The sequence below is a fragment of the Rheinheimera salexigens genome, from assembly GCF_001752395.1.
Classification (GTDB): domain Bacteria; phylum Pseudomonadota; class Gammaproteobacteria; order Enterobacterales; family Alteromonadaceae; genus Alishewanella; species Alishewanella salexigens.
The window spans coordinates 2525152-2640494 of the sequence record NZ_MKEK01000001.1 but is presented as its reverse complement, the minus strand read 5'-3'; the positions used below and the strand labels follow the sequence as shown (position 1 = coordinate 2640494).

Here is a 115343-nt window from a genome sequence, read left to right as displayed (position 1 = left end):
CTGATGGCATAAGCCGGAATGTAGTTAGTTAAGGTGAAAATGTGCACCACGAAAATCAACCACAATGAGCCAAGCGCGATGCGATCTAACCAAACCATAGGCTCGGTTTTTTTAGTTTGCGTACCATTAGCTGTAAACATCGGTAGCACTCTACCGCCCACGATGGTCATTAATAACGTAATTAACCACACAGCATTTTGACTGCCTAGCTGTTGAATATCATAGCGCTGATAAGCTACGCCTATATACATCAGCAGATTACAAATAGTTAGCAGCGCTAATACTGGGATAAAAAATAAGTTACGCTGCTGGCCGGTTTTAATTAATGGCTTAGCTAATAAAATGGCGCAAATAGGCAAAAAGCTTAGATCAATAGCGGCGACCATGATTAAGGGAAGGGACTGGCCAAACAGTAACACTATGCGACCGGCTAGCCATAATACGGTAATAAACAACAGCGTGTTACCATGAGGCGCCCGCAACCCCGTCCAGTTTTGTACCGCGGTTAATAAAAAACCGATTACTATGGCTGAGACAAAGCCAAAAATCATTTCATGGCTGTGCCAAAACATTACATTATTAAAAGGTGATAATTTAATATAGTCGGCTAAAACTAGGCCCCATAACAGCATGGCGATAGCGCTAAAAGCCGCGCCGAATAAAAACATCGGCCGATAAGCTTGTCTAAGTAGCGGCGTAAGCTTTTGCTCTAGGGCTAGATCACTAATTTGCATGGTTATTATCCTGTTAAGCTGGGTTATTACTCGCCAATTATAGCCGCTGTTCAAGCGGTACTGATTGCTAAGTAAAATATAACACATTACTGCTATTGGTAGCTTATTCAGTGAATCGCCGCTTTTGCTAACAAGGGCTAGGTATTGGCCAACTGATTACTAAACAAGGCCGCAATTAAATCGGACTGGGTGATAATACCCACCAGTTTTTGCTGGCCATTAAGTACCGGTATATGGTGTAAACCCTGATCAGATAATATGGGGATGAGTGCAGCGATATGATCATTTTCATGCACTACTGTTAAATTAGTCGCCATAATATCTTCTACGCTACGCTTGTAATGTTTGTTATGGCGGTTTTTTAACAACAAATTATTAAGATGGCGTAGTAGGCCCCAGTAGTGCGGTACTTTTAAGTTTTTAAGAAAATCTACTGTAGCCACCACTCCCAGCAATTGGCTATTACTATCGGTTACGGGCAGCATACTAATTTTATGTTTGCGCAATAGCTGCCACGCGCTAGCAACTGCGGTGTCAGGCGTCACGGTAATAAGATCGCGCGACATAATATCAACACAACGTATCTCTCCACTTTTTCGCTGGTAGGCATTAAGCTGGGCTTGATGATACAAACGCTCTAAATCTTGTTCGCTAATATCGACTACCGTATCAAAGCTATTTAAGGCGTTAAGTAGATCTTCTGGCTGCAAACCTAAACGTTTCAATGGCGATTGGTCGTGATGCAAATGCACAGGATCAAACTTTTTAGTAGGTTTTTGTAGGCCTCGTTTTAACAATACTTTATTCAACAGCATAGATACGGCTAGCATAACAAACACACTGAGTGCCACGGGATACAATAAAAAATCATAACCCAATACACTATCACTGGCGGCAATAACCGGTACTAAAGCTGTAGCACCGCCGGGAGGATGCATACATTCAAAAATGTACATTACAAATAATACTAAACCAATAGTTACTGCAGCCATTAAAGCCAAATCAGTAAAGATATGAGAGCAGATAAGCCCGACTGTGGCTGATATTAAATGACCACCAACAAACGACCAAGGTTTGGCTAACGGGCTGTTCGGTAAGCCAAACAGCAACACTGATGATGCGCCCATTGAAGCAAGTAATACAACAGTACTGGTAGCATCGGCAAATTGTAAGCAGGCAAAAGTAACTACAAACAAAGCAATAAAACCAGCTAGCGCCACTTTTAAGCGTTCGCCAAGCGGAATAGCTGAAAGCCGTTGGCTGTCTCGTTTAAATAATCCTAACTGCGCGGCAAGGCTAATAAAGAGGCTTTTTACTTTGGTTTGCAACGAACAACCTAGGATAAGTACGAAAGGGCGGCAATTATAAAGAATTTATAAAAAAACACCACAGCAAAGGTAGTGGTGTTTTTAGGCAAATTAAGCTTAACGTGCATCTTCTTCGATCTGAAAGCCAAGGAGGCTAACAGACCGAGAGAATGATGATGTTAGATCAAAGAGATCTAACATTAAATTATGCAGGTTTGAAGCAATAGACTGCAAGCTTGTTACCGTCTAAATCGCGAGTATAAGCAGCATAGGCATTAGGTGCCCAATCACGAGTACCAGGTGCACCTTCATCAGGCTGACCGGCAGCTAAAGCGGCAGCGTGGAAAGCGTCGATAGCAGCACGGTTTGGCGCTTCGAAACTAACCGTTACGCCGTTACCTACACTAGCAGGTTGGCCGTTAGCAGGTTTAAGAACAAAGAAAGACTGTGCATCGACGCCCCAAATTGAACCGTTATCTGCTAAATCAGCAATACGTTTAAGGCCAATGGTACTTAAAACGTTGTCATAAAAGGCGCGAGCCTTGTTTAAGTCGTTAGTGCCTAAAGTTACGTGGGTAAATACACTCATTATGTGGTGCTCCAAAAAATTGAAAAAATTGATAAGAATTTATTTTAAACTTATTTAGGTGCAAACATGTCTGCTGCAACGCGGTGAGCGGTATACACAGCTTCACCATCACTTTCGCCATCAAAAATAACGGTAACATTAGGCGTGAACAAAACAACGTCACCCACTTCTGCTACATATTTATTGCCTTCTAAGTCACGCATAACAATTTTGCCTTTGGTGATAACTTTGTATTCTACGAATTCATAAACAAATTCGAAGTCAACGCCAGGCTGCATAGCAAAGAAACCAACGGTTAGGCCGTTTGAATTATCAGTAACCGTGACTTCAGCCATCTGACTTTTTAGGTTATTAACTTCAAGTAACCCGGCTAAATCGTTTAATTTATAAGTACCCGCTTTAAATAATTGAATACCAGGTGCTTGGGCCAGTTTGCTGATGCCATTTGCGTTAGTTGAGGTCGTTACGTTAGTCATAATAAATACTCTAAGCTGATGCCATGTTAATTATCAGTCTCAAGAAATATTGAGCTGATAGGGAATTCTCTTTGAGCCAAGATGATGCTGTCTGACTCATGGCGGCCATACTATATTGTTTACAAATAATGATAACCACGCTTAAAGTCAATTAACTTTTACTGTGATGTAACAATGTTGTTGGCTGATATTACTTAGATCTGGCTATTGCCAGTAATGGCTTGGCAAACTGCTTCAGGAACGATTCAGCTGTATCGGTAACAATGGCTAGGTATTTAAATGAAAAGGATATTTGCTATGTCATTAGCTGTAGTAAAAAAATTGCTATTAGCAACAGTGTTAACTTTCACTGCAACAGCCGTTAGTGCTGATAGAAGAGTGGTAATAGATAGTGTATCGGTAGAGCAAATTGTTGCCGATGTGGTTGGCTTTACAGTGCAACGTGCCGCGGAAGAGTTATTGCAAATTTCCCATGTGAATGTGGAACAGCGCGGTTATAGCGATCGTAATAGTTATACTTCACATCGAGTTTATCAGGGGCGACCAGCAAGAATTGACAGGGCTAGTCGCGACAAGTTACGCCAACTAAAACACCAACATCAACGAACTTTAGCCCAGTTAGAGCGTGATTTAGACAGTGATTTACAAGAGTTAGGTCGCGATTTCGCTGACGATGCTCGGGAAACAAAAAATCGGCGCAAGTTAGCTAAAAAGCGCGAAAAATTTCAACGTAAAGTAGATAAAGCCTACTCTAAATTTTCCGCTAAAGTGGATAAAGCTAACTATAAATTTGATCGCAAGCGAGCGGATATTTTACAAGACTCATTGGCTTATCGCTTCGATTATGATGATTAAGCTAAAATCCTCATAAAGCATGCATAAATAAACACCCATACAAACCGCTGGTAAATAGAATTATCGGCGGTTTTTTTATGGTTTAACCTGCAGTATTTACTTACTGCATTATGGGTAAATAAGATAAGTTAAAATTTTAGACCTTATGTCATCATCAACTGTTAAGGTATGACAGTTAAGGTATGAATGTACTGTGCTACTGCTTTACGACGACTTTTTAGTTTAGATTTTTATTGATTTGCAGCTGTTGAAAACACATTAATGACTATCACCCCAGCTAAAATTAACACTATACCGATAACGGCGGCTAAATCAGGGATCTGTTTAAAAAATACGGCACTTAATAAGCCAATTAACACGATGCCCATGCCTGACCAAATTGCATAAGCAACCCCGACAGGGACGGTTTTAAGCACCAAGGATAGGAAATAAAAAGCCACCGCATAGCCGATAACACAGACTGTGCTAGAAATAGCATGAGAAAAACCATCAGAGGCTTTAAGTGCCATGGTAGCTATTACTTCAAAAACAATCGCTATGGCTAAATACCCGTAACCCATTTTCCATCCTTTAATTAAAAAAACTCTTAGTTCTAATTCTAATTCTAATTCTAATTCTAATTTGTAGTTATCTTGCTAGCCAAGGCGCTAAACAACGGGTAACGGGCGGCATAACAACATAGGTTAGTAAAATTACCTGAAAGATGACCCTAAACAGTAAAGCTGCCCAGTCTGGCGCCGCAGGCAAAGTGTTAAATAACAATATCACTAGCGGGGTTAATAGCAGCTGCATAATAAAGATAACCACGGTTAACACCAGTATCATTTTATGGGCTTTAGGATGCAGTTGATTAGCAAACAGAAACTCTAAACCGGTTAAACGATGGATGCGCTCTTCACCTTCTACGATACCTTCAAGTTTGGCAATCCATTGTTGGCGCTCTTCTGAGTGTTCCCAAGCACGTAAGTGCTCAATGGTATCAAAACGAAATACGACATGACATTCACCATACTGGCCATGCTCTTTAAAAGTAGTGGCTTGATAACCGGGGAATTGGCTAGCTATGTTATCAACCTGATGTACCCAGTCTTTATAGTCCGATTGTCGACCGGGTACAATACGTCGAGTTACCACCGCGGTGACTGACTCTTGAACATTCATGTAAAACCTCTAAAAATAGTGCCGCCAACAGGCAAACTGTCACTCTATCAACCATGCAAGTCGAACTAAACATGTCTATAGATAAAAATTATAGTGTATTTTGCACAAAAATATGAAAAATAAGAAAGGCTTATAGTTACTAAGCCATTTTAATGTTTATGTCGATTTTAGTATTACGGCCAAGGTTAGCCAAATGTAGATAAAGAAATTGTCTGGTGCTAAAGAACAACCAGCATTCAATTTTAATAAAAATAGTTATAACAACAGATTAAATTAGATGACTAACAGCTTGATTGGCTAAGGTGCCGCCAAGGAAAAATCTCTTGAGGCGGCACTGTTTTTATCCAACAAACAAGTTCATAGCACAAAGCTTACTTGCTGCTGCGAGGTTTACCTTTTTGCTTTGACTTGTTAGAGTTTTCAAGGTCAATAACAGTTTCGCTGGCTTTGTTTGAACGGCCAGACAATACCTTACGCGAAATACTTTTTAACAGTGAGCCACGATTACTGACTTCAAAACCCGGCTTAACAATGCGTTTGATACTGCTACCAATCATTTTTTGAATCCGCTCTAAAGTTTGCTCTTCTTCACGACTTACAAACGAGATAGCATCACCTGCCGCACCAGCACGACCGGTACGACCAATGCGGTGCACATAATCTTCAGGTAAATAAGGCAAGTTAAAGTTAACTACATAATCTAAGCCTTGAATATCTAAACCACGGGCAGCCACTTCAGTTGCAATCAACACTTGTAACTTAGCCGATTTAAAATCAGCTATAGCGCGGCGTCTAGCGCCTTGGCTTTTATCACCATGACAAACGGCAGCATCAATTTTACTTTTTTGCAGGCCAGCTAATAATCGGTCTGCCTGCTCTTTGGTACTGGTAAATACCAGAACCTGAAACCAGTTCTTTTCAGCCAAAAGCTGTTCAAATAATTCGATTTTCCGGCTTTCTTCTACCGTATAAACGACATGGTTTACGGTATCAGCCGTACTATTTATTTTAGTGACACGGATGGCTTGATGATTATGCAAAATTTTATGCGATAACTCATTTACTGCCGGTGACGTAGTGGCTGAAAATAGCAAGGTTTGACGTGGTGTTGCCGTCATTTGCATTAACTTCATTACATCAGCAATAAAGCCCATATCTAACATACGGTCAGCTTCGTCTAGCACCACATATTCAACGTCACTTAATATTACGTTGCCAAGGGTCATGTGCTCGATTAAACGGCCGGGTGTACTGATAACAATATCAACGCCAGCTTTTAATTTACTCGCCTGACCGCCAATTTTAACACCACCGTATAACGCCGTTATACTGATAGGCGTAAACTGGGCATAGGCCTTGATAGAGTCGGCTAATTGTTCTGCTAATTCGCGGGTGGGCGTTAGGATTAACGCGCGTGGGCGTTTTTCTACCGATGCTTTAGGCTTATCCAACATGCGTTGTAAGACCGGAATAGCAAAGGCAGCGGTTTTACCGGTGCCTGTTTGCGCTGTTACTTGTAAATCTTTACCGCGACGAGCTGGCACAATGGCCTGCTCTTGAACGGGGGTCATCGTACTGTAGCCACAGTCAACAATACCGCGTAGTAAGTCTGGAGCTAAATCTAAAGATGAAAATTGCATAAGAGATCCTCTGTAGATTAGCTACAGTCAATAATAAGGAAAAGATTAATCACTGGCTTTTGTACTTTCTGTATTTTCTGTGTTTTCAGTACTTGCAGTATTAGCCTGCGGTTTATGGTTACAAGCTCTAGCAAGAATTTCGACATAAAATCCAGGTAATTCCTGCGCCACGGCCGCATCGATATGATCTTTTATTTCAGAAGTGAAAACTTCTACGGCTACTTCTTCTGAGGCACCAAAGCGACAATCAAAAGTCCAGTAGTCCATACCTTGAGGCAGTGCTTTACGGCGCTCACGGTTAAGGTACTTTTTAATTTCGTGCTTAATTGCCTCTACCCAACGAGCAGGTTTATGCTTAGGGTGGGTTAAAGAGAATGTCTTTTTCATCAAAATTCCTACAGATATGCATGCAAAGTAAAGCTGAACAAGCTTTTAAAAGCGCATTCTACATGGATGAGTACAAGATAACTGCCAATATCTGCTATTTTCTGTTAAAAACTAAGCAAATAACGGCAATACGCGCTAACTATCGTTAATAATTATATATTTAAGCATAGCCTGAAGAAAATGCCATTGTCAGACCACTTAGCATTGCCAGCACATTTATACAGAATTACCAAAGTTTAGTTGTTCTGAACTAGCCCAAAAGCACAAAGCTAAGTGTAAAAACACAATTTAGGCATCTGCTGTCATTCATCACTTTATTGCATAGTTACGTTGTATAAACGAGCTGGAATTAATGTGTTCAATTCCCATGTTGCAGGGGCTGGTTTTATGGCTGGTTTGTGCCAATTGCGGACATTAACGCCGCATTAAGGTGTGAGCAACGCTACCACGAAACCCGACCTTACCACCGTAAACACGAAACCCAACGATTAGCACTGAAAATGCCAAGCGTTGGGAATCACTCTTAAATGCTTTGTTAGTATGATTACAACTTCATTTCCAGTTGGTTTGATGTGTCAAAAATGCGTTTGAAATTATTCTTAAACTGTTCCGGGTTATCAGATAGCTCCATAACAGTAATTAACTTCGTAATATGTTTCTCAAGATGTGGTAAACCTATATCACCTGTTAAGTACTGATGATGCTTTTTGGTGCGAACACCTTTAGAGTTTTTAGGATTTTTAACACGCAGTTCGTCTAAAACACCTTCGGGCAAATAATCATATACATACTCATTAGTGAATCGTCCCAAGTACGGTGTATGCTTCATACTCTGTGGATCAAATTCCCAATCATATAGACGATATATTTCTTGATAATACTTCCTTGGAAAACGAGCCTGCCATTTTAGATACTCTTCCGATATATAAGCCTTTAAAATTGTTTGTAAGGCATTATTTTCTCGATCGTACTGATAGCCTGTTGCTTCATCAATTAATGCAGCAATACCAACTCTAGCTAAAGCTCGAACCAAAATACCAGCTTGTGTAACAATTTTTAACTGGCTATCAAGAAGAGCATTATGATCATTTGCTTCTAGGTATAAATCACAAATCAAAGGAATTAGGTTAGCATCGTAACCAGAAGTAACTTTACCATTTTGCTGATAATAGTTTACAGGAGTAACAACCTCTTTTAGTTCATCACTAATAAATGGCAATAAGTTCTTTGCGCCAATGATAGAGGGAAAACCTTCAAGTCGCTTTTCACCTTTTCTTGGTCGGTCAAATGCATCAAACAATGCTGTTTGCGTAATAATACGTCTGCCATTACTAAGGATGGCACACGAAATTGTTTTATTACCTAATTCTAATTCACCTTTATGCGTACACTCAAAAACTTCCATCTTTCCACCAAGGTCACAGTTAACATGCTCGCACTATGACCGCAAATGTCACACTTGTCAACGCTGATAAGTGACCAATCATACNGCTCCGCGTAGCGGCTTAGTTCAACAGCTTTATCAGAGGAAACTTTCCTTTTATTATGACAAAGAGGCTTCCTGTTATTTATTACCTATATTATTAACAAAAGCAGTAACTCTTTGCTATCACTATCTAATTATTAATAATTTTATTTTGGCTTTATGTAATAATCAGGAAAGTTTCCTGATTTCATAACTTGGCAGGAAAACATTCAACGCTGGTTATAAACACAGCAAGAACAATTATTTTTTATTTTACTTTAATGCAAATTAAACGAACATCAATGTCTGCTCCTCGCTCGAAGCTGCCTATCATAAAGTGTCGAGCTTTATAACAAAACCTCTGGCTTCAGTTCTAAGTATTAATCCCTTAATGACATTATTTAATCATTGGTTAGTGCGACTGATGATAATAACTAGCTCTTTTAAGTGGGGTTCAAGATACTTATATAATTGTTGCTAAACAACTTGCTAATAGGATCTGAATCATTAATGTATGGAATATCGGTGCAATGGAGATAAACATGAATATGGAATTATTAGCCTGGCTGGTACCTGCGATTATTTTGACCGTGGGGCTGGTATATATTGTTAAAAAAAGTGGTAAAAAATAAGTCGCTATGGACAAGAATGGAGTAGAGCAAAGCCGACTTAAAAGTAGCTTTATTGCTGTGTTATCTCATAGCGTGTGTTGTGGGATTATGCTCTGCTACATCGTTATTTTTTCTAATTTGATGTTAACAGCAGCTAATGAACAGTTGGCCTTGAATTATTTAGCTTGCCTCAGTGTCGGAATCACGCTGATGAATTTGGGTTATGCTGGATACTGCCATTTCCATCCCAGCGAAAAGCCGCATAGTCCCTTGGTTGCTTTGTTGTATATGTTGTTTTACGGCTTGGTATGGCTGTTTTATCGTCCATTTAAAAAGCGGTAGTTTACCTTTTATCGTGATGATGATGATGATGGTTATGTTTAAACTTGCAGTAAATGTTAGTAAGGTAAGCCATTACGCCATGTTTTAGTTAATAAATTCATTTTTAGTTGAAATATATTTTAGTCAGAACCGTTCTACTGCCAATTAAGGTAACATAGCATTAATTTTATATTGTAAACGGCCTGTTTAATTGGAGAGTAGTTGAATGAAGTTTTCTCGTCACATCGCAATAATCGGATTGTCTGCAGCCTTAAGCAGCTTTGCCTACGCAGAACAAAAAACACCGGAAGTTATTACCTTTTTACAGCAACAAGGTGTTGAAGTGGTAGATACCTTCAAAACAGATGCCGGTGTAACCGGTTATGCGGTTACGATTAACGGTCGCGCATTAAGTGTGTATTTAACACCCGACAACAAGCATGCCATGATTGGTAACTTAATTGATGCCCAAGGTAATGATTTAGGGGCTGAAGCAATACAGCGTCTAATCACAGGCCCAGCAAATGACAAAGCATGGCAGCGTTTAGCCGATTCAAACTGGGTAGCGGATGGTAAAGACACTGCACCGCGTATTATTTATACCTTTACCGATCCTAATTGCCCTTATTGCCATAAATTGCGAGAAGCTGCAGCAGCAGAAATAGCGGCGGGTACGGTGCAATTACGCCATATAATGGTCGGTATTATTCGTCAAGATAGCCCATCACAAGCGGCTAATATTTTAGGTGCTGCTAATCCGGCACAGACATTATTGCAACATCATACAATGTTAGGAAAAGGCGGCATTAAACAAGATCAAAAAGCGATTAAAAATGGCAATGCAGCCGTTAATGCTAATACCCAGATGCTGCAAGAGTTAGGCTATTCAGCAACGCCAACCAGTTTTTATAAAGATGAAAATGGTGAAGTAGTTAGCGTGCAAGGCTTACCAAGACCAGAAGCACTGAATAAGATGTTGGGTAAATAATGATTGCGGTTAATCTTGGACCTTTTGCTTTTCCGGTATCGCCATTGCTGGCTTTAATTAGTGTCATTATTGGTTTTACTGTCACGTCTTTGGTGGCTAAAAAAGGCGTGACAGAAAATAAAGAAAGTGCATCGAATGCGTTAATGCTGATTTTGCTGGCTGGTTTAGTGTTTGGTCGCTTGGTGTTTGTGCTGCGCTTTGCTGATAGTTTCGACAGCTTTTGGCAAATGTTAGATATACGCGATCGTGGTATCGATTATATGGCCGCGTTATTTAGTTCTGCCGTGGTGTTATTTATACAATTACGCCAGCGTCAACTTCGTAAAGCCTTGCTGTCAGGTGTGTTAACCATGGCTGGCTTATTTGCGGTATTTAGCTTAGTTATAAGTGCAGGTCGCTTACAAGCGGTGCTACCGGACAGCAGTTTTATGCAACTAGATGGTCAAACCGTCACGCTGCCAGAAATTAGCCAGCAACAACCAACCGTGGTTAATTTATGGGCCACTTGGTGTCCGCCTTGTCAGCGGGAAATGCCGGTACTAGAGCAAGCAGAACAACGCTATAGTGATGTGAAGTTTATTTTGCTTAATCAGCGCGAACCGACTCATACCGTTGAGCACTTTTTGCAACAACAAGGCTTAAATTTTAATCATGTGCTGTTAGATAATAAGGGCGATATGGCAACCAATATGGGCGCTTTTGGTTTACCCATCACCTTATATTTTGATGCAAACGGCCAATTGGTTCACAGCCATATGGGCGAGTTATCGGCAGCCAGTTTGCAGCAAAGTATTGAGCAGTACTTTTAATTAACTAACTAATTACCTAATTACTAAAACAATTTAATGAATAGCAACGGCTTTAATTTGCGCATATAACTGCATGTTAACCGCAAGTTTTAGCCGTTTTGCTGATTGTTTAGTAATTAAAGCTTGCAGCGGTTGCTGCTCTACCATCAGTTGCACTAACACCTCTGCCGGATGCTCTGCATCACGCATACCTGTAATAATTACGGTTAACTGATTACTCACCGAGCTATGTTCTAACTTAGCTAAGCTCAATGCTACATCTCGTGCTTGCACCCGTAACCGACATTCCTTAAGTTGTGCTTTATGCTGCTGATTTTGCAGATGCAGGGGTGCAGCTACCTGCAATTTTTGCTCGCCCAGTTGCAGGGTTAACAAGTCAGCGTCTTGATTATAGTTATGAGCATAGTTATGAGAATAGATATGCAAGGGTTCTGGATTAGGCATAACTTGGCAATGCAATACTGACATAGCACCAAAAGCGGCAAATTGGGCTAAATTTAGCTGTTGCTGCAGTTCACCTTGGCTGATCACTTCACCTTGTTCTAATAGCATTATATAGTCGGCTAATTGCACAATATCGTCTAATTGATGACTAACTAATAACATGGGAATCTGGCATTGCCGGGCAACATGCTGCAAGTACGGTAATATCTCTTGTTTACTCGGGGCATCTAACGCTGTTAAAGGCTCGTCTATTAACAATAGTTGTGGGCTAGTGAGTAAAGCCCGCCCCAGCGCAATGCGTTGGCGTTGCCCGCCCGAAAGCTGCTCTAAATCTAATGCCAGTAAAGGTGCTAATTGCAGCATTTCTATCACTTGCGCGGGCTGCAGCTTCTGCTCAGCTGCAGGGGTGCGCTTATAACCATATAATAAGTTATCCGTAGCGGATAAGTGTGCTAATAAACTGGCTTCTTGAAACACCATACCAATACGACGTTGATGAATGGGTATGGCTGTTTTACCCGCTAACCAGTGTTGTTGTTGAAAACTAATTAGCCCTTGGCAGCTGGGCTCTAAGCCGGCAATAGCGCGTAATAAGCTGGTTTTGCCACAGCCAGATCGGCCAAAAATAGCGGTCACGCCGCTACTGGGTAGCTGGCAATTGACTTGCAACATAAAATGGCGTCGAGGTAGCTTAAAATTTAGCGTAATCATAGCTTTGTCATACTCAAATCATAACCTTACTCATAATCTTACTAATGAAAATCGTCGCTGTGCGGTATACACCAGTGATAACACCACAAAGGCGGCGACTAACATACCTAAAGATAACGTGTGGGCAGCCGCATAATCCATGGCTTCGGTGTAGTCATAAATTAATACCGATAACACCCGAGTTTCACCAGGAATACTGCCGCCAAGCATTAAAATAACGCCAAACTCACCTAAGGTATGGGCAAAGCTAAGCGTTGTGGCGACGATAAAGCCACCACGACAAAGGGGTAATGTGATAGTGAAAAAGCGATCCAGTTTATTCGCGCCTAAACTGGCAGCCACTTCATGCGGACGGCGGCCCATATCACGAAACGCTTGCAATAATGGCTGGACGGCAAAGGGCAGTGAATACACCACCGAGGCAATTAAAATACCGGTAAAGCTAAAGGCTAAATGAGTGAAGCCTAAGCTTTGTAAAGTGCTACCTACTGCGCCATGCGGACCAAGAAGCATTAACATGTAAAAACCTAATACCGTAGGCGGTAATACTAACGGTAACGCTACTATGGCTTGGACGGCGATACGAAATTTACTGTGACCAGAGGCTAACCACGATGCGATAGGCGTGGCGATAATTAATAAAATGAATGTGGTATAGCTACACAACTTAATAGTTAACCAAATAGCTTGCCAATCAGTAGCGGTTAAACCGGTTAAGCTCAGTTCCATTTTGACCTTATTCTTAGTTATTAAATCACTACCAACGCTTAATTGCTGCTTGATCACTGGCTTTAGCTTCAACCCAATAATCTTGCTCTGAGGTATGTTCTTTTTTCCAAAACGGTGCAGTATTTTTTAAATAATCCATAATAAATTGCGCCGCTTCAAATGCGGCTAGACGATGCGGGCTAGATACGCCTACAAAGACAATTTGGTCATTGGGTAATAACCTGCCTATACGATGAATAATACGCACTGTACCTAATTGCCAACGCTGTTGCGCTTGTTCGGCTATTTGCTGTAAAGCTTGCTCGGTCATGCCGGGATAATGCTCTAAAGTCATGGCGGTTAAGGTGGTATTGGCTAGCTCTCGAACTAAACCGCTAAACATAACGACTGCACCACAACTAGTACGACAAGCGGTATCATTGTTTAAGGCGGCATATTCGTCTGCCACAGTAAAATCATGCTGTTGTACGCTAATGTATATTGACATTTTAGCCGCCTGTTACCGGTGGGAAAAAAGCTAATTCATCTCCAGCGTTAACTTGAGTCGTCATTGACACCAACTGCTGATTTAACGCACACAGTAAATCGGCTTGGCTAAGTGCTTGCTGCCACTGGCTATCAGTAGTTTGTAATTGCTTTAGTACGGCAGCAATTGTCATCGGTGTGCTGCTTAGTTTAAGTTGCTGCTCGGCACATTGTAAACGCTCACGTAGTGCTGCAAAAAATAAGATTTTAATCATGTTAATAATCCTCCAGCATATAATGACCTGATTTACCGCCGGTTTTTTCTATTAAATGAATATCAGAAATTATCATCGCTTTATCAACAGCTTTACACATATCGTATATCGTTAATGCAGCAACCGTTACCGCAGTTAAGGCTTCCATTTCGACACCGGTTTGGCCACTTAAAATACATCGGCTTTGCAGCTTGATCTGCCCTTTAGCTGCATTTAATTGAAAGTCGACACTGACTTTGCTTAGCATTAATGGATGGCACAGCGGAATTAACTCACTGGTTTTTTTCGCGGCCATAATACCGGCAATTCGTGCGGTGGCTAAAACATCGCCTTTTTTAATCAAAGCTTGTTCAATAAGCGCTATTACTTCAGGCCGAGTATTAATAGTGGCGCTAGCTCTGGCTTCGCGTCGAGTTATGGTTTTTTCTGACACATCCACCATGCTGGCTGCACCATCTTGATCGAGATGGGTTAGGTGTAAACTGGCATCATTCACGTTTAAAAAAGTAGCACTCACATTAGGCTCCATTACAGCTATTAATAGGGTTGTTTTTAACATGGGCAACAAAGTTACAAGGCCCAGTACGGCTATCTAGCTGCGGTAAGATAAGGTGTTGCATGGCTAAGCGGCACGCGCCACCTGAGCCGGGCATAGCAAACAGTAAACTAGACTTGGCAAAACCAGCAAGTGCCCCTGACTGCATAGCAGCAGAGCCTAGCTCGGCAAAAGATAATTGGCGAAATAACTCACCAAAACCTGGAATGGGGGTGTCAATTAATGCACTAACGGCAGTCACCGTACAATTGCCTTTGGCAAAGCCTGTACCACCGTTAATAAGAATAACTTGAATGTTTTCATCGAGCATCCAATGGCTTAGCGTTTCACGTATTAAGTTGATGCTGTTGTGGAGAATGGCGCGAGCTACAACAGCATGGCCGGCTTGTTGGCTTAAGTTAGTGAGTAAGTCGCCACTGCTATCATTACTTGCAGTACGGCTGTCCGAAATGGTCATTACCGCAAGATTAAGAGCGTAAAACTGGCTTAAATCAGCTTTGGCCATTGTTGCTACTCCAAAAATTAACTATGAAAACACTGATCAAAATATCGACCAAATTAGTAGGCTAATTGTCATATTCAGTTGCGCTAGTAAGCTGTTGTAAAAAAACTTGCCAGTCAGCTGGAGTATTGGTATTTAATAACTCTTTATCGTCAATGCTTACAGCTACCGCGTTTAAAGTGCTTAGTAATTGTTTTATAGAACGTTTTTGGTTTAAGAGCTGCTGTTCAATAAGGGCTTGTAATTGGCTATTATTGGTCAGTACACAAGGTAGTGGGCAGTGATTAAAATAAGCGGTCGCTGCAGATTGCTGCATTAATAATTGTAGCGAAAATACGCTTAGTAACGGCATATCTATAGGTAATACTAATAACCGTTTATGCTCGCAGTGAGGTAGGGCGGCTAAGATGCCCGCTAATGGCCCTTGCTCGGAATGTACATCTTGAATATAGCCGGTTTGATTGCGGCTAATTAATACCTGACTGGCCCCTGCGCGTGTGGCTAATTGCTGCATATGTTGCAATAAATTACTGTTGTGTAGTAGCAAATTGGCTTTATCTTGGCCCATACGACTAGATTTACCACCAGCTAAAATTAACGCGCTAAAGTCTGCCATATTTAACCACCAATCATGGCTAAGTGCCGGGTAGAGCCGCTGTTGTCGTCGAGTAAATAATGGGTCTCTGCTTTAGTTAAAATAGCCGATTGTAAAAACTGCATAACTGGCTCGGCATTATCAGAGGTTAATAAATGCCGCAGGTTTTGATGTTGTTCGGTAAATAAGCATAAAAACAGTTTAGCTTGGCTAGAGACTCTTAAGCGGTTGCAATCGGCACAAAAATCTTTGCTATAAGGCATAATTAAACCAATTTTGCCTTGGTAATCGGTATGGCTATATTCTAATGCTGGACCATCTGAAATGCCTTTAGCTTGTAATTGCCAACCTTGTTCTAATAACGTTTGTTGAATACTACTGCCGCTTAAATGCTGCTTTTGATAAAAAGTTGTATTGTCGTTAGTGCGCATTAGCTCGATAAAGCGCAATGAAACAGGGCGGTTTTTTACAAATTGCAAAAAGTCGGGTAAAGACAGGGCATTATGCTGGCGTAATAGTACGGTATTAATTTTTACCTGTTTAATCCCTACAGCTTGTGCATATTCAATGCCTTCTAGTATTTCGGCTAGTTTATCTTGGCCGGTTACTAAATGAAAAGTCGCCGCATCTAGGCTATCAATACTGACATTGATAGCGTCTAAGCCGGCTTCTTTTAAGGCCATTGCATCACGTTTTAAGCGATAACCATTGGTGGTTAAGGCAACTTTTTCAATACCAGGGACGGCTTTACAAGTAGCGATAATGTCACACAAATCTTTACGCAGTGCTGGCTCTCCACCGGTAATGCGTACTTTACGCGTGCCGAGTTTGGCAAAGGCAGTGACTAAGCGGCGAATTTCTGGCAGGGTAATTTCACCTGTTCGAGAGTCACAGTCGTTACCATCGGGCAGGCAATAGGTGCAGCGAAAATTACAACTTTCGGTAATGGATAGCCGCAAATAAGTAAAGCGGCGCGAGAATGCGTCTACTAACATTAATTACACCTTTCCTAATGGGGAGGTGAAGCCGTTTCCAGCCGCACCCGGTGGCAATATTGCCACGGCTAGCCGTTCATTCCTGCTGTGCAGGGGTAGAGCCGGTAGCTCGGCGTGATGGATTAAGTGTAGCGTAGTGATTTAAAGGAGGTAATTGCCACAAAGGAGTGTATAGCTACCACATAGTAGGTAGCTAAAGGTATTAAAGTTAGTTTTGCAGCATAAGGATGACTAGAGTATGTCGCTACTTGACTAAGTTAACCCTGCAGCTAAATAATCGATTAACAACCGAATTTTTGCTGAAAGGTGCCTATTTTGTGGGTAAATGGCCCATATGGTTTCGTTAGGTATTTTATAATTATCTAATAACGCTATCAGCTGGCCGCTATCTAGGTAAGATTGCAAATAATAGTTAGGAAGTTGCACTATACCTAAGCCTTTTAATGCCGCATCGGCCAAAGCAATACCGCTGTTGTAGCGCAAGCGACCACTAAGGCGAATATTTCGTTCTTTACCGTTATCAATAAAACGCCAATAGTCGTTAGTACCCATTAAACAACTATGCTGCTCAAGCTCGGATAAACTATGCGGCATACCGTATTTTTCAATATAACTAGGGGCGGCACAGACATAGTTAGTGCGTTTACCCAGCTTTTTAGCAATTAGCGTTGAGTCGGCTAAGTTACCAATTCGAATGGCTAAATCAAAGCCATTTTCCACTAAATCCATATTCTGGTTAGTTAATAAAGCGGTGACTTCAAGGTCTGGATATATCTGAATAAAATCGTTTATCAGTGGCAGAACTTGCTGTTCACCATAAGTAACTGGGGCAGTAAGCTTTATTTTACCTTGAGGCGTGGCTTGTAAATTAGTTATGGCACGTTCTGCAGCTTCTAAGCCGTCTAGCACACCGCGGCAATGCTGATAAAATATTTGACCTTCTTCAGTTAGCGAAACCTTACGGGTGGTACGGTAAAATAATTTAGTGTTTAAACGCTTTTCTAAAGCGCTAACTTGACGGCTAACTTGTGCCGTTGAGATGCCCAGTTGTTGTGAGGCTTGAGTAAAACTATTGCTTTCGGCAACATGAACAAATTCGCTTATACCTTCCCACAACATAATGTTTTACCTTATTGATGCTTATATAGAAATTATCGTTGCATAAAATGCCAGATTATTACTGGCATGGCTAGATTAATGCTAAGAAAAAGTATAGCTGAGTTTTAGTGCGCACAGATTAATACTATAAATAACATGTATTTATAGTATTAATGTTAATTTTAAAAGTATCTGCTACTAGGGACTTTATTAAATCAGTAGGCGCCGCAAAAATGTTATGCTTACCTTGTTTTATGGGCAATGTTCTGTGTTGTATCAGGTAAATTAGAGTTTGCGGCATGAGTAAGCCAATACTCAATTTCAAAAACATGGGGGTCATCCACTTCTAATTGACGCAAAGCTTGGGCTAATTGCAGTAAATAATCGCTATTGTCACCACTTTCGCCCGCAGAGCGAGCAATATGGCTAGCGATATCTTTTTCTGAAGCGGGGCCTAAATAAGCAGTATTGTCTGTGGTCGCGATATAAGTTATTCCGGTATTTACTTCATTATCCGCAAAGTGCAGGTCAGTTTTAAAGCGTAAATAACCGTTTTTCTCCCGATAATCCAGTTGCTCAAACACACTTGCTTCAACCCGAAAAGCCATGCCTTCACAACTAGCGCCTGGCGCTTCAATTAATGTTGCTACCCGGCCGGGTGATTCTGGTGTACCACGATGATCATGCGAGCCTTGCCAGAACCGACGCTGCCAATTAAATATTTTTGCAGGACGTTGCTCTAAAAACGGAAAGTCGACTTTATAAATTAATGAACCATAACCGAACAACCAAATATCATCACTGTCAGCACTAACATTAGGCAATTGGCGGTTGGCGTTTTGCTGGCGCGTATCTGTAATCACATTAATACTTCACTTCTATAAGACATAAAATAATCTTAGCACATTTGACTTGAATACAGGATGCGAATGCTTATAACCATTACCACGTTTATATTCGCTTTAGTTATGGTTAATTTTGTACATTTTATGTGTTTTAGTCTATATTTGTACGTAATGCTTGAGGTGACAGGAGGCGGTATGCAAACAGTAATAAATACGCAAAATATGCCTAATATGGCGCCAGTAGCGATAAAGATGTTTATTAATATCACCAGTGCAGAGTGGCAACTACCTGAAAAAGCCATGCGCACTTTATTAGGTGAGCCAAGTCGCAGTACTTTTTTTAATTGGCGCACCGGTAAAGTAAGCAGTTTATCTAAAGATACTTTAGAGCGAATTTCTTATATTGCTGGTATTTATAAATCATTAAAAATTTTATTTCCTAATGTAAGCCAAGCCAATGCTTGGATTAAAAAGCCCAATGCGGCTTTTAATGGTCAGTCAGCGTTAGAGGTTATGTTAGCCGGCAGTATTGTTGATTTAGCCAGAGTAAGACGCTATTTGGATGCCCAGCGTGGATAAGCCGATTGCCACAGCAATAACGTGGCAAGCCCGGCGCATTATTCCTAGCTTGTTTCCACCGGTCGATTTGTTTGAACGTGTGGTAGACCCCGCTGAATACGAAATGGCATTTTATATTGAATCGTTAACCAATGATCGCTTACGGGATCAAGTAGGAGAGTTGGCGTTAGTTAAGGCTGAAGATCGCATATCGGGTTGTGGTACTACGCCGATAATGGCTGCCTTTACCCACATTGGCCATGCTAGTCGTTTTACCGATGGTAGCTATGGTGTTTATTATGCCGCGAATAATAGTGAGACCGCACTCGCCGAGACCACTTATCACCGCGCTCAGTTTTATCGGGCCACCAATGAGCCTGATACTCGGATCTATATGCGCGAATATGTGGGTAGCGTTATTCAGCCCATGTTGGATATTACCGCTAACCAGTATCAATCGTTACATAATGCCGACAACTACCAAGTAAGCCAACACTACGCTAAACAGCCACGCCAAGCCGGTGCCTATGGTTTGTTGTTTAACAGCGTACGCTATCGTAATGGTTTATGTGTGGCTGTTTTTAGGCCTTGTGCTTTAACACCGGTTATTCAAGCGGCACATTACGAATACTTTTATAGTGCCGCCTTACAAAGCATAAAATATGTATTGTTAGTGAGTGAAGTAAAACTTACCCCGCCCAGTTAAGTGCTAGCAATATCGTATTTGTGTCATTATTACTTTACTTATTAAGTAATATTCCCTTCGAAAAAAGTTGTTAAAAATCGTTATTGTTCAGTTATCATTCAGCCATTTTGTTGCTTTTTCAATAGTAATTTAAATTTTAGAGTAATTACTTTAAGTTGGTTGTTACTAACCGCAAATATTAGTTGTTATGGCGATAAAGTCAGGTTGATAATTATTTGCTAGGTATAATTCACGCTCATAAAATCCTTTAGCGCTGCCTATTTATCAATGAACAAACCAATTGCTAAAATTCTAATGATCCCTGTATCCAGTCCGCAAGGAATTGGTGAATATATACGCTCATTAATTATTGCCCAGGCACTGAAACAGCAATGGCCAAGTTTAGATATTCAGTTTGTTTTAAATAAACAGGCACCATCAGCTGCAGATTGTCCTTTTCCAAGTCATTTACTAAATAATTCGGCGACAAAAGAAAATGCCGCAGTATATGCCTTACTGAAGCAGCTTAAACCTGATCTGGTGATATTTGATTGCTCTGGCCGTGCTGCGCAAGCGCGGTATGCCAAGCATTTAGGTGCCAAAGTCGTGTTTATTAGCCAGCATAAAAAGAAACGGGCTAAAGGTTTTGCTTTTAATCGGTTACCGGCACTTGATAGTCATTGGATTACCCAATTTAAGTTTGTTGATGGTGATTTAACGGTAATGGAGCGGATTAAATTATCGCTACTAAATAAAGATGCGCCTATTTTTACTGGGCCTATATTTAGTGCGCCTGAGCCATCGCTCAATATAGAGTTCGCAAACCTTCAACCTGATAATTTTAGTGTTTGGGCTGCGGGCGGTGGCGGCCATACCGTACAAGGCAAAAGTGCATCTGAAGTGTTTTATCAAGCTGCGCTTGGAGTCGCAACCAAGGCGCAACCAGCGATAGTGGTTACCGGTACTAACTTTACCGGTGAGTTAGCCTCTACGGCTGAGGTACGAGTCGTTAAATCTTTGCCTAACCAGCAACTGATGAGCTTATTAGCGCAAGCCAACCTTATTGTTTCAGGTGGTGGCGATATGATGGGCCAAGCTATTGTCTTGGGTAAAAATATCGTCGCTGTCGCCGTGGCTAAAGATCAGCCGAAACGGGTGCAAGCTTGTTTAGATCAAGGCCTAATTTATCGTTCTGAATTAAGCATCTCTCACATTATTCAGCAATGCCAGCAGGCATTACAACAACCGATTAGGGTTAAATATCCAGCCCAGCCAGGCTTGCAATTAGTGCTGGCCGATATTGCTCGATTATTAACATTGCCAATAGCCTCTTCGGTTTAAAAAATGGAAATACATAAATGATTACTTCTAGTTACTTTGCTGCACTGGAGCGGCATCGTAGTGTTTTTTCTATCGTTGAGCAGTATGCACAACAAGCAGAACAGTTATTAACGGTTGTGAGTAACAGCTTAAAGCGCGGTGGCAAGGTTATTTGGATGGGTAATGGTGGCAGTGCAGCGGATAGCCAACACTTAGCGGCAGAATTTATGGTCCGCTACAAGCTAGATCGTTCGCCTTTAGCTTCTATTGCGTTAACCACGGACAGCTCTATTTTAACCGCTCACTCTAATGATTATCAGTTTGCGACGGTTTTCTCGCGACAAGTTCAGGGTTTGGCTAAGCCAGAAGATGTAGTGATTGGTTTAACCACCTCAGGGCAAAGTGAAAATATTAATCTGGCATTAGCCGCGGCTAATCAGCTGGGCGCTTATACCGTGGCCTTTACGGGCCGTGATGGCGGCAAAGTTAAAGATATTGCCCAACTGCCTATTATTGTGCAATCCGAGGAAACCGCTCGCATCCAAGAGGTGCATATGTTTATCGGTCATTGGCTATGCGAAGCCTTAGACTTGGAGCTAGCCTTATGATTGATATCACTAAACTGAATAATTTAGCCAAAGCGCGCGTGTTAGTTGTGGGTGACGTGATGCTAGATCGCTACTTTAATGGCGACTCACAGCGAATCTCACCTGAAGCGCCGGTACCGGTAGTTAATGTCAATAAAATTGAAGATATCGCCGGTGGCGCTGCTAACGTGGCGCGAAATATTGCCTATTTAAATGGCAAAGCGGGGCTAATCGGTTTGATTGGCGATGATGCCGAAGGTAGAAGCCTAACGGCTATGCTTGCAGCCGATGGTGTGGAATCAGGTTTAGTATCGCAGCCTGATTTACCGACCATCACTAAAATGCGCGTTATTTCACGGCATCAACAAATTGTGCGCTTAGACATTGAACAAAAATTTAGCCCAGCACATAGCCAAGTATTAGCCGACAAGTTTAGTCGCTTATTAGCAAATTATGATTTTGTGGTAATGAGCGATTATAACAAAGGCGCTTTGCATACGGTATCTAGGATGATCCAAGTGGCCAAAGCGGCGGGTAAAACGGTATTGGTTGATCCTAAACATGCGGATTTTTCAGTGTATCGTGGCGCTGATATTATCACGCCAAATTTAACAGAATTTAAACTCGCAGGTGGCGATGTTAGTAGTGATGCCGCCATTTGCAGTTCGGCGCGTGCCATGCTGCAGCAATCTGGCATTGCCGCTATGGTGTTAACTCGCTCAGAGCAGGGCATGACCTTGATAACTGCGGATGACTGCCAGCATTATCCAGTACAAGTATTAGAAGTGACAGATGTTACCGGTGCCGGTGATACGGTAATTGCAACGCTGGCTGCAATGTTAGCCGCAGATATGCCATTAGCACATGCAGTTGAAACGGCAAATTTAGCGGCCGGTATTGTTGTGGCTAAACTTGGCACTACTGCGGTAACGGTAACTGAATTAGCCGCTAAAATTAATAAGTATCTGTTTTCGCAAGGCGACATTTATCAAACCCCGTTTGATAAAGTACTTAAGCATATTCAGTTTGCCAAACAAAACGGCGAGCGCATTGTTTTTACTAACGGCTGTTTTGATATTTTACATGCCGGTCATGTTCGTTATTTAGCTCAAGCCAAAGCGCTGGGTGATCGCTTAGTGGTGGGCTTAAATAGCGATGCCTCTATCTCACGTTTAAAAGGTGCTAGTCGGCCTATTAATACCTTACAAGACAGAGCAACGGTACTGGCGAGTCTAGCGAGTGTCGATTGGATCTTACCTTTTGGGGATATCCCTAGCGAGCAAGATACGCCACTAGAACTTATTTTAATGGTGCAACCTGATGTGTTAGTTAAAGGCGGTGATTACAGCATTGAGACTATTATTGGTGCTGAGCAAGTTATCAGTGCCGGTGGTGAAGTTAAAGTACTGCAATTTGTTGATGGTTGTTCAACCAGCGCCATAATTAAGAAAATTCAGGGATAACGATGGTGCAATATTCCTCAAAACTTGGTTTGAATGCCATCACGCCTCCAGAGTCTATTTGCATTTTACGCTTATCGGCTATTGGTGATGTGTGCCATGCGGTGGCAGCAGTGCAAGCGATACAGCGCTATTATCCTGCCGCGCAGATCACGTGGATCTTGGGTAAAGTTGAGGCCATGTTACTCAAGGATTTACCGGGCGTAGAGTTTATAATTTTTGATAAAAAATGTGGCTTAAAGGCGTATCGTAATTTACAGCACAGCTTACAAGGCCGACAGTTTGATGTCTTATTGCATATGCAAGTAGCGCTGCGGGCCAATATAGCCTCGTTAGTGATTAAAGCTAAACGCAAAATAGGTTTTGATAAAGCTCGGGCTAAAGAGCTGCATGGTTTATTTATGCGCGAAAGTATCGAGGCGCAAAGTAAGGCCCATGTATTAGAAGGCTTCGCCGCTTTTGCCCGTAAAATTGGCGTGCCATTTTTGCAAAATGCCGCTGATAAACCACAATGGCAAATGCCCATAGCTGAGGCGGATATTGCTTGGGCCGAGACAACACTGCAATCTGAACAAGCGTTACAGTTAAATCGAGATAGAATAAAGCGAGATAAAAGTCACGCTGACAACCATCGCGGTTTTTTAGTGATTTGCCCTGCAGCATCTAAAGCCGAGCGCAACTGGTTAGCCGAGCGTTATGCCGCGGTGGCTGACTATGCCACTAAGCTTGGCTTTCAAGTGGTGCTTTGTGGCGGGCCAACAGCGATGGAGCAACAATTACGTGATGACATTGTTGGTTATGCCCAAGCGAGTGTTGTTGATTTAGTGGGTAAAACCAATTTAAAGCAGTTGTTAGCTATACTAAAAACAGCTGCGGTTGTCATTGCGCCAGATACCGGACCCGCCCATATGGCGGTAACAGTAGGCACGCCGGTAATAGGCTTATATGCTCATAGTAATCCGGCGCGAACCGGGCCGTATTTATATCAACATTATGTAGTAGAGGTTTATCATCAAGCTTTATTGCAACAAACCGGCAAAACAGCGGCTGAACAAAAGTTTGGCAAGCGGGTTAAGGGCGAGCATTTAATGGCTAATATTCAAATCGCACAAGTAACAACCATGCTGGATACGGTTATTAAACAACAAGGATTGTAATGACAGAGCCTAATGTAAAATTAGCAATAGCAACACAAGCTAGTGTAGATGATGAAATAGCCAGTGGGCTGCATAAAGCCGCCTTCATTGATCGTGATGGGGTGATTAATATAGATCATGGCTATTTATATCTACCAGAGCATTTTGATTTTATTGATGGTGTCTTTGCTGCTTGTCGGCATCTGCAGGCTTTAGGCTATTTACTGATTATTGTTACTAATCAATCAGGCATTGCGCGCGGTTATTATTCCGAACACCAGTTTGCCTTATTAACTAGCTGGATGAAGCAACAGTTTGCCGATGAGGGCATCAAAATAGATGCCGTCTATTACTGTCCACATCATGCTGAAAAAGGCCTAGCCCCGTATAATATTGATTGCGAATGTCGCAAGCCTAAAGCGGGTATGTTGCAACAAGCCATACGTGACTACGCTATCAATCCTCAACAAAGCCTAATGCTGGGTGATAAAAGCTCTGATATGCAAGCGGCGTCTGCGGCTCGCATTGGCCGTAAAATTTTAGTGTTATCTGGCCAAGAATTAACCCCAGAGCAGCAACAAACTGCGGATGAGATTTGGCCATCGCTTGCCGCAGCAATAATTCAAGTAAAAGAGTAAGTAGTCTAGGCAAAACCTACTGTAGCTAGTGTTATTTTACGATGGGTAAATCACGCCAATTAGTGGTGTAAGCGGGCGATAGGTGTTCACGCTTCATACTCCACGCTTGTTTCACGCCTTGGCTAGCAAACCAAATGGTTTTATCTTGTTTAGCATTTAAGTTGTCTATTAGCTGCATCAGTTTATGGTTGGCTTGTTGCTTATCCGCTGGTGCTGTAAACAGGTTAAGTTGGTGTTGGCCGGGATTATAAAAATCTGTCAGCATGACACCAGCCTTGGCATAGCTAAAATTATTAACCCACAACATATCTAATAGTTGCTTAGCTTTAGCTAAAAACACTCGGGTGTCGCTGCTAGGGGTGTCTAGGGCGATACTTTTACTATTACTAAATAGGTCATGTTGTTGGTTAAAAGCGCTAGTGCGAATAAACACCGTTAAGTATTTTGCCTCTTGCTTTTGCTGGCGCAATTTTTTACAGGCTAGGCTGACGTATTCGCTGATCGCTTGCTGCATTTGTTCTTTACAAGTAATACGCTGGCCAAAAGAGCGACTACTAATAATTTGTTGTTTGGTCGGTATTACCTGCTCTAACTCTATGCAAGACTCGCCATTAAGCTCGCGTACTGTGCGCTCGACGACGACAGAAAAATGCTGACGAATATACTTAGCATCTGCATCGGCAAGTTGTAGCGCAGTGGTTATGCCTAATAGCTCTAAGCGTTTACTCAGTTTACGGCCTATACCCCAGACTTCATTTACCGGTACTAACGCGAGTAGTTTACGTTGGCGTATGGGATCGGTTAAATCCACCACTCCTGCAGTTTTTTGCCATTTCTTTGCCGCATAATTGGCCAGTTTAGCTAAGGTTTTGCTTGGCGCTATGCCGACACAAACCGTAATACCCACCCAATTTTGTACTTTATCACGCAGCATCAGGCCAAAATCATTCAAGTTTTGCAGTGGCTCAATACCGGTTAAATCGACAAAAGCTTCATCAATGGAATACACTTCAACCGCTGGGGTTAAGCTTTCTAAGGTGCTCATTACCCGCTGCGAAATATCAGCATACAGGGCATAGTTAGATGAAAACGCGACTATGCCATGCTGGCGCATCTCTTTTTGTACTTTAAATAACGGCACACCCATTTTAATACCTAGTTGCTTGGCTTCTTTGGAACGTGCAACAATACAGCCGTCGTTATTTGATAGTACGACTACTGGGGTATTGGCTAAGTCGGGTCGAAATAGCTTTTCACAACTGGCATAGAAGTTATTACAATCGACTAAGGCAAAAATGGTGCTTGGCATACTCTTATTTTTAATACTGTTACTTTTCATCACAGCCAATTAGCGCTTTATCTGCCGAATAACATTGGTCACTACGCCAAAAATATCCAATTCATCGCCTTCAGTTAAGCTAATAGGCGGGTAAGCTTTATTGCGAGCAATAAGCTGCAAGCTAGGTTTAGTACAAAGTTGCTTGACGGTAAATTCACCACTCACCGCAGCAACCACAATATCGCCATGTTGGGCCTTTATTGAACGATCAACCACTAATACATCATCCTCGATAATACCGGCTTCAATCATAGAGTTACCTTCAACTCGAACAAAAAAAGTGGCATTAGGGTGGCGAATACATAGCTCATTTAAATCTAAGGTGCGTTCAATATAATCTTGTGCCGGAGACGGAAAACCGGCTTGAATTTTACTACTAAAAAAGGGGATGGCTAATTTTTGGGTGCTATAAGCATTAGCAATAAAAATGGCTGACATAGAAACCTCTATACATGTATATAAATACAGTATAATGGTTTTTATTAATATCACCTAACGGGCTGGGGATTATTTTCAATCACAAATCTGCCTAAGCAATTGCCTTTTATCAATGCATCTAGTTGCTGCTGTTTGGCTAAAGCCGCTTTTGACTTCTGTCAATGATGAACCAAGATAGCCTGCATTATTCTGCCAAGGAAATAACCAATAATAAGGCCTAATAATGGATTTTCTTGTAACGTATGAATTACCAATACTACGTTGGCTGCATATTGTGGCTATGGTGTACTGGCTTGGTGGTGAATGGGGAGTATTCCAAACGTCTTACAATGTCATTAATCGTAAGTTAGCGATGAGCGAACGTAAGCGCCATATGGAAACTGCGTACCGCATTGATATTCTTGCCCGTACCGGGATTTTATTACTGTTTCCATTAGGTTTCCATATGGGTAATCTATGGGGCGTGCAACCTTACGGTGGCCCATGGTTAATGGGAATGTGGGTTTTCTTTGGTTTATGGTTAGCGCTATGTTGGTCAGCGTTTTTCTATCGTGAGTCAGATACCGGTTTAAAATTAACCAAGGCGGATGAGTCTATTCGTTACTTTGTGATACCGGCTTTAGCAATTGCCTCTATAGCGTCATTAATGGGCGAAGGGCCGTTTAATGCTGCTGATGGCCAAAAATGGTTTTCGATTAAAATATTGTTATTTTCTATGGCGTTAGTTATCGGCCTGTTATTACGCTTTATTATGCGGGAATGGACAGAATTATTCCGTAAATTAGCCCAAGAAGGTGAAAACCAAGAAGTGGAAGATAGGTTAGAGCGCAGTATCCGTTTTGGTCGCCGTTTAGCGTATTGTTATTGGGTGATTATTTTAACCGTAGGTTTCTTTGGTGCCGTTAAACCACTATAAGTCTTACTATATAGCTATGATATCTAAAGCATAAAAAAAGCCCCAACTTAAGTTGGGCTTTTTTTAATGGCGCTGTCTTAAAAAGTATAGGCACGTACCATAGCCCCGTGAAAATAACTAACTTTTCGCCACAGTCTGCTGCTCAGAAAAAGCGTGTAAGATATCGCTAGCCGAAGCGCTCCAAATGGGCTGCTGGCTTAAGCGCGATAATATTTGTTCAAAGTACTGAATACGATGAGGTTGACCCAGCAGCCAAGGATGAATATTTAAGGTTAGCATTCGGCCACCTTGTGTAGCGGCTTCTTGCAGTAAAAAATCGCATGCATCGTTTATTTGCTCAACGTAAGACGCTTCACTATGTAGGTTATTACCCAGTATATAAAAGTCTTCTAATTCGGTTGAAAGCGGCATAGCCCATAAATTCTCTTGTTTAAAACGGTAGGGCATATCGTCATTTACCCAGTCAGCACAGTAACTAATGCCATTTTCAGCCAATAACGCTAGGGTGTTTTGACTTTGGTTTCTTGCTGGGCTGAGCCAACCGGTTACGGCTTGGCCGGTTAAGTCTCTTAATTGATTAACCGAACGAGAAATCAGTTCAGACTCGTCGGCTCGGTCCATTTTGCCGTGATGCAGGCTATCCATGTTCCAGCCATGACATAACACTTCGTTACCACGCGATTTTAGTAACTGCACTAAGTATGGTGTACGCACTGCGAGTTCTGTATTAACCGCAAATGTCGGTGTGATATTAAACTTATCTAATGCTTTTAATATTCTAAATAAGCCAACCCGATTACCATAATCACGCAGACTATAATGGCGTAAATCGGGGTAGGGCATAGTCATACCACCGGGAACTTTAAATGGCACACCTTTTTGATTTAGCGGGAAAAACTCTAAATTAATATTCACCCAAACCGCTAAGGGTTTATTGTTAGGCCATTGCACTTTTGGCCTATCCGTTAGCATTGACCAGTTGTATAAATCGTGGTCCATGCCATACCGGCGCAATGGATAGTGTAAGGGGCTATTGGGGTCGAACACTTTATCTGTCATTTATTGGCTCCTAACTTAGCGCTGATATCGGCCAAGGCAGCATCGTAATAATGTTCGTGATAATAATCAGCAATTTCACGTCCTGTTGTCACCCAAACATCAGGATGACTAGTGATATAATCCAACGCTTCCTCAAATGCCTTCATTCTGTGTGGGCAGGCAACTTGATAGTTATGGGTGGGTATACACATGATGGTGCCGGACTCTTCGCCCTCTTGATATAAACGATCAAAATTATCTTTTAACATTTGACCATAGCGACGCGGCTCTACTTTGTTTACTACATAAGCGATGGTGTCGTTCATTTCTAGGGAGTAAGGTATAGACACAAAACGCTTATCACTGCGCAGCTTAATAGGAGTAGGTTGGTCATCATGAAATAAATCGCAGGTATAAAACCCAGCGTTATTACCAAACAGTTCGGTGCCAACTTCGGCAAATAAATCTAAGGTTAATTCTGAATGCGACAGTGCTGGCGCAAGATAACCGGCGCAATGTTGGCCAGTGTGACGATAAATGGTTTCCATAGAATCGCGGATCATTTCGCGTTCTTGTTGCTCAGATAAACCATAAGTATAACGGGTGTTATAAATACCATGACTGAAAAACTCCCAGTTACGCTCTTTACACATCTGAATAATTTCTGGATGGTGATCACATAAAGCGGTGGATAAACTTATCGAACCACGGATACCATATTTATCGAGTAATGCCATTTGGCGCTGGTGGCCGACACGGTTACCATAATCGCGAATACCATAACCTTGTATCGCAGGGTAAGGCTGAGGCCAGGCTTTTCTATGCGGGTTTTCTGGCGGATTCAACTCATAAAACTCGATATTGGGTGCAACCCAAAAAGCCAGTTTTTTGCCATCGGGCCAACGGATTTTCGGCCTATCTTGATAGGGCCAGTAATCATAAAAGCCTGGATCTGCTTTCATTGTATTCTCCTGCCTTATTGTTGTTGCTTAAGCCAATCTAGCACTTCAGACACGTCTAATACGTCAGCATACTTTAATGCCATATCGGTTAGGTTGGCGTAATGATAGCTTTCATGCTTATCAGCCACACATTCTTCAGGCACTATGGTGCGATAACCACGAGATAATGAATCCACAGCAGTAGCGCGAATACACCCAGACGTAGAGCCACCGGTAATAATTACAGTATCGGCTTGGTGCCAGGTTAGTAATGATTGTAATTGAGTTTCAAAAAAAGCTGAGGGCATTTTTTTGCAGTAAACAACATCACGTTTTTCGTCGATTTGTACTCGATCATCAAACTCTGAGCGCTCTGAATTAAATTTAATATTTTGTAGCGAGTCAGGAGTGTCAGTACGGGTGCCCCAAATACCAGCATCTTCGCCTGAATCCATATAAGCAACATAAGTCCAAACTACCGGCCAACCTAAGCGACGACATTCAATCGCTAATTGGTTCATATAATCAATTTGATTCGGGTCGGTTTCATAAGCCGTAGCGAACTTGCCCACAGCGGTATAGGCTTTTTGTGGATCTACATTGACTAAAACGGCTTTTTTACCAAAACCAAAGCGTTTTCTAGCAGGATTGTTTTTTACATCTAAATAAATTTCTTTAGCGGTTTTATTTGAAGTTTGCATTTTACACCTGTAATAGCAGACATAGGTGCTAAAATACTACGACAATGTGGCTAGCTACCAATTGACAAATATCAGACTAAGCAAAAATTATAATGCGTGCACAGTGAAGTGCACGCATTATAACAAAGCTAAGGATTTAAATAGGCACTCAAAACTAAAGCCTAAAAACTAGTTTTACTTTGCCGGTAAAACAGAAAAATACTTGGCTAATAAGTCAACATCGGCATCAGATAAGGCTTTCGCCTGCGGTGACATTAGCGGGTTAACTTTTTCACCTGTGCGATAGGCTACTAGTAATTGCTTTAATTCAGCAGCATCACGGCCCGCTAAAGACGGGTACATAGCAACATTAGAAATACCTTGTAGACCATGACAGGCCGTACAACTTATCGCACGACTTTTACCTTGATTAAGCAACTGTTGTTTTGCTACTACTGCGGGGTCGGCTACTGCAGTTGCTGAGGCACTAACTTGCGCGCTGCTATCTGTTGGCTCAGAGCAACCTGTCACTAAGATGCTAACAGCCGCTAAGATTAAAGATAATTTTTTCATAGTTAGACCTTTATATTTTTTATGCTGTCATTATTGTTGTTCTAATACTTTATCTAATACTTTATCTAATACTTTATCTAATACTAAGGCCTTTAAATTGATAGAGCGTTGCTTTGTATCAATTTATAGCTATCGTTTGCATATTACTTTGAAATATTTAATTCTTCTACTCTACTTTTAGCCGTCTTGGCTCGATAGAGTCATGCATTAATACTAAATCTACTTTACAGTTAACCAGTTCATCTGCGTTATATGTGATTTCTGGCTAGCTTTAGTAACTATCTTTTGCGTGAGTGTTTGCGCTGGCATTTTATACTCAGACATAGCTGTGCCTTTACCTAATTGCTGTTGCTTTTGCTTTCTGGCAAATCAACCAGCATTGAAATGTTGTCAGCAACCTTTGCAACGTGGTATCACAATAAATGAATCGTTAGTGTTATGGTATCCGCTAAAGCACTGAATTGGCCTATAAACGAATTTCAACTATGAGAATTTTGATAAATGTCAACAATTACGCTGAGTGTAGCCGGCAAAATTGCCAAAATAACCATCAATAGAGCCGATAAGCGCAATGCGCTGAATAAAGCTATGTGGCAGCAATTAGCTGATTTTTGTGATCAATTAGCCAATGATATTAAGCCACGTGTTGTAGTGATCCAAGCCGAGGGCGACAAAGCTTTTAGTGCCGGTGCGGATATTGCCGAACTAACAGAAATGCTAGCGTCACCTGAGTTATTACAACAAAACAACGATATTGTGCAGCAAGCACAGTTAAAGTTGCAGCGCTTACCTTGCGTAACGATAGCGGCCATAAATGGCGCCTGTTTTGGCGGCGGCTTAGGTATAGCCTTGTGTTGTGATTTTAGAATTGCTGCTAGCCATGCCACTTTTGCCATCACGCCAGCCAAACTAGGCCTATTGTACAGTATTGAAGATACGCAGCGCTTAGTACAAACCGTTGGTTTAGCCACCGCTAAAGCCATGTTGTATTTAGGTAAAGCGCAAACTGCAGAACAAGCCATAAATAATAAACTTATTCATCAAGTGGTTGCAGCAAACGAGTTAGATTCGGCAGTACAAAGCTTTATTCATGACATAGTTGCTGCTAGTGGTAGTGCAATCCAAGGCATGAAGCAAACCTTAGCTTATTTAATGGACGATCCAACATTGCAACAAGCAGAAATACGCCAGTTATCTAAGCAAGCATTTGATTCAAAAGATTTTAAAAAAGCATCGCAGGCTTTTATTACTAAAACCAAAGTGGAGTTTGATTAATGAGCAAGTTAGCAAGCCTTGGCTATACACTATGTGAAGACATGCAAGGTTTTAGCGCTATAGCGGGGCCGTATTACGAAAAAACGGAGCTGGGGGTTGTAACCCGGGCGCTAGAAATAACCGAGCAGCATTTAAATCCTCAAGGTGTAGTACACGGCGGCGTATCGTTAGCTATGATGGATTTTGTGATTTATCGCGCTATAGGTGATGAACTCACGCATGATAAACAGTTTGCCACTATTCAATTAAATACTAACTTTTTAGCCGCAGTAAAACTTGGCGATGTAGTTTATGGTCGCGGTCGCATTCAGCGTAGTACTCGGTCAGTCATTTTTGCCGAAGGCGAACTTTATACCGAAACGCGCTCTACCATGCAGGGTACTGGTATTTGGAAAGTGCTAGGTTCTAAATAAGAGGCTAAATAAAAGCGCTAAGTTTATAAAAAAGTTACTGGAAATAAATTATTATTTGCCAGCAGCTTAACTAATATTTCTGCAGCTTTGACTTATATCAAAGCTAGTTGCTTCTGTTTCAATCTACTCTGATAATTCTATTAAGGGAGCAAAAACATGCAGAATAGCAAGCATACAAAAGTAAGACCGTTACGCATACTGTCATTAGCGGTTGGCTTAACGTCATTAATGAGTTTTCAGCTAAATGCAGCACCTATTGATTTAAATACCCCAGATGGTGCTACCACCGTCTCGCGAAAAATTCAGTGTTCAACTGTTGATGACAAACCGGTATTTTTTAGCTGGGATGGTAAGTTGTTTTCTCGTCGTATGGGTGAGCCAGACCAGCATTTGTTTGATGTTGAAGGTTATAGTGTCCGAGCTTGTGCTACCGTTGACGGTGGTAAAAAAGGTAAAAGCTTTAAGTTAGTGACTCGAGAAATTTTACTTTATAAAGATAAAAAAACTGGCAAGCCTCTTAAAACTTGGCTTAATCCTTGGACAAATGAAGAAGTAGACGTATTCCAAGTATTAAACGATCCTGTTAATCAACCGGTTAGATTTAACCGCGATGAAAACGGTAAAGTTTTACCTTATGCGGCTAAATTTATGGCTAAACAACAAGATGACCGCTGGTGGCTAACCTTACCGGTACCGTTGTTTTATCATAATCCGCTTGCAGGTGATTATCAGAAACAAGTCGGCGGCGTATACCATGCCACAGAGTTATTTAACTTCTTAGGCGATATCGACAGCCTAGTAGATGAAAAAACAGATACAGCTGATGTACAAGTTGGTTGGGTCAGAATTTCAGATTGGCTACCGTTTATGATGATGAGTGGTCGTGAAGGCGGTATATATATTCATGCTGCGGGTCGTAAAATTGCCAAGTTTGACGATGTGAGTGACACCATGAAAACGTTTATTGCTGCAGAAGCACCAAAGTATAGTGTGCCACCACCAACCAATGATACTAGACCAAATGATACTAGCTGGACGACTTATAAAAAGGATGTACCAGGTGCACCATTTGTATCACCAAAGAGTCATTAAAAGCTAAGTCTACTTGCCTGATTACAGTCAAGTTTAAGCTTAGTGTAAATGTGTAAGCCCGTGTAATAATGCGGGTTTTTTTATTCCTATCCGTAAATTTACAGTTATTGATAAAGATCAACGCATCTTTGCAATCCTCGCTCCACTATGAAGTTAATAAGGCTATTAGCTGATTAGGAGTATCGAATGAAACATAGAACTATCCAAGGCACCATACTTTATACCAGTAAAAAACCTGAACGTATGGATCAAGAACGGGGTCGAGAGTTCTTTAGTATTACTACCCAGTCTGATGACGTAAAAGTATTACATGCTCATTGTGAAATTGATGACGCACCTAATGTGGTGCGTGACGTTATTCTAGCCATGAACCCAGATGCCAGCCCAATAGATTGTAGTGTGCGCATTAGCGTTGGTGATAAATATGAAGGCTCGGGCTGGATGCGTTTCACGCCAAATTATGTTGAGTGTGAAAGTCATAATCAGCGCGATGGTCGTATTACGCAAAAAGTAGATATTTCGACGCCAGTAAAATGGTTGCAAGCACACCCTATCGTGGGTGACGCATTATTAATGCGCATGTACGATTTAAGCCAAGGTCCGGGTAAAACCTTCTTCCCCGATCTATTCTTAACTTCTCCTGATCACCGTGGCGCGACTGGACCATTACTGTTTAAAACCGGTTTTGGCATTCGGTATGTTGGTGAAGAAACTATTACGGTAAAAGCGGGTACTTTTAAAGCTCGGCATTTTCAGGTGGTGGATACGGCCGGTAATTTACCTGAAGAGCATCCTCCTTATAATCTGTGGTGTACCGCTGATGATGATTACTTGTTTTTAAAGGCGGGCGTAGAAGGTTATATGCAAACTTTTTATGAGCTAGTTGAATATAAAATTACCGAGAGAGGACAGTCATGAGTAATGTAAAGACACTGCCTTCATGGCGAGCGCTCACCCAACATGGCGTCATGCCACAAGCTAATCACGATGAAGTCGCGCGTTTAAACGTATTAACCCATTTAAACCTGCATTTAAGTAGCCGGGTGATACCGGGGTTACGCCAAGTGTATGACAAACATGTTCATCCTGCTTTTGTTAAAGAGCACGGGCGTGAGCCAGAAACACGACATGAAGTACGCAAAGTGATGATGGAAGATGGCTATTGCCAATTGTGGAGCGCACTTAGGCGTAACACTATGGAAATGCGTCATCAGACAGGTAGAGCAATGGTATTACGCCAAGCAGATGCTTTGTCTAAAAAAGTAGAACAGTTGAATAAAGGTTGCGATACGTTACAACTTGACTCAACAATTGAAGTACCTGTCAATATTAGTCAAGTTGATATTCACTGCCAGCCAGGTTGTTATTACCAAGAGTATTTTGACCAAGATGTCACCGTAGCTGCTAGCTATGATGTCGGTTTATTTGTTACCACAGCCGGTTTACTCGGTGGATTAAGTGACGGTGGTGGCCAAGCCATAGCTAACTGGCTTAAAAGCGAACACCCTAATTTTAAACCTAAGCGTATTTTAGATCTGGGTTGTACGGTTGGTCATAATGCAGTACCCCTTGCCCAAGCGTTTCCAGATGCAGAAGTTATTGCTATTGACGTTGCTACGCCCTGTTTACGTTATGCCCATGCTCGTGCTAAATCGCTGGGTGTTGATAACATTAGCTTTGTCCAAGCTAATGTTGAATCTTTACCGCAGTACGCAGATGAAAGCTTTGATCTTATTACTTCAGCCATGTTTTGGCATGAAGCATCACATAAAATGCTGCCAAAAGCATTAAAGACAGTACAGCGTTTACTAAAGCCTGAAGGTTTAACAATTCACTTAGAGCAACCGCAATATCACGGTAAAAGTGTTTTTGAACAGTTTATGCGTGATTGGGATACTTATTACAACAACGAACCGTATTGGGGGCCTATGCATGATCTGGATCTTGCCGAGCAACTAGATAAGGCCGGTTTTGATGGTTCAGCCATGTTTGAAATTGGTGTGGTCGCTAAAGTTGATGAGAAAATTTTTGGTAAATCTGCAGCCGGTGATTCAGGCGAAGATTTCGGCCGTGCACCAGTCTGGAATGCTTTTGGTCTCTGGAAAAAATAAGCCGCTAGGTTTACAACGAGTAAAAAGCAGCTGACAGCATTGAGGAACAGAATAATGACAAGTGCGAATACAAGTACCAAAAAAAGTAGCGCCGATATAGATATTTTAGATTTAGCCGGCACTAAGGCAAAAGGGCAACGGCCTTATTTTTTAGCGGATAAACAGGTTGAGCAAGTGCTGTCTATTGCTATGGCCGTAGCAACAGAACTGGCTGTTACGCGCGAGCGCTTAGCTAGTTTAGAAGCGGTATTAGCCGAAAAAGGCATTATAAGTGCAGATGCCATTGAGCAATTTACTCCTACTGCTAAGCATACCGCCGCTAGAAGTCTAGATACTCAAGAATACCTTGCCCGCATTTTACGTATTGTGCAGCAAGATAAAGAAGAGGTAAGTCAGGATGACAAATCGATGGAACAGTTACAACGTGAACTTACCCAGACCGATTAGTCGTAGATGAAAAAATTTAACACAGAACCTACGGCGGGCACCTTAACCGAACAGTTAGTGGCCCAGCTGCTACATAAGCCTATAACTACCGCCGATCGCCAACGTAGTGCTTTGCATGTCATAGATTGGCTAGCCTGTGTTGCCGGTGGTGCAACGGCAGAAGTGGCTAAAGCTTTTGCAAGTCAGCTAACGTTTATTAACAACAGCGCGGCAACAGCCAGTCCACAGGCAACTGCTACAGCATTATGGCAGGGCAAAACCGATTGGCAATCAGCACTGCAATATAATGCGGCACTAGGTAACGTGCTAGAAATGGATGATGTCCATCGCAGTTCAATATTACATGCGGGGCCTGTGGTAATTCCTGCAGCATTAGCCATGGCAGAGCATTGTCAGGCGAGTCTCGACCAGTTTTTAGATGCAGTTATTTTAGGTTACGAAGTCACTATTCGCATTGGTCAAGCCATTGGCCGGAGCCATTATCGTTATTACCACAATACGTCTAGCTGTGCTGCTTTTGGCGCCGCGCTGGCAGCGGGTTTTTTGCTTAAATTAACACCGCAGCAATTAGTTTGGGCTTTGGGTAATACCGGAAGCCGTACTGGTGGTTTGTGGCAAATGCGCCATGAAGACGTTATGACTAAACAGTTTCATAATGCAGAGGCCAGCAAAAGTGGTGTGCAAGCTGCGTTACTGGCTAAAGCCGGATTAACCGGGCCTGCGGCTATTTTAGAAGGGCCGCAAGGCTTATTCGCTGCAACGTCAAATGATGCCACACCTGAAAAAGTGCTGGCAACGAGCGCACATTGGTTAATGCACGATTGTACGTTTAAACCCTGGCCTGCGTGTCGGCATGCCCACCCCGCAATGGATGTGGTGATCCAAGCGTTTGGCCAAAATACTGATGTAGACTTAAATGAAAATATAGAAAGCAAAGGCTTAAAGTATAAAGACCTAAGCGTGACTGTTCAGCAAATTAATATCGGTTGCTACCAAGATGCTTTAACCTTTTGTGACCGGCCCGAGCCTCAAACCGTGTTGCAAGCTAAGTTTAGTATTCAGCATGCCGTAGCTTGTTTATTGGTTTTTGGCGAGCCAAAGCTTTGGCATTATCAGGCAGAGGCTAGAGCTGATAAAAGAGTAGCAGCCATGCGGCGCAAAATAACATTGTTTTTAGATGCTGATATCGAAGCTAATTATCCGACGCATTATGGTGCCAGTGTTCGTATTCGGCTAACGTCTGAGCCGCATACTATTAGCTACCAACATCAAGATACTTTAGGCGATCCAGAGCGACCGCTTAGTCAGCAGCAAATAATGGAAAAAGCTGATTATTTATTTAAACACAATGGCTTAACGTTAGCGCAACGCCAACAGTTATTATCGTTTAACTGGTTTAGCCAAAATGACTTGTCGGCGTTAACCCAGTTATTGTTGCCCAGTTCTGAAAAAACAACTAAAAGCGTTATGCACCAGGCTACGCAACGAGGTGCGCATGACCGCGATTAAAGCATTATTACAGCATATTGAAACAGTACGTTATGCCGACTTGCCGCCACAGACTATAGCAGCAGCAAAAACCTTTATTTTTGACTCTATCGCGGTGGGTATTAGTGGCAGTAGAGTGCCAACGGTTAGCCAAGTTAAGCAAGCAGCGAGTAACTGGGGCGATGCTAAACAAGCTCAGGTTTGGGCAACCGGTGAGTGGCTACCCGCCGGTAATGCCGCGCTTGTTAATGGTTTTCAAATACATAACCAAGAGTGGGATGCAGTGCATGAAAAAGCCGTAGTTCATCCAATGGCCACTATATTGTCAGCGTTAACAAGTTACGCTCAACAGCATAACTTAAGTGGTGAGCAGCTAATTTTAGGCATTGTAGTCGCGGTAGATGTTGCCACTTGTATAGGCAGTGCGGTGACCTCGGGGCTGAAATTTTTTCGACCCTCCATGTGTGGCGCCTTAGGTGTTACTGCAGGTATCTGCGCCATGCAGCAGTTTAAAGGTGACGTATTAGCCAACGCTATGGGCATTAGCTACAGCCAGCTTAGTGGCACTATGCAGGCGCATGTTGAAGGCTCTGGCATGTTGGCGATGCAAATAGGCATAAATGCCCGTTCGGCTATGCATGCGGTAGACTTAGCGCAGGCCGGATTTTCTGGTCCTAAAGATATTTTAGAAGGGCCTTTTGGTTACTTTAGGTTATTTGAAGATACCCACGATATCGACTTATTTTATCAGCGCTTAGGCAAACAGTTTCAAATTGAACGTGTTAGCCATAAACCTTTTCCTACCGGTCGTGCAGGTCATGGCTGTATCGATGGTTTACTAACGTTGCAACAGCAGCACGGTTTCAGTAGTGAGCAAATTCAACATATTCATGTATTAGCTCCGCCGCTTATTATGCGATTAGTCGGTCGGCCGCTTAAAGCGAATATGGACAGCAGTTACGCTAAGTTATGCCAAGGCTATATAGCCGCTATCGCCTTACAAAACGGTGATGTGGGTGTCGAAGATTTTTCAGCACAAGCGTTAACTAATCCAGACACCTTAGCTTTAGCCGCTAAAGTGAGTATGCAATTAAACGATTGCCAAGATCCTAATGCACTAGCGCCTGTTCGGGTTGAAGTTACCTTAACTGATGGCCGTTTTTTGCACATAGATTTACCGGCTGTATTAGGCCATCCCGATAGACCTTTAAGTAAAGAGCAGCAAGTAAAGAAGTTTTGGGCTGCTTGTCGTAGTGCTATTTATCCTTTTTCTGATGATGCTATTAGCAAATTGATAAATGCCATAGACGAATTAGAACAAATCTCAAATATTAATAATCTAGTCCAATTAATGATTTATACCGAAAGTAGAGGCATTTTATGAGTTACCCCAATTATCTGCAATCTTTTGACATCAATAAGATGCTTGAGGACTACCCGTTAGGTGATGAATTACTGCAACGCTTTAAAGGCATGTCTAAAGCAGAGCTAAAAAAATTACAAAATGAACGCTTTTTAGAAGTAATGGAGAAAGCGTGGACTATCCCATTTTATCAGCGGATTTGGGGTGATGCTGGCGTTAAGCAGCAAGATATTAAGTCATTAGATGACATTACTAAATTACCGTTAATTTCTAAAAGTGACATTATGGATAGTGTTGAACGCTTTCCACCTTTTGGCGACTTTCATGGTTTAGATAATATCGCGCCTGAAAACCGACCGCCCATTGTATTTCATACCACCAGTGGCACCACAGGTACCCCGCAGCCATTATTATTTGGTCCTAAAAGCCGTGAAATCCAATCTTTATTAGTCGGTCGTAGCTACCGTTTTATGGGGCTTAAACCGGCGTCAACTATTCAGTCTTGTTATGGTCACGGTATGATTAATGGCGGCCACTATATTCGTGAAGCGGTCACCCATTATACTAACTCTATTTTCTTATCTGCTGGTACCGGTGTCGAAACCCGCTCAGTTCAACAAGTTAACTTGATGAAAACCTTTGGTGTTAACGTGTTAGTTGGCTTTGTCGACTATATAAAACGTTTATCCGATGTAGCTAAAGAAGAAGGTATCGTGCCGGGTAAAGATATCAAAATTGATATGATTATTGGTCACTTAGGCATGGAAAGTCGCGATGCTATTTCTAAAGCTTGGGGCGGTGCTGAACTGTTTGATTGGTATGGCGTAGGTGATACCGGCACTATTGCTGCTGAAGGACCAGACCACGATGGTATGCATGTTTGGGAAGATGCTCAATATTTAGAAATTCTAGATACCGAAACCAATGAAGTCGTTGTTCCTGGTACGGTAGGTAATATGGTGGTTACCTGTTTATATAAAGACGATGTTTATCCTATTATTCGTTTTAATACCCATGATATTACTGAAGAGTTATTAACTGAAAATAAAATTGGCTTCCCGTTTAAACGTATACGTGGCTTTATGGGACGTTCTGACAATATGGTTAAATTGCGTGGTATCAACATTTATCCGCAAGGCGTTGGCCCTATGCTGGAAGAACGCAAAGAATTTTTAGGCGAGTTTATTTGTAAAGCCATACGTGACGAAACCGGTCGTGATGAGTTAATTGTTTATGTTGAAGTAGATGTAAAACCAGAGGCGCGTGCTAGTTTATTGCCAGAATATAAAGCATTGCTAAAACAAAAAATTGGTATTGAAGTTGGCGTAGAGCTTGTAGGTGAAGGGGAATTGACGGCATTAACCCAAGTTGATGTGCGGCAAAAACCGATTCGCTTACTCGATGAGCGAGTAATGTAATATAGCTCGTGAAATAGGCTATTAAGTGGGTCTTTAAGTATGTCGATAAGTGATACTAAGAACATTGATTTAAGTTTACTTAGCCTTGATTTTACCGCGCTAAGTAAGCTAATCAGCCAGGGGCAGATTTCTGCCGCTGAGCTGTTTGCGCAGCATCAACAAGCTGCAGTTAAGCTAAACCCCGCTTTAAATGCATTTATTAATATTAATACCTCTAAAAATAGCGAAGGCCCAAACCTAACAGGTGCTTTGCATGGTTTAGCCTTGGGTGTTAAAGATAATATAGATGTTAGTGACCTGCCAACAACGGCAGGGCTGGAAATACGCCGTCATCATTTACCCGATAACGATGCTTTTGTTATTAGCCAACTAAAGCAAGCGGGTAGTGCGATTGTAGGCAAATTGAATATGCATGAAGGTGCCTTAGGTGCGAGTAATCATAATGCCCATTTCGGCCATTGTTATAATCCGCATCAACTAGGCTATACGCCTGGTGGCTCTTCCGGCGGCTCAGGTGCTGCCGTTGCAGCATGCATAGTGCCCATTGCGCTGGGTACCGACACTATGGGATCAGTACGAATTCCAGCATCTTACTGTGGCGTCTTTGGTTTAAAACCCAGTCGTGGTGCCGTCAGTAATAGAGGCAGCGTGCCTTGCGGTAAAGTATTAGACTCTATAGGGCCTTTAGCCCGTTCGGTACGAGATTTACAACTCATTTATCCGTATATGGTGGCGTATGACGCTGCTAGTATCAGTTCAGAGCGAATGGTTTTTACACCTTATGCGCCTAAAAAGCCGGTATTGTTAGTGCCAGATGATTTGCAGGCGTTTAATGTTGATGCCTCTATTATTAGCGATTTCAACGCTAATTTAGCAGCTTGGCAAGATCTAGGTTGTGAAATTCGTTATTTTCAACTGGCTGATTTTGACACCACTAAAGCACGCCGCGCCGGTTTACTAATCTGCGAAGCGGATATGCGCATTGAATATGCAGCCGAATGGAAAAATAAGCGCGAGTTGTTCTCCAATTACCTATCAGCATTGCTAAGTTTTATTGATACAAAATCTGCATTAGATTTAACTAAAGCTCATGATGTTGTTACGTTAGCTAAATTACAAGCTCGTAGCTGGTTAGAACAAGGTGATTATTTATTATTACCCACCACCTTACAGCGAGCATTTAACATGCAAGATGCAATACCGGCTAATCAGGCAGACTTTACCAGTATTGCCAATTTTGCTGGCTTGCCCGCGTTATCTCTGCCGATGCTTTCCTCTGCATCGACTTCTTCTTTCCAGCTGCCAGCAGGTATGCAGCTAGTGGGTAAAGTTGGCAGTGATTTTGAATTACTAGATTTAGCCGCTAAGTGGCAACAATTAACCGACTATAACTATAATGTTAACAGTGCGATTAAAGCTTTATATCAGTAAGGGTAGCCATGCTGAAGAGGTGCTAACCCGTATCGCAGATACTGCTGATTAAACAGCACTATGCAAAAAGCCCTTATAAGCCCTTATCAAATGTCAGAAAAAGCACAGTAGTCACTGTGCTTTTTTGTTTGAAACTTCTTCTTTAATTGCCAAATGTCAAACCTAGTCTTATTAGGCCATGATTTGATAGACAAACGACCACTAGCTGGTTAAATTTGTACGGACAAATAATTTTAACGGAGCTGAAGATGACGACCCTTGTTGTGCTATTCAATTTAAAATCAGACACCGACCAAGCCGCTTACGAGCAATGGGCCAAAACCACAGACATTCCGACAGCAGGTGGATTACCGTCTGTAGACAGATTTGAAGTGCTTAAAGCACAAGGCCTATTAATGAGCGATTCTCCCAGCCCGTATCAGTACGTTGAGCTTATTAAAGTTAATGATATGCAGCAGTTTGGCCAAGATGTGCAAAGTGACGTTATGCAAAAGGTAGCGGCACAATTTCAGAGCTTTGCTGATAATCCGCTGTTTATTCTCACTCAAGCGTTATAAGGAGTCGACATGGCATTGTATCCAGACTTAGCCGGAAAAGTCGCTGTTATCACTGGCGCAGGCCGGTTGCTTGGACTTGGTGAAGCGATGGCGAAACGTTTAGCAGCTGAAGGTTGCAAAGTGGTTATCACTGATGTTGGTCAATCAGAAGATAAACACTTACCTGCATCTGAGATTGGCACTAGCGCTGAAATGCAGCAAATCGTTAATGAGATCAAACAACAAGGCGGTGAAGCCAGTGCCTTTGCGTGTAACGTGCTTAAACCCGCAGATGTTGAAGCCGCGGTTGAATTCGCCGTTAGCCAATATGGCAAAGTCGATATTTGGATTAATAACGCCGGTATTGGTTATTTAATGAAGCCTATTTTAGACATGGATATCGACGAATGGGACGCGGTGTTAAACGTTAATCTACGAGGCAGCTTTTTAGGCATTAAATACGCAGCTAAGCAAATGGTTAAGCAAGGCCATGGTGGAAAAATCATCAACATTGGCTCACAAGCATCAAAATCAGCTTTTCCAGAAGCCTCTGCCTACACTACCTCTAAACATGGCATGACGGGATTAACCCGAGTCGCCTCATTAGAACTGGGTAAGCATGCCATTAACGTTAATCAAATTTGTCCAAACCATATCACCACCGGTTTAGGCGCTTGGCAAAATGCCCACTTTTCAGAAGTCACTGGCAAAGGCCATGACAAATATATGCAAGATATGAAAGATCGTATTCCGTTAGGTCGTCCAGGATTGCAAGAAGATATTGCTAAAGCCTGTGCATTTTTATGCTCTGAGCAATCTATATATATCACCGGCGAAGCGATGAACGTGTCTGGAGGCGAAGAGTATCACTAAAAAGTGTCTCTAAGCCAAATACGTTAAACCGAATTTAGATAAGTCATTTATTAAGTTGGAACCGTTATGAGTCAACAATATGCATGGCCAAAGCAAGCAAAATTAGCGCTTTCTATCGTTGTTAATGTCGAAGAAGGTTCTGAGTACAGCGTAAAAGACGGGGATCCAGGGATGGAACCTGTTGACGAGTTACAAGTGCATTTAAGAAAGCCAATTCGTAACTATGGCAACGAGTCTAACTATCAATACGGTATTAAAGAAGGTGGCCCGCGGATTATTGGTTTACTCGATAAATACAATATTCCAGCAACTTGGACTGCTGCTGCGTTAAGTTTAGAGCGCGCTCCGTATTTAGCTGAAGCCATTAAAAGACGCGGTGACGAAACCTGTTCTCACGGTTATCGCTGGATCCACCAATTTAGAATGAATGAAGCAGAAGAACGCGAATTTATTCAAAAAGCCGTAACCAGTATTGAAAGCACTACCGGTAAAAGACCTTTAGGTTGGTTATCGCGTTATTTATTAACTCCCAATACTCGCCGGTTATTACAAGAAGAAGGTTTTCTGTATCACATGGATGATTACAGTGCCGATGCCCCTTTTTGGGATGACGTTGAAGGCAGCGATAAGAAAATGATCATTGTGCCTTATGCGCTTGATTCTAATGATATGAAAATGTGGGTTGCACCATCATACACCCCAGAAGCATGGTTAAAGTACGCCAAAGATACCTTCGATACCTTATATGCCGAAGGTGCTGAGCAAACTCGGATGATGAGTTTAGGTTTGCACTTACGCATTATCGGTCGACCGGGTCGTATTTGGGCTTTGGAAGAATTTTTGCGCTATGTCAGCAGTAAATCAGATATTTGGTTTGCCACTCGGCAGCAAATAGCTGAGCACTTTGCTTCTCAGCCAATTCAAAAAACCAAAGCATAGTCATTCATAGAAGGACGTAAGTAATGAACGCAATTCGTTCTTTATTATTTGTACCGGGTTCACGTAGCGACAGGTTTGATAAAGCCTTAGCTGCAGGTGCAGATTTAATCTGTATTGATTTAGAAGACGCTGTATTGCCCGATCAAAAAGACAGCGCTCGGGCGGCTGTGCTTGATTATATCGCTAAAGGTAATAACCAAGTTTGTGTACGAATTAATCCGGTAAATACCGACGTAGGTCAGCAAGATTTAGCGGCTTTTAGTCAAAGTGATGTGGCTTATGTCATGTTGGCAAAATGTAGCTCTGCTGCTGATGTTAAGGCTGCAGAAACAGCCTTTGTTAATAATAACATCCAGCTAATAGCCTTAATCGAAAGCCTTGACGGCTTAACTAATGCGGTACAGATAGCTAAGTCTTCAACAAGACTGTCGGCACTGATGTTTGGTGGTGCTGATATGTCAGCCGAGTTGCGCTGTGACTTTAGTTACGAGCCATTACTTTTCGCTCGCAGCCAATTAGTTTTCGCTGCTGCGCAAGCCAACTTGCAGCTAATTGATGTGCCTTATATCAATATCAAAGATGAGGCAGGCTTAGTAGATGAAACCAAGCGGATTAAAGCCTTAGGTTATTCAGCAAAAGCCGCTATTCATCCAGTGCAAATTGTCACTATTCATCAGGTGCTAACTCCAACAGCTGAACAAGTCAGTTATGCCGAAAAAGTTATTGCTGCTTCAGACGCCGCCGGTGGTGGTGTGCTGGTAGTCGATGGCCGCATGATTGACCGGCCCATCGTTTTAGCATCACAACGCATATTACAAGTCGCTGCTTTGGCACATTAATTAGTATTAGTTTTTATAATTTAAAAATAGAGAGAATCTAATCATGGTACAGAACGTAAAAAAAATCAGTGAAAACCGTTATCGCGAAACTTTTGGCCGTTACTACGAAGATTTCGTAGTAGGTGATATTTATGAGCACCGTCCAGGTCGTACTATCACTAAAACCGATAATACTTGGTTTACCTTATTAACCATGAACACCCACCCAATGCATTTTGATGATGAATATGCAAAAGGCAGTGAGTTTGGTAAATGTATCGTGTGTTCGCCGTTAACCGTCGCGTTAATGGTGGGTATGAGTGTGACAGATGTTAGTCAAAAAGCCATTGCTAACCTGGGTTGGGATGAGATCAAAATGACTTACCCATTATTTGAAGACGATACCTTAACGGCTGAATCTGAAATATTAGAAAAACGCGAGTCTAAGTCACGTCCAGGTGCAGGCATCGTTGTAACCAAAAGTACCGGCTTTAACCAAGATGGCAAAATAGTGTGTACCTTTAAACGTACCATACTTATCGCTAAGCGTGGCCATTCTGTTGAAGACAAAGTTAATTACTAAAAGTTACTGACAAACGAGGTGAGCCATGGCTGATATTTGGACCAAAGAAGACGAGCAATCGATCTTAGATATGATTGATAAATGGGTTGAAAATGAAGTTCGACCTATTGCACAGGATCATGATCAAAATGATACCTACCCAACAGATTTAGTTGAGCAAATGAAAGGGCTAGGTCTGTTTGGTGCCACTATCAGCCAAGATTATGGTGGTTTAGGTTTACCAGCTGCAATTTACGCCAAAATAGTGATGAAAGTCTCTTCGGCTTGGATGGCACCAAGTGGGATTTTTAACTCACACTTAATCCAAGCTTCTGCGATTGAGCGCAGTGGCACTGATGCGCAAAAAGAGTATTTTTTACCTAAAATGGCCAGTGGTGAGTTACGTGGCGCTATTGCCTTAACTGAGCCAAATGCCGGTACTGATTTACAAGCAATTCGTAGTACTGCTGTGCGTGATGGTGACGATTATATTATTAATGGCAGTAAGACTTGGATTACTAACTCGTTACACGGCAACGTGTTAGCAGTATTAGTCAAAACCGATCCAAATGCTAAACCCGCACACCGAGGCACCAGTTTATTTATAGTCGAAACTAAAGATGAGCAAGGTAACTTTAAAGCAGGGATCACAGTTTCTAAATTGAAAAAGTTTGGCTATCGCTCTATTGATACCTGTGAAGTGATATTTGAAGATTTTAGAGTACCAGCGGCAAACTTAATTGGTGGCGATGAAGGTAAAGGCTTCATACAAGCTATTGGTGGTTTAGAGCTAGGACGTATTAATGTGGCAGCACGTGGTGCCGGTATTGCGTTAGGTGCGATGGAATTAGCAGTACGCTATGCCCAAGAGCGAGAAACCTTCGGTAAGCCAATTTGTCAGCATCAAGCTATTCAATTAAAGCTTGGCGAAATGGCAACAAAAGTTGAGGCTGCACGCTTATTAATTGAGCAAGCCGCGGCTAAATTTGATGCCGGTGAGCGTTGTGATATGGAAGCGGGTATGGCTAAGTATGCGGGTTCAGAAGCCGGTGTGTTTTGTGCCAATGAAGCTATGCGTATCTTTGGCGGTTACAGCTATTCAGTTGAATATGATATAGAGCGCTTTTATCGCGATGCCATGCTGATGTGTATTGGCGAAGGTACCAATGAAATGCAGCGCATTATCATTGCTAAACAACTCGTTGAACGCTACAAAATTTAATAGGTGAACCATGAAAACACTTCCACTAGAGGGAATTAGAATTATTGCCGTAGAGCAATATGGTGCTGGGCCCTATGGATCAATGTTTTTAGCTGATCTAGGTGCAGAAGTTATTAAAATTGAAAATCCTAAAATTGGTGGCGATGTATCTCGGCAAACCGGGCCATTTTTTTTAGGTGAAAATGATAGTTACTTCTTTCAAACCTTTAACTTAAATAAAAAAAGTTTAACTTTAGATCTTAAAAGTGACTCTGGTCGGGCTGTTTTTGAAAAGCTGGTTAAAACAGCTGATGCCGTGACCAACAATTTACGCGGTGATCAACCCGAAAAACTCGGCATTACTTATGATAAATTAAAACATATTAATCCGAAAATCGTTTGTGGCCACTTATCCGCTTATGGCCGCGATAATGACCGTGCTAGCTGGCCTGGCTACGATTATTTAATGCAAGCCGAAGCCGGCTTAATGTCGCTAACCGGTGAGCCCGATCAACCACCCGCACGCTTTGGTGTGTCGATGATTGACTTTATGACTGGTGCGGTGGCGTCATTAGGCTTAACGTCAGCGTTACTTGGTGCGCATCGCACAGGCCAAGGCCGAGATGTTGACGTGTCGTTATTCGATGTCGCCTTACACCAGTTGTCTTACCCAGCAACATGGTACTTTAACCAAGGCCATGTTACAGAGCGACTAGCCCGATCAGCACACCCGGCAACAGTGCCTTGTCAGCTATATAAAACCGCCGATGGTTATATATTCTTAATGGCGATGACAGATAAGTTTTGGCATGTACTGGTCGATTTATTGGATGACGCGACGTTAAAGCAAGAACGTTTTGCTACAGTCGCTCAGCGTCGTGACAATAGAGATTTACTCACCACCGAGATTGACCGTGCGCTTAGTGCGCATAATACCGATTATTGGTTAGAGCACCTTAAAGGCCAGATCCCTTGCGCGCCAGTGTTAGATTTGCCGCAAGCGTTACAAAATCCGTATATCCATGATATCGGTATGGTAAGAACCGTTAAGCATCCTGAAAAACATGACATGCAAGTTTTAGGCTGCCCAATAAAAGTAGACGGTCAACGTATGGCAGGTAAAGCGGCAGGTCCTATGGGGTGTGATACTAACGATTTGTTAGGTTCGCTAGGCTATAGTGCTGATGATATTGCCAATTTAAAGGCTGATGGCGCCATTTAGTCTGCCTATAAAAGTGCGTTTTTTTAACAGCGTAAAAGGCAGCTATTTAGCTGCCTTTTTTAACGGCGGCTAAGGACTGATATAGCAGTTATAGAGCACTTCTGTAGTACTTATATAGCACTGAAATAGTATTTATACCGCGCTTAAACCGAACTTATATAAAATATTTACAGCATGAATTAGGAAATTATTATGAAGCTACAAGGGATCCGAGTACTCGATTTATCACTGTTTTTACCGGGACCACACTTTAGCATGATGATGGCTGATCATGGTGCAGAGGTAGTGGCGTTAGAGCCTCCTTATGCCGAGCCTGTGCGAGCCGTTGGGCTAAAGCAAAACGGTCATTCAGTATGGTTTCGTAATGTATACCGTGGTAAAAAAAGTATTAACTTGGATCTAAAGTCCGCAACGGGTAAAGCTGATTTTCTTAAGCTGTGTCAGACGGCCGATGTAGTAATTGAAGCGTTTCGACCGGGCGTTATGCAGCGCTTGGGTTTAGATTACGATGTGGTTAAAACGGTTAACCCAGGCATTGTGTATTGTTCTATTTCTGCCTATGGCCAAACGGGCAGCAAGGCCTTAAAACCAGCACATGATCTTAGCATTCAAGCTGATTCTGGTGCGGTGTTTATTAATGAAGGCCAAGACGGTAAACCGGCAATGCCCGGTATGCCAGTAGCTGATATGGCAGGCAGCTTAATGGCGTTTTCGGGTGTGTTAATGGCGTTGTTAAAGAAACAACAAACCGGTAAAGGTGATTATCTCGATATTTCTATGCAAGATTCTTTAATCGCTTGGTACCCAAATGTTATGGGGCCTCCCTTCGTAGAAAATCGTTCGCCTGTGGTAAAACAAGAGCGTAGCTGGGGCGGGGCAGCATTTTATCAAATTTATGCAACGGCTGATCAGCATTATTTAACCTTAGGCGGCAGTGAAATTAAATTTGTTGAGAACCTGCTTAATGCACTGCAACGGCCAGATTTAATTGAGTTGTGTAAGCAACCTCCAGGTGAAGTGCAACAACCCGTAAAAGATTTCTTAGCCACAACCTTTGCCGCTAAACCCATGGCATATTGGCAAGCATTTTTAGCTGAAATCGATGTGTGTTGGTCACCGGTGCGCTCTCTTAACGAAGCGATACGTGACCCGCATTTACAACAAAGAGATATGTTATTGCAGGATGAGCAGGGAAGTTATCATCTAGGCATACCCATAAAATACCGTAACGAACCTGGCCAAGCTAACTTTAACTTACCAGAATTTGGTCAGCATACTAACGAAGTGTTGCAGCAGTGGGCTGTTAAAAAAAACTAAAAACACCAAGCATTTAGTAATCCAAGTAGGTCAATAAAAGCACTGCGTTAAAAGCATCGAGAACAATGACAGTTAAGGCATATTTAGCTGTCATTGTTTTGTTAATGTAAAAACAAACGAATTAATTATCGCCAAATTCGGCTAAAGCAACCGGATCTAACAATGTAATACTGTAATTACTTTCTATAGAAATTAAGCCTTTACTTTTAAGACTAGTAAAACCTCGGCTGGTGGTTTCTAGCGACATACCTAAGTAGTCGGCAATATCTTGTCTGCTCATAGGTAAAAAGAACTTCTTGGTACCATGGCCAATTCTTTTTTCCATATCTAATAAAAATAACGCTAATCGTTGGTGGGCGGTTTTTTGTCCCATGATAAACAATTGATCTAAAATATAATTTAATACCATATTGGTATATTCATGAAAACGCTTGGCAATTTGTGGGTGGCGTTCGAACACATTTTTTATTAAATCTTTGTTTATTTTCACTATGGTTGAATTCGAAACAGATTTAGCGCTAAAGGTATAAAACGAAAATTCAGATAAACCAATTAAATTACCGGTAAATAAAAAAGCAAAAACATGTCGCGAGCCTCTTGCAGTCGATCTTTCAAGCATGATGACGCCAGAAATTGGGATATAGACAAAATTGCTAGCATCACTCTCTTTAAAAAGATATGAGTTTGCTTCAACAGTAATTTCTTGTGCCATTGTGGCTAACTCATCAAGGAAATCTTGGCTGCCGTTTAAGTCTTGAAAATTTGAACCAAAACACGAAGCCAACGAAGTCTTAATTGAAACTTTAGATGTGTCTAACTTCATAATACTCTTATTTATAATAGTGTTAAGAGAAGCTTACTAATGAATAAATTAGCACTTATTGCTAAAACGCATTGTAGTAATACCCATACTGCTTGATGGACTTACTATGTACTTTAGATAAATTAAAAGCAACTTAAAGACTTATTATTGACTTAAAGCAAATGGCTTTTAAGCCTTAATTGTAGTTTAGCGGTAACTTAAGCCGCAAAGTATCAGCACAAATCCCAGGCAGTACTTAGGCATGAAATAAATGCTTTAAGCCCGCGCTTAAATTGACCAATGTCAAAAATGCTCTGGTCTAACAAGTATTTGTATTTTTGTTCATTTAACAGTTTGCTAGAATGTAATTTGTCTGGACAAATTAAGTTGGCAATTAATGAGGATTTTATGAAAATACTGGTTCCGGTTAAGCGAGTGATAGATTACAACGTGAAAATTCGGGTTAAAGCAGATCAGAGTGATGTTGAACTCAATAACGTTAAAATGGCCCTGAACCCTTTTTGTGAAATTGCCGTTGAAGAAGCCGTAAGATTAAAGGAAGCCGGTATTGCAACTGAAGTTATCGTTGTCTCTATCGGTTCAAATTTAGTTCAAGAACAAATTCGCACTGCGCTAGCTTTAGGTGCAGACAGAGGCATCCATATCAACACGGATCAAAAATTAGACTCTATCCATGTTGCACGTTTATTGAAAAAAGTTATTGAAACTGAGCAGCCCTCGTTAACTATTTTAGGTAAACAATCTATTGATGCTGATAATAATCAAACAGCGCAAATGTTAGCGGCCATGACCAATTATAGCCAAGGAACTTTTGCTTCTAAAGTCACTGTTGAAGCAGACAAAGTATTGGTTACTCGTGAGATTGACGCTGGCTTACAAACTATAGCGTTAACCTTACCCGCTATTATTTCAACTGATCTTAGATTAAATGAGCCGCGGTATGCGTCTTTACCAAATATTATGAAGGCTAAAAGAAAGCCCATAGATACTGTTGAAGCCAGCAGTTTTGAGGTGGATTTAAGTCCAAGCTTTGAGTTGATATCTGTTAGCGCTCCTGCACAACGTACTGGTGGCGTTAAGTTAGCTTCGGTAGCTGAGCTAGTTGAAAAATTAAAAAATGAAGCGAAGGTGATCTAATGAGTATTTTAGTAATAGCTGAATACAATGCAGAAATAGACTTATCTAATTTACGTAAATCGGTTAAAGCAGCCCAGCTTATAGGCTCGACTATCGATATTTTAGTTACTGGTGCTGACACCAGCGCTTTTGCTGCAGCGGCCAGCCATATTAACGGCGTCAATCAAGTTGTGGTGGTGAAAGATAGCGTTCTTGGCCAACCATTAGCTGAAAATCACGCCTTGGTTATTACTAAATTTAGTGCTGATTATGAGCACTTTATTTTCGCCGCTACCAGCTGGGGTAAAGATGTTGCTCCGCGAGTTGCCGGTAGTTTAGATGTAGCCCAGTTTTCAGATGTGATTGATATTGAAAGCGCAGATGTGTTTGTTAGGCCAATCTATGCCGGCAATGCTATGGCTAAAGTAAAAGCTTGTTGTGCGAAAAAAGTATTAACCATTAGAGGCACTGCCTTTTCTGAAGCCGAGTTAAGCGATACTGCAGCAGCAGTTACAGTACTAAAACAGAGTGCCGATGCTGGTTTATCTAGCTTTGTTAGCGAAGAATTATCAAAATCAGAACGGCCTTCCATCACCGCTGCCAGTATTATTATTTCCGGTGGTCGTGGTATGCAAAATGGTGAAAACTTTAGCATCCTCGAGCGTGTAGCAGATAAATTAGGTGCCGCTATTGGCGCGTCAAGAGCAGCTGTTGATGCCGGTTTTGTTCCTAACGATATGCAAATTGGCCAAACCGGAAAAGTTGTGGCGCCTAATTTATATATTGCTGTGGGCATATCGGGTGCTATTCAACATTTAGCCGGAATGAAAGATTCAAAAGTTATCGTGGCGATTAATAAAGACGAAGATGCACCTATTTTCCAAATAGCAGATTACGGTTTGGTAGGTGACTTATTCGATATTATGCCAGAGCTAGAAGCGGCACTTTAATTGTATAACGCAAATTTGGCTCATGTTTTATGCTGACTTGCACAGGCGCTTACCCAGTTGTTATCTTATAACTGGGTAAGATTGCTCTACGTTCTTAGTTAGAACTTCACTTTAACGTCACCCTCAAAGCTGCCCTAAAATCCATTCTCAATTCCCTATCAATACGCCTTTTTATTACTCTTTAAATAGTCAGTTTTCATACCTGTTTTGCTGACGTATTGTTTAATATTGCAGCGGCTTGACAAATGTCAACTAGAATTTTTCCATTGTATAAGATTTGCGTTATAACTAGCTTAAGAATTGTCCAGACATATTATAACAGCAACAGGTGATGCAAGTGAAAATAAATAAATTATATCTAGCAGTAATCACAGGGTGTTTAGGATTAACCAATACGGCACTTTATGCTCAAGAAGAGTTAACGGCTAAAGAAGTTACAGCAACAGAGCAAGAAATAGAAGTTATTCAGGTCACTACTCGGCGCCGAGTCGAGTCGTTAAATAAAGTGCCAGTAATGGTATCTGCGTTTAATAGTGAAATGCTGGAACAGCAAGGTATTCAGTCAATAGATGATATCGCGCGCTTTGCCCCAGGTTTAAGTTTCTCTAATGGCTTTGGCCGTACTGTTGAGCGGCCGGTCATTCGCGGCATGAGCAATATTTTAGCCGGCGTTCAGTTCGGTGTTGAATCAGGTGCCGCTTATTTTATTGATGGTGTGTACTATGCTGGCTCATCACAAAATATTGATATGTCGGATATTGCTCGGGTTGAGGTTATTAAAGGGCCGCAAAGCGCGCTGTATGGTCGAAACTCTTATTCTGGTGCCATTAACTTTATCACCAAAGGCCCAGATAGGCACGAATTTACCGGCCGAGTTAAAGCCTCCGCAGCCCAGCACAATGAGCATAATGTTCAGCTTTATATGAGCACACCATTAACGGATACCGTAGCGGCATCATTAGCCGTTCGTGATTTTAGTTACGGTGGCGAGTGGACAAACCAAGTTACTAATGAAACCATTGGCGATCAGTCATCACGTTCGTATACCTTAGTCGTAAACGCAGAGCCTACCGATGCGATGAATATAAGATGGCGGCTACAAAAAGCCAAAGATGATGATGGTACTAGGGCTTTCTTTTTACAATCAGCAGAAATGAATAACTGTGCCCCAGGTTACCGTTCATTAGCCTATTGGCCAGGCAGTAACTCAACTAATAATAATCAATATTTTTGTGGTGAGATTAAACCGGGCCAAATTGCCTTAAATGATGGTCCTAGTGCCAGTGGCCAGCCAATTGAAGTACCGGGAGTGCCAATTAATGGTCCATTGCAAGGCGGTACCTCTTCAGCGTTTTTCGGTAATGTCTATGACCTTAATGCTGGAACTCCTTTTAGTGGGGTATGGCGGGATCAATTAATCACTAGTGTTGCTGGTGATTATTTATTTGAATCCGGTTACCAAATTGATGCCGCTATTAGCTATCGTGATGACTCTTATCGGGCGGGGTCAGACGGCGACCATAGCTCTCTAAACTATACTTTTGCGCCAGGCACAAAAGCTCTATTAACAGATGCGTCACGAAAAGAAACCCAAGATAAATCAGTAGAAATTCAACTTCGCTCGCCGATGGCAGATTTTGAATGGATGATCGGCGGTTTTTTCTATCAGCAAGATGAAAAAGTGTATGAGTTGTTTTTTGGCAATGCCAGAGAAGGCATTCATACTGATACGTCAGACTTAACCAATAAAGCCATTTTTGGTTCGGTTGAATATAAATTTAGCGACAAGTTAACCGCCTCGCTAGAAATGCGTTGGTCTGAAGAAGAAAAAAATCTTACCCAATGGGATGCCGCAACCGGTGTGCAGAAGTATCAAGATAGCGGTACCTGGGATAACTTTACCCCACGATTAGCTGTTAACTATCAATGGTCAGATAAAACCATGTTGTTTGGTGTGCTGGCACAAGGTGTCAAACCGGGTGGCTTAAATGGTGCTGCAGGCTCCGCTGAAGGGATGCCAACCTATAAACAAGAAGATACCGATAGTTTTGAAGTTGGTATTAAAACAGTTCTAAATAAAAAAGTTAATTTGGCCGCGTCATTTTTTTATAACCAAATTAATAATATGCAAATGACAACCTCTGCAGTGAATCCAAATACTGCAACCACCTTGTCTATTGCAACCAATCAAGGCGAAGGTCGAGTGATGGGTGTTGAGCTTGATGCCGCCGTTAACTTTTCCGAACGACTAATAGGTCGCTTTAGTTACGCCTTAGCCGATACTGAATTTACCAAAAGTTGTGATGACTTTATGTGGACATTAACCAGTGGTGGCGGTGCCTTTAATGATCCAGCCAATGAAACTGGTGTTGATAAAACCGCTGATTTTGGTTTGCCAGGTAACCCAACATGTTCAGTATCAGGTAAAGAATTTCCTCTTACGTCTAAACATCAAGCGAGTATGTTTTTTGAATACCATAATCAAGTAAGTTCTAATATTGAAGGTTTTGTAAACTTTGATACCAGTTATGAATCGAAAAAATATGTCCAGCTTTATAACTTAGCTTATGTTCCTGCCGCCACTATAAGTTCTGCCCGCATTGGTATTAGAGCCGAAGAGTGGAGCCTAACGGCTTATGCGCGAAATTTGTTTGATGAAGACTCAGTTGTTATGGCCACGCGCTGGTTACAAACACCTTACTTTGCCGGTTTAAGTGCTAATAGTTCACCTACTGATGCTGACAAAGGACCACCGAGAGCTTTCTTTGGCTCACCACGTCGTGGTAGACAAGTAGGCGTAGAGTTTACCTATAATTTTTAATCCTACTTAAATCTAATAATTATTTAGCCTCAGTTATTGCTGAGGCTAAAAGAGAAAACATAACGAAAACTGTACTGATATTAAACAATAGCTAGGTAAAGAGGTGTGTGATATGACAGCGACCATTAGGATTACAATTGTTAATCATGAAGGTAGTGCAAATGCTGACAACAACGCAATTGTCATAACCACACTTAAAAAAAAAGAATTTCCCCGTTTGGTTAATTCTGCTCTATTTTAAATAATTTCTATATATTAGAGCTGCTTATATTAAATTTTAATATTATAGTTGCTTATGGAAGCTTTAATAAATTAATCATTTTTGCATTAAAACAGTTTAAAGGAAATGTCATGCGGTTTAAAAAATTAGTACTTATGGTTGCTTTATCAACACTCGCCTCATGCTCGCAAGCAGAACAAGATAAAAAGTTAGATTTAGCAAACTCGGATGATTCGTATAAAGCCATGTTAAGGGTTGTAGGAAACTTAGATGGTTCAGCCGTATTTAAAGACTGGGATGCGACTATTATGATGGTGCTGCCTGGTGAGAAACCTAAGCCAATTTTACGTACCATTGGCTATAACGCAGGGCGTATGATTGCCAAAGAAGATGGCAGTTATGAGTGGGTAACACGTGAAGTTTCATACTATGTTGATTTGCAAACCGGTGAAATTATTAATCAATGGCATAATCCGATTTCAAACAAAACGGTTTGTATCCTCGATGTAGTCAATGATCCAGTCAGTAATGCTTTCCCTTCGCCTGGTAGCAAGAACAATCCTTTTGCTGCATTTACCCAATTTGATGTCATGGGTGATGTCGCCGCCTTACGTTGGGATGTGCCGTTAAAATATCCTAATGCATTGCAACCCAAAGACCATCCTGCTGAATCTACCGGTGAAAACTATGTGGCTTCAGAGCACTTTATCTTCTTTGCTGATACCGACGATTTGCAACAAGTTGATAGCACTTCTACTAATACCCATTATTCATGGGCTAGAACAGGTCCTTGGTTACCTTGGATGGAACTAGGGCAAACAGAAGGCTATTTAATTTATAGCGGTCATGGCAATAAATACCATTCTTTTGCTGAGCTTTCTAGCCAGTTAAAAGAGTATACGTTAAAGCATTATCCTGAATTTACTGATGCGCCTACTAGTTTTTATCAGCCAAATGAAACCAGCTGGACTTACTATAAAAAACAAAAACAAGCGGGTAAGTTAAAAACGAATTGTAACTAAATATCTAGATTTACAAAAATTAATACTATGTAGTAGGAGTCACTTTAATGGCAAGTTTATTATCAGTAAAACAATGGGATTTAGAGACTGACGTCTTAATATTAGGTTTCGGTCTAGCAGGTGCTAGCGCAGCAATTGAAGCCTTAGATGCAGACCCAAATGTAAAAGTTACTATTTGTGAAAAAAATCCTGAAAAATATGCAGGCGGTAACTCCCGTGCTGCAGGGCAATCATTGTTAATCGCCAAAAATCCAACGGCACTTAAGGCTTATCAAAAGGCAATGAGCACATCGAATCCTATTCCTGAAGAAATGTTAGATGAATGGGCAATTCGTATGTCACAACTTGAACCTTGGATCCAAGCGCGAGCAGAAGAAGTAGGCTCGCAATATATTCGTGGCACAGGTTTCACCGAACGTGATGCGGTATTAGAGTTTCCAGAACTGGGTGCTGAAGAAGCGGTTACTTACACGGCAACTATTTTGCCTATTCCTGCAGGTGTGTGGCTAGCGTTTAAAAAGAACGTAGATAAACGAGCTGTGAATGTTTTATATAACTCACCGGTAAAAGATTTAATTCAAGATCCAGACACGCTTGAAGTATTTGGTGCCGTCATCGAGCAAGATGGGGTATTAAAAAACGTAAAAGCCAAGCGTGGCGTAGTAATGGCAGTTGGCGGTTTCGAAGCTAACTTAGATATGCAGCGCAATTACTGTGGTTATGAAGAGATCTTCCCATTAGGTAACCCAGCTAATACTGGCGATGGTATTCATATTTTACAAAAAGCCGGTGCCGATATGTGGCACATGCGTAACAAAGGGCAGTCTGGCGGTATTTGGCCTGGGTTACAGGTTCCAGGTTATAAAACTGTATTTTTGCGTAATTTATTTTGGCAAAGCTACAGCTGGGTGGAAATTGCCGCTGATAACAAGCGTTTTTACAATGAAACAGCTGAATTACAGTTAACGCATTATAAAGAAAAGAAACATAAGCATTGGGTAGATACACCGCATATTAATGCTGGCCCAATTCACATGATTTTTGATGAAACCACGCGTGAATATAACTGTTTAGCGTTAAAAGCCTTTACCTGGAATATTGCAGCAGAAAATCTTGACTGGAGCGATGATAACTTAGTTGAAATTGAGCAAGGCTTAATTGCTAAAGCCGACACAATTGAAGAGTTAGCGGTAAAAATTGGTCGCGACCCAGCAGAAGTAAGTGCTGAAATTCAAAAGTATAATGATGCCTGTGCCGCAGGAGAAGACAAAGAGTTCTCACGTATTCCTATTACATTGCAACCTATTATTAAAGCGCCATTTTATGGTGTGAAAATAGTGCCTGCAGTAGTGTGTACCGGGGGGGGTGGACGGCGCAATATAGAGTCTGAAGTGTTAAGTCCGGTCGGTAAACCAATTCCGCGCCTATATGAAGCGGGTGAGTTAGGCTCTATGTTCTCTAACTTGTATCAAAATGGTAGTTACCTGACAGAAGCGATGATCTCTGGTCGTGCAGCAGGTAAAAATGCTGCAAATCAAAACAGTTGGGATTAAAGGAAGTATTTTATGTTAGTTAAAACTGTCGCGATGAAAATGGGCGTACGCATAGAAAAAGCTGAAGCTGTCGATCAGTCGATAGTGTTACATGGCTTTGCCGGCACTATGCCCTGTGAAACAATTATTACTTCAGCTGAAGCAATACAAATTTTTAGAATGTGTTTCAAATGGAGCATTTTAAAAATATTGTTTAAATCTTTATTTTCAAAGAAAAATAAACCAGATGTAAAGTAGCGTAATACCATCGCTTCATTATTATAGGATAAAGCGATGGTTTATTTTTTTGTTTATATCATTGAAATTTATAGCTTTTATTGGCAACTGTTCACTTAGAGACTAAACTATGAATCATCTAAGCCCTCCTAATTTTAAACACCAAACAATTAAACCTAATTCAACATTGCTGGTTATTGGCGGTTGTGGCGGCATAGGTTTTGGCGTTGTAGAGCAAGCTTTAGCGCTAGGTGTGAAAGTTGTGGTTATGGATTTAGCGATAGCCGGAGCACAGCGCGACATTTCAGCAGTAAGCCATTTTATAGCCGTAGATCTACGTGATAAAACCAGCATTGTTGCTGCCTTTGCTATGGTAGAGAGCTTAGATATTACATTTGACAGTGTTGTGATTAGTTCAGGCTATACCTTAGGCTCTGAACCTATTAGTACGCTAGATATTGATAAATTTGATGACGTCATGTCGGGTAACTTACGTGGGCCAGTTATTGCTTTGCAGTATGTAAGTAAGTACTTATCACAACATGCTTCTATTGTGTTGTTATCCACTGCCATTGGCCAAATTGGTTCAGTAGGCTATGCCGCCTATGGCGCAGCTAAATCAGGGCTTAACGCAATAACTCGCATTCTGGCAGCCGAGCTATCGCCAGCACACAGAGTAAACGCAATAGCGCCAGGCGCTGTTGATACGGCTTTTATTCGCGGCGGTTACGCCTCGGGGGCTAAAGAGAGCGGCTCAGCACTACGGTTTAACGTTGAAGAATACAATAAAAAAATCCCTCTGGGCCGTATGGCTAATATTGACGATGTTATTGGACCAATATTATTTTTATTGTCTGATAGCGCTAGATACATCACAGGCCAAGTTATCCATGTTAATGGTGGCGGCTTAATGCGTGATTAGTGGAGAAGTAAGTTATGTTTGAACCCTATTTTTTGCTAGTGACGTTACACATTATATTGTTCGCGTATTGGCTAGGTGGTGATTATGGTGTTTTTGTCTGCTCAAGATATATTGCTAGACCAGACTTACCGGTTGATGAGCGATTACGATTTTTAGAAGCCTTACTGGCCATCGATGTTTTACCAAGAACAGCCATTGTATTACTGCCCATTGTTGGCTTACAAATGGCTTATTTGCGCGGCTCTGTTTTAATATCACAGCCTATATTAATACTGGCTTGGTTATTAGCAGTAGCTTGGTTAGGGGTTGTGTGGCAAGTATATAGAACGAGACTGTCACCTAAAGGTGTATTTTGGCAAACGACAGATGTTGTTTGGCGAGTTATTTTAATACTGTTCTTAATTGGTTTTGGTGTCAGTTCAATAAGTGCGCAGTGGCCTATTACAGAATCTTGGATTGGCATAAAGCTAATCATTTATGCCGTGTTACTGGGATTAGGTTTGTATTTAAGGCTAACTATCGCAGACTGGAAAAAAGGCTTTATCAGTTTAAAACAGGGTGAAACAGGCCCGCATATTGATGCTTTATTTATTAATGCTCGACGTCGAGCTAAATACGCAGCTTTTACATTTTGGACCTTAGTGGCGGTAATGGGCTGGTTAGGGGTTACTCAGCCAAGCATCGGATAAACTAGAAAACGTAAGTTTTTCATCGCTTTAATGCATGCATGTATCTAGAAAAGCTAGGTTGAATTTGCATTTTGTGGTGTGTTAAGCCTGCTTTTGTGAAAAAAAAAGTTATATTTTTCTAGATATATACATCGTTGATAAATATCAATTGGCTTATCAGTTATAAAGTCTATAAATGTTAATAATAAATATTATAAAAAAGCTCCGAGGGCACATATGCAAACAGTAGCAACAGAACTCAAAGACACGTCTAGCAAACGGATGCACTGGATTATTGTTTTTATCGCTATGCTCAGTTTGATGATATCAAACGGCATGGTTTTTACCGGTATTACCGCTTTTGACAGCGCTATTTTGGCGGAGTTTCCAGATTGGAGTCGTGGTGAATTAAAGCTGCGTGAGCTGATTACCTTAATAGGTGTCGGGATTTTAGCTCCAATTTTCGGCATTCTCATCGATAAAGTAGGTGTAAGAGCCTTAATGATAGCGGGGTGTTTAATTTTAATGCCAACCTATTATGTTTATGGCTATGTAGAAAATATCAGCCATATTTATATTCTGCATATTTTCCTATCTATCGTTATGGTCAGTTGTGGCCTTAATGTTGGCGTAATTTTAGTATCAAACTGGTTTGTTAAGCATCGTGGTACTGCTATAGGCATAGCTATTTTAGGTACATCCTTGGGCGGAGCTGTATTAGCGCCATTATTCGGCTACTGGTTAAGTGAAGGCGTTTCTTGGCGCCAAGGGTTTCAATATGCTTCAGTTATTCCATTTGTCCTATTGCTATTAACTATTTTCTTGGTTAGAAGCAAACCGGCTATTATTGGTTTAAAGCCATACGGCACAGAGCTTATGTCTCAGCAATCACAAGACGACTTATCTAAACATGGTTTGGAATATGGTGAAGCGATCAGAACTCGTTCATTTTGGGCGATAACAGTTATAGCGATGTGTACCTTCTATACCTTAATGGGACTTCAGGCTAACTTGGTCTTACATCTACAAGATTTAGGTTTTGATATTCAGTCTGCGTCGGTAGGCTTAAGTATGCTATTTATCCCAGCATTAGTAGGTAAATTTTTATTTGGATTGTTTGCCGACAAGTTTTCTGGCAACAAACTTTTGTTTGCTAATATCATTATGATGTTAATAGGTATCTTTGCTTTAATTTTCAGTTCACAGGCTACCGTGCTGTATAGCATAGTGTTAATTGGTTTTGCATGGGGTGGTTTCTATACCTTATTACAGCTTAATGCCGTTAATAATTTTGGCTTAAAAGCGTCGGGTAAAATACTAGGTACTATTACTATTTTAGATGCGTTTGGTGGTGGTTTAGGTATTTACTTAACGGGCGTTATTTTTGATGTCTACGGTAGCTACCAATATGCATTCATTATTTATGCAGTGCTATGTACTATCGCATTATTATTAATCAGCCAAGTTAAAAAGCACGTTGACTAACATGTTAAATAACCTATGAGTAAAACCTCCTTAGCAGCTAATAAACTAATATTCTTATTAGCTGCTATTATTGCAACCACCCCTTTAGCCATTGATATGTATTTGCCTGCAATGCCGATTATTGCAGAGCAATTTGGCTCTGATCTAAGTCATGTTCAACAATCTATTAGTATCTTTTTATTCTGTTATGCTATTTCCCAAATTATTGCTGGGCCGTTGGCCGACCATATTGGCCGACGACGCTTAGCTTTTATTGGTTTGTTAGGGTTTAGTTTTTCCAGTTATATGCTGGCAATGACCGATAATATTGAATCGTTTTTAATCTTTCGTAGTATGCAGGCTTTATTTGGCGCCTTCTTTTCGGTGGTTATCCCCGGCGTAGTGCAGCAAATTTACCGAGAAAACACCGCTAAAGGTATGTCGTATCTGTCGTTGATAATGATGATGGCGCCGTTATTAGCACCAGGTATCGGCAGCATATTGCTGCAGGCACATTCTTGGCGGGCTATTTTTATCTTTTTAGGTGTGTATGCCATGATTATGGTGTTACTGGCGATGCGCTTTTTGCCCGATGCGCCCAAACCGACACAGCGCCGGCGTAAGCGCGATATATTAGATGGCTACCGGATAATTTTTTCTAATAAAAAAGCCCGACCGTTTTTAATGGGCACTATGATGTCGTCGTTTGCTTTCTTTTGTTATATCACTGCCATACCTTTTGTTTATTTAGAATATTATGCAGTTAGCGTGCAAGCCTTCCCATTTTACTTTGCGTTTAATGTCTCATTCGTTATTTTAGCTAATATTATTAATAGTCGGCTTTCTGTTCGCTTTGGTGCGGTTAAAATGCTGACATTTGGTATGTTTTTTGGCGCCTGTGTTGCGGTACTATTATGTTTAGTAACTTGGTTCAATATGCCGTTTATTTACACCATGCTGCTATTAGGCCCTTTAATGAGCTCACTATCATTTATCGCTACTAACTCTGATGCCTTAGTGCTTATGCGCTTTAAAGAGCACACCGGCAGCGCAGCAGCCACTATAGGCGCCTTACGCTTTGGTTCTGGCGCATTAGCAGGACCATTATTGCTAGTGCTGCACAATGGCACACCGTTACCCTTTACCCTATTAATGCTAACCGCGCTGGTTATTGTCGTTTTAACCCGTACTAAGCAGACTAAAGTAGTAGTTTAGCGTTACCTTCAAATCCACTTTCCTGCCCAGTCACTAAATAAGTAAAGTTGTCTTATTTTCACAAATAGCCATAACCAACAGGCTAATAACAAGACAGGGATAGCGTTCAATGATCACTTACTAATTACGGTGTAATCGTTGGCCCTTAAAATTTATACCTAAAAACAATAAAGCGGCTATTAAGCCGCTTTATTGTTTTATTAAATTAGGTTTTTAAACCTAGCACTATTACCGACTAATCAAAACCTAAACACCCTGGGTTTAAGCGGTTGTTGGGATCAAATCGCTTTTTAATATCAGTGAGTAATTGGTAATTCTCAGCATCCAGCACTTGTTTAAATTGATAAGACTTACCGAGTTGCATATGGATATAGCCTGATTCAGCATATTTACTGATTAAGTCTGCTCTAATTACGGCCATCGCATTACTGGCTGCTGGGTTAGCGGTAAAACCAGGTAAGCGTTTTAAATGGGCGGGTTCAAGGGCATGTTTATGTAATTCATTTAGCTCGTCTGGCCAAAAGAACACCGGCTCTATTACAAATACGGTGCTTGATACTGTGGCTAATAAATAACCAATGCCAATGTTATATTGCTCAATTAAAGCAGCGTGTTTGTTAAACACCGCTTCAGTGGCTAAATAAGCTTCTTGTACCTTAGAGTGGGGCACTAGGGCATGAATAGGTACCCAACGCTCGCCTTTAGGGCCAACCATGTTATTCACCGGGCCAAAAGGGTTAGCACTCATTACTTTAGGAATAGTGTTTTCAACCACTTTACCCTGTAAGTCTTTTGCTAGCTGGTTAATTTTATTTAGCTTTAATTCAACGCCTTGCTCGGTCCAGTCTTCCACTAAAAAGTGTACTGACCAGCATTCACTTTCAATAAAGTCGCGACCGGCTAAAGCAATTTTAGACCCCGCTTTTAAGGCTTTGCCTACGCCACCGGCGGCTTTCATTACGCCAAACAGTGACTTTATATCTTTGCCTAAACTTTCGCGCTGCATGCGCTGGCCTTGTAAGAATGGGTCAAAGCCAAAACATTCACTGGCTAAGCCTTGTCTAGCGACTTCACTCATCAGTTCAGCTTGATGCTCAAACTCCATAAAGCTAATAGAGGTTGAACCTTTGTGTAAAGCCTCTGGAATTAAGCGGAGAGTAGCTTTAGTTTTAATACCAAAAGTTGCACTGTCATTACAAAATAAGCCGGTAAGATCGGGGCCAAAATGCCGAGCAAAGGGCTGAGTGCCTTTTTTAGCGGCGGATCCGGTAGTAAGGGTTGTGCCATCACTTAAAATAACGTCTAACGATAAAACCGAGTCAACGGCAAAACCATGTTGAGCTGAGCCCCAAAAAATACCGTTTTGCGATAAACTACCGCCTACAGTGGCAAAGCGGCCTGATAAAGTGCCCCAAAAGGGTGTTCTTAATTTATGTTCTTTTAAGGTTGTATACAGCTTTTCCCAACTGCAGCCAGACTCTACTGTGACATACATGTCTTTGGTATTCACTTCTAACACTTTGTTAAGTGCCGACATATCAACCACAACGGAATGCTGTTCTTTTGGCACATAACCGCCGGTATAAGACATACCGCCACCCCTAGCAACCACAGAGTAGCCGGCTTGGGTAATAATGCTAACCGCTTGTGCTAGTTTTTTCGCACAGCTAGGTTTAATAACAATGGCGCAGGGTTTGTCTTTGGCATAAACATCTTGAGAGTATAAAACGCAAGATTCTTGATCTGTTTTTACTTCACTAGCGCCAAGAACCGATACCAATTGTTCGGATAGCGTACTTTTATTCAGTAATTGCATAAGTGTTTTACTCTTAAATGGTTGCATCTAGTGGCTGATAAAACTCTAGCCAAGCGCCATCTGGCGATTGCAGGGTGAGTAGTTTTACCTGACCTAAACCGGCGATATACGCCTGTTGCAACGGGCTTAGAATAGTAACCTGTTGCTGTTGGGCTTTGTCAGACAATGCTTGGGCATCACTGACTTTAAAGCGTAACCCTTGCATACCTAAGTTTGGTGGCTGATTGTTGGCGCTAAAGTCGTGGCCTTGTAACGAGTTGAATTTTACTAACTCAACTGAACCTATCATAGTGTCGCCAGGTTGTACTATTGCCAGTTCATAGTCTTCAATATGTGAGCGGTTTAATGGAATGCCTAATGGATTCGCACCGGCTTCTTTATTTAAGTTACCCGCTTTAATCGCCAGTTTAAAGCCTAAGAAGTCGCAGTAAAAGGCTAATGATTTATCAATATCTGTTACTATTTGGCTAGAGTTAAACATTTGACTTACAGGGTTTATTTGCTCCCAGCCCACCAGCTTTGGTGCCACTCGCTCAATAAAAGCAATACGCACATGGTGATTCATGGCAATCCATTCAATAACGTCTGACTCACCCAATTTAAAACTGACCGGCGGAGTAACACCACGCCAGCCAAGTCTTTGTAGCTGAGGAAACAGTTCGGCCATAGACTTTATCCGAACGTTGTAATCAAAAATACCACCGGTATCCCAGCTTTGGTCGTTACTACGCATCACTTGCTGTGGCACATTATTGTATTTATACAGGCGTAGAAAGCCGGCATCCGTTTTAGGGTTAGCCAGTAACATTTCATCGACACTGGTTTCCGAGGCAAGCTTATAGGCTTTGATAACAGAATCATCTACTGGGCCTTGATGGATTAGCTTCCAGCCAGCAATATCACAAAATAACTGCCTAAAAGGCTCAAAATCAACAACACTACATATTGCTTCAGAAAATGGACTAACACTAAATGACATGATGGCTTACCTTTTATAAATTCATTTTTATAAATGAATGCTTATAAATAAATGGATGAAAATTAATCTGCCAGCTGTGCGATATCAGCATATTCTGGCTGTAAATTTTCATAAGATTGCCAGTCGGTAGTGACAAACTCTTCATCTATTAAGGTACGCTGCAATAAACGACCATCTTTAAACCATTGCCATACCCGTGTGCGATATTTACCGCAGTCAGAAATTTGAATCATTTCATATAAATGCAAGTTTTCTTCATTGGTTCTAACCCAATATAGCATAACGGTTCTGTTAAACTCATCTAACGGTACTTCGGCTGCCCAACCGCTAACTTCGGTGTAAAAAATAATTCTGTTATTTTCAATTCTGGTGGGAAAGTCGCGGGTTTCTTTTTTACCATCTTGCCAAAAATAAAAGTTAGTTTGATGATAAGTGTGCTCAGTAGGAAAACGACATAGTAACCGTGATTTGTGCTCGTCGATTTTTACACCATCTTTATCGAAATAACGATAATATCCATCCCATACTCCTAAGTGACGATACAAGACGGGCATTCTATCTTTAAGTTGCATAATAATTTACCTTGTTATTAATCTTAGCCTTGATGCTAAACCGCTGGCGAAATTTACCATTGATAAATCTCAAACAGCCGCATTTCAGCAGCTGCATTATTTTTGAATCAACTCAACCCACGCAATTAACTCAACAGCAGGTCTGTTAGTAATAACGTTTTATTTGCGATGTAATGTGTAGAGCAGCTTGTAGACTGCTTGTAGAGTAGTGGCGGGGAATGAACTATCGCGGCTAAGGAGATGCTGTTGCAAGTGCGCTGCGGTATTAAATGTTGCTTTAGTAAATACTGTCGTTATAAACGAGAGTGCTGAATGGCAAATGGTTCTGAATTGACAAATATCAGCCAATCTAAACTTAGCTTCATCTAGTATTGAGTGAAATTAGCATGAAAAGGTTAACTTTGTGGCTAACTCAGCTGTAGATATTTTATTCCTCGATAAACAGTTGGCCGAAAAGCAACGTGTGATTAGAGATACGGCTCGGGAGTTTTATTAATGGCGGCATATTTACTTATTCAGGCCACGATTGAAGATATGGCAGCATTTAAGCGTTATACCGCAGTGGTACCACAATTAGTGCAAAAATATGGAGGCCAATACGTGGTGATGGAAAGTAACCATGTATTGCTAGAAGGAAAGCACAAACCGGGTAGTGTAGTGCTTTCAACTTGGCCCGATGAGGCTGCCGCGCAAAAGTTCTGGCAGTCAGACGAGTATTCAGCAGCAAAACAGTTAAGACATGGCAGCGGAAAATTTCATGTCATGTTACTGCATAGTTTAGGAGCTTAATTATGGATTTGGCGTATAGCGCATTAGCCCTGCAGGTACAATGCAGATCAGTAAACAGTTTGGATATACCGGCAGCACGCCAGCAAATTTTCAATAATATTGATCATGTTGCTAAGCAAGTAAAATCTAGCTTAGGCTTTATTAAAACCTTTTCTGGCGAAGCGGTTCGGTTAGTTGTATTGCCTGAGTATTTTTTAACTGGCTTTCCAATGGGCGAATCAATCGCAGAATGGAAAGCCAAAGCTGTACTGGATATAGACGGTGAAGAGTATAATCGGTTAGCTAAAATTGCTCAGGATAATAAGATTTATTTATCGGGTAATGCGTACGAAGCCGATCCTAACTTTCCTGAGTTGTATTTCCAAACCTGTTTTATAATGTCACCTGCAGGTAATACGGTACTGCGCTATCGCCGACTTATTTCCATGTTTTCGCCTACGCCGCATGATGTGTGGCAACCGTATTTAGATATTTATGGTTATGAAGCCGTATTCCCAGTGGCTAAAACCGAAATAGGTAATTTAGCCGCTATCGCATCAGAAGAAATTTTATACCCGGAAATTGCTCGCTGTTTAGCCATGCAGGGTGCTGAAGTGTTTATGCATAATACCTCAGAAATTGCTTCGCCTGGTTTATCGCCAAAAGATATTGCCAAACGGGCGCGTGCCATTGAAAACATGGCTTATGTGGTGTCAGCTAACTCTGCCGGTATAGCCGATATTAGCTTACCGGTTAACTCAGCCGATGGTATGTCAAAAATTATTGATACTAAAGGCCGGGTGTTAGCGGAGTCTACTATTGGTGAAACCATGGTTGCCTATGCTGAGCTTAATATTTCTAGCTTACGTGCTTTGCGCTTAAAGCCCGCTATGACTAATTTACTGGCCCGTCAACGCAATGAATTGTTTGCACCGACGTATCAGCAAACCGTTTATCCGGCAAACAATATGTTGCCGCAACTTAATGATCAAAAGCCGATAAATCGCCAGCATTTTATAGATACTCAAGTTAATGTCATTGACGACTTAATTGCCAAAGGTATTTTCCATTCAGATACTTCTCACTCAGATACTTCTTGTTTAGAAAAGGGGAAATAACCATGCAGATCAGAAACCCAAGAACCGGCGAATACGATTATGATCTTATTGAGTTTTCAGCAGACCAAGTTAAAGACATAGCGGCTAATTTACGCCAACACCAAGCTGATTGGTGGCAATCTGGGCTGGAGCTGCGCATTGCACAATTACAGTTATTTGCCGCAGAAATAGCTAAAGCCAAGCCTGAGTTAGTTCAAGCCGTGGCTGCAGATACTGGGCGCTGGTCTGAGTCTGAAATTGAGGTTGATGCGCTAGTACAAACCATAAATCGCTGGTGTAAAAATGCGCCTAAGCTGTTAGGTGTCGCCCCAGCTAGAGCGGCAAGTATTCCATTTTTAGAAATTCAGCAACAGTATTATCCTTTTCAGTTAGTGGGTGTAGTGAGCCCTTGGAACTTTCCCTTACTATTATCTTTTGTTGATGCTATTCCTGCGTTATTAGCCGGTTGTGCAATATTAATTAAACCCAGTGAAGTCACCTCGCGTTTTGTTAAGGTGCTAGCCAATGTATTAGCAAAAGTGCCACAACTACAAAATGTATTAGCTGTGGTGACAGGTGGCGTTGAAACTGGCCAAGCGGTTACCAGCAATGTGGATATTTTGTGCTTCACCGGTAGCGTTGCCACAGGGCGCCGAGTGGGCGAGTTGTGCGCAAAATTATTTATCCCGGCCTTTTTAGAGTTAGGCGGTAAAGATGCTGCTATTGTTTGTGCCGATGCTGACTTAGATAACGCCAGTAGTGCCATTTGCTGGGGCAGTATGGTGAATGCCGGTCAGTCGTGTATGAGCATAGAAAGAGTATATGTGGATAGCCGTGTCGCTAAAGAGTTTAAGCAGCTGTTAGTGGAGAAAGTGAGTAAGTTACGCCATAACTACCCAACCATTACCACTGGCGAAGTAGGGCCGGTAATTTCGGATAAACAAATTGCCGTTATAGAGCAGCAATTTAATGACGCTAAACAAAAAAATGCCCGTTTTTTATGTGGCGGCGAAGTGGTTAACTTAGGCGGCGGTGCTTACTGTCAGCCAACGGTTATTGATAACATCACGCCAGATATGTTAATTGGCACAGAAGAAACTTTTGCACCTGTGTTGGTTATTGAAGAGTTTACTTCAGAGCAAGAAGCCGTTACGTTAGCCAATAATTCAAAATATGGACTTTCTGGAGCCGTATTTTCACAAGATATTGCCAAGGCGCATGCTATCGCTAGCCAGTTAGTTGTCGGTGGTGTAAGTATTAATGATGCTGCATTAACAGGCTTTGTGCATGAAGCTGAAAAGCAATCTTTCGGCTTGTCTGGACTTGGCGGTTCAAGAATGGGCGATGAGTCTATCCGTCGCTTTATCCGCAAGAAAGCGTTATTAACAAATACAGGGGTTAAATCGCCTTGGTGGTTTTAAATGGCTAAAACTAGAAAACAAGCTAAATATAAGGAACTTGGCGAGCAAATAATTGAGGCTATTTTACAGCAGCAATATTTAGTGGGTGACTTACTGCCGACTGAAAAAGAGCTCTGCCAAACCCATAGCATTAGCCGTTATACCGCGCGAGAAGCATTACGTTATGTACAAATCGCTGGCCTTGTTGATCGCAAGCAAGGTTCAGGCTCGCGCGTATTACGCAATAGCATACCGAATAAAATTAATCAGTTTATTCACTCAGTGCAAGACTTGCTTAATTTTGGCGAGCAAACTCGGTTTGAAATTGAAAGTTGCGAACTAAAAAACATCAGCGCAGAGCAAGCAGAAACTTATGCTATCGCCGCTGAAACACCGTTTATTAAATTGGCCGGCATCAGATTGGAGAGCCATGATAAAAAACCTATCTGCTATTCAGTTATTAACCAATTTAAGTTTGAACAAAGTATTCTGTCCGATATAAGCAATAAAAAGAAAGTGCTATATGGCTTTGTCGACTCGATGAAAAAAGTGCCAATAGGCCGAGTAGAGCAAAGCTTCTCAGCTACGATTATTCCAAACGAGCTGTGCGACAAGCTAGGTGTGCCAATGCATAGCGCGGCTATGCTAATTGTGCGTCGTTATATTGGTAAAGATAATACCTTACTATTAATAGCCGAAAGCCTTTACCCAGCCAGCCGTTATAGTTATTCCAATGTGTTAGAGCATAGCTAGTTAACCAGCGAGAAAGAAAAATCTGGCTACTGTTATTTAAAAGCTTAAGTAGAAGCATCTCTAAAAGCCTATGCAGTGGCTCAGATTGATTCTCTGTTCTAATCTTCCCCAAGCTGATCCAAGCTCCTTCGTAGCAAAATATAATGGCAATATAGTTCGTGAAAACTCAGCGCTATTTATATCTGTTCTAGCCAGCAAATCTTTTATAGACTAAATAAGTGGTGCAATTGCGTAATCAGCACTAGGGTAATAGTCTGCTTAAAATAATACTAATAATAAACGATAAAAGGGGTGACCAATGAAGGCGCTAGTATTCACGTTAAGCTTACTGACATTTGCCTGCACAGTAAGTGCAGAAAACACCGCGCTGGTGGGTGGCCGACTCATTGATGGCTATGGCCATCAACCCTTGGCTAACAGCGTTATCTTGATAAAAAATGGTGTTATCGAACAGGTTGGCACCGTAGCCACTCTGCCAGTGCCAACTGATTATAAAGTGGTATCGACTGAGGGCATGGATGTATTACCTGGCTTATGGGAAAACCATGCTCACCTGATGTTGAACGGCCATGCCGACTATGTGCATTGGGATAAAGCCTACATTAACCGTTTATCTGATGAGATTATGCCGGCCAGCGCCTTACAGTTATTGCTGGCAGGTATTACTAGCGCACGTGATTTGGGCGCGCCGCTGCAAGATTCAGTTAATATAAAACAGCGAATTGAGTCAGGTGAAATTCCAGGGCCGCGACTGTTTATTTCTGGGCCATTTTTACAACACGAAGCATATCCTGGCACGGAGGCCTTTCGCTGGAGCATTACCAGTGTAAAAGACGCCCAGCAAAAAGTGGATAAGTTGGCCAAAGCGGGAGTCGATATTGTTAAGCTAATTGATCAAGACAAAATGAGCTTACAAGAAGCGCAGGCTATAGTCGATCAGGCGCATAAACATGGTTTAAAAGTGGTAGCGCACGCCCATCGACCAGATGAAGTGCGTCGCGGCTTAGCGATAGGCGTTGATAATTTTGAACACACCGGGCTGACAACGGCACCGGGCTTTCCTGAAGATATACTTAACCTATTAAAAGAGCGCACTGCAACTGGGCGTGTTGCCGGAGGCCCGCTGTTCTGGACGCCAACAGTAGAAGGTTTGTGGAATTACGAAGCAATGGTTAATAACCCCGAACATTTGGATGCCAATTGCTGGCAGCGAGGTTTAAAACCAGACACTATTGCAGATATAAAACAGTCGCTGGCGGAGCCTGGTAAACTTGGCTATATGCAATTAACTCCCCTAAGAAAACCCACTTTAAAAAATAAAATTGCTCAGCTGCGAGATACCGGCGTAGTTTTTTTGGTAGGAACCGATAGCGGCATTCCAACAAAGTTTCATTGCCAAAGCACTTGGAATGAGTTGGCAGTGTGGGTTGACGTAATGGGTATTTCGGCAATGGATACCATTCGCGCAGCAACATACTGGCCTGCAGTGATGATGGGTGTATCGGATAAGGTTGGTACCGTCAGCAAAGGTAAATATGCCGATATCATTGCCGTAAAAGGTGATGTGTTGCGCTATATTAATCGGTTGTCTGATGTTAATTTAGTTATGAAAAATGGCGTCATTTATAAACAAGACGGTAAAGTGCTGGAAGATGAGCTTTAATTTTAAGCGTATAAAATTTGCTTATACTTAATTTAGATAAATAATAATTTAGGAACATGATGAAAATGAATACCAAAGCCAATTTATCTGTAATAGCTAAGCGCGCAACTTATACCACCTTGATTGGTTTTATGCTTTGTTCATCTTTTATCGCTAGCGCGGGTAGCGAAGCCTTTAAAGCAGGGCCGGTTATTAAAAACTACGGCAAAATTGCCGAGGTAAATAGCAGTTTAATCATACCCGCAGATATGAAGTTTAAAGTGGCGTTTGATTTAGGTAGTGCGGCTAAACCGGATGAAGTAAATCGTAGCATTGAGACTTTAGCGCGCTTTATTAATATGCATGTCGCTGCCGGCGTTAAACTTGAAGATATTTCGCTGGCAATGGTTGTACATGGTAAAGCCGCTAGCGACATGACTAAAGATAGCTTTTATCAGCAGTTAAATGCAGGCTCGAGCAATAAGTCGAGCAATAAAAAGCAGAGCAATGCCAATAAAGACTTAATAGCTGAACTGGTTAAACAAGGTGTTAAGTTTTATGTCTGCGGACAAACAGCCGCCTATTATGGCATTACTGCCGATGATTTATTGCCAGGTGTTGACATGGCATTATCAGCTTTAACTGCCCATGCTGTACTAGCGAATCAAGGATACAGCGTCAACCCGTTTTAATAACTGCTTTTATTCTGCTACTTTACTCATGGGGTAGGTCTAACGTATTAGGCCTTCCCCTGAGTGTTCACTAAGTCATTCCTGCTAAGTCATTGATAAAATATATCCTTGCCATGCAAAATTTATAGCGCTGTTGTTAATCAATCAGATATAATCCCGGCAACGCAGTGCTAATACCGCCATACCCCTATCTTGATTTATCCCCTTTGAGACATAAATGATTAAAAAACTACTTTTTGTAAGCCTAGCTGGCTTAGCGGTCTCAGCTGTTTCTGGACGAGCACTAGCTACAGACTGGGAACTTGGCGGTGGGGTTGTGCTTACGCATCAACAAACAAACCAGCAAAATATTGCTAGCGAAACAGCGGCATCGGCTGATCTTGTGTTAACTAAACAGCAGTTGAGCGGCGGATGGCTTATTCATGTCGAAGCGGCAAGTACGGTTAAACCACAAGGCATAGCCAGTAATTTACCCGAGGCTAATACTGATGCGGGGTCGGCATTAACTAAAAGTGGTAAAGGCCGGTTACAGCTCTCAGAACTTTATTATCAGCACCAGTTTAACAATAACCAGCAGCTTAGTGTTGGGTTGTTGGATGTGTCGGGCTTTTTTGAACAAAGCCGTATTGCTAGTGACGAAGCCACCCAGTTTTTAGGCGCGTTTTTTACCGGTAACCCAGTGATTGAATTTCCTGACTATACCTTGGGTGTCGTGTATGAACATACTTTAGCCGCAGGGCCGGTACTGCGAGCCGCTATCACTAGCTCGAATGGTTTAGCCGACAATAGCACGCGTTCTTATAACCAGCTGTTATCGGTTCATGACGGCAATAAAGGCATCTTTGCTGCCACTTCAATTTCTTGGCGCAGTCAGGCGTATCTGTTGCGTTTAGGCGCTTGGGCTAATACCGCCGACCACACCACGCTAGATGGCAACCAAAGCAATGCTGATAATTACGGTGTGTATATGCTAACGGGTTATCAAGTTGGCCGTCATGCTTGGAATATGCGTTTAGGTGTTGCCAATGAAAAAGTCAGCAGTGCTGCGGCCTTTACCGGGTTAAGCTATCAATACACTCAGGGTGATTATGTGCTGGGATTAGGCATGGCACGCGCTTATTTATCCAGTGAGGCAAGCAGCTTAAGCAACTCAGCGAGTATCGCACAGCGCGATACCCAACAGTATGAGTTGTATTTACGTTATACCTTAGCCCCTGATATTTACCTTACCGGCGATGTGCAAGCAATTGTTAATAGTGACTTTAAGGCAGCAGCCGACAATACTAATCGTGTTAGTAAAGTATATGGTGCTCGGTTGAGTTGGCTGTTTGGTTAATTAGCTGTTTTAAATTTCAAATCAGTTAAAAACTTTACTCCATATTCTAAAAAATATTTATAACACACTCTGACTCATAAGCTGTCGTAACGCTGCTATGCAGATATCAGCGCCGATTTTTAAAAACGTTTATGTTGATGATGGGGTCTGTCGTTTGACAAATATGCATCTATAACCTATCACTAATTAAGTAATAACTGACTTTCGATTGGTTATTGTTTGAAATGTAGGTTGGCCGAATTTGCCTATAGCAATTGACAACTTGCTACCGCCCTGGAGGTTTAATCCAAGCAGGGCATCATTATTGAGGTAATGGACGATGCTAGTTGTTGCGCAGTTCCCAATTGCGGACTTCCGTCCATTTCTTACCTCTGGCGGTGAACGCCTTATTAGGCCGTCTTGGCCACCTAAAACCAGTATTCCTTGCCAGTTTCTCCGTTCTTTTGGCCCTGCAATGCCGCGTTATCGTGGTATAGATTGGGCGTGGACCGATGAAGTCGCTTTTTGTTTAGCAAATCGTGCACTTCGTTTTGTGCGTTTACCGAATGGAGTTGCAGATTGGCAAAAACAACTTAAATGCGCTTTTCGCCGCTTGCTAAGTGATGGTGAGGCCGTTGTTCGACTTGAGGTCGGGTTTAGCTGTGACAATTTGTTAAATGAATCTACAAGCTGGAAGCACTGGGATAGTATTATCGAAAAAGGAGCCGACCCTACAATAAATTTACCTGATATTAATCCTATGGAACTTATTGCGCATATAACTAATCTGAATACGGTTGTTCCACAATGGTTTGATCCTAAATCTTCTAAGTCGAAAAAACCGTTAGTGTTGCAGGGAAAAGCATTAGCAAAACTTTATCATCATGCTACTAGCAGCCAGATTGAAACAGAGCCGAATAGTCATTGGCAGCAACGGGTTGGATTAGGTGCACCAATAGTGTTAGTAGAGTGCCAAACACACTGGATTACCGATTTGCCAACAAGTTTTATACGTGTTGATTCAAACCAAATAGGTAATGTGCAATTAGCGTTTGGTCGTGTATATACCTCATGGGGGCCGCTTAGTGTGTGGGTATTAGGTCTTGGTAAATTATCTAGCACAACCGATATTCGTAATTTACGGTTGTGCTTATTAAGGCTACATGCTGAACAAGAAGTGTTAGTTGCTATGCTAGATAAATTTGATAATGGCACGTTAACTTATAGTCCAGAACATAATAATAGTGACAAGTTAGAAGCCTACTTTAATAAAGCAACAAGGTTAATTGAGCGTAAACATTGGGCAGGTATAGATCAGTCTGCAATTTTAAAAGCATTTGATGCAGTGGCAGATTCTGAGTTTCTAACATCTCGAATGAATTTATCTCAGAGATTAGATGGGGTACGTCGACAAATTAGTACTAAATTAGAGCGTTTCAATACACGTTCTTTCGCAGGTGTTCAGCGCCATTTTCATATGGAAGAGGGAGCTGTATATGTTGGTGAGGGTGGAATTATGGAAAGCAAAATTATTAATATTGGTGCTGGGGCAAAAATTTCTGCGCCTGTGATTATCGCCGATAGTATTCAAAATAGTTTTAATGCTATACAAAATAGTGAAACTAACCCGGAAGTAACAGAGCTAATGCAGCAATTATTAAAACAAATTACGCTACTGGCTCAAACTATGCCTGTTCAAACTAAAGTCATGGCGAAAGATGCTGAGGCTTTATCAAATGAGGTTGTTAGTGAAGTCCCTCGTCGTAAGTGGTATGAACTGAGCTTGGAAGGCATTAAAGAGGCCGCAGCGGCGATGGGGGAGGTGGGTAAACCAATAATAGAGACCACAATTAAGTTGTTACCACTGCTGGTTAAATTATTTCCTTAGATACATAAGTGTAACCTTGTTGAATATCAAACACCGCTATCAGGCAGGTGATGCTGAAGCTATTGTTAACAGCGACTTTATGGCCGCAGCAGATAATACTAATCGTGTTATTAAAGTATATGGTGCTCGGTTGAATTGGCTGTTTGGTTAATTAGCTGTTTTATAGCGTAGTACAAAATTGGTTTAGCAAGTTATAAAAAAAGAAAATGGCGCAATTAAGCGCCATTTTTGTTTATAGATATGCGTTAAGTTTAATGTTTAATACAGCTAAACTCGAATTTACATTCAGCGGCTGATAGGCAATCCGAGGTCTGTGAGCAACTCGAGAAGTTGTCCATGTGATAAGAACGTTGTAAAAAGCGTCGTAATGGGCGCTCGATGCCATCATTGTTATTATATGTCATTTCAAAATTGACGAAGTTTTCAGTTACTATGCCATCGTCTATAAGCACTTCACAGCCATTCTCTGTCGCCATGCAGACTAAAGCATTATCGCTTTGCTTGTTCACTATTTGCACTAAAATAGGTTGAGTAGTGGCTTTTGCCATATCTTGCATTAGTTGTTGGCCATTCTGGCTCTGCTGTATTACCTGTTGGATATTACTGGTAATCGAGACTGTTTCTACATACTCATTACGGGTACTCAAGGCATTATCTTTTGTGTCTTCATTAGCAACTTTGATGTAAAACGAATCATCTAAAACTGCTTCTCTAAAAGCCCATAGGGCATCTTGTACTTTTAAATCCGCATTATTGCATGCACTGGCACAGTTAATGACAAAATCATAATCTACATGCATTAACTCATCATCAACTTTTTGAAAAATAAGTTTAATATCAACTTTGTGCTCAGTGCTCTGTTGATCTAAAAAGTAGAGAGATAGATCAGCATATTTATATTCAGCGCAAATAGGATTATATAACTCATTACTATTAAAGCAGATATTGGCTGAGGCTATAGACGAAACAAACAGGAATACCGCCATGAGTAATAACTTTTTTAACATTGTAATTTCCCTATTCTTAGCCATTATTAAACTATTCTTTTAATTATTTAGCATACCGACTTTAACATCGTTTTGTCGGAGTAAATGACTAGTTTTTAGTCGCGAAATTTAAAGTTGTTAACTATTAGTGCTTGATAGTAACAGCTATTTTTAATTGAACAATCTGTTGTGTAGCTCTTATTTACACAAAAGACTCTCAACGCATATTTATCATATTTTCATCTTTTATTTATCAGAGATTTACTCTCAAAAAGCCGGTTTTGTCAGTTCGTAAGCTTATTTAGTCACTATATTTTAAAAGATTGAAATAATAATCACCGCTATCAGTTCTTTATTAATTAAGCACGTTACTTAATAGGGATATCATCTTGCGTTTATCACGGCAGTCGTTTGTGGCAACGGCATTTATAGCAAATTCATTTATGGTTGCTGTATTACTAGCCAGCATAACTTGGTCTGATGTTGCGGTTGCAGTAGAAATAAAAGCCGAGACTGAGCCAAGCGCGATTGAAACTATTGAGATAAAAGGTGTCACCTTAAAAAAGGATGGCCACTCACCTAAGTATGCCCGCGTTAGTGGCAGCTTTGGCGACGATAAAGCTTTAATAGATATTGCGCGCTCGGTAACAGTGATAACCGAGCAAATGATGCAGCAGTATGCCATTACTTCATTACAAGATATTTTAACCTTAACGCCAAATAGCTATGCGGCGTCAGGTTTTGGTGCGCCAAGCTTACCCAGTTTACGTGGTCAATTGGGCGAGTTATTTGAAAATGGCATGCGGCGTCAAGTGGGCAATAATGGCTTGGGCATTCCCTTATCCTTTAATGCTATTGAGCAAATGGATGTGGTTAAAGGCCCACCGCCGGTAATCTTGGGTAGCACCCAGCGTAACGGTGGTTTTGTTAACTTGGTAAGTAAGAAGGCCTCGTTGCAGCAGGCTAGCCAACAACTTACTTTATCGGCCGGCGAGTGGCAGCAGTATCGTGGCCAAATTGATATTAACCAGCCGTTATTGGATGATGTCGCTGGGGTTAGAGTCAGTGTCGAGCTGATTGATAACGATAGCTTTTACGACTTTAGCCATCACCGCAGTACCAGTGCTTACATTAGCGGTCGCTGGCAGTTAAATGCCGATACCCGCTGGGATCTGAGTGCTGAATATTATCAAGTAGACTTTACTGACATTGCCGGCATTAATAGGCCCACTCAGGCCCTTATTGATTCAGGCCTGTATATAACTGGCCAAGGCCGGCAGCCAAATGGCAGCCAAGTGCCAGGTGCTAATGCCGTTATTTCGCCAACGGGACAAGTGGTTATTCCACGAAATAGAGTGCTAACCGATCCAAACGATATTAATCACGCTAATACTTACTTGTTACACAGTGAGTACCGGCAGCAGCTAAATCAACAGTGGTTATTACGCAATCTAAGCTACTTTCAACATTTAAGCCGTGAGGAAATCGCTGGCAACAGCTTTGTTGAAATTATTGACGGTGCCGATACCTTTGAAAATCGCTTAGAGCTGCAATATCAATGGCAGGGTCAGCAAGAAACAACTTTTGGCGTAAATGTTCGCTACAACAAGGTACTAGGTTATAGTCAGTTTACTACTGAAGCCGATTTGCCGATTGATTTAACAGCATCACTGCAACATCGGCGCATTCCGTTAACCCCAGAGCAGCAAGCTCGTTTAATTCAGATCCGGCCAGACGTATTTGTTTCACCAGGTGGCCAATACGATATTAATAATGACGGTATAGGAGATTATTCCTTGTCGGATACCACTGACTCGACTAGCTGGCAAACCGGACTTTTTGTGCAACATGATAGTCAATGGAGCGATAATTTAAGTACGGTGCTGGGTTTAAGAGTTGATCAGTACGATGTAACGGCTGCCGATCCCATAGCCCCAACAGGCCAAGTTGCTGCCAAAGATAGCCATTCCGATCTGCTATCTAGCGTTATGTTAAGCGTAAATTATAAATTGCAGCCCGATTTAGTGCTCTATGTCAGCGGCAATTACAATGAGGCAACAGCAAATAGTATGGCTGGTGGCACGGTACTGGGCTCGGATAATCACATTAATCCGCTTAATTTTGCGACTGAAAACACCTTAGTCGAAACCGGCATTAAGTATGATCCCGCAGACAGTAATTGGTATGCCGATGCGGCTGTGTTTAATCAGCGCCGTAGCTTGCGTAATCGTGACGGTAGCAATAGCGGTATCCGCACGTCAGGTGTTGAGGCGCAAGTCTATTATGCTGCCGAGCGTTATTGGCTAAATCTGGCTTATAGCTATTTAGATGCCCGTTATGATAACTCCGCCAGTTTTCAAGATAGTCGCCAAGTGGCCGATGCCTTTGATAATTCACGACCCGACATTATAGCCGGCACGGGCATAGGGGCGCCTAATTTTACTGTGTTTGCACCGTCAAATACGCGAGTACAGGGTATACCCTCTAACATGGTGTCACTAAACTTAGGCTATCAGTTTACCGAGCTGTGGCAACTGGGACTCTCAGGTGTTTATACCAAAAGTTATCCGCTAGATTTTTTGGCCACGGTGCTTATTCGCGATCAATATCACCTTAATCTCAACAGTAGTTATCAGCTTAGTCCGCAATTGTTGCTGCGACTGGATGTGTTTAACTTAACCGATCAACAAAATTGGCGACCAGTATTTGAAGGCGGCTATTTTGGCTCAACCTTAGTCTTTCCGGAGCTACCTAGGCACGTCAAATTAACGGCGAGTTATCAATTTTAAACCAGTAGCACAATAGAATTCAACGGGATATATCATGTATAAAAAAGGCTTTATTTTACTGCTGTTATTGGCGCTAGCAGGGAGTTTCTTTTACTTCGACTTGCATCAATTATTAACCTTTACCGGCCTAAAACAAGGGTTAGCAGAATTTAGCCAATGGCGAGATAGTGCGCCTTGGTTAGTCGCGGGCGGTTTCTTTGTGTTTTATGTGCTGGTAACGGCGCTATCGTTACCCGGAGCAGTGATATTAACCTTAGCGGCAGGGGCCTTATTTGGCTTATGGCAAGGCTTGCTGCTGGTGTCGTTTGCCTCCAGCATAGGCGCCACACTGGCATTTTTGGTGGCGCGGTATTTATTACGCAGCACCTTGCAACAAAAGTTTAGTCAGCGCTTAAAAGCTATAGACGACGGCATGGCCCGCGATGGTGCTTTTTATCTGTTTACTTTGCGCTTAGTGCCGCTGTTTCCGTTTTTTGTCATTAATATTTTGATGGGCTTAACGGCCATTAAAGCCCGGACATTTTATTGGGTCAGTCAGCTAGGCATGTTGGCGGGTACTATTGTTTATGTTAATGCCGGTACTCAGCTGGCGCAATTGGAAAGCTTAGCCGGTATTTTATCTTTTCAAATGCTAGTGTCTTTTGCTTTACTGGGTATTTTCCCTTGGTTGGCCAAAGCCATTATCAATAGCATTAATAAGCGTCGTCGCTACGCCCAATGGCAAAAACCAAAACAGTTTGATCGTAACCTTATTGTTATCGGCGCGGGTGCTGCTGGCCTAGTCAGCAGTTATATTGCCGCTGTAGTAAAAGCTAAAGTCACCCTGATTGAAGGCCATAAAATGGGCGGAGATTGCCTGAATTTTGGTTGTGTTCCTAGCAAGGCATTAATCAAAAGCGCTAAGGTGGCGCATATGATGCAGCATGCAGAGGCTTTTGGATTAAAACAACAGGGTTTAAAAAGCGAAGGTTCACAAAGCCTAAACTTCTCGTTTAAACATCTAATGGCCAGAGTGCATAACATTATTGCTGATATAGCACCGCATGACAGTGTAGAACGTTATACCAAGCTAGGGGTCGACGTTGTGCAGGGCTATGCCAAGCTGCTTGACCCTTGGACGGTGCAAATTACCCTAGCTGATGGCCAAGTGCAGAAATTAACAGCGCGCAGCATTATCATTGCTACCGGGGCAAAGCCGTTCGTGCCACCCTTACCGGGGCTAGAGCAGGTCGGTTATGTCACTAGTGATACGTTATGGCAGCAGTTTGCCAACTTAGAGCAGGCGCCGGCAAAGTTGTTAGTATTAGGCGGTGGCCCTATTGGCTGTGAGTTAGCGCAAAGCTTTGCCCGCTTGGGCAGTGCGGTAACCCAAGTGGAAATGGCTGATCGGCTGATGATAAAAGAAGATATTGAAGTCTCGGCTTTTGCTCAAGAGGCGCTAACGGATAGTGGTGTCAAGGTGTTAACCGACCATAAAGCACTGCGCTGTGAACAGCGGGGTGAAGGAAAATTTCTGATTGTTGAACATCAAGGCGCAGAGCTGGCGATAGAGTTTGATCAGCTTATTTGTGCTGTTGGTCGCTCAGCAAGGCTTGAAGGCTATGGCTTAGAGCAACTGGGGATTGAAACCAATCGTACGGTGCAAACCAATCAATATTTAGAAACCTTATTACCGAATATATTTGCCGCCGGCGATGTAGTGGGGCCTTATCAGTTTACTCATGTCGCCGCCCACCAAGCTTGGTATGCTGCTGTAAATGCCTTATTTGGCCAGTTTAAAAAGTTTAAGGTCGATTATCGGGTTATACCTTGGACCACCTTTATTGCTCCTGAAGTAGCTAGAGTCGGCTTAAGTGAGCAAGATGCGATACAGCAAGGTATTAGCTATGAAGTTACGCGGTATGATATTAGCGATTTAGATCGTGCTATCACGGAAGGCGCAGCTGAGGGCTTTGTTAAGGTGCTAACTAAACCGGGTAAAGATAAGATCCTTGGCGTGACTATAGTGGCTGAGCATGCTGGCGATATTATTGCTGAATTTGTGTTAGCGATGAAGTATGACTTAGGTCTGAATAAGATCCTTGGCACTATCCATAGTTATCCTACTTGGGCAGAAGCCAATAAATATGTGGCAGGCGAATGGAAACGCCAGCATGCACCACAGTGGATATTGGCGCTATTAGAAAAGTATCACCAGTGGCGTTTATAAGCTGACATTGAAAAGCCATGCTTAAAGAGCATACGACAAGCTCTTAAGGTAAAGTTAATAAGGTAAGGTTATGTATAAATTTGCTTTAATATTGCTCATATTGGCCAGTTTAACCGGTAATCGAGTGTTAGCATTCGATCATCAAGCCTTTGACCAGTTACTGCATAAGTCAGTAGTTACGGTGGCGACAGGGCACAGTACTGAAGTTAACTACCTGTTGCTGCAACAACAGCGGCAACAGCTAAAAGCCTATTTAGCAAGCTTGTCAGCTGTAGAACGCGCCACTTTTGATAGTTGGCCGCAAGCTGAGCGATTGGCTTTTTTATTAAATGCCTATAATGGCTGGACGTTGGAGCTGGTGCTTAGCCAGTATCCTAAGCTGGAATCGATTAAAGACATTGGCAGCTTTTGGCAATCGCCTTGGAAGAAACGTTTTATCCCGTTGTTTGGTAATACGCTATCGTTAGATCAGATTGAACATGACCTGATCCGTGGTAAACAAGGTTTTGCCGAGCCACGGATCCATTTTGCCGTTAACTGCGCCAGTATAGGCTGTCCGGCACTGCGGGAAGAAGCCTATACTGCCGAACAGCTGGATGCGCAGTTAGAGCAGCAAACCGAACGGTTTTTAGCCGACTCAAGCCGTAATTATTATGCAGATAACACCTTGTATTTGTCGGCTATTTTTAAATGGTACGCTGCAGATTTCCAACAAAACTGGCAGCAAACTAATAGCTTAATGGCTTTTATACTGCGTTACAGTGCGGCTATGGGCTTGACACCACAACAGCAACAGACGTTGCGCGATGGCTCTGTCAGCGTTAAGTACCTTGACTATGATTGGCGATTAAATGCGTATAAACCGTGAGCTAGCAACTTGGTTATTACTCAGTATGATGTGGTTGCCGTTTAACGGCGGGGCCAGCAGTGTTGTCAGTGCTGATAGCGAGGCGGTTATGGCTTGGCCAAGCGTACTGGAACAGGGCCAAGGACAGGATGTCTATTGGCATGCTTGGGGTGGTGATCCGCAGGTTAACCTCTATATCCAGTGGGTGGCTAAGCAAGTGTTGCAGCAATATAATATTCGGTTACATCATGTTAAGTTAGCCGATACATCTGAAGCGGTAAGCCGAATTTTAGCTGAAAAAGCGGCAGGGAATGCACAACAGGGTAGTGTTGATCTTGTTTGGATCAATGGTGAGAACTTTGCCAGCTTGCAACAGCAAAAGCTGTTACAGCCCGACTGGGCAGAAAGCTTACCTAATTTTGTTTTAGTCAATGCCGATGCCAATCCGCAAATGCGCTTAGATTTTGGCTTGCCAACTTTAGGCATGGAAGCACCTTGGGGCCAGTCTCGATTAGTTTTTTATTACAACAGTCGCTATGTCACTGAGCCGCCGCAAGATTTAACTACTTTACTGCAATTTAGCCAACGTCACCCAGGCCGTTTTAGTTATCCACGTCCGCCGGATTTCTTAGGCGTGAGTTTTTTAAAGCAATTATTGCTGGTCCTCAATCAACAAGATCCTAGATTATATCAAGCGGTAACAGCAGAGAGCTTTGCTCAGTTATCAGAACCTGTTTGGCATTATTTAGGCCAACTACACCCGCAACTGTGGCGAAAAGGTCGGCATTTCCCGACAACAGGCAGCGAACTGATGCGCTTAGTCAGTGATGAAGAACTGCAATTGGCCTTTACCTTTGCCCCCGCTAGCGTACCAGCAGCCGTGCAACGCTTTGATTTACCCCCGACAACGCGCAGTTATGCTATGCAAGATGGCAGTTTAAGTAATGTCCATTTTATCGCGATCCCGTTTAATGCCAAGCATAGTAGCGGTGCTAAGCTAGTGGCGAATTATTTACTGTCAGCGCAAGCGCAGTGGCATAAACAGCAATTGGCGGTATGGGGCGATTATACGGTGCTAGATAGCACCACTTTACCCCCTGAGCTAGCACAACAGTGGCAAACAGCACAACCGGATCATCCCGCCGCGTTAGCAGGAACGGAGCAATCGAAAGCATTGGCTGAACCACACCCGAGCTGGAGCCGCGCCTTAGCCGATGCTTGGCTGCATCGTTTTGGTGTCCAGCCATGAGCAAGCAAACTTGGCGTTTTAACAACATAAACTGGTACTTGAACAGCATTAAACTGGCACCTTGGTTGCTGCTAGGCTTGTTAATATTACCGGTTATCGGTGGCTTAGTTGGCGTACTATTACCGGCCTTTGGTTGGTTACCCGCGTTAGGAGGAGAGCAGTTAAACCTGCAGGCTTGGCAGCAGTTGTGGCAACAGCCAGGGCTGTTAGCTATGTTAGGTTTAAGCGCCTTTAGCGGTATAGTAAGTACGCTATTAGCCTTTGCTGCAACGATAGTATTACTGGCGTGCTTTTACGCCAGCAACATGCTTAAGCGGTTGTTACGAGTATTAAGCCCATTATTGGTGATACCGCATGCCAGCGCGGCCATTGCTATCGCTTTTTTATTAACGCCGTCGGGTTTGTTTAGCCGCTTATTCGCTCATGCCGGCATGGGCTGGACTGCACCACCAGACTGGTTATGGCCCAATGACGCTGCTGGTTTAAGCATTGTCTTGGCACTGGCGTTAAAAGAGTTACCTTTTTTATTAGTCATGGCGCTGGCAGCCCTGACCAATACCAATTTACCCGCCCAGTTTCGCTTGGCACAAAGTTTTGGCTATCAGCGAATAACGGCCTTTTTTAAAATTGTACTGCCTCAGCTCTATCCTAAGCTGCGTTTGCCTTTATATGCCGTGCTGGTGTATAGCTGCGCTAATGTTGAAGTTGCGCTTATTTTAGGGCCTTCTGGCCCGCCGACGTTGGCGGTCGCCATAGTGCAATGGTTTAATGATGTCGATTTAGCAAACCGCTTTATGGCCTCGGCTGGCGCTGTACTGCAATTGCTGTTAGTGCTGGTGATTATTGCTGGATTTTGGTTAACCGAGACCGGCATAAGCTGGTTGAGCCACCGCTGGTTAGCCAATGGACGGCGTAGCTATGGCGATAAATATTGGCAGTATACTGGCTGGTTAATCGTTAGCGTTATAACCCTATTCATGCTGCTGGCTATAGCCGGATTACTGCTGTGGTCGGTGGCAGGGTATTGGTCATATCCTGACTTATGGCCACAAAGCATGCAGCTGCAACATTGGCACAGTGCGTTAATGTTTATCCGTTTACCCTTGGCAAATGCTTTGTTGGTGGCGCTGGCTGCCAGTGCGCTAGCCCTAGTGCTAAGTCTGGCCACCCTGGAAGCTGAGCAGTTGCGCCAACGCCAGTTATCTTGGTTTAGCCAAGCGGTAATTTATTTGCCGCTTATTGTACCGGCGGTGGCATTCTTATTTGGTCTGGTTTGGTTGCAAGAGCAACTAGCAATCTCGCCAGGTATGGCAACAGTGATCGCCAGTCATACGGTGTTTGTTCTGCCGTATATGTTTCTGGCATTGGCTGGCAGTTATCGTTATTTAGATCCGCGTTGGGCTAAGGTTGGCGCAGGCTTGGGTCTAAGCCCAGCCGCTGTGTTTTTTAAGCTAAAATTACCTTTGTTGTTTTCCCCCATCATGCTAGCAATAGCGATTGGCTTGGCGGTCAGTTTTGGTCAGTACTTACCGACTTTATTAACCGGAGCTGGACGGGTGCCTACTGTGACCACCGAAGCAGTGGCGTTGGCTAATGGCGGTAGTCGTCGCTTAGTTGCCGTGTACGCTTTATTACAAATACTAATGCCGGCACTAGGCTTTATGTTGGCATATTGGTGCAGTCGCTTGCTGTATCATCCTAAACAAGCTGCTAGTTTTATCGCTAATAGTAAAGTTAATAGTAAAGTTAATAGTAAAGTTAATAGTAAAGTTAATAGTAAAGTTAATAGTAAAGTTAACAGTAAAGCTACCGCTAACATCACGGCTAACACCATGAGTAAAGACAAAGAGAAAAAAAAGAGAGAGCCGAATGAAACTCGTTTTTAAAACTAAGCAACATAACAGTGTAAGTTATGCTGGAAATTAAATCTTTACAGCTAGCCACTCAGCAACAGCCGTTATTAGCGTTAACAGCAACGATTAATGCTGGCGAAATTTTAACCCTGATGGGGCCATCGGGCAGTGGCAAATCTAGCTTATTAAATTGGTTAGCCGGTTTGTTGGCGCCAGAATTTAACGCTAGCGGGCAATTGTGGCTCAATGGCCAAAATATCACTGACTTTGCCGCCCATCAGCGCAAAATGGGCTTGCTACTGCAAGATCCGTTATTATTTCCGCATTTAACGGTGGCGGCTAATATTAGCTTTGCTATGCCTAGGCGCTTTAAAGCCGCTGAGCGGGCAGAGCGCATACAGCAGGCATTGCAAAGCGTTGGGTTAGCCAACATGGCTGATAGGCATCCGCAAAGTTTATCGGGTGGTCAGCAAGCGAGAGTGGCGCTATTACGGCTGATGCAGTCCGAGCCTAAAGCGCTGTTGCTGGATGAGCCCTTTTCTAAACTCGATAGCACTTTGCGCCAAGAAGTACGAGAATTAGTGTTTGCTTATATTCGCCAAGCGGCAATCCCAGCCGTATTAGTCACCCATGATGCGGCCGATATTCCGGCTTTAGGTCATGTAGTTAAATTAACTGATTTTAAGGCGGAGCAACCATGTTAGATGTCTACATAACACCGTTAATTAAACCGTTATTAATACCTATAGTGAAGCAGTTATCACGCTGGCAGTTAACACCTAATCAGCTTACTGTGGTTGGTTTTGCAATAGGTATGTTAGCGTTACCGCTACTGGCTTTTGAATACTATTATGCGGCATTAGTTATGATTATATTAAATCGCATTCTCGATGGCCTTGATGGTGCGCTGGCGCGATGGCAAAACAGCAGCTCGGCAGCAGGAGGGTATTTAGATATTAGTTTAGACTTTTTATTTTATGCCGCCGTACCATTAGGTTTTGCCTTGGCTAATCCTGAACAAAACGCCTTAGCGGCTGCGGTATTATTAGCTAGCTTTATTGGCACTGCCTCTAGCTTTTTAGCTTTTGCTATTCCTGCCGAACGTTATCAATTAACCCGCCCGCAATTTGCGCATAAAAGTTTTTATTATTTGCATGGCTTAACCGAAGGCAGCGAAACTATATTGTTATTTATCGCTTTTTGTCTTTGGCCCCAACATTTTGTGATATTAGCCTTAGTGTTTGCTGCCGCAGCCTGTATTACTATTATAACTCGAGTAATAGGCGGCTTTAACACCCTAAAACAATTTGACCATGTTGAATAACAGTATGCTGGAACATGAGTCTTTATATCGCTTAGGTGTATTTGTCGGCGTGATGCTGCTGATGATGGCGTGGGAAGCTATAGCACCGGCGCGAACTGATCCGGTAGGCCGGCCACGCCGTTGGCGGACTAATTTATTAATGCTGCTGTCGGGCTCAGTATTATTGCGCTTACTCGCACCCATAAGTTTAGTGGCAATAGCAGGTTGGGCTCAGCAGCACGATATAGGTGCTTTGTACTTAATCGACTTATCCTTTTCGGTTAAGGTGCTGTTGGCGATTGTGATGTTCGATATGATTATTTATTGGCAACATCGGCTATTTCATCAAATACCGTGGCTATGGCGCTTGCATCAAATTCATCATGCCGATCCGCATATTGATAGCACTAGTGGCCTGCGTTTTCACCCACTAGAGATTTTACTCAGTTATGGCGTAAAACTAGTCGCAGTGCTGCTACTAGGAGCACCCGCGCTGGCCATAATGCTATTTGAGATTATTCTTAATGCCAGTGCTATCTTTAACCACAGCAATATTCGCTTACCGGCCCGAATTGAATGGCCGCTTAGGCAAATTATCGTCACCCAGCAAATGCACCGCATTCACCACAGCCAACGGCCAGAAGAAACCAATAGTAACTACAGTTTTAATTTAACGGTGTGGGATAAACTATTTGGCAGCTATCGCAAAACCGCGACTAAAACGGATCAAGAATTAGATATCGGCTTAGTGCAATACCAAAAACCAGAGCAAAATAGCGGCTTAGGCTACTTGCTCAGTTTACCGTTTCGGCGTCAGAAACCCTAACTGTTACACAGCGTTACAAAACTCTGACTTTGCAGTGTTGTAATTAGATATCATATTACAATGTTCATACTATATTCAGAGTTGTTATGATTAAAAAAATTATTAAAAGTTGTTGGTTATTGCTAATACTTGTGGTTGCTGGCTTATCTGCTTTAGTGCACGCTGCTGATTTAGAGGATTTTTTTTGGGAGGCGTCGAGTTACTTACCCAGCGCTGAAAATGTCACATATACTTTTCAATACAAAACTATTACTGCTTTAAATTCAAGTGATCGAGTTTTTTATGGGAAAATATCTTTTGCACCAGTTTGGAATCCAACAGATGCTTCAATATCAGTTACTGTAGACGGAGTTCCAAAAGATGTTACATCTTCTAGGCTTACTGTTGGTGAAGCTTCAATCTCTATCGGCGCAGTTCCGGCCAATTCACTCGTTAAAGTTATCTTGTCAAATGTTAAAAATGGTCGCAATGCTGGTACTACCGCTTGGAGTAGAGTAGGGTCGACTTATAGTTCTAGCGGGAGTATTGATAGTGCGAATAATCCAGCTGCATTGGTTTTAAAATTTCCAAAACATATCGTTAATGCAATAGCAGGTGATAATGGAAGCATTTCTCCGCCCTCAAAAGAAGTTAGCCAAGGTTCCACTACAAACTTCACTGTAACACCCAACCTAGGCTATGCTATTGATACTGTAACGGGTTGCGATGGCTCACTAACTGAGATAAACACTTATACTACTGGCGCAATAAGTAATGCCTGTACCGTTGACGCTACCTTTAAAATAAATAGCTATACACTTACTTTTGATCTAGCTGGTGGCTCAGGGGTTGAAGAGATTACGGCTAATTATGGTAGCGCCATTACCGCACCAGCGAACCCAACCCGTACCGGCTATAGCTTCGCCGGTTGGAGCCCAGCGGTGCCAACGACCATGCCAGCGGAAAATACTACTGTGATCGCACAGTGGACAGCGAACAGCTATACCTTAAGCTTTGATAGCGCCGGTGGATCAGAAGTTAAGGCGATTAATGCCAAGTTTGCTAGTGCCATTACTGCCCCAGCTGCGCCAACACGGGAAGGTTATGCCTTTGCTGGTTGGAGCCCAGCGATACCAACAGCCATGCCAGCGAACAACCTAACGCTTACGGCAAACTGGACCACCAATAGTTATACCTTAAGCTTTGACAGTGCCGGCGGTTCGGAAGTTGCTGCGATTAATGCCAAGTTTGCCAGTGTCATTACCGCCCCAGCTGCGCCAACACGAGAAGGTTATGCCTTTGCCGGTTGGAGCCCCGAATTACCAATCATAATGCCTGCAACTGATGTTACCGTAACGGCTCAATGGCAGCAGAAAAGCTACACAGTAACGGCAACCTTAACTGGGAATGGCGCTATTCTCCCAGCGACTCAGCAAATTGATCACGGTAACACCGCAGTGTTTGCCCTGACTGTGCTTGAGTTAGATACCATAGTAAATATTGACGGCAGTTGTGGTGCCGCCCGTTCAGGAGATAATATTATTACTGCTGCGATTACCGCAGAGTGTGATGTGCAGGTAAGCACTTATCCAACTAGTGCAGTGTACGGAGAGCTAAACACGCCAGTTAGCACGGGTAGCATGATTGAATTTAGTATTAATGGTGGTGCAGGTGACAAGGAACTAGCCAGTGCGAGCATAATACGAGCGAATATTGAAACCGAATTAGAGTTAGAGGCTGCGCTTGCTTTACTGAGCAAGGATGACAATGCTCAGTACCAGTTTACGGCCAAGCGCACCGGACACTATATCCTGATGTTCCGTGATGTGATTTCAGGTGAAAATATTCCTGTAGAGATAACCATTGCACCTTACCTAGCCTTTGCCAGCAGCGCGCAGCCGGTAAATACAGACAGCACTGCCAATGTGAAATTATGGTTAAGTGATGAGCCAGCCTACTATCCAGTAACGGCTAAGCTGACCTCACAAGGTGCAGAGAGCAAAAAGGTCAGTTTATTAGTGACTGATTACAGACAGTATGTCTATTCAGTTGCCGTAAACGCCGATACCGAGTTTGTGTTAGATGAGGTAGAAGGGGCACTTAACGGTACGCCAAAACGGCATCAGTTGCAGTTACAAAAAACGCCTATTGCACTTGCCGTAAAAGCAATAGCCACCCAGCAGGGGTATGAAACGGTGGTGATTAACCAAGAGGGAGGGGATGTGACATTATCTGCACTGGTACTAAATGCTGATAATGTTAATTATAGCTGGAGCAGTGAGAGTTTAGATATTAGTGCAGATGGCTATCAGTTGACATTTAACCCTGCAAGTGTATCTACCGGTGTACATAAAGTATTGGTAAATGTTAGCGAAGCTAATGGTCAGCAAGGTCAATATTTATTAACCTTACAAATTATAAGTCACTGTATTGAAAATAATTGTTACAGCAAAAACGGTTTACCTTCATCGGTATTAGCCAGTGAGCAACCACAGCGCTTACCTGTATGCCCAGTGGGTGATAGTCTTCGGGTTGAGCAATGTCAGTTAGCAGAGCAAGGCGGTTATATTGCTAGCAGCGAATTGTATCAACTTACACTGGGTGAGTGGTCAATGGCAGAGTCTTGGGACAATATGCAATTTGGTGCAGCATTAGGTAAAGCATTAGCTGAAGACGCAGGTTACACGCATCAGGGTGTGATGGTTAACTTTAATATTACTGAGTTAAGTGTACCAGGCGAGTCTGTGCCGGTTGTTATTAGCTTACCCGTTGGCCAACAAATTATGTCGGACGCAGTATGGCGCAAATATGTAAATGGCCGCTGGCAGAACTTTGTGGTTAATGCTAGCAATATCATTGAAAGTGCAGCAACGGATGCCAATAAGCAGTGTCCAGCAGTATCGTCAGATGTGTGGCAGTCAGGGTTGACAGCAGGCCATGCTTGTATTCGTTTAACTCTTCAAGATGGTGGACCTAACGATAATGATGTTAAGACGAATGGTGTTATTCAAGATCCTGGTGTATTAGCGGTGGTAAATGCCACTAAACCGCTGCCGCCAGAAACACCAGATGAAGTGAAGCCACGCTCTAGTGGCTCAATAGGTACTCTGTTTATAGTATTTATGAGTTTAGTGTTGGTATGGCGTTGCCGAGTACTGGTAAGTAAACGCCTGAAATAATTGTTATAGGATCTCTTTATATCTACCCTATACTGCATAATTTGCAGTATAGGGTTAGTAAGAAAGATTAAAACCTATCAATTAACATGTAGCCCTTCCCTCTATGGGTAATAATGGCTGAGGGGCTATTTTCGTTAAACTGCATTTTATTTCGCAGCCGTGATACTAAAATATCTAATGCTCTACCTTGGGTATAATGACTGTTTATGTCAAGCGAGTTGGCTATGGTCTCACGAGTAACAGTTTTCCCTTTATGGGCGATTAATATTAATAATAACTGATGTTCATTAATGCTAAGTACACAGCGGTGTTGATGCTGATGTAATTGCCGACTTTCTAAATTAAGCCGATAATTAAGAAAACATAAATCAGAAGAAGGTTCAACTTGAGGCCTTATTCTGCGCAGTAGAGCTTTTATGCGTAGTAAAAGTTCATCTGGGTTAATAGGTTTACATATATAATCATCCGCACCGGCTTGCAGGCCATCGATACGGGCTTGTTCAGAATTACTGGCCGAAATTAAAATTGTTCCGGTATCGCTATGGCGTAATTCATCCAGTAGGCTTAAACCCGAACCATCAGGTAAACCAATATCACAAACCACTATATCTAAAGCGGTAACAGCAGCTTGTTTCACTATGGCTCGTGCTGATAGTAAGTCATTAGCTGCCAATACCTTAAAATTAGACTGTTGTAGAAAATTAACTAGCCCATCACACAACCAGTTGTCGTCTTCTACTATTAAAATTTGTTTATTATTCATAAGTCTTCGCTTATTTCTTGTCTAAGTATTAATGTTGCTTGGTTACACAGTTGCTGCAGTTGCGGCAGATAGTAATAAGGGTCGGTATTACTTTGTTCGAGCTTATCACAGAGATGGGCAAATTTTGCCATACCTAATGTGGCAGCCTTTCCTGCGAGTTTGTGCACTAAAGCTTTATTTTGGCTAACATCTCCACAGCTAAGTTGTTGTAAAATGATAGAAAAATCATTATCCAATGTTTCAAGTTGCTGTTTTAATTTAGCGTTTGGTATAAAACGAGCGAGCTGCCAGAACTGAATGCGGTCAAAAATAGGTTTAGTGTTAACTAATTGGTTTAGTACTTGTTGTAACTTTTCCAGCTCAATTGGTTTATGCAATAGTGCTTTTACACCTGCCTCTAAACAGGCCTGCTCAGTTTCTAATATGATATTAGCAGTGACGATACAAGTATCTGGTAACAGCAGATTGTTTTTTTTCATAGTAGTAAAAAAATCAAGTCCATTACCGTCGGGTAAATTAAGATCTAGTAGTAGTAAATCAAAAAATTGGTTTTTTAGTAACTGTGCAGCTTGGCCCAAGGTAGCTGCTATAGTGTGCTTAATGGATAAGTAATTAAGCATGCCAGATATTACTTGCTGATTTAAGGGTATATCTTCAACCACTAAAATATGAAGGCTGTGATTTTTTAAATGGTTATTAACTGCATGATTTAACTTTTTTGCTTTAGCCGGAACTAACTGCAGAGTAAAATAAAAACAGCTACCTTCGCCAACCTTGCTGGTAAAATTGAGCTCTGCCCCCATGTTATGCAATAACTGTTGGGTTAAAGCTAAACCTAGCCCAGATCCTTCTTGCTGTAAGCTTTGCCAAGCCCGATTAAAGGGTTTTAAAGCATGTTGTTGCGCTTGTTCATGAATGCCTACTCCTTGATCACTAATCATAAAACGGTATTCTCCGCTTATATCAGTGGGTTCGATAGTAATATCAATTTCGCCTGTATCACTATATTTAATAGCATTAGCTAATAAATTTGTCAGTATTTGACGTAACGCTGTGCTATTGATCTCGATCCATTTAGGCGCTGTTGACGTGACTGAATGAGTTAATGTTAAGCCTTTAGTTGTAGCTAAGTGTTGATACGTATCAATAAAGCGACTAAGCCAAAATCTTAATTCTATTGTTTCTGCTGTATTATCATTGATGCCGCTATGATCCACTTCTGCTTGGCGTAAAATTTGCTGGTTAATTAATGACAGTGATTTCCCTGCATCAGCAATTAATTGGCAATCATATTGCGCTATAGGATCGGTTAGTTGCTTGGCCAAAAGCTGGGCTTTTCCTACAATGGCGTTTAACGGAGTGCGAAATTCGTGACTTAAAAATGCGAGTAGTTTTTTTTGTTTTCCGCTTGCTGAAGTGCAAGTTGCTGTAGCTTTTTAATACTAAGCAGTTGACGTTCATTACACAGTAAAAAAAAGCCTAATAACATGGCGCAGCAAATAAAAAAGGGTAAGCCAGCAACAAGTTGATGAATTAATTTTATGATCTTATCACCACCTAAATACTCAGGATAATACGTAATAGCGGCACGATAACTCATCACAACCAGTCCCAAACCTATAGTGGCATTAAACAGGCGCATAGCTACGCGAAAGTGTAAACCTCTATTTAGATGTAATACAAAGAGAACTGAGCTTTTAAACGCCACATAAGCCAAACTGAAAATTATAATTCGCGAATTATTATCAGGCTGGATATAGGTAAAATACAGCAGCCCTAAACTAATCAAGAGAATACTTGTGAGTAACGGCCACCAAATAGGTTTTTTATTAAAAAACAGCAGTGTACCCGTGAGCTCAAAAAGCATACCTAATAGCAAAAATAGATTAGCCAAAACAATGCTAACCCAAGCAGGAGTTGAGCTCTGCCAACTAAGAAATAATAAACCGCTTGCAAATAATGCCGTACCTGCAGACCAGTATGCTGTGCCTGGTGTATCACGATTTGATTGGTACATTAGTAGCGAGAAAAAAATACAGCTAGCGCAAAGTATTAATCCAGTGGCTGAGTTTAAGAAAAAAGAGCCCATTCTATTCCTTTTATTTGCAGCTTGTTTTTATAAAAGCATATTGAAGGTAGTACCAGATAACAAGCGATTACTGATCAGAATGGTAACCGTTAAAGAGTGCAGTATAACGAAATTTTACTAGAAAAAAGCATGAAAATTGCCACAAAAAAAGTAATTAGAACACTATATCTAACTTAATTACCCCAAGTAAATTTGCTATCATCGTCACCAAAAAAATGCACCGCATTCACCACAGCCAACGGCCAGAAGAAACCAATAGTAACTACAGTTTTAATTTAACGGTGTGGGATAAACTATTTGGCAGCTATCGCAAAACCGCCACTAAAATAGATCAAGAATTAGATATCGGCTTAGTGCAATACCAAAAACCAGAGCAAAATAGCGGCTTAGGCTACTTGCTCAGTTTACCGTTTCGGCGTCAAAAGTAAGTTAGTTAACCAGCTTAACTCACTGTCAATTTAGTATCGGCATCACGCAGTAAATACAAAGTTAAACACGCAGCCAACATAGGCCAAGCGGCAAAAAATAATAGATTATTAAAGCCATCAAGATACTGCTTATAACTAGAGAAAGTTGACCCAGCGTGCATCAGCAAAATAATGCCGTAAGTCAGCCTTTTTTTATAACCAATCACAAAAGCCAGCACTAAAATTAGCTGGGCAATACCTAATACATAAAACAAATTAGCACTGACACTGGGTAGACCATAGAACTTTTCAAATATAGCTGCGCCGTGGCCAGGGTTGACGAATTTATCTAATGTCCACATTAGCATGACAATAAATACGCCTAAACGCAGTGATAGTAGGGACCATTGCAGCTTTTTTTGCATTGGCATTGATAATTGATCTGACATATTAACTCCATATAAGTGGAATATTGGCTTAAGAAAAAATACTAAGAGATATTAAGCAACGACATATCAACTCTAAGATAAAGCCATAACTTCGCCACTTACCCAATTAGACCCTATTTAAACTAAAGCTATTTCATAAAAATAGTATTTAAATTTTGATTTTGGGTAGTTAAATTATTTGTATATAAAATTAAGGGGTTGCAGCATTATTGTGTAGCATTTACGCTTTAAATCAAATTTTGTTGTTTAGCGAAATCTTTAGTCGATAATGCTAACAAATAGCTTGTCGATTAAGATCTGTTGCTGTTTCAAGGTACTGGCATTTCTGCAATTGGAATACCGTTGTCAGCTGACCACTAATTGAGAACTTGTAGAGAAATATTATTGTGATAAGTTAACTACTTAGCATTTGTAGCCGTTATAGCGTTTATTATTGAAGATGCTGCAAAATTTGGACGAATTAATTACTACACCAATAACTTTACTGAACATAAAAAATGTGTTGTGGCAGTGCGCTATTAAAGATAATTAAAAGTTGGTCAAAATTAGCCAATATTTTAAATTACTGATGATGATTTGTTAAGCGACAATTACTCTGGCTGCCTTATTAATTTTTATACAAACATCATGAGAGACTTATGAAAGATAGGCCTAAGAAAAATCTTGTTAGTATGATCTTATATAGTCTTTTTTTTAGCAGCTTAGCTTTTATAGTCGTGGGTAGCTTATTTATTGGTGTAAGCCAACTGCTGCCATATAACACTGGCAGCTACAACCTAACGCTAGCTGATAACGGCATATTATTACTGCTCTGCACCGCATTATCCCTAATAGCTATTCTTCGAAAAAACAAACCTCTTTTGCTGCTTAGCATAAGTGTTATGGCAGTAGTTTTAGGGTTAAGTTCGCCTTTATATTTCAATAGTCTAAGCACAAATTATAACCTGCCTTGGCTGCAATTAATCAGTTGGTTACTGCTGATAGTGGGGTTAATAGGTCGATTTAATAACGGTCGCGCGGGTTGGAATAAACTGAGCTTAGTCAGCTTCACTGTGCTGGCATTATTAATGTTAGCGTTGCTGTTGGTAAACACCGGCACCTTAGGCAGTTTACAGTTTGCTAATAGTCCTTCAGTGGCCTTGAATACAGCCATATTCCTGTTATTTTCTGCTATTGCCGGATTAACAGCTCCATCTAGATTTCGCTTTAATTTTAAAGCATATCGTTATAATTTAGGAAGTTGGCTAGCTCTGTCGCTTACTGTTTTTACTATACTGCTCTGGCTGAACTTTATGCATCAACTAGAGGTTGGTAATCAGAAAATAGTGCAAGAAACCGTTTTAAAGTTTAAGCAACAATCGGAACAAATTGTAGACCTACAAAAAGGTTTGATGCAGCGATTAGGCGAACGTATTGCAGAAACAAATACTACCTACCAACCGCAACAACTAAGCCAAGATTTAAATTCATATTTACGCGACTTTACTTATTTAGAATATATTGCCGTTTTAGACAGTGCAGGCAATGTGTATTATTCATCGGCTAAAACCAGCGAGATTAAGCACTGGTATGACAATTACGTAGAAACTGAATATGCGTTATTGGCTAATAAAATGCAGGCGCTGGAGAATGAAAAGGTCAGTTTTTATTACAACGAACTAGTCGATCATTCTTTGGTTAAAATGCGACTAAAACAACCTAATGCCTTAGGGGTGTCTGAGATAATTGCCGGTATAAACTTTCAGCAAGTTATGCAATCTACCATTCCTGTGATCGTGCCAACCGGTTACGCCATTACATTAGCTTATGAAAATAAATTGGATTTATTGCTTAGTCAGCTTAATCCAGAACGCCAGTACTTCCAGTTAGGAGAATACGCTTTTAACTCGTTAAGCGACATAAATTGGCAGTTACAGCTTTATCGAGATTATGCCCTTGAGCTAAATTTTGTTCGGCAAGTATCTGAAGTTATCTTATTTGCCGGTTGGTTAGCCTGTATATTGGCACTACTATCTCAGCAATATCAATTGCAAATGCAATGGCAACAAAAACGCTTAATCGTAGGTAATAGAAGGTTAAGCAGTAGTCTTAAAATACAAAATAAATTGCAAACTCATCATGCGCAATTTATGCGAAATTCAGCTGATCTGCTATGCATTGTTGGTAGTGAAGGCAATATTATAGAAATTAGTGAATCTAGTGAAATGGTATTAGGCTATTTAGCTGAAGAGCTAATAGGCAGAAAATTCATGGATTTTGTGCATACAAGCGATCAGGATATTACTCAGATTGAAGCCGACAAAATAATTAATGGCCAGGATACCCAGTACTTCAGAAATAGGTACATCAAAAAAGATGGTACCGTTGTACATTTAATGTGGTCAGCGCGATATGTACCCAGTGTCAAAACCATCTATGCAGTAGCACGAGATGTTACTAAGCTAGTTAAAGCTGAGCGCTATCAACAAGCACAGCAACATATTTTAGAACTTATCTCTGTTGAGAAGCCTTTAGCTGAGATACTGACCGCAATTTGTTTAATGGCAGAAGCACATAATCCAGCCATTAAAGCCTGCGTGATGCTAAAAGTTGACCAGCACTTGCAAATTACTTCAGCGCCATCGCTTAGCCCCAGCTACCATGCGGCTTTAGCGAATGTTCCTATTGCACATAATGCCGGCTCTTGTGGTACTGCTGCTTTTGAAAAAAGTTTGGTTGTGGTTGAAGATGTGACTACCGATCCTAAGTGGCTCCAGTACTCAGACGTTGTGCTATCAGAAAAGCTAACGGCGTGTTGGTCGATGCCTTTAGTTTTCAATGAAGACAATGTGCTAGGTACATTTGCGCTGTATTGTGACAGCGCAAGAGGGCCGGTAGAGGAAGAGTTAGAATTAATGGCCAGTTGTTGTCGCTTTGCAGCTAATGCAATTGAGCAAGTACAGCAAAAACAATTGCTTAATGAGGGCGAACAACGCTTTCGATCGCTTTATCAATTCAATCCTCAACCTGTTTATGTGTTGGATAAGCAAGGTTACTTTAGCAATATTAACAATGCGGGAAGTCAGTTATTAGAATGGCCATTGGTAGAATTAACCAAGATGCACTTTAGCCGCGTTATTCTGAATGAGCAATTAGCTGAAGTAACAGAATATTTTTCTAGTGCTATATCGGGTAGCCCTGAGAGTTTTGAAACCAGCATTTTAAGTCGAACAGGTAATCAACATGAATTACAAATTACCCTGATTCCTACTTGGATTGATGGTGAAATTGTCGGTGTGATAGGGATGGCAAAAGACGTTACCCAACATTTACAAACCGAAAAGCAACTTAGATTATTTAAAAGAGCAGTTGATGCCAGCTATAACGGTGTCGTTATCAGTGATATTACCCAGCCCGACATGCCAATAACCTATGTAAACTCTGCTTTTGAGAAGTTTACCGGCTACAGTAAAAAAGAGTCGATAGGGCGAAATTGTCGCTTTCTACAAGGTACAGAACGTGACGAATTAGCCATTGAACCCATCCGCTTAGCCATCGAATCAAAACAAGAAGTAAGTGTTATTCTGAAAAACTATCGCAAAGATGGCACCTTATTTTGGAATAACTTGTATTTATCACCTGTTCCGGACGAAGCGGGTGCCATTACCCATTATATTGGCATTCAAACTGATATCACTGAGCAAAAGAAATATGAAAAAGAATTGGCGTTTAATGCGTCTCATGACTTGTTAACTGGCTTGCCTAATCGAAGTTTATTACGTGATAGGTTAGTGCAAAATGTAAAAGCAAGCGCGCGGCATAAAGAAAAAGTAGCAGTGTTATTTATTGATTTGGATGGTTTTAAATTAATAAATGACAGCTTAGGCCATTTATTTGGTGATGAAGTTATTCGGCAAGTAAGTGCTCGGATAAATAAACAAATTCGTCCCGGAGATACCTTAGCCAGAATGGGTGGAGATGAATTTGTGTTAATGTTACCGGATATTAAAGACATTAATCAGCTTAACGATCACGCCGAACGGGTTTTAATCGCGATTTCAACTCCCTTTAAAGTCAGCGGTCGAGAGTTACAAATAACCGCAAGCATCGGTATCAGTGTGTCAAATAATGATATTACCGAGCCTATGGAGCTTGTTAAGCAAGCAGATTTAGCGATGTATCAGGCTAAGCGACTTGGACGCAATAATGTTCAGTGGTATCAGGCTGAAATGGAAATATTGCAGAACAAACGACTAAACTTAAGAGCGATGTTAAAGCAAGCGATTGAGAACCAAGAATTTGAGCTTTATTATCAACCGCAAGTCGAGGCAGGTAGCGGGCGCTTAGTTGGCCTCGAAGCCTTGCTACGTTGGCAACACCCAGTACAGGGCTTTATTGGCCCTGATGAATTTATTCCAATTGCAGAAGAAACCGGTTTAATTATTGAAATAGGTCAGTGGGTAATTGAACAGGCCGCAACCTATAATAGGTCATTACAACAACGCGGGCTGGCCGAGCTTGTTATGGCAGTGAATATATCGTCGCTACAGTTCCAGCGTGAAGGTTTTGTTGAGCAATTAGAGCAGACATTAAATAAGGTGCAATTAGCACCAAAATGGTTTGAGCTAGAGTTAACCGAATCGTTATTACTCGAAAATATTGAACAAGTAATCCATAAGTTACAACATCTTAAGCAGCTAGGTATTAGTATCGCCATCGACGATTTTGGCACCGGCTTCTCAAGCTTAAATTATTTAAAGCGCTTACCATTAGACAAACTTAAAATTGATAAGTCGTTTATTAATGATTTAGTTACCGATAAAAAAGATGCTGCTATTACTCGTGCCATTATAGCTATGGCACACCAATTAGAGTTAAAAGTGATTGCAGAAGGCGTCGAAACCCTAGCGCAATCGACCTTGTTACAGAAAAACGTCTGTGATGAGCTGCAGGGATACTTTTTCTCAAGACCCTTACCGGCCGATAAACTTGAGGTGTTTTTAAAAAATTACCTGCCAAGCTAATGACTAACAGTCTAGCTTGGCTGGATTAACGTCATTAAGATCTGCATCATCAGTTCTGATTATAAAATGGTAATACTTAAAACATTTAAAATAGTATTAAAACTGTTTTAAAATTTTTGCATCGTAATCATCAACATTTAAGGTTAATTGGTACTTTTCGGCCAACCTATCCAGCTCTAATTGTGCCAGGGCTAATTCATCCATACTAATGGTATTATCGTCTAGGTTCCATAGCAGGCGAGAACCAGCGTAACTGTATTGCATGGCTAAAAGTGCATCGACATTACCTGCTTGCGCTGCCGGTTTTAGCTTCAGCATTTTTCGGGTTATTTTGTTCAGTACTTGTTTTAAATCCCATACATATACCACTTCTGTCATATACGAATGGGTACGGTATTTATTAAGCAGCCAGCCAATTGTCACAGCAGTCACGACTACGCCAAGTAGATTCCAATGAAAATGGCTGCCGCTTTCGTCAGGAAATAGCTCGATAAGTATTTGAGCAATACCTAAACTACCGATGGTCAGTAGCGCGATACAACCGGCAATAACACGATTTAAATGACGACGATAACGGGCTTTATCAATTTTGATCAGTTGCATAATGAGTAAATAAACACCTAATAGTAAATATGTCATAATTTTATGAGGGCATTGTAACTTAAGCACGCAGCTAAACAGTGCTGCGTGCTTAAAAATTCTTAAAGCTAAGTAAAAAGTCTTAAAACTAAGTTTTAGCTCGGTGCAGTTTATCGCCAAGCACTAGCATACAAGGGGTTAAGAATAGCGTTAACAGGGTAGCAAAGGTTAAGCCACCAGCGATAGCGCTGGATAACTGCGTCCACCATTGGGTAGATGGCGCACCAAAACCTAAGCTGGGTTCAAGTAGGTTAACGTTTACCGCCAGCACCATAGGTAATAAGCCGAGCACAGTAGTAACCGAAGTAAGCAATACTGGGCGTAAGCGCAAGCAGCCGGTTTCTAATGCTGCGTCTACAGCGGATAAGCCGCTGTTGCGCATTTCATTATAAGTGTCAATTAAGACGATATTGTTATTAACGACTATGCCGGCCAGGCCAATAATGCCCATGCCCACCATAACAATACCAAAACTTTGACCATTAACCAGTAAGCCTAACAACACGCCCGCAGTAGAAAAAACAATGGCCGATAACACTAATAAGCTTTGGTACCAGCTATTAAATTGTACTAGCAGGATCATCAGCATTAAAAAGATAGCTGTTGCGAACGCGCCCATTAAAAAGGTCATGGCTTCTTGCTGATCGGCACTTTCACCGGCGGTTTTAACGTTAACATTCTCCGGCAGCTTTAAGTCACTGGCTAACAGCGCTTTTAAGCGTTCGCTAACTTGAGCGCCGGGAGCTAAGTCACTTTTAATGGTAATGGCGCGGTTGCCATCTATGCGTTTAATAATACTGGTTTTGGCCGCGGGCACAACCTGAACAAAGTTACTTAGCGGTACTTGGCCACGCGGGGTTTGAATGGTTAATCGACCCAACTGATCTAATGAGCGCCACTGCTGTGGAAAGCGTACCCGAATATCAACCTCATCACTGGCATATTCTGGCCTGAATTTGGCCAACAATAAGCCATTACTGACCATTTGTACGGCATTACCCACGGTAAGCACATCGGCACCAAAACGAGAGGCTGCTGCGCGATCTACCTCTATCCGCCATTCAATACCGGGCAAGCTGCGGTCATCTTCAATATCAACAAAACCACCCATTTGCTCCATTTGCTTAATGATTTTGCTGACAGCTAACTCGGTAGCATCGGCCTCGGAACTGCTCACTTGTAGCTCTATCGGTTTACCACCCGCGGGGCCTTCTTGTTGCTCCCGGAATTCTAGAATAATACCGGGTAGATCTTTGGTTAGGTTACGCATATCGTCCAGTATTTCAGCCGCTTTGCGTCGCTCAAACCAGTCGATAAACTGAAACTGTAAAGTACCAACTACATCTGGCGCTAAGCCACCACTGCTGCTGGCTAACGAGCGGGCATATAGTGCTTTAACTTCAGCTAAACCCAGTAAACGCTGCTCAACTTGTTGTAGTAAGGCATCTTTTTCATAAATGGACATATCACCGCGGGCTCGCACCCACACTTGAGCCGATTCTGGCTCTACCTTGGGGAAAAACTCCATGCCGTAGTTATATTTACCATAGGCAACAAAAATTAGCGCCATGGCAGCGAGCAAGCCGGCTAAGGTGAAGCCAGGGTGGCGCAGCAGTTTACTCAGTAATTTACGATAAGCTTTACCACTACTGCTGGCTTCAACTTTATGCGTTGTTGGTTTAGCACGGCTAATGCCGCCCATAACGGGTAGAAAAATAAGCGCCATAAACATGGAGGCCAATAAACAAAGAATGACCGTGGCGGGCAGATATTTCATAAACTGGCCAACAACACCGGGCCAGAATAACAACGGCATAAATACAACTACAGTGGTAGCGGTAGAGGCGATAATGGGCCAAGCCATACGACCGGCGGCATTAGCCCAAGCCTGCTTTGGTTTTTGACCTTCGCCGAGGTTTCTGTCAGCCAGTTCACTAACCACCACAGCGCCGTCGACTAACATGCCGGCGACTAAAATTAGGGCGAACAACACAATAATATTCATGGTGTAGCCAAGGGCATAAATCATTAAAATGCCGGCGAAAAATGCACCCGGTATCGTAATGCCCACCAGTACTGCTGAGCGCACGCCCATGGTGGCAACAATCAAAATAAGTACCAGAACTACAGCGGTTAACACGTTGTTTAGTAGATCTGACAACATGTTTTTCACTTCTTTTGATTGGTCCATAATGTAGTTAATATGCATGCCATCTGGAAACTGGCTACTGGCTTGCTCAATTAAAGCTTTGGTTTGTTCAATAGTAGAAATGATATTGGCGCCAGAGCGTTTTTTAACTTCGAGCACCACCGCTGGCTGACCATTAATACGGGCAAAGCCCAGCGGATCTTTAAAGCTGCGACTAATAGTAGCAACATCAGCAAAAGTAATAACAGTATCGCCGTCGACTTTAATGGGCATTGACAATACATCGTCTAAATCTTCAATAATGCCCGGGACTTTCATTGATAACCGGCCAGCGCCGGTATCTAAACTACCGGCGGCGACTAAGCGGTTATTGTTTGATACAAGCCTGAACAGTTGCTGGTAATCTAAGCCATAGCCTTCGAGTACTTGCGGATCGACCACGATCTCTAGCATGTCTTCGCGATCACCACCAATGTCTACCTCCAACACTTCAGGAATAGCTTCAATGTTTTCTTGCAATTGGCGGGCAATATACACCAGTTGATTCTCTGAAATAGGCCCAGATAAACCCACTGATAATACTGGGAATAAACCGACGTTAATTTCGTTTACCGTTGGTTCGTCGGCTTCGCTGGGTAACTTGGCACGAGCAGCGTCTACTTTAACCCGAACATCGGCCAGAGCCTGATCGGCATCAAAGCCGGCATCAAACTCAAGCATTACTGAAGCATGGCCTTCGCTAGAAGTTGAGGTCATCTTTTTGATGCCTTCTAACGAGCGCAACTCATGCTCCATAGGCCGAACTAACAAACGTTCGCCATCCTCTGGGCTAATGCCATCTAGCGACATCGACACGTACATCATGGGAATAGCGACGTCGGGATTGGATTCTTTGGGAATGGTTTGATAAGCGGTTATGCCTGCAATAAATAAAAACAGCAGCAACATTAAGCTGGCGCGGCTGCGAGAAATTGCCGCCTGAATAATGGCATTCATTGTTTAGCTCCTGCCACCTGTACTTGTTGTTGCAGCTGCACCTTAACTTTATCGCCCGGCTTAACAAAACCGGCACCTTGAGTAATAATTTGGGCACGTGATGGTAAACCGCTAACTTGGGCGCCTTCGTTGTCGGCCGTTAACACTTGTACTTGATAAAACACGACTTGCTGTTGTTCATCCACCACTGACACGCCTAATTTGCCAGTGCTATCTAGGCTAAGCAGGGCAGGTGATACTAGATGAGCCTGTACCGGTGCTAACTGTACTTCAACCGTAGCACTGCCACCTGCAATGCGTAATAAATCTGGGTTGGCTACGGTGACTTCAATATAAAAGCTGCGGGTCGCAGTGTCGGCAGCATAGCTAATAAAGCTAAGTTCACCCTTTAGTTCTCTGCCATCGAGTAAGCGCAGGTTAACGCTTTGGCCACGTTGCAGCGCTGCAATATGTTGCTGCGGTATTTGAGCACTAACTTTCAACTTATCAATTTGCACCAGTTGGAGCATGTCAGTGCCCACTTGCACTACATCGCCCAGTTCAATATGGCGCCGGTCTACCATGCCGCTGAACGGTGCTACGGGTTCAACTTGCTGCAGTGCTAGCTGTGCACGTTGCAATTCAGCTTCTGCCTTGGCGAGTTCACTTTCAAGCCGGGTAAGTTCGGTTGCCGATAAAAACTGAGACTTACCCAGCTTGCGTGCACTAGCTAGCTCGTCTTTTTTTAAGGTTAAGTTAGCTGTTGCTTGGCGTAATAATGCTGTGCGGCCTTCATCAGATAGGCGCAGCAGTTTGTCGCCTTGTTGCACCTTATCGCCTTGCTCAGTTAACAGCTCGGTAACGGTGCCGGCTTGCTGAGATTTAATACTCACATTGCGCCACGGCATAATATGACCTTGTGCCACTTGGGTTAATTGGTATGGCTCGGCGTCTGACCAGCGGGTTTCTACCAACACTAATTGCTGCTCTGGTACTTGTTGTACAGCAGGGGCTTGTTGTTTGGCGCTGTAATTGTCACCACTGAGTAACCACAGCAACAATACTAGGCCGATAAAAATGGCAATAAATACGGGAGAAACAACAAGCTTTTTAAACATGAGCAGTCCTTGGCGGTATTAGTACTTGGCGGTATTAATAACCGTATCGATAAGAGATGTGAAATTGTATCAGCTGCAAATATACCGACAACAATAAATGCCAGCAAGCTGATAACTGTAAGTAAATATAGTTAGCTTAGCCGGCAGCGGATAGGGTTTTTACCATTAGTACCATTAAAGTTGGAATCAAATCGAACCAATAATACTGCTACCTTATCAACATCCAAAGACCGGCAGCAATCATAAATAAATTTTCAGTTAACGAGATAAAACCTAAGGGCACATTACTGTCGCCGCCGACACAAGCGCATTTAAGTTCACGCTTATCGATGTACACAGCTTTAATAACTGAAATAGCGCCGACCGTACCAATAAAAAGTGAGATAGGGGCTATGACAAGAGCGGCTAAATTGGCAATCATGCCAATGCCAACAAAGGCTTCTAAAAATGGATAAACATAAGCATAGGGCACCACTTTCATTGCGACTAAATCATAGGTAATAAAGGAATTAGAAAAACTATATAAATCTTGTAGTTTTTGTATCGCCAGCACCGCCATGGTTAATGCAACGAATAACTCGATAGTTTTCATACTAAAAACATTATTAGCGGCATAAGTAAATGCAACACTCAGTAAAAATGTTACCGCAAAAATTGCAAGTACAGGGGTGTAGGTTGTTCCTTGCTGGCCAGCTTGCTGTTTACCAAAATAATCACGCAGAGCATCGTAACCACCGATTCGTTTACCATCAATAAAGGTTTGTGGTGTCGTTTCAACTTGGTGTTGCTGTTTAAATGTTTCCGTTTCTTGGCGAGAGTTTAATGGATGGTCTTCGACTTTATAGCCTTCACGTTCCAATAAATCTTTAGATTTAAGACCAAAAGGGCAAATGTGATCATCAGTTGCCATTCTATATAACTGTGCTGATTTAGTCATTTTAGCTGCCTCTTGCATGGCTTTTGTTGGTAGAGTTTGTAAACTATTTATATAACTGAGTAATATTTACAGCATGAGCTATATTAACTGCGCTATAGCCCATGAAAAAGTACTATTCACTACAAAAGCAAGACTTGCGCCAATCTGATAACAACTTTGCTACCCAAGCTAGTAATAAAAATGTTTCGAAATAACAGCGGACACTGATTAAAAAAATAAAAAACAAATAACACTGCTTGACCTGTGTCTAAGACATAGGTTTAAGCTGGTGGTGTCAGCGTAGATAATGAGGGTGAAATATGAATGTCTCAGAATTAGCAACAGAGTTGAAGACGACTGCTGATACAGTACGGTATTACACGCGGTTAGGCTTACTTAGCCCCAACAAAGCAAGTAATGGCTATAGATTTTATACAGCAAAACAGCAATCTCGATTGAAATTTATATTAAGCGCTCGGCAACTAGGTTTTGCCGTAGAGGATATTACTGTAATTTTGCAAGAAGCAGATGACGGCAAAACAGCATGCCCTGCTGTTAGAGAAATAATAAAGCAACGTTTAGCCGAAACAGAGAAGCGATTTCAGCAAATGCTTGAACTGAGAGATAAAATGCAAGCAGCACTGGCACAGTGGGAAAAGATTGAAGATAAATCGCCAACGCCTCATATGGTGTGTCACTTAATAGAGCAATTTGGCATGTCTGATAATGGAGGAACAAAAAATGAACAAGAATAATAAAGATGTAACCGCTTCAACGTCATGTTGTAGCAAAGCCAAACAACAACCTCAGAATGACAGTAATGAATCAGCGGTGTTGGCATCTGAACACTCTGCCAACCAAAATACGCTGCAACTTATAATAGAAGGCGCTGGATGCGCGAGTTGTGTTGGTAAGATTGAAGGCGCCTTAAATACGATACCGGGTGTCAAAACGGCAGAAATGAATTTTGCTGATAGAACCGTTATGGTGTCGGGTAATGCAGCAGCAGAATCGTTAATAAAAGCGATTGAATCAGCAGGTTATAATGCCAAGCTTATGAATCAAGGTTCAGAAAGTGAAGCCCTTGATGAGAAAGAACAGGCAGATTTAGCCTATTATAAAAAGCTAATGCGCCACACTTATATCGCGCTAGCTTTAGGTATTCCACTAATGGCATACGGCCTAATGGGCGGTGCAATGACCGTGGAAACCAACGCTGAGCGTATTACGTGGTTAATTATTGGTATTTTAACCTTTGGCGTGATGTATTTCTCGGGCAGACACTTTTTTGTCGGCGCCTGGCAAAGCTTTAAAAATCACTCCGCCAATATGGATACATTAATTGCATTAGGAACGGGAACAGCTTGGTTATACTCAATGGTTGTTGTATTTGCACCCGAATCCGTTCCGTTAATGGCAAGGCACGTTTACTTTGAAGCAACTGCCATGATTATTGGTTTAATTGATCTGGGCTTAGCACTAGAAGTGAGAGCCAGAGGAAAAACCTCAGAAGCAATTAAACGCTTAATTGGTTTGCAAGCAAAAATGGCAACCGTGATCCGTGACGACAAAGAAGTCAAAATTGCCATTGAACAGGTGCTGAAAAGTGACATCGTCAAAGTAAGGCCTGGTGAGCAAATACCGGTTGATGGTGTGGTGATCGAGGGCACTACGTCGGTTGATGAGTCGATGTTAACTGGTGAACCAATGCCGGTTACCAAAAAACAAGATGATAAAGTAGTTGGCGGAACATTAAATAAGTCCGGCACTATTAATTTTAGAGCTAGTCATGTAGGTAAAGATACGGCTTTAGCGCATATTATTAATATGGTTAAGCGCGCGCAAAACTCTAAGCCACCAATAGGGCGGTTAGCAGACGTTATTTCAGCTTACTTTGTGCCTGTGGTGATGATCATTTCGATTGTAAGCGCCTTGGCTTGGTTGAATTTCGGCCCCGATCCTGCAGTCGCTTTTGCCATGGTATCAGCAACAACAGTATTAATCATTGCTTGCCCTTGTGCGCTGGGATTAGCTACGCCAATGTCAGTTATGGTGGGGGTTGGTAAAGCGGCCGAAGCGGGGGTGCTTATCCGTAACGGTGAAGCATTACAAACTGCTTCTAAGATTACGACCATGATATTAGATAAAACAGGCACTATTACCGAAGGCGCACCCAAAGTAACGGATATTGTGTTAGCAAATGCCATGACTGAAAAACAGATACTGCAATTGGCAGCAAGTATGGAAAGTGGCTCTGAACATCCGTTGGCGGAAGCTATCGTTGAAAGTGCCCTCGAAAAAGATATTGAGTTACTAAAAGTTGAAAACTTCAAGGCGTTAGTGGGGCGAGGCATTGAAGCAAATTGCCAAGATAAAAGCTTATTGTTTGGTAATGAAAAGTTAATGCATGAAAAAGGCATAGATATAACAAGCTTTGTTCATAAAGCTCAAGCTTTAGCGAAAGAAGCCAAAACGCCGATGTATTTTAGCATAGATGGTGTGCTAGCTGCGATAATTGCCGTTTCTGACCCTATTAAAGCCGATTCAATTTCTGCTATTAAACGGCTGCAAAACAATAATATTCGGGTGATCATGCTAACGGGTGATAACCGTGAAACGGCGGCCGCGGTTGCAAAAAAGGCTGGCATAACCGAGTTTGTGGCCGAGGTTTTACCTGAAGAAAAAGCCGATAAAGTAAAAGAGCTGCAAATGGCGGGTGAAATTGTAGGTATGACCGGCGATGGCATAAATGATGCCCCTGCATTGGCACAGGCTAACGTCGGTTTTGCCATCGGTACTGGCACAGATGTCGCGATAGAAAGTGCAGATATAACGTTAATGCGAGGATCTTTACATGGTTTAGCTGATGCTATCGCCGTAAGTAAAGCCACTTTACGTAATATCAAACAGAACTTATTTGGTGCCTTTATCTATAACGCTGCAGGAGTGCCTTTTGCAGCCGGTATCTTATATCCATTTTTTGGTATTTTATTAAGCCCAGTTATAGCGGGTGCGGCAATGGCGTTTTCATCGCTCACTGTGGTATCAAATGCGAATCGTCTGCGCTTATTTAAAGCTAAAGATCACTAAGGAAACTCATTATGATAATTATTAACGTAATAGGGATCAGCCTAATATTTTTAATCATCTGGTGGTTTTGGTTATATAAACCCAATACGACAGTGGTTACAGACAAAGAGCTACTTATTGTGGTCAAAGACGGTGTTTACACGCCGTCGGTAATAGAGGTGCAAGCGGGTAGTCCATTAACCCTGAAGTTTAATAGAAAAGATGCGTCACCTTGTACAGAAACAGTATTAATACCGGCGCTAGAGATTAGTGCAAGCCTTAAATTAAATGACATTACCAGCGTGCCTGTGCCAGCTTTGGCCGTGGGAAAATATGAGTTTCACTGCCAAATGCAGATGTATCGTGGCGTGATAAATGTGGTCTAAGTTCATATCCCTGCATAAATAAGTTACAGCGGTTAATGTAACTAGCGCACTCACATAACAAGCTTTTTGTCAGAGTATGTTATGTGAGTGTTTTTATGTTATTGAAGGAGTTTTGTGTTTGTTCGTTGCTGCTAACCCTAACTTACAATATCAAGCTGGCTAGTAAACTTAAATCTATTAGCAGGGTAGTATAACACCGCATAGCTAATAGGATGGCCGTGCGAATGGGTAATACGAGTTACTTTTAGGCAGGGGATATCATCTTCAAGTAGCAAGTTATGTTTTAAAATTTTTGTCGGCATTATAGCTTCAATAGTTATATCGGCTTTAGTGGCCGGTGCGATTGAATTTAAATACTGACTTGCTGTAATTTCGCTAAAATCTTGTTGCAAAAATAACGGCACTCGATCAGCGTTAACATAACGCTCTTCTAATTGTATGGGCTGTTCATTTTCCCAGTGCACAATAATGATTTTATAGATTTTTTTGCTTTGTAACGATAGCGTTAGTCCAGCTGTCTCGTTGGGTATCAGGGTTAATCTGCTTAATACCGTCATTTTATGGCTATGGCCGCGAGATTTTATTTCATCGGCTATATTGCGAATTTCTAATAAAGAACTTTGGGCAACAGGCTCTTTAACGAAGGTACCAACACTTGGTACTCGCTCTAATAATCCACTATTTACCAACTCATCAACGGCTTTTCTAGCGGTCATTCGGCTGGCTGAAAAATGATTAGCTAACTCTATTTCTGATGGTATCTGCTGGCCAGCTGTCCATAGACTCGCGCTTATTTTGCTTTTTATGTCATCAGAAATTAATCGATACTTCGGTAGTTTCATCCAATATCTACTTTTTCCAACTGTTATACGGGCTTCAGTAAACAGAAGTTGATGATTATTTTTATAAAGAAAATCATGAACCTAATAGCAAACCATTATTTTATGTGGTGTATAGCTAATTTTAACTGTTCATGCTTAGCCGTTTATAAAAATCGCAATCGACAGTATATACCGCAATAGCAAGCTGTCAAATTTAAATCAATTTAGCTTAAACATTACGTTAACAGTCTGCATTGGAAAGGTTTTAGGTAAACAAAATAAATTAAAAAAGACTGTTGTATATACCGGTATGGTGTTGTATAACATTTGAACAAGACATGGCCGAACTACATACACTTAAATTTTAAATCAGTTTGGTGAACCCCAGGAGAACGAAAATATGCCGAAAAATATAATAAAATTCAGCCCGGTTTATAGCACCATGCTGCTAGTAGGTTTGGTGTCGCTTCCGCATCAAGTTGTTGCACAAGAAGCTGATAATGTAGAGCGAATTCAAGTCACCGGTTCAAAAATTAAACGAACCGATTTAGAAACAGCCAGCCCAGTGTCTGTTATATCTTCTGCTGATATCAGCGCATCAGGTATTACTAACGTCGAGAACTTGCTGCAAGAAATGTCTTTTTCAGCTGGTGTTGCCGGTAACGCCAGTAATGCCTACTGGACTAATGGCGGCTATGGTACCGCCCAAGTTAATTTACGTGGGCTGGGTATTAAACGCACACTGGTTTTATTAAACGGTCGTCGAGTCGTTGGCGGCGGAACGGGTGCTAACAGTTCAGTCGACTTAAATATGATCCCTACCTCAATGATTGAACGCATAGAGGTATTAAAAGATGGTGCATCGGCAGTTTATGGTGCTGATGCTGTAGCAGGTGTAGTTAATATCATCACTAAAAAGGAGTTTGTTGGTGCAGAATTGTCGGTGAAAGCTGGCATAACAGGTGAAGGTGATGGTGAAAGTCAGGATGTTAGCCTTACTTTAGGCACTGAATTTGATAAAGGTAATATCATTGTTAACTTAAGCTATGCCAATACATCAGCTGTACGTCAGTCAGATCGCGTAGCTTGTCCAATGTTTGGTACTGAAGAAGGCACTTTTGAATGTTTTGGCAGTAGCACCACGGAAGGCGGCAGAGCCTTACTGGCAGATGGTACTCAGGTACAGTTTAACCAAGATCCTAATACGGCTACCAACGGTGACAATTACGGACCTTATAATAGCGCCAATCATAGCTTTGCCTATTTGCCGTATTTAAATGCGGTAAGCCCGATGCAACGTCTTAATTTGTCTAGTTTTGCCAATTACCAAATTAATGACTCTTTACAGTTGTTTATCGAAAGTAGTTACAGCAACCGCCAAGGTGAGCAAATAGTGACACCACGTAATGGCTTCGCAGGCATTAAAGTAGGTGCTGACTTTAGGTATAACCCTACTGGGCAAGATTTAGAGTTTTTACGCCGACGCAATACTGAGCTAGGTGCGCCTTATTTCTTCCAGGAAACCAACACTATTCGTATAGTGACGGGTTTAACGGGGTTTTTATCTAATGGTTGGGAATGGGATGTTTCGTATAACTATGGTCGAAACACTGGGGTCGATGGTTGGACTTTCGATATGGACCCCGATCGTGCAGCGCAAACCTTAGATGACAGCATTTGTACTTATGATAATAGTAATGGCATTCCTTGTGGTGACTGGTTTGGTAAAAATGAGCTAAGCAAAGAAGTCATTGATTATGTTAAATATCGTCGAGAAGGTACCGGTGGCAATGAAATGCGCACTTGGTCAGTAAATATGAATGGCTATTTACTTGAACTACCGGCTGGTGGTCTTGGTTTTGCTGTCGGTGCAGAAAGCCGCACTGAAAAAGGCTGGCGTGATCCTGATTCAACAGTGCTGCGCAACGGTTTAGAAGATCCTATTAGTGGTAGTTACAGCGTTAATGAAATATTCGGCGAGTTGTCGGTGCCTTTATTAGCAGATAAATTTTTAGTTAAGCAGTTATCGGTCGAATTGGCGGCTCGTTATTCGGATTATAATACCGCGGGTGCAGAAACAACCTATAAAATGGGCTTAAGCTGGAATGTTAACGACGAATTGATGCTACGTACTGTTCATTCTACAGCCTTTAGGGCACCGGTTATTACCGAGTTATTTGGTGGCACTAACGGTGAAAATTTACGGACTATCGATCCGTGTGAAAATGCCACTGGTACTATTGCCGCTAACTGTTTGGCTGCGGGTGTACCGGTAAACTTTGTGCAAGATGGCAATACTATTTTGACCAGTGTAGGCGGTAATCCAAAACTAGAGCCTGAAACAGCTACCACCACCACTATGGGTATTGTTTGGCAGCCAGCGTTTTTAGAAGGGTTCTCAGCTACGATAGATTACTTCAATATTGAAATTGACGACTCTATCACTTCGGTTAATGGTTCGGATATGCTGCGTCTTTGTTATGAAGACCCAATCGGTAATGCCAAATTCTGCGATACTTTCGACCGTCATCCTGTAACGCATCAAGTTAGCGAGTTGAATCAACGGCCGGTTAATGCCGCAGTAGAGAAAGTCAGTGGTGTTGATCTTAACACTATGTATAAATTTACTTTGTTTGGTTTAAGTAGCCGTGCTTCGCTTGATGTTACTCGTTTACTAACGCATGAAAGTACGCCGTTTAGAGGCCAACCTACAATCGATAAAGTAGGCGATATCACTGAAGACCAGGGCAGTTATACTGAATGGCGCAGTAATATTAGCTACAGTGTAATGACAGATGTTTGGTCTGCTACTTATTCATTACGTTATATCGGCAGTGCAGATGATGTTAACGGTAGTGATTTAGATCCGTTAGGTAAGTCAGTAGGTTCGGTTACGTATTCGGATGTATCAGCTAGCTGGTATTTCAATGATGATTTAACATTTTCCGCTGGCGTAGATAATATCTTTGATAAAAATGCACCTTATCTAACCTCTTGGAATGACGCTAATACCGATGTGATGACTTATGACTTACTGGGAAGACGCGGCTATGTTCGTGCCACTTATAAGTTCTAATTCAGTATTAACACGATAAACACAGAGGCCTTTGTCGTTATGACAAAGGCCTTTAATAATGTTTTATTTTTGAAATTAAAATATTTTTGCTTGGCTCAAACACATTATTATCAACAATAGTTTGTGCACTTTGCAGAATAAGCATGCAGTAAATGGGGTTACACATGAATGACTCAATGCGACTACTTAAAACCAGTAGAAAATACCATAAATGGTTAATGGCCTTTATAGGTATTCAGTTTGTTATATGGTCGGGAAGTGGTGCTTACATGGTTTATTTAAATATTGATTACATTCATGGCGATACCTTAGTTAATAACGCACAAGATAAAATAGACCCAACCTTAATAGATTATCCTTTACAAAGCTTAATGCAAAGTTACCCACAAGCGAAACAAGTTAGTATTGAACGTTATTTAGATAAGGTGGTGTATCGCTTTACGCTGGATAACAAAAAGCGAGTGGTAGATGCGCAAAGTGGTGCGGAATTAGCGCCACTTAATCAGGCACAAGCCGAAAAAGCCGCTACTTATTATTACAGTGGCAGCGGGGCGATAAAAAGTACTGAGCTTATCAGCGAAAATGCGCCATTTGAACTTAACCCTGCGGTAATGCCTGCTTGGCGAGTGAACTTCAATGATTTTGGTTCTCCGGCAATTTATGTTTCGGCTGAAAACGGCAGATTAGTGGGTAAACGCCACAGTTTTTGGCGCTTATTTGATTGGATGTTCCGGTTTCATGTTATGGATTATGAAAATAGCGAGATAGATAACACATTATTATTCTGGTTTACGTTATTAGGTATTTTGTCAGCAATATTTGGTTTGTTGCTAGTGTATTTCCGCGTGTTTCGTAAAACAGATGACGCTTTAATTAAACCAGCAGCAGCGTCGCAAAATGACCAAGGAGTTGCACAATGAATATGGTAAGAAAAATCCATAAGTGGAGCTCAGTTATTGTCGGTATTCAGTTAATGATTTGGCTGGGAAGTGGCATGTACTTTAATTTTATGGACCATACCAAAGCCGCAGGTAATACCTATAAATCTAACAAAGTTACTCCTGTGGATTGGCAAGAGCTTAAATTAAAAGGGCTGGAATTAAAAGAACCAAAAATGGTGCTACAACAGCAGCTTGCAAGTAATAGCCTTGCGCTAATTGAGTTAGTAGGTAAGCCTTATTATCTGCTGAACCATCAACGCGGTTTATATGATAATTTTGTTAACAAACATTCAATGGTTGATGCAATTACCGGTGAGCCAGTCATCATTGATAATAGTTTTGCAGAGGCGTTGGCGGCTCAGTCGTATACAGGACCAGGACAGATAGTATCGACGACCTTAATGCAGCCACCTATTGCAGATTTACTGAAACAAAAAAATGCCGTGTGGCAAGTAAACTACTCTGATGATATTAACACTAGTGTCTATGTTGAAGCTGATTCTGGCCGTATTGCAGGCCATAGTGATGATGATAAGCGCTTAGCTGATTTTTTTCTAAAACTACACTTTATGGATTATGCCAATGAAGGCAGTTTTAATAATGAATTTATGATGTTTTTTGCTTTTTTTACCTTGTTTCTTAGTGGTACAGGGCTGGTGTGGACAATTGACTTAGCAAAACGTGGTCAGTACAAAATTAAACTGTTTGCACGTAAAAATACGGTCAAATTGTTTGATAGCAATCAAAAAAGTATGGGCCAACTGGCGTTTTCTAATCATAAAAACTTGTTGGATGGTCTAGTTGATCACAACATCATTTTACCATCAACTTGCGGCGGCGGGGGCACCTGTGGACGTTGTCGCATTATGATTAATCAAAATATAAAAAAGACTGCAGCCGATTTACTGCACTTTAGCAACCAAGAGCTAGAGCAAGGTTACCGCCTAGCGTGTCAGCATTTTAGTGATGATGTTGAGCATATGACATTGATGGATATTACTGATGCTAAAAAATATAAACTTGAGTTGGTTAGTAGTGTTTACCTGAGTCCTTATATTAAAGAGTTACGGTTTAAAGCCCATTCTAAGGTGCCAGTACAATATAAAGCGGGCGCTTTTATGCGATTCTTTATCCCTGATTCAGAGTGTCATTCAATACCTGCCGATTTACCCAGTGAATTAAAACCTTATTGGCAGCATATCTCGCCTTTAGATTATCAACACCGTGCTTGTAGTCGGAGTTATTCGTTAGCCAGTATTGATGAAAACACTAATGAGTTGATGTTTGTCATTAAGCTGCAAAGTGCTGGTGAGCCAGATGTATTACCCGGCATTGGTTCAAATTTCTTAGGTAATTTAAAAGTGGGTGACACGGTAGAAGCACTAGGCCCGTTTGAAGAGTTCTATGCCAATGAGAATAGTCAAAAAAACATCGTATTAGTGGGAGCAGGTTCCGGCATGGCACCTTTAAAAGCTTTGGTTGAAGAGCAGTTGTTTATACAAAACCGTAATTCAATTGATAAAACTAATGCCAAGCCAGCCAGAGAGATCCATTTCTTTTATGGCGCACGAAATGAAAATGATATTGTTTATGTTGATTACTTTTATGAACTCGCTAAACAATACCCACATTTTTACTATTACCCAGTGTTGTCACGACCAGACAAAGATTGGTTAGGTGCGACCGGCTATGCCCAACATGTGCTGGCATTAAATTGGCAAAATATCGTTGCGCAAGGTGATCCTGAGTTCTACTTATGCGGGCCCAAAGGGTTGATGGATGACACCATAAGGTTACTTAGAGATAAAGGGGTGCCTGAATCTGATATTGCTTTTGATGTCTTTAGCTAAATAAACTAACCCTGCGCAATTAACATTGCGCAGGGTTTTTTCAGGGGTTTATCAGGGGTTTATATAGTTAAGTCATGCGTAGTGTAATGACAAAACGTGTGAGATTTTGCTCTGAGGTGACGGTGATATCACCGTCATGTGCTTCGATAATCGCTTTAGTAATTGCCAGCCCTAAACCCGCACCATC

The 115343-nt window shown here is 41.8% G+C and carries 108 protein-coding genes and 1 riboswitch (2 of these 109 only partly in view); of the genes, 68 read left to right on the top strand and 40 right to left on the bottom strand.

What is annotated here, in order from left to right; translation table 11 throughout:
• The 4 genes from BI198_RS11950 to BI198_RS11935 form a co-directional block, all read right to left on the bottom strand.
• On the bottom strand, window positions 1-734 hold the 5' portion of the coding sequence (locus BI198_RS11950; protein ID WP_070049752.1) for an NnrS family protein. 469 nt of this gene lie to the left of the window's left edge; 734 of the gene's 1203 nt are visible here — the first part of the coding sequence; its start codon is at window positions 732-734; the stop codon falls past the left edge of the window.
• A gap of 137 nt (window positions 735-871) precedes the next feature.
• Entirely contained in the window at window positions 872-2062 is a 1191-nt protein-coding gene (locus tag BI198_RS11945) for an HPP family protein (protein ID WP_070049751.1), read from the bottom strand.
• Window positions 2063-2246: 184 nt separating this feature from the next.
• Window positions 2247-2630 (bottom strand): VOC family protein, encoded by a 384-nt coding sequence (locus BI198_RS11940; RefSeq protein WP_070049750.1) that lies wholly within the window; start codon window positions 2628-2630, stop codon window positions 2247-2249.
• A gap of 50 nt (window positions 2631-2680) precedes the next feature.
• Window positions 2681-3106, bottom strand: a complete 426-nt coding sequence (locus tag BI198_RS11935) for a cupin domain-containing protein (RefSeq protein ID WP_141728879.1) — start codon at window positions 3104-3106, stop codon at window positions 2681-2683.
• Window positions 3107-3385: 279 nt separating this feature from the next.
• On the opposite strand from BI198_RS11935, the gene BI198_RS11930 reads away from it, so the two are divergent.
• The gene (locus BI198_RS11930) at window positions 3386-3961 is read left to right on the top strand and encodes a hypothetical protein (RefSeq protein ID WP_141728878.1); all 576 of its coding nucleotides are present in this window, start codon (window positions 3386-3388) and stop codon (window positions 3959-3961) included.
• 230 nt (window positions 3962-4191) lie between these two features.
• On the opposite strand, the gene BI198_RS11925 is transcribed toward BI198_RS11930, so the two are convergent.
• The 5 genes from BI198_RS11925 to BI198_RS11905 all read right to left on the bottom strand — a co-directional run bounded on the left by BI198_RS11925 (window position 4192) and on the right by BI198_RS11905 (window position 8554).
• Complete coding sequence (locus BI198_RS11925; protein ID WP_394331526.1) at window positions 4192-4536, bottom strand: DMT family transporter; 345 nt, start codon at window positions 4534-4536, stop codon at window positions 4192-4194.
• A 52-nt stretch (window positions 4537-4588) separates the two neighbouring features.
• Window positions 4589-5122 carry a hypothetical protein gene (locus tag BI198_RS11920; protein WP_070049747.1) on the bottom strand — a complete coding sequence of 178 codons (534 nt, stop codon included), beginning with the start codon at window positions 5120-5122 and terminating at the stop codon, window positions 4589-4591.
• 371 nt (window positions 5123-5493) lie between these two features.
• The gene (locus tag BI198_RS11915; protein ID WP_070049746.1) at window positions 5494-6762 is read right to left on the bottom strand and encodes a DEAD/DEAH box helicase; all 1269 of its coding nucleotides are present in this window, start codon (window positions 6760-6762) and stop codon (window positions 5494-5496) included.
• Between the two features lie 45 nt (window positions 6763-6807).
• Window positions 6808-7149, bottom strand: a complete 342-nt coding sequence (locus BI198_RS11910; protein ID WP_070049745.1) for a DUF6172 family protein — start codon at window positions 7147-7149, stop codon at window positions 6808-6810.
• 544 nt (window positions 7150-7693) lie between these two features.
• A complete protein-coding gene (locus BI198_RS11905; RefSeq protein WP_070049744.1) occupies window positions 7694-8554 on the bottom strand; it encodes a P63C domain-containing protein in 861 nt (286 codons plus the stop codon).
• Window positions 8555-8639: 85 nt separating this feature from the next.
• On the opposite strand from BI198_RS11905, the gene BI198_RS16260 reads away from it, so the two are divergent.
• The 4 genes from BI198_RS16260 to BI198_RS11895 form a co-directional block, all read left to right on the top strand.
• Window positions 8640-8828, top strand: a 189-nt coding sequence (locus tag BI198_RS16260; RefSeq protein ID WP_235605322.1) for a hypothetical protein, incomplete at its 5' end; no start/stop codon positions are given.
• Window positions 8829-9448: 620 nt separating this feature from the next.
• A complete protein-coding gene (locus BI198_RS15960; protein WP_141728877.1) occupies window positions 9449-9655 on the top strand; it encodes a hypothetical protein in 207 nt (68 codons plus the stop codon).
• Window positions 9656-9772: 117 nt separating this feature from the next.
• A complete protein-coding gene (gene dsbG, locus BI198_RS11900) occupies window positions 9773-10534 on the top strand; it encodes a thiol:disulfide interchange protein DsbG (RefSeq protein ID WP_070049743.1) in 762 nt (253 codons plus the stop codon).
• Window positions 10534-11343, top strand: coding sequence for a TlpA family protein disulfide reductase (locus BI198_RS11895; protein ID WP_070049742.1), 810 nt, complete (start codon window positions 10534-10536; stop codon window positions 11341-11343). Before dsbG ends, BI198_RS11895 begins: the two co-directional genes overlap by 1 nt.
• A 33-nt stretch (window positions 11344-11376) precedes the next feature.
• On the opposite strand, the gene modC is transcribed toward BI198_RS11895, so the two are convergent.
• From modC to BI198_RS11845, 10 genes are all read right to left on the bottom strand, one after another.
• On the bottom strand, window positions 11377-12498 hold the full coding sequence (modC, locus tag BI198_RS11890) for a molybdenum ABC transporter ATP-binding protein (RefSeq protein WP_070049741.1): 1122 nt from the start codon (window positions 12496-12498) through the stop codon (window positions 11377-11379).
• A 30-nt stretch (window positions 12499-12528) separates the two neighbouring features.
• Complete coding sequence (modB, locus tag BI198_RS11885; protein ID WP_070050859.1) at window positions 12529-13227, bottom strand: molybdate ABC transporter permease subunit; 699 nt, start codon at window positions 13225-13227, stop codon at window positions 12529-12531.
• Window positions 13228-13255: 28 nt separating this feature from the next.
• Window positions 13256-13714: a molybdopterin synthase catalytic subunit MoaE gene (gene moaE / locus BI198_RS11880; RefSeq protein ID WP_070049740.1), complete on the bottom strand. Its 459-nt coding sequence runs from the start codon at window positions 13712-13714 to the stop codon at window positions 13256-13258.
• Window position 13715: 1 nt separating this feature from the next.
• A complete protein-coding gene (moaD, locus tag BI198_RS11875) occupies window positions 13716-13967 on the bottom strand; it encodes a molybdopterin converting factor subunit 1 (RefSeq protein WP_070049739.1) in 252 nt (83 codons plus the stop codon).
• Between the two features lies 1 nt (window position 13968).
• Entirely contained in the window at window positions 13969-14484 is a 516-nt protein-coding gene (gene moaC / locus BI198_RS11870) for a cyclic pyranopterin monophosphate synthase MoaC (RefSeq protein WP_268793905.1), read from the bottom strand.
• A 1-nt stretch (window position 14485) separates the two neighbouring features.
• The gene (locus BI198_RS11865) at window positions 14486-15028 is read right to left on the bottom strand and encodes a molybdenum cofactor synthesis domain-containing protein (RefSeq protein WP_070049737.1); all 543 of its coding nucleotides are present in this window, start codon (window positions 15026-15028) and stop codon (window positions 14486-14488) included.
• 61 nt (window positions 15029-15089) lie between these two features.
• A complete protein-coding gene (mobA, locus tag BI198_RS11860; protein ID WP_070049736.1) occupies window positions 15090-15641 on the bottom strand; it encodes a molybdenum cofactor guanylyltransferase in 552 nt (183 codons plus the stop codon).
• Window positions 15642-15643: 2 nt separating this feature from the next.
• Window positions 15644-16615: a GTP 3',8-cyclase MoaA gene (gene moaA, locus BI198_RS11855; protein WP_070049735.1), complete on the bottom strand. Its 972-nt coding sequence runs from the start codon at window positions 16613-16615 to the stop codon at window positions 15644-15646.
• Window positions 16606-16742, bottom strand: a riboswitch (molybdenum cofactor riboswitch). (Overlaps the previous gene by 10 nt.)
• A gap of 125 nt (window positions 16743-16867) precedes the next feature.
• Complete coding sequence (locus BI198_RS11850; protein WP_070049734.1) at window positions 16868-17734, bottom strand: LysR substrate-binding domain-containing protein; 867 nt, start codon at window positions 17732-17734, stop codon at window positions 16868-16870.
• Between the two features lie 221 nt (window positions 17735-17955).
• A complete protein-coding gene (locus tag BI198_RS11845) occupies window positions 17956-18576 on the bottom strand; it encodes a gamma-glutamylcyclotransferase (protein WP_235605321.1) in 621 nt (206 codons plus the stop codon).
• A 177-nt stretch (window positions 18577-18753) separates the two neighbouring features.
• Between BI198_RS11845 and BI198_RS11840 the strand changes: the two genes are divergently transcribed.
• The 7 genes from BI198_RS11840 to gmhB all read left to right on the top strand — a co-directional run bounded on the left by BI198_RS11840 (window position 18754) and on the right by gmhB (window position 24942).
• Window positions 18754-19137: an MbcA/ParS/Xre antitoxin family protein gene (locus BI198_RS11840; RefSeq protein ID WP_070049733.1), complete on the top strand. Its 384-nt coding sequence runs from the start codon at window positions 18754-18756 to the stop codon at window positions 19135-19137.
• Window positions 19130-19822, top strand: a complete 693-nt coding sequence (locus tag BI198_RS11835; RefSeq protein ID WP_235605320.1) for an RES family NAD+ phosphorylase — start codon at window positions 19130-19132, stop codon at window positions 19820-19822. Before BI198_RS11840 ends, BI198_RS11835 begins: the two co-directional genes overlap by 8 nt.
• Window positions 19823-20089: 267 nt before the next feature.
• Window positions 20090-21142 carry a glycosyltransferase family 9 protein gene (locus tag BI198_RS11830; RefSeq protein WP_070049731.1) on the top strand — a complete coding sequence of 351 codons (1053 nt, stop codon included), beginning with the start codon at window positions 20090-20092 and terminating at the stop codon, window positions 21140-21142.
• A 17-nt stretch (window positions 21143-21159) separates the two neighbouring features.
• On the top strand, window positions 21160-21729 hold the full coding sequence (locus BI198_RS11825; RefSeq protein WP_070049730.1) for a D-sedoheptulose-7-phosphate isomerase: 570 nt from the start codon (window positions 21160-21162) through the stop codon (window positions 21727-21729).
• Window positions 21726-23171 carry a bifunctional D-glycero-beta-D-manno-heptose-7-phosphate kinase/D-glycero-beta-D-manno-heptose 1-phosphate adenylyltransferase HldE gene (hldE, locus tag BI198_RS11820; RefSeq protein ID WP_070049729.1) on the top strand — a complete coding sequence of 482 codons (1446 nt, stop codon included), beginning with the start codon at window positions 21726-21728 and terminating at the stop codon, window positions 23169-23171. Before BI198_RS11825 ends, hldE begins: the two co-directional genes overlap by 4 nt.
• A 2-nt stretch (window positions 23172-23173) precedes the next feature.
• The gene (locus BI198_RS11815; RefSeq protein WP_070049728.1) at window positions 23174-24325 is read left to right on the top strand and encodes a glycosyltransferase family 9 protein; all 1152 of its coding nucleotides are present in this window, start codon (window positions 23174-23176) and stop codon (window positions 24323-24325) included.
• On the top strand, window positions 24325-24942 hold the full coding sequence (gene gmhB, locus BI198_RS11810; protein ID WP_201243495.1) for a D-glycero-beta-D-manno-heptose 1,7-bisphosphate 7-phosphatase: 618 nt from the start codon (window positions 24325-24327) through the stop codon (window positions 24940-24942). The genes BI198_RS11815 and gmhB overlap by 1 nt, the downstream gene beginning before the upstream one ends.
• A gap of 31 nt (window positions 24943-24973) precedes the next feature.
• Here gmhB and umuC read toward each other — a convergent pair whose 3' ends face one another.
• Together umuC and umuD are read right to left on the bottom strand one after the other, a co-directional pair.
• A complete protein-coding gene (gene umuC / locus BI198_RS11805) occupies window positions 24974-26251 on the bottom strand; it encodes a translesion error-prone DNA polymerase V subunit UmuC (RefSeq protein WP_070050854.1) in 1278 nt (425 codons plus the stop codon).
• A gap of 39 nt (window positions 26252-26290) precedes the next feature.
• The gene (gene umuD / locus BI198_RS11800) at window positions 26291-26719 is read right to left on the bottom strand and encodes a translesion error-prone DNA polymerase V autoproteolytic subunit (RefSeq protein ID WP_070049727.1); all 429 of its coding nucleotides are present in this window, start codon (window positions 26717-26719) and stop codon (window positions 26291-26293) included.
• A gap of 223 nt (window positions 26720-26942) precedes the next feature.
• Between umuD and BI198_RS11795 the strand changes: the two genes are divergently transcribed.
• Complete coding sequence (locus tag BI198_RS11795) at window positions 26943-27635, top strand: hypothetical protein (protein ID WP_070049726.1); 693 nt, start codon at window positions 26943-26945, stop codon at window positions 27633-27635.
• A gap of 117 nt (window positions 27636-27752) precedes the next feature.
• Here the strand turns inward: BI198_RS11795 and BI198_RS11790 are convergent, their stop codons facing one another.
• From BI198_RS11790 to BI198_RS11775, 4 genes are all read right to left on the bottom strand, one after another.
• A complete protein-coding gene (locus tag BI198_RS11790) occupies window positions 27753-28694 on the bottom strand; it encodes a polysaccharide deacetylase family protein (protein ID WP_070049725.1) in 942 nt (313 codons plus the stop codon).
• Entirely contained in the window at window positions 28691-29635 is a 945-nt protein-coding gene (locus BI198_RS11785; protein WP_070049724.1) for a polysaccharide deacetylase family protein, read from the bottom strand. Before BI198_RS11785 ends, BI198_RS11790 begins: the two co-directional genes overlap by 4 nt.
• 14 nt (window positions 29636-29649) lie before the next feature.
• On the bottom strand, window positions 29650-30315 hold the full coding sequence (locus BI198_RS11780; RefSeq protein WP_070049723.1) for an isochorismatase family protein: 666 nt from the start codon (window positions 30313-30315) through the stop codon (window positions 29650-29652).
• 174 nt (window positions 30316-30489) lie between these two features.
• On the bottom strand, window positions 30490-30867 hold the full coding sequence (locus tag BI198_RS11775) for a c-type cytochrome (protein ID WP_070049722.1): 378 nt from the start codon (window positions 30865-30867) through the stop codon (window positions 30490-30492).
• 501 nt (window positions 30868-31368) lie between these two features.
• Here BI198_RS11775 and BI198_RS11770 point away from each other — a divergent pair.
• The 18 genes from BI198_RS11770 (at window position 31369) to BI198_RS11685 (ending at window position 49373) form a co-directional block, all read left to right on the top strand.
• Window positions 31369-32142 (top strand): enoyl-CoA hydratase/isomerase family protein, encoded by a 774-nt coding sequence (locus BI198_RS11770; RefSeq protein ID WP_070049721.1) that lies wholly within the window; start codon window positions 31369-31371, stop codon window positions 32140-32142.
• Window positions 32142-32555, top strand: coding sequence for a PaaI family thioesterase (locus tag BI198_RS11765; RefSeq protein WP_070049720.1), 414 nt, complete (start codon window positions 32142-32144; stop codon window positions 32553-32555). Before BI198_RS11770 ends, BI198_RS11765 begins: the two co-directional genes overlap by 1 nt.
• Window positions 32556-32711: 156 nt before the next feature.
• On the top strand, window positions 32712-33647 hold the full coding sequence (locus BI198_RS11760) for a DUF1838 family protein (protein ID WP_070049719.1): 936 nt from the start codon (window positions 32712-32714) through the stop codon (window positions 33645-33647).
• Between the two features lie 186 nt (window positions 33648-33833).
• Window positions 33834-34565 carry a DUF3108 domain-containing protein gene (locus tag BI198_RS11755; protein WP_070049718.1) on the top strand — a complete coding sequence of 244 codons (732 nt, stop codon included), beginning with the start codon at window positions 33834-33836 and terminating at the stop codon, window positions 34563-34565.
• Complete coding sequence (locus BI198_RS11750; RefSeq protein WP_070049717.1) at window positions 34562-35758, top strand: class I SAM-dependent methyltransferase; 1197 nt, start codon at window positions 34562-34564, stop codon at window positions 35756-35758. The genes BI198_RS11755 and BI198_RS11750 overlap by 4 nt, the downstream gene beginning before the upstream one ends.
• 54 nt (window positions 35759-35812) lie before the next feature.
• Complete coding sequence (locus BI198_RS11745; RefSeq protein WP_070049716.1) at window positions 35813-36205, top strand: hypothetical protein; 393 nt, start codon at window positions 35813-35815, stop codon at window positions 36203-36205.
• Between the two features lie 6 nt (window positions 36206-36211).
• Window positions 36212-37714, top strand: coding sequence for an MmgE/PrpD family protein (locus BI198_RS11740; protein ID WP_070049715.1), 1503 nt, complete (start codon window positions 36212-36214; stop codon window positions 37712-37714).
• Window positions 37701-39077, top strand: coding sequence for an MmgE/PrpD family protein (locus BI198_RS11735; protein WP_070049714.1), 1377 nt, complete (start codon window positions 37701-37703; stop codon window positions 39075-39077). Before BI198_RS11740 ends, BI198_RS11735 begins: the two co-directional genes overlap by 14 nt.
• Window positions 39074-40474 (top strand): phenylacetate--CoA ligase family protein, encoded by a 1401-nt coding sequence (locus tag BI198_RS11730; RefSeq protein ID WP_070049713.1) that lies wholly within the window; start codon window positions 39074-39076, stop codon window positions 40472-40474. The genes BI198_RS11735 and BI198_RS11730 overlap by 4 nt, the downstream gene beginning before the upstream one ends.
• A 39-nt stretch (window positions 40475-40513) precedes the next feature.
• Window positions 40514-41905, top strand: coding sequence for an amidase (locus BI198_RS11725; protein WP_201243493.1), 1392 nt, complete (start codon window positions 40514-40516; stop codon window positions 41903-41905).
• Between the two features lie 248 nt (window positions 41906-42153).
• Window positions 42154-42462, top strand: coding sequence for an REDY-like protein HapK (locus BI198_RS11720; RefSeq protein ID WP_070049712.1), 309 nt, complete (start codon window positions 42154-42156; stop codon window positions 42460-42462).
• Between the two features lie 9 nt (window positions 42463-42471).
• Complete coding sequence (locus BI198_RS11715; protein WP_070049711.1) at window positions 42472-43314, top strand: SDR family NAD(P)-dependent oxidoreductase; 843 nt, start codon at window positions 42472-42474, stop codon at window positions 43312-43314.
• A gap of 66 nt (window positions 43315-43380) precedes the next feature.
• Window positions 43381-44253, top strand: coding sequence for a polysaccharide deacetylase family protein (locus BI198_RS11710; RefSeq protein ID WP_070049710.1), 873 nt, complete (start codon window positions 43381-43383; stop codon window positions 44251-44253).
• A 23-nt stretch (window positions 44254-44276) separates the two neighbouring features.
• Complete coding sequence (locus BI198_RS11705; protein WP_070049709.1) at window positions 44277-45092, top strand: HpcH/HpaI aldolase/citrate lyase family protein; 816 nt, start codon at window positions 44277-44279, stop codon at window positions 45090-45092.
• A 43-nt stretch (window positions 45093-45135) separates the two neighbouring features.
• Complete coding sequence (locus BI198_RS11700) at window positions 45136-45654, top strand: MaoC family dehydratase (protein WP_070049708.1); 519 nt, start codon at window positions 45136-45138, stop codon at window positions 45652-45654.
• Window positions 45655-45679: 25 nt separating this feature from the next.
• Entirely contained in the window at window positions 45680-46855 is a 1176-nt protein-coding gene (locus tag BI198_RS11695; protein ID WP_070049707.1) for an acyl-CoA dehydrogenase family protein, read from the top strand.
• A 10-nt stretch (window positions 46856-46865) separates the two neighbouring features.
• Window positions 46866-48056, top strand: a complete 1191-nt coding sequence (locus tag BI198_RS11690) for a CaiB/BaiF CoA transferase family protein (RefSeq protein WP_070049706.1) — start codon at window positions 46866-46868, stop codon at window positions 48054-48056.
• A 192-nt stretch (window positions 48057-48248) separates the two neighbouring features.
• Entirely contained in the window at window positions 48249-49373 is a 1125-nt protein-coding gene (locus BI198_RS11685; RefSeq protein ID WP_070049705.1) for a CaiB/BaiF CoA transferase family protein, read from the top strand.
• A 121-nt stretch (window positions 49374-49494) separates the two neighbouring features.
• Here BI198_RS11685 and BI198_RS11680 read toward each other — a convergent pair whose 3' ends face one another.
• The gene (locus tag BI198_RS11680; RefSeq protein ID WP_070049704.1) at window positions 49495-50196 is read right to left on the bottom strand and encodes a Crp/Fnr family transcriptional regulator; all 702 of its coding nucleotides are present in this window, start codon (window positions 50194-50196) and stop codon (window positions 49495-49497) included.
• A 387-nt stretch (window positions 50197-50583) separates the two neighbouring features.
• Between BI198_RS11680 and BI198_RS11675 the strand changes: the two genes are divergently transcribed.
• The 10 genes from BI198_RS11675 (at window position 50584) to BI198_RS11630 (ending at window position 62363) form a co-directional block, all read left to right on the top strand.
• Window positions 50584-51333: an electron transfer flavoprotein subunit beta/FixA family protein gene (locus BI198_RS11675; RefSeq protein WP_070049703.1), complete on the top strand. Its 750-nt coding sequence runs from the start codon at window positions 50584-50586 to the stop codon at window positions 51331-51333.
• Window positions 51333-52262, top strand: coding sequence for an electron transfer flavoprotein subunit alpha/FixB family protein (locus BI198_RS11670; protein ID WP_070049702.1), 930 nt, complete (start codon window positions 51333-51335; stop codon window positions 52260-52262). The genes BI198_RS11675 and BI198_RS11670 overlap by 1 nt, the downstream gene beginning before the upstream one ends.
• A gap of 337 nt (window positions 52263-52599) precedes the next feature.
• Window positions 52600-55083: a TonB-dependent receptor gene (locus tag BI198_RS11665; RefSeq protein ID WP_201243491.1), complete on the top strand. Its 2484-nt coding sequence runs from the start codon at window positions 52600-52602 to the stop codon at window positions 55081-55083.
• A gap of 351 nt (window positions 55084-55434) precedes the next feature.
• Window positions 55435-56325 (top strand): DUF1838 family protein, encoded by an 891-nt coding sequence (locus BI198_RS11660; protein WP_070049700.1) that lies wholly within the window; start codon window positions 55435-55437, stop codon window positions 56323-56325.
• A 47-nt stretch (window positions 56326-56372) separates the two neighbouring features.
• Entirely contained in the window at window positions 56373-57878 is a 1506-nt protein-coding gene (locus BI198_RS11655; RefSeq protein ID WP_070049699.1) for an FAD-dependent oxidoreductase, read from the top strand.
• Window positions 57879-57890: 12 nt separating this feature from the next.
• A complete protein-coding gene (locus BI198_RS11650) occupies window positions 57891-58115 on the top strand; it encodes a hypothetical protein (RefSeq protein WP_070049698.1) in 225 nt (74 codons plus the stop codon).
• 109 nt (window positions 58116-58224) lie between these two features.
• Entirely contained in the window at window positions 58225-59016 is a 792-nt protein-coding gene (locus BI198_RS11645; RefSeq protein WP_070049697.1) for an SDR family NAD(P)-dependent oxidoreductase, read from the top strand.
• Window positions 59017-59030: 14 nt separating this feature from the next.
• Window positions 59031-59705, top strand: a complete 675-nt coding sequence (locus BI198_RS11640; protein ID WP_070049696.1) for a hypothetical protein — start codon at window positions 59031-59033, stop codon at window positions 59703-59705.
• A gap of 216 nt (window positions 59706-59921) precedes the next feature.
• The gene (locus tag BI198_RS11635) at window positions 59922-61169 is read left to right on the top strand and encodes an MFS transporter (protein ID WP_070049695.1); all 1248 of its coding nucleotides are present in this window, start codon (window positions 59922-59924) and stop codon (window positions 61167-61169) included.
• Window positions 61170-61184: 15 nt separating this feature from the next.
• The gene (locus tag BI198_RS11630; RefSeq protein ID WP_070049694.1) at window positions 61185-62363 is read left to right on the top strand and encodes a multidrug effflux MFS transporter; all 1179 of its coding nucleotides are present in this window, start codon (window positions 61185-61187) and stop codon (window positions 62361-62363) included.
• A gap of 235 nt (window positions 62364-62598) precedes the next feature.
• On the opposite strand, the gene BI198_RS11625 is transcribed toward BI198_RS11630, so the two are convergent.
• The 3 genes from BI198_RS11625 to BI198_RS11615 all read right to left on the bottom strand — a co-directional run bounded on the left by BI198_RS11625 (window position 62599) and on the right by BI198_RS11615 (window position 65730).
• Entirely contained in the window at window positions 62599-64179 is a 1581-nt protein-coding gene (locus BI198_RS11625) for an FAD-binding oxidoreductase (protein ID WP_070050850.1), read from the bottom strand.
• A gap of 13 nt (window positions 64180-64192) precedes the next feature.
• A complete protein-coding gene (locus tag BI198_RS11620; protein WP_070049693.1) occupies window positions 64193-65158 on the bottom strand; it encodes a VOC family protein in 966 nt (321 codons plus the stop codon).
• Window positions 65159-65220: 62 nt separating this feature from the next.
• Complete coding sequence (locus tag BI198_RS11615; RefSeq protein ID WP_070049692.1) at window positions 65221-65730, bottom strand: DUF3598 family protein; 510 nt, start codon at window positions 65728-65730, stop codon at window positions 65221-65223.
• 495 nt (window positions 65731-66225) lie between these two features.
• On the opposite strand from BI198_RS11615, the gene BI198_RS11610 reads away from it, so the two are divergent.
• The 9 genes from BI198_RS11610 (at window position 66226) to BI198_RS16360 (ending at window position 75436) form a co-directional block, all read left to right on the top strand.
• A complete protein-coding gene (locus BI198_RS11610) occupies window positions 66226-66519 on the top strand; it encodes a DUF1330 domain-containing protein (protein ID WP_070049691.1) in 294 nt (97 codons plus the stop codon).
• Window positions 66520-66521: 2 nt separating this feature from the next.
• Entirely contained in the window at window positions 66522-67616 is a 1095-nt protein-coding gene (locus BI198_RS11605) for a nitrilase-related carbon-nitrogen hydrolase (protein ID WP_070049690.1), read from the top strand.
• A 2-nt stretch (window positions 67617-67618) separates the two neighbouring features.
• Window positions 67619-69016, top strand: coding sequence for an aldehyde dehydrogenase family protein (locus tag BI198_RS11600; RefSeq protein WP_083256608.1), 1398 nt, complete (start codon window positions 67619-67621; stop codon window positions 69014-69016).
• A complete protein-coding gene (locus BI198_RS11595) occupies window positions 69017-69748 on the top strand; it encodes a GntR family transcriptional regulator (RefSeq protein WP_070049689.1) in 732 nt (243 codons plus the stop codon).
• 298 nt (window positions 69749-70046) lie between these two features.
• Window positions 70047-71411, top strand: a complete 1365-nt coding sequence (locus BI198_RS11590; protein WP_070049688.1) for an amidohydrolase family protein — start codon at window positions 70047-70049, stop codon at window positions 71409-71411.
• Between the two features lie 59 nt (window positions 71412-71470).
• Window positions 71471-72082 (top strand): DsrE family protein, encoded by a 612-nt coding sequence (locus BI198_RS11585; protein ID WP_141728876.1) that lies wholly within the window; start codon window positions 71471-71473, stop codon window positions 72080-72082.
• Window positions 72083-72299: 217 nt separating this feature from the next.
• The gene (locus tag BI198_RS11580; protein WP_070049687.1) at window positions 72300-73418 is read left to right on the top strand and encodes a carbohydrate porin; all 1119 of its coding nucleotides are present in this window, start codon (window positions 72300-72302) and stop codon (window positions 73416-73418) included.
• 319 nt (window positions 73419-73737) lie between these two features.
• A complete protein-coding gene (locus tag BI198_RS11575) occupies window positions 73738-75285 on the top strand; it encodes a hypothetical protein (RefSeq protein ID WP_070049686.1) in 1548 nt (515 codons plus the stop codon).
• 16 nt (window positions 75286-75301) lie between these two features.
• Window positions 75302-75436 (top strand): hypothetical protein, encoded by a 135-nt coding sequence (locus BI198_RS16360; protein ID WP_268793904.1) that lies wholly within the window; start codon window positions 75302-75304, stop codon window positions 75434-75436.
• 100 nt (window positions 75437-75536) lie between these two features.
• On the opposite strand, the gene BI198_RS11570 is transcribed toward BI198_RS16360, so the two are convergent.
• Window positions 75537-76292, bottom strand: coding sequence for a hypothetical protein (locus BI198_RS11570; protein ID WP_070049685.1), 756 nt, complete (start codon window positions 76290-76292; stop codon window positions 75537-75539).
• Between the two features lie 368 nt (window positions 76293-76660).
• Here BI198_RS11570 and BI198_RS11565 point away from each other — a divergent pair, with 368 nt between their 5' ends.
• The 9 genes from BI198_RS11565 (at window position 76661) to BI198_RS11525 (ending at window position 90505) form a co-directional block, all read left to right on the top strand.
• Window positions 76661-79060 carry a TonB-dependent receptor gene (locus BI198_RS11565; RefSeq protein WP_201243489.1) on the top strand — a complete coding sequence of 800 codons (2400 nt, stop codon included), beginning with the start codon at window positions 76661-76663 and terminating at the stop codon, window positions 79058-79060.
• 34 nt (window positions 79061-79094) lie between these two features.
• Window positions 79095-81269: an FAD-dependent oxidoreductase gene (locus BI198_RS11560; protein ID WP_070049684.1), complete on the top strand. Its 2175-nt coding sequence runs from the start codon at window positions 79095-79097 to the stop codon at window positions 81267-81269.
• Window positions 81270-81339: 70 nt separating this feature from the next.
• Window positions 81340-82137, top strand: a complete 798-nt coding sequence (locus BI198_RS11555; RefSeq protein ID WP_070049683.1) for a DUF547 domain-containing protein — start codon at window positions 81340-81342, stop codon at window positions 82135-82137.
• Window positions 82121-83365, top strand: coding sequence for an ABC transporter substrate-binding protein (locus BI198_RS11550; RefSeq protein WP_070049682.1), 1245 nt, complete (start codon window positions 82121-82123; stop codon window positions 83363-83365). The genes BI198_RS11555 and BI198_RS11550 overlap by 17 nt, the downstream gene beginning before the upstream one ends.
• Entirely contained in the window at window positions 83362-85251 is a 1890-nt protein-coding gene (locus BI198_RS11545; RefSeq protein ID WP_070049681.1) for an ABC transporter permease, read from the top strand. Before BI198_RS11550 ends, BI198_RS11545 begins: the two co-directional genes overlap by 4 nt.
• Before the next feature lie 26 nt (window positions 85252-85277).
• Window positions 85278-85922 (top strand): ATP-binding cassette domain-containing protein, encoded by a 645-nt coding sequence (locus BI198_RS11540; RefSeq protein ID WP_070049680.1) that lies wholly within the window; start codon window positions 85278-85280, stop codon window positions 85920-85922.
• The gene (locus tag BI198_RS11535; RefSeq protein ID WP_070049679.1) at window positions 85916-86542 is read left to right on the top strand and encodes a CDP-alcohol phosphatidyltransferase family protein; all 627 of its coding nucleotides are present in this window, start codon (window positions 85916-85918) and stop codon (window positions 86540-86542) included. Before BI198_RS11540 ends, BI198_RS11535 begins: the two co-directional genes overlap by 7 nt.
• Window positions 86532-87347: a sterol desaturase family protein gene (locus BI198_RS11530; RefSeq protein WP_201243487.1), complete on the top strand. Its 816-nt coding sequence runs from the start codon at window positions 86532-86534 to the stop codon at window positions 87345-87347. Before BI198_RS11535 ends, BI198_RS11530 begins: the two co-directional genes overlap by 11 nt.
• Before the next feature lie 86 nt (window positions 87348-87433).
• Complete coding sequence (locus BI198_RS11525; RefSeq protein WP_070049678.1) at window positions 87434-90505, top strand: InlB B-repeat-containing protein; 3072 nt, start codon at window positions 87434-87436, stop codon at window positions 90503-90505.
• A 67-nt stretch (window positions 90506-90572) separates the two neighbouring features.
• Here the strand turns inward: BI198_RS11525 and BI198_RS11520 are convergent, their stop codons facing one another.
• The 3 genes from BI198_RS11520 to BI198_RS15955 are packed head-to-tail and all read right to left on the bottom strand — an operon-like array spanning window position 90573 to window position 92871.
• Complete coding sequence (locus tag BI198_RS11520; protein WP_070049677.1) at window positions 90573-91268, bottom strand: response regulator transcription factor; 696 nt, start codon at window positions 91266-91268, stop codon at window positions 90573-90575.
• Entirely contained in the window at window positions 91265-92614 is a 1350-nt protein-coding gene (locus BI198_RS11515) for an ATP-binding protein (RefSeq protein ID WP_235605380.1), read from the bottom strand. Before BI198_RS11515 ends, BI198_RS11520 begins: the two co-directional genes overlap by 4 nt.
• A gap of 29 nt (window positions 92615-92643) precedes the next feature.
• The gene (locus BI198_RS15955) at window positions 92644-92871 is read right to left on the bottom strand and encodes a hypothetical protein (RefSeq protein WP_141728875.1); all 228 of its coding nucleotides are present in this window, start codon (window positions 92869-92871) and stop codon (window positions 92644-92646) included.
• Between the two features lie 247 nt (window positions 92872-93118).
• Between BI198_RS15955 and BI198_RS15950 the strand changes: the two genes are divergently transcribed.
• Window positions 93119-93478 (top strand): hypothetical protein, encoded by a 360-nt coding sequence (locus BI198_RS15950; RefSeq protein WP_141728874.1) that lies wholly within the window; start codon window positions 93119-93121, stop codon window positions 93476-93478.
• A 94-nt stretch (window positions 93479-93572) separates the two neighbouring features.
• On the top strand, window positions 93573-93785 hold the full coding sequence (locus BI198_RS11505) for a sterol desaturase family protein (protein ID WP_070049674.1): 213 nt from the start codon (window positions 93573-93575) through the stop codon (window positions 93783-93785).
• A 14-nt stretch (window positions 93786-93799) separates the two neighbouring features.
• Here the strand turns inward: BI198_RS11505 and BI198_RS11500 are convergent, their stop codons facing one another.
• A complete protein-coding gene (locus tag BI198_RS11500) occupies window positions 93800-94213 on the bottom strand; it encodes a hypothetical protein (protein WP_070049673.1) in 414 nt (137 codons plus the stop codon).
• A gap of 881 nt (window positions 94214-95094) precedes the next feature.
• On the opposite strand from BI198_RS11500, the gene BI198_RS11495 reads away from it, so the two are divergent.
• On the top strand, window positions 95095-99216 hold the full coding sequence (locus BI198_RS11495) for an EAL domain-containing protein (RefSeq protein WP_201243485.1): 4122 nt from the start codon (window positions 95095-95097) through the stop codon (window positions 99214-99216).
• A gap of 96 nt (window positions 99217-99312) precedes the next feature.
• Here the strand turns inward: BI198_RS11495 and BI198_RS11490 are convergent, their stop codons facing one another.
• From BI198_RS11490 to BI198_RS11475, 4 genes are all read right to left on the bottom strand, one after another.
• The gene (locus tag BI198_RS11490; RefSeq protein WP_070050839.1) at window positions 99313-99819 is read right to left on the bottom strand and encodes a DUF3087 domain-containing protein; all 507 of its coding nucleotides are present in this window, start codon (window positions 99817-99819) and stop codon (window positions 99313-99315) included.
• 124 nt (window positions 99820-99943) lie between these two features.
• Entirely contained in the window at window positions 99944-103000 is a 3057-nt protein-coding gene (locus BI198_RS11485) for an efflux RND transporter permease subunit (RefSeq protein ID WP_070049672.1), read from the bottom strand.
• Window positions 102997-104097 carry an efflux RND transporter periplasmic adaptor subunit gene (locus tag BI198_RS11480; protein ID WP_070049671.1) on the bottom strand — a complete coding sequence of 367 codons (1101 nt, stop codon included), beginning with the start codon at window positions 104095-104097 and terminating at the stop codon, window positions 102997-102999. The genes BI198_RS11485 and BI198_RS11480 overlap by 4 nt, the downstream gene beginning before the upstream one ends.
• A gap of 208 nt (window positions 104098-104305) precedes the next feature.
• Window positions 104306-105034: a MauE/DoxX family redox-associated membrane protein gene (locus BI198_RS11475; RefSeq protein WP_070049670.1), complete on the bottom strand. Its 729-nt coding sequence runs from the start codon at window positions 105032-105034 to the stop codon at window positions 104306-104308.
• Window positions 105035-105333: 299 nt separating this feature from the next.
• Between BI198_RS11475 and BI198_RS11470 the strand changes: the two genes are divergently transcribed.
• The 3 genes from BI198_RS11470 to BI198_RS11460 are packed head-to-tail and all read left to right on the top strand — an operon-like array spanning window position 105334 to window position 108468.
• Entirely contained in the window at window positions 105334-105768 is a 435-nt protein-coding gene (locus BI198_RS11470; RefSeq protein ID WP_070049669.1) for a MerR family transcriptional regulator, read from the top strand.
• Window positions 105755-108103 (top strand): heavy metal translocating P-type ATPase, encoded by a 2349-nt coding sequence (locus tag BI198_RS11465; RefSeq protein WP_083256606.1) that lies wholly within the window; start codon window positions 105755-105757, stop codon window positions 108101-108103. Before BI198_RS11470 ends, BI198_RS11465 begins: the two co-directional genes overlap by 14 nt.
• Window positions 108104-108114: 11 nt before the next feature.
• The gene (locus BI198_RS11460; RefSeq protein WP_070049668.1) at window positions 108115-108468 is read left to right on the top strand and encodes a cupredoxin domain-containing protein; all 354 of its coding nucleotides are present in this window, start codon (window positions 108115-108117) and stop codon (window positions 108466-108468) included.
• A gap of 137 nt (window positions 108469-108605) precedes the next feature.
• On the opposite strand, the gene BI198_RS11455 is transcribed toward BI198_RS11460, so the two are convergent.
• Window positions 108606-109310 carry a UTRA domain-containing protein gene (locus BI198_RS11455; protein WP_070049667.1) on the bottom strand — a complete coding sequence of 235 codons (705 nt, stop codon included), beginning with the start codon at window positions 109308-109310 and terminating at the stop codon, window positions 108606-108608.
• Window positions 109311-109689: 379 nt separating this feature from the next.
• Here BI198_RS11455 and BI198_RS11450 point away from each other — a divergent pair, with 379 nt between their 5' ends.
• From BI198_RS11450 to BI198_RS11440, 3 genes are all read left to right on the top strand, one after another.
• Complete coding sequence (locus BI198_RS11450; RefSeq protein ID WP_141728873.1) at window positions 109690-112365, top strand: TonB-dependent receptor; 2676 nt, start codon at window positions 109690-109692, stop codon at window positions 112363-112365.
• Window positions 112366-112529: 164 nt separating this feature from the next.
• A complete protein-coding gene (locus BI198_RS11445; RefSeq protein WP_070049666.1) occupies window positions 112530-113285 on the top strand; it encodes a hypothetical protein in 756 nt (251 codons plus the stop codon).
• Complete coding sequence (locus BI198_RS11440; protein WP_070049665.1) at window positions 113282-115156, top strand: 2Fe-2S iron-sulfur cluster-binding protein; 1875 nt, start codon at window positions 113282-113284, stop codon at window positions 115154-115156. The genes BI198_RS11445 and BI198_RS11440 overlap by 4 nt, the downstream gene beginning before the upstream one ends.
• Window positions 115157-115223: 67 nt before the next feature.
• On the opposite strand, the gene BI198_RS11435 is transcribed toward BI198_RS11440, so the two are convergent.
• A protein-coding gene (locus tag BI198_RS11435; RefSeq protein ID WP_070049664.1) for a heavy metal sensor histidine kinase crosses the window boundary here: on the bottom strand, window positions 115224-115343 show its final stretch. Its footprint extends 1275 nt past the window's final position; 120 of the gene's 1395 nt are visible here — the last part of the coding sequence; the start codon falls outside the window, past its right edge; the stop codon is at window positions 115224-115226.

What these genes read in the sequence shown, in the direction of transcription:
- BI198_RS11940 (WP_070049750.1), bottom strand. Translation starts at nt 2,630, where the DNA reads ATGAGTGTATTTACCCACGTAACTTTAGGCACTAACGACTTAAACAAG.
- BI198_RS11935 (WP_141728879.1), bottom strand. Translation starts at nt 3,106, where the DNA reads ATGACTAACGTAACGACCTCAACTAACGCAAATGGCATCAGCAAACTG.
- BI198_RS11930 (WP_141728878.1), top strand. Translation starts at nt 3,386, where the DNA reads ATGAAAAGGATATTTGCTATGTCATTAGCTGTAGTAAAAAAATTGCTA.
- BI198_RS11920 (WP_070049747.1), bottom strand. Translation starts at nt 5,122, where the DNA reads ATGAATGTTCAAGAGTCAGTCACCGCGGTGGTAACTCGACGTATTGTA.
- BI198_RS11915 (WP_070049746.1), bottom strand. Translation starts at nt 6,762, where the DNA reads ATGCAATTTTCATCTTTAGATTTAGCTCCAGACTTACTACGCGGTATT.
- BI198_RS11910 (WP_070049745.1), bottom strand. Translation starts at nt 7,149, where the DNA reads ATGAAAAAGACATTCTCTTTAACCCACCCTAAGCATAAACCTGCTCGT.
- BI198_RS11905 (WP_070049744.1), bottom strand. Translation starts at nt 8,554, where the DNA reads ATGGAAGTTTTTGAGTGTACGCATAAAGGTGAATTAGAATTAGGTAAT.
- BI198_RS15960 (WP_141728877.1), top strand. Translation starts at nt 9,449, where the DNA reads ATGCTGGATACTGCCATTTCCATCCCAGCGAAAAGCCGCATAGTCCCT.
- dsbG (WP_070049743.1), top strand. Translation starts at nt 9,773, where the DNA reads ATGAAGTTTTCTCGTCACATCGCAATAATCGGATTGTCTGCAGCCTTA.
- BI198_RS11895 (WP_070049742.1), top strand. Translation starts at nt 10,534, where the DNA reads ATGATTGCGGTTAATCTTGGACCTTTTGCTTTTCCGGTATCGCCATTG.
- modC (WP_070049741.1), bottom strand. Translation starts at nt 12,498, where the DNA reads ATGATTACGCTAAATTTTAAGCTACCTCGACGCCATTTTATGTTGCAA.
- modB (WP_070050859.1), bottom strand. Translation starts at nt 13,227, where the DNA reads ATGGAACTGAGCTTAACCGGTTTAACCGCTACTGATTGGCAAGCTATT.
- moaE (WP_070049740.1), bottom strand. Translation starts at nt 13,714, where the DNA reads ATGTCAATATACATTAGCGTACAACAGCATGATTTTACTGTGGCAGAC.
- moaD (WP_070049739.1), bottom strand. Translation starts at nt 13,967, where the DNA reads ATGATTAAAATCTTATTTTTTGCAGCACTACGTGAGCGTTTACAATGT.
- BI198_RS11865 (WP_070049737.1), bottom strand. Translation starts at nt 15,028, where the DNA reads ATGGCCAAAGCTGATTTAAGCCAGTTTTACGCTCTTAATCTTGCGGTA.
- mobA (WP_070049736.1), bottom strand. Translation starts at nt 15,641, where the DNA reads ATGGCAGACTTTAGCGCGTTAATTTTAGCTGGTGGTAAATCTAGTCGT.
- moaA (WP_070049735.1), bottom strand. Translation starts at nt 16,615, where the DNA reads ATGTTAGTAGACGCATTCTCGCGCCGCTTTACTTATTTGCGGCTATCC.
- BI198_RS11850 (WP_070049734.1), bottom strand. Translation starts at nt 17,734, where the DNA reads ATGTTGTGGGAAGGTATAAGCGAATTTGTTCATGTTGCCGAAAGCAAT.
- BI198_RS11840 (WP_070049733.1), top strand. Translation starts at nt 18,754, where the DNA reads ATGCAAACAGTAATAAATACGCAAAATATGCCTAATATGGCGCCAGTA.
- BI198_RS11830 (WP_070049731.1), top strand. Translation starts at nt 20,090, where the DNA reads ATGAACAAACCAATTGCTAAAATTCTAATGATCCCTGTATCCAGTCCG.
- BI198_RS11825 (WP_070049730.1), top strand. Translation starts at nt 21,160, where the DNA reads ATGATTACTTCTAGTTACTTTGCTGCACTGGAGCGGCATCGTAGTGTT.
- hldE (WP_070049729.1), top strand. Translation starts at nt 21,726, where the DNA reads ATGATTGATATCACTAAACTGAATAATTTAGCCAAAGCGCGCGTGTTA.
- BI198_RS11815 (WP_070049728.1), top strand. Translation starts at nt 23,174, where the DNA reads ATGGTGCAATATTCCTCAAAACTTGGTTTGAATGCCATCACGCCTCCA.
- gmhB (WP_201243495.1), top strand. Translation starts at nt 24,325, where the DNA reads ATGACAGAGCCTAATGTAAAATTAGCAATAGCAACACAAGCTAGTGTA.
- umuC (WP_070050854.1), bottom strand. Translation starts at nt 26,251, where the DNA reads ATGCCAAGCACCATTTTTGCCTTAGTCGATTGTAATAACTTCTATGCC.
- umuD (WP_070049727.1), bottom strand. Translation starts at nt 26,719, where the DNA reads ATGTCAGCCATTTTTATTGCTAATGCTTATAGCACCCAAAAATTAGCC.
- BI198_RS11795 (WP_070049726.1), top strand. Translation starts at nt 26,943, where the DNA reads ATGGATTTTCTTGTAACGTATGAATTACCAATACTACGTTGGCTGCAT.
- BI198_RS11790 (WP_070049725.1), bottom strand. Translation starts at nt 28,694, where the DNA reads ATGACAGATAAAGTGTTCGACCCCAATAGCCCCTTACACTATCCATTG.
- BI198_RS11785 (WP_070049724.1), bottom strand. Translation starts at nt 29,635, where the DNA reads ATGAAAGCAGATCCAGGCTTTTATGATTACTGGCCCTATCAAGATAGG.
- BI198_RS11780 (WP_070049723.1), bottom strand. Translation starts at nt 30,315, where the DNA reads ATGCAAACTTCAAATAAAACCGCTAAAGAAATTTATTTAGATGTAAAA.
- BI198_RS11775 (WP_070049722.1), bottom strand. Translation starts at nt 30,867, where the DNA reads ATGAAAAAATTATCTTTAATCTTAGCGGCTGTTAGCATCTTAGTGACA.
- BI198_RS11770 (WP_070049721.1), top strand. Translation starts at nt 31,369, where the DNA reads ATGTCAACAATTACGCTGAGTGTAGCCGGCAAAATTGCCAAAATAACC.
- BI198_RS11765 (WP_070049720.1), top strand. Translation starts at nt 32,142, where the DNA reads ATGAGCAAGTTAGCAAGCCTTGGCTATACACTATGTGAAGACATGCAA.
- BI198_RS11760 (WP_070049719.1), top strand. Translation starts at nt 32,712, where the DNA reads ATGCAGAATAGCAAGCATACAAAAGTAAGACCGTTACGCATACTGTCA.
- BI198_RS11755 (WP_070049718.1), top strand. Translation starts at nt 33,834, where the DNA reads ATGAAACATAGAACTATCCAAGGCACCATACTTTATACCAGTAAAAAA.
- BI198_RS11750 (WP_070049717.1), top strand. Translation starts at nt 34,562, where the DNA reads ATGAGTAATGTAAAGACACTGCCTTCATGGCGAGCGCTCACCCAACAT.
- BI198_RS11745 (WP_070049716.1), top strand. Translation starts at nt 35,813, where the DNA reads ATGACAAGTGCGAATACAAGTACCAAAAAAAGTAGCGCCGATATAGAT.
- BI198_RS11740 (WP_070049715.1), top strand. Translation starts at nt 36,212, where the DNA reads ATGAAAAAATTTAACACAGAACCTACGGCGGGCACCTTAACCGAACAG.
- BI198_RS11735 (WP_070049714.1), top strand. Translation starts at nt 37,701, where the DNA reads ATGACCGCGATTAAAGCATTATTACAGCATATTGAAACAGTACGTTAT.
- BI198_RS11730 (WP_070049713.1), top strand. Translation starts at nt 39,074, where the DNA reads ATGAGTTACCCCAATTATCTGCAATCTTTTGACATCAATAAGATGCTT.
- BI198_RS11725 (WP_201243493.1), top strand. Translation starts at nt 40,514, where the DNA reads ATGTCGATAAGTGATACTAAGAACATTGATTTAAGTTTACTTAGCCTT.
- BI198_RS11720 (WP_070049712.1), top strand. Translation starts at nt 42,154, where the DNA reads ATGACGACCCTTGTTGTGCTATTCAATTTAAAATCAGACACCGACCAA.
- BI198_RS11715 (WP_070049711.1), top strand. Translation starts at nt 42,472, where the DNA reads ATGGCATTGTATCCAGACTTAGCCGGAAAAGTCGCTGTTATCACTGGC.
- BI198_RS11710 (WP_070049710.1), top strand. Translation starts at nt 43,381, where the DNA reads ATGAGTCAACAATATGCATGGCCAAAGCAAGCAAAATTAGCGCTTTCT.
- BI198_RS11705 (WP_070049709.1), top strand. Translation starts at nt 44,277, where the DNA reads ATGAACGCAATTCGTTCTTTATTATTTGTACCGGGTTCACGTAGCGAC.
- BI198_RS11700 (WP_070049708.1), top strand. Translation starts at nt 45,136, where the DNA reads ATGGTACAGAACGTAAAAAAAATCAGTGAAAACCGTTATCGCGAAACT.
- BI198_RS11695 (WP_070049707.1), top strand. Translation starts at nt 45,680, where the DNA reads ATGGCTGATATTTGGACCAAAGAAGACGAGCAATCGATCTTAGATATG.
- BI198_RS11690 (WP_070049706.1), top strand. Translation starts at nt 46,866, where the DNA reads ATGAAAACACTTCCACTAGAGGGAATTAGAATTATTGCCGTAGAGCAA.
- BI198_RS11685 (WP_070049705.1), top strand. Translation starts at nt 48,249, where the DNA reads ATGAAGCTACAAGGGATCCGAGTACTCGATTTATCACTGTTTTTACCG.
- BI198_RS11680 (WP_070049704.1), bottom strand. Translation starts at nt 50,196, where the DNA reads ATGAAGTTAGACACATCTAAAGTTTCAATTAAGACTTCGTTGGCTTCG.
- BI198_RS11675 (WP_070049703.1), top strand. Translation starts at nt 50,584, where the DNA reads ATGAAAATACTGGTTCCGGTTAAGCGAGTGATAGATTACAACGTGAAA.
- BI198_RS11670 (WP_070049702.1), top strand. Translation starts at nt 51,333, where the DNA reads ATGAGTATTTTAGTAATAGCTGAATACAATGCAGAAATAGACTTATCT.
- BI198_RS11660 (WP_070049700.1), top strand. Translation starts at nt 55,435, where the DNA reads ATGCGGTTTAAAAAATTAGTACTTATGGTTGCTTTATCAACACTCGCC.
- BI198_RS11655 (WP_070049699.1), top strand. Translation starts at nt 56,373, where the DNA reads ATGGCAAGTTTATTATCAGTAAAACAATGGGATTTAGAGACTGACGTC.
- BI198_RS11650 (WP_070049698.1), top strand. Translation starts at nt 57,891, where the DNA reads ATGTTAGTTAAAACTGTCGCGATGAAAATGGGCGTACGCATAGAAAAA.
- BI198_RS11645 (WP_070049697.1), top strand. Translation starts at nt 58,225, where the DNA reads ATGAATCATCTAAGCCCTCCTAATTTTAAACACCAAACAATTAAACCT.
- BI198_RS11640 (WP_070049696.1), top strand. Translation starts at nt 59,031, where the DNA reads ATGTTTGAACCCTATTTTTTGCTAGTGACGTTACACATTATATTGTTC.
- BI198_RS11635 (WP_070049695.1), top strand. Translation starts at nt 59,922, where the DNA reads ATGCAAACAGTAGCAACAGAACTCAAAGACACGTCTAGCAAACGGATG.
- BI198_RS11630 (WP_070049694.1), top strand. Translation starts at nt 61,185, where the DNA reads ATGAGTAAAACCTCCTTAGCAGCTAATAAACTAATATTCTTATTAGCT.
- BI198_RS11625 (WP_070050850.1), bottom strand. Translation starts at nt 64,179, where the DNA reads ATGCAATTACTGAATAAAAGTACGCTATCCGAACAATTGGTATCGGTT.
- BI198_RS11620 (WP_070049693.1), bottom strand. Translation starts at nt 65,158, where the DNA reads ATGTCATTTAGTGTTAGTCCATTTTCTGAAGCAATATGTAGTGTTGTT.
- BI198_RS11615 (WP_070049692.1), bottom strand. Translation starts at nt 65,730, where the DNA reads ATGCAACTTAAAGATAGAATGCCCGTCTTGTATCGTCACTTAGGAGTA.
- BI198_RS11610 (WP_070049691.1), top strand. Translation starts at nt 66,226, where the DNA reads ATGGCGGCATATTTACTTATTCAGGCCACGATTGAAGATATGGCAGCA.
- BI198_RS11605 (WP_070049690.1), top strand. Translation starts at nt 66,522, where the DNA reads ATGGATTTGGCGTATAGCGCATTAGCCCTGCAGGTACAATGCAGATCA.
- BI198_RS11600 (WP_083256608.1), top strand. Translation starts at nt 67,619, where the DNA reads ATGCAGATCAGAAACCCAAGAACCGGCGAATACGATTATGATCTTATT.
- BI198_RS11595 (WP_070049689.1), top strand. Translation starts at nt 69,017, where the DNA reads ATGGCTAAAACTAGAAAACAAGCTAAATATAAGGAACTTGGCGAGCAA.
- BI198_RS11590 (WP_070049688.1), top strand. Translation starts at nt 70,047, where the DNA reads ATGAAGGCGCTAGTATTCACGTTAAGCTTACTGACATTTGCCTGCACA.
- BI198_RS11585 (WP_141728876.1), top strand. Translation starts at nt 71,471, where the DNA reads ATGAAAATGAATACCAAAGCCAATTTATCTGTAATAGCTAAGCGCGCA.
- BI198_RS11580 (WP_070049687.1), top strand. Translation starts at nt 72,300, where the DNA reads ATGATTAAAAAACTACTTTTTGTAAGCCTAGCTGGCTTAGCGGTCTCA.
- BI198_RS11575 (WP_070049686.1), top strand. Translation starts at nt 73,738, where the DNA reads ATGCTAGTTGTTGCGCAGTTCCCAATTGCGGACTTCCGTCCATTTCTT.
- BI198_RS11570 (WP_070049685.1), bottom strand. Translation starts at nt 76,292, where the DNA reads ATGTTAAAAAAGTTATTACTCATGGCGGTATTCCTGTTTGTTTCGTCT.
- BI198_RS11560 (WP_070049684.1), top strand. Translation starts at nt 79,095, where the DNA reads ATGTATAAAAAAGGCTTTATTTTACTGCTGTTATTGGCGCTAGCAGGG.
- BI198_RS11555 (WP_070049683.1), top strand. Translation starts at nt 81,340, where the DNA reads ATGTATAAATTTGCTTTAATATTGCTCATATTGGCCAGTTTAACCGGT.
- BI198_RS11550 (WP_070049682.1), top strand. Translation starts at nt 82,121, where the DNA reads ATGCGTATAAACCGTGAGCTAGCAACTTGGTTATTACTCAGTATGATG.
- BI198_RS11545 (WP_070049681.1), top strand. Translation starts at nt 83,362, where the DNA reads ATGAGCAAGCAAACTTGGCGTTTTAACAACATAAACTGGTACTTGAAC.
- BI198_RS11540 (WP_070049680.1), top strand. Translation starts at nt 85,278, where the DNA reads ATGCTGGAAATTAAATCTTTACAGCTAGCCACTCAGCAACAGCCGTTA.
- BI198_RS11535 (WP_070049679.1), top strand. Translation starts at nt 85,916, where the DNA reads ATGTTAGATGTCTACATAACACCGTTAATTAAACCGTTATTAATACCT.
- BI198_RS11530 (WP_201243487.1), top strand. Translation starts at nt 86,532, where the DNA reads ATGTTGAATAACAGTATGCTGGAACATGAGTCTTTATATCGCTTAGGT.
- BI198_RS11525 (WP_070049678.1), top strand. Translation starts at nt 87,434, where the DNA reads ATGATTAAAAAAATTATTAAAAGTTGTTGGTTATTGCTAATACTTGTG.
- BI198_RS11520 (WP_070049677.1), bottom strand. Translation starts at nt 91,268, where the DNA reads ATGAATAATAAACAAATTTTAATAGTAGAAGACGACAACTGGTTGTGT.
- BI198_RS11505 (WP_070049674.1), top strand. Translation starts at nt 93,573, where the DNA reads ATGCACCGCATTCACCACAGCCAACGGCCAGAAGAAACCAATAGTAAC.
- BI198_RS11500 (WP_070049673.1), bottom strand. Translation starts at nt 94,213, where the DNA reads ATGTCAGATCAATTATCAATGCCAATGCAAAAAAAGCTGCAATGGTCC.
- BI198_RS11495 (WP_201243485.1), top strand. Translation starts at nt 95,095, where the DNA reads ATGGCAGTAGTTTTAGGGTTAAGTTCGCCTTTATATTTCAATAGTCTA.
- BI198_RS11490 (WP_070050839.1), bottom strand. Translation starts at nt 99,819, where the DNA reads ATGCAACTGATCAAAATTGATAAAGCCCGTTATCGTCGTCATTTAAAT.
- BI198_RS11485 (WP_070049672.1), bottom strand. Translation starts at nt 103,000, where the DNA reads ATGAATGCCATTATTCAGGCGGCAATTTCTCGCAGCCGCGCCAGCTTA.
- BI198_RS11480 (WP_070049671.1), bottom strand. Translation starts at nt 104,097, where the DNA reads ATGTTTAAAAAGCTTGTTGTTTCTCCCGTATTTATTGCCATTTTTATC.
- BI198_RS11475 (WP_070049670.1), bottom strand. Translation starts at nt 105,034, where the DNA reads ATGACTAAATCAGCACAGTTATATAGAATGGCAACTGATGATCACATT.
- BI198_RS11470 (WP_070049669.1), top strand. Translation starts at nt 105,334, where the DNA reads ATGAATGTCTCAGAATTAGCAACAGAGTTGAAGACGACTGCTGATACA.
- BI198_RS11465 (WP_083256606.1), top strand. Translation starts at nt 105,755, where the DNA reads ATGAACAAGAATAATAAAGATGTAACCGCTTCAACGTCATGTTGTAGC.
- BI198_RS11460 (WP_070049668.1), top strand. Translation starts at nt 108,115, where the DNA reads ATGATAATTATTAACGTAATAGGGATCAGCCTAATATTTTTAATCATC.
- BI198_RS11455 (WP_070049667.1), bottom strand. Translation starts at nt 109,310, where the DNA reads ATGAAACTACCGAAGTATCGATTAATTTCTGATGACATAAAAAGCAAA.
- BI198_RS11450 (WP_141728873.1), top strand. Translation starts at nt 109,690, where the DNA reads ATGCCGAAAAATATAATAAAATTCAGCCCGGTTTATAGCACCATGCTG.
- BI198_RS11445 (WP_070049666.1), top strand. Translation starts at nt 112,530, where the DNA reads ATGAATGACTCAATGCGACTACTTAAAACCAGTAGAAAATACCATAAA.
- BI198_RS11440 (WP_070049665.1), top strand. Translation starts at nt 113,282, where the DNA reads ATGAATATGGTAAGAAAAATCCATAAGTGGAGCTCAGTTATTGTCGGT.